Genomic DNA, 81,884 nt, shown 5'->3' with positions numbered 1-81,884 from the left:
CCCCCAACATCCCCCTCACCCAGGGCACGCTGGGCCCCACGGACCAGCGCGCAGTGCAGGAAGCCACCCCCGCCACGCCCGCCCTGCCCGGCGGCGAAGACGCCCCCGCAGGCACCGGCGTGGTGATCACGCCGATCCAGCCCTGACCCGGCTGGCTGTTGGCTGTTCCCCAGCCTCCGCCTTCTGCCCACGCCTGCGTTGGGCGGGATGCGGGGTGGCAAGCCTGCCGAAGGACAGGCTTGCTTCGTTGTCTAGCTCGCCGTGATGTTTGAGTGAAGCGCGCAGCGCGCAACGAGTTTCACGGCGCACCCCGCATCCCGCACAACGCAGGTCGCCCGCAGCGAAGCGAAGGGTCGTGGGCAGTGGGGCGCGCTTCTTTGCCTACTTTCTTATCGCGCGATAAGAAAGTAGGTCGGCCGCCGGGCCGAAACCCGGCCTCGAAAAACAACCACCCGGCAGGGACAAATCCAGCGAAAGAACCAAAGCACAAAGAGTCACCGCGAAGTCCGCGTATGACTCACATTGGCATCCACAGTCCCAAACACCGTCACCCCACTGCCACTGGACGCCTGGCTCCCCGCAACATCCCCAGGCACCCCGCCCGCACAGCCAGCCAGCCCCACACTCAGGGCCACCAGCACCATCGCGGCCAGCTCACGCATGCCGTATTTCATCGCAATCTCCTTGAACTCCGGCGCAACCGACCGGCACAGCCCATGTTAGCCGCGCCACCCTGCCGCCCCGTGAGCGAAGGTAATCACCCTTCGAGGTAAAGCGCGGCCAGCCGCTCGCGTGCCGCACTGTCGATGCCCAGCGCATCCCGCAGATACCCTTCCATCCCCCCGAAGTCGGCCCGCACCATGTCGGTGGCGGCCGCAAGGTAGGAGGCCTGCACGCGCCACAGCACATCCATCACTTCGGCCGGCATGGGGGCGAAGGTGGTGGCGGGCCGCTGGTAGAGCTGGTTGGTCAGCAGGTAGTCCTGCATCACGGTGTCCTCGTCCACGCCCAGCGCGGTGAGCAGCAAGGCGGCAGCCCAGCCCGTGCGGTCCTTGCCGGCCGTGCAGTGGAAGACCAGCGGATCCTGGCTTTCCAGCAACAGCTGGAACAACTGTGCAAAGCGCGGTGCGTAGGCGTGCACGAAGCTGCGGTAGGTGTCCTGCATCAGCTCCTCGGCATGGGCGGCCGTGAGGTCGTTGCCTGCGGCAATCAGGGCACTGGCGCGCTGCACCACGGTGGGCTCGACGATGAGCGCATGGCGGGCAATGCCCGGCCATTCGTAGGCCAGGTGGGCGCTTTCCATCTTGCCCCGGAAGTCCGCGCTGCGCGCGAGCTTCAGGCCCTGCAGCACGTCCAGGTCCGCTGCGCTGAGGCCAGCCAGGTGGTCTGCACGGAACAGCGTGCGCCAGCGCACGCGCCGGCCATCCAGGCCCGCGTAGCCACCGAGGTCTCGGAAGTTGGAGGCGCCGTCCAGGCGGATGGAGCGCGAGGGCGCCGGGGAGGAAGCAGCGGCGGCAGCTGCTGCCGGGGTGAGCATTTCGGTATCCATGCCCGCTAGATTAGCCCAAGCATGTGTTGCCCCCATGTCAGGCCGGCGACCCGCTGGCGTAGAGCTCAAACACTGCCCTCAAAACTGGCGCGCCCCAAAGCCAGGGACACCGAGGAAGGGCCTAAGCCGGCCGCGCCGCCCCGCACCGAGGGTGTCGTCCCCCTCCCTCGCGGAGCGAGTAAAGAGGGGGAAGGCGCGTAAGCGCCTCAGGGGGTGAGATGTTTCCCCACGATGCCGGCCAGCTCGAACATGTTCACGCTGTCCTTGCCGAAGACTGGCCGCAGCTTGTCATCGGCGCGGATGACGCGCTTGTCCTTGGGGTCCTGCAGGTTCTGGGCCTTGACGTATTCCCACAGCTTCTTGACCACCTCGGTACGCGCCACCGTGCCTTCGCCGATGACGGCGGCCAGGGCCGCGCTGGGCTGCAGCGTGCCGGCAGCCGGCTTGCGCGCAGTCTTGGTGGCCGTCTTTGCCGTGGTCTTGGCCGCGGCCTTCTTGGCAGGTGCCTTCTTGGCCGGCGCGCTCTTGGCGGCCGCCGTCTTGCGCGGCGGGTATTTGCTGTCGCGCTGCTCGAACTCGAAGTTCACCTTGCCGGCCGCGCCATCCCAGACCAGGAAGGCCTTGAAGCTGCGGCGCGTGCGGTTGGAGACGAACTTGTCCAGCAGGTCGGTCTTGCCGGTCTGCAGCAGCTTTTGCATCTGCTCGCGCTCTATGGGCTGCTGCAGGATGATCTGCCCGCTCTTGAAGTCGCAGCTGGGCGTGGCCTGGGCCAGCGTGGGCACGGCCTTGGCGCAGACGTAGTTGCTGCCGTGCTCGAAGACGGGCGCGCCGCACTTGGGGCAGGGGCCCAGCGATTGCTGGCTGGCAAAGTCCACCAGCTCGCCCGTGTCTTCAGAGGCGGCGTCGTCGCCAAAGTCGAACTCGAGCTTGTAGTTGCCGCCTTCCTCATCGCGCACTATGGTGACTTCGGCCACGAAGGGCCAGCCTGCCTTGGAGCGAAAGCCGTCCAGAGGGCCCAGGCGGCGATCGCGCAGCAGTTGCTCGGCCTCGGCCGTCTCGAAGGTGCGGCCTGCAGGCGACTTGGTGAACGAGAAGCCGCAGCCCGCGCCCTGGCCGTCGCTGCCCGTGCAGCCGTAGCGGCGGTAGTTCTCCTTGACCACGCCGCCGCAGTTGGGGCAAGGCGTGGACAGGGTGGCGTAGTCGCCGGGCACGGTGTCTCGGTCGTATTCCTTGGCCTTCTTGACCAGCTTTTCCGTCATGGACTGGATCTGCTGCATGAAGGCATCGCGCGAGAGCTGGCCCTTTTCCATCTGGGCCAGCTTGTATTCCCATTCACCGGTGAGGTCGGCGCGCGAGAGCTCTTCCACGCCCAGGCCGCGCAGCAGCGTCATGAGCTGGAAGGCCTTGGCCGTGGGAATCAGCTCGCGGCCTTCGCGCAGCATGTACTTTTCGGTCAGCAGGCCTTCGATGATGGCCGCGCGCGTGGCAGGCGTGCCCAGGCCCTTTTCCTGCATGGCCTCGCGCAGCTCGTCGTCCTCCACCTGCTTGCCCGCGCTTTCCATGGCGCCCAGCAGCGTGGCTTCGGAGTAGCGCGCGGGCGGCTTGGTCTTGAGGCCCTTGGGATCGACCTGGCCGGCGCGCGGCTGCTCGCCGGGCTGCACCGCGACCAGGGGCTGGCCCTTGTCGCCGTCCTTGCCGCCTTCGACCTCGTTGGCGGCCTCCTTGCCGTAGATGGCCAGCCAACCGGGCTTGACCAGGATCTTGCCTTCGGTCTTGAAGCTGTGCTGCTCGACCTTGCTGATGCGCGTGGTCACCTGGTGCTCGGCACTCGGGAAGAACACGGCCATGAAGCGGCGCACGACGAGGTCATAGAGCTTTTGCTCGGCCTCGGACAGGCCGCTGGGCGCCTGCGTGGTCGGGATGATGGCAAAGTGATCCGACACCTTGCTGTTGTCGAAGATGCGCTTGGTCGGGCGCACATAGTTCTCGTCCAGCGCCTGCTGGGCAAAGGGTGCCAGGTGGCGCATGCCGCTGCCGGCCAGCATGGCGAAGGTCTGGTGCGCCACGGGCACGTAGTCCTCGGGCAGGGCGCGCGAGTCGGTACGCGGGTAGGTCAGGGCCTTGTGGCGCTCGTACAGGCTTTGCGCCAGCGCCAGCGTGGTCTTGGCCGAGAAGCCGAACTTGCCGTTGGCCTCGCGCTGCAGGCTGGTCAGGTCGAACAGCAGCGGGCTGGCCTGGGACGTGGGCTTGGACTCCTCGGTGACCTGGGCTGGCTTGCCGCGCACGGCGTCGGCGATGGCCTGGGCGTCGCGCTGGTTCCAGATGCGGTCGGCGCGGGCTTCCGCATCCTCGCTCTTCTTCCATTGGGGATCGAACCACTTGCCCAGGTACTGGCCGGCCTGCGCGTCGAAGGCGGCATGCACTTCCCAGTAGTCGCGGCTGACGAACTTGCGGATCTTTTCCTCGCGCTCCACCACCAGGGACAGCGTGGGCGTCTGCACGCGGCCCACGGTGGTCAGGAAGAAGCCGCCGTCGCGCGAATTGAAGGCCGTCATGGCGCGCGTGCCGTTGATGCCCACCAGCCAGTCGGCCTCGGAGCGGCTGCGCGCCGCGCTGGCAAGGCCCTGCATCTGGCTGTCGCTGCGCAGGTTCTGGAAGCCGTCGCGGATGGCCTGCGGCGTCATGGACTGCAGCCACAGGCGCTTGACCGGCTTGCCCAGGCCCTTGCCGTCCGGCTTGGCGCCTGCGGCGTACTGCTCGATCAGGCGGAAGATCAGCTCACCCTCGCGGCCCGCGTCGCAGGCGTTGATGAGTTCGGTGACGTCCTTGCGCTTGGCCAGCTTGACCACGGCATTGAGCCGGCTCTTGGTCTTGTCCACGGGCTTGAGGTCGAAATACGGCGGAATCACCGGCAGGTTGGCAAAACTCCATTTGCCGCGCTTGACGTCGAATTCCTCGGGCGCCTGGATTTCCACCAGGTGGCCCACGGCGCTGGTCACGACGTAGTGCTCGCTCTCGAAATATTCATCGTGCTTGTCGAATTTGCCCGCCACCGGAGTCAACGCGCGGACGATGTCCTGCGCGACCGAAGGCTTCTCAGCAATCACCAGGGTCTTTGTCATTGTGTGTACTCGTCATTCCCCGCAGGAGCTGCATGTCGCATGCCTGCGCTTCTACAATCCATGGCTCACGCGTGTACGTACGTGTACGCGCACGCGCATGTGTGCCTATTCAAGTTATCAGAGAAAACATGCCCCGCACAGCTTTGGCCCCTTCCGGCGGCCGCCGTATCCAGACCCGCCGCTCGGGTGTCCATGGCAAGGGCGTCTTCGCCGTGCAGGATCTTGCCGAAGGCGAGGTCCTTGTCGAGTACGTAGGGGAAATCGTCAGCTGGCAGGAAGCCCAGGACAGGCACCCGCACGACCCCAGCCAGCCCAACCATACCTTCTACTTCCACATCGACGAAGACCGCGTGATCGATGCCAACTACGGCGGCAATTCCTCGCGCTGGATCAACCACAGCTGCGCGCCCAACTGCTACACCGACGAGCGCGATGGCCGCATCTTCATCGTCGCACTGCGCAACATCGCCGCCGGCGAGGAGCTGAGCTACGACTACGGCCTGATCATCGACGAACCCTACACCAGGAAGCTGAAGGCCGAGTATCCCTGCTGGTGCGGTGCGGCCACCTGCCGCGGCACGCTGCTGGCGCCCAAGCGCGGCTGGCGCCCGCCCATGCCCGGCGATGCGTTGCCGGCCGGCGCAAAGCCGAAATCGGAAAAGTCTGAAAAGGCAAAGCGGCCCCAAAAACAGCAGGCCCAAGCGCCAAAGCCTTTGGGCAAACCCACCCAAGAGCCGAAGAAGAAATCCGGCACATCCTCGACAAAGGCGGGCGCATGATGGCTTCGTCCCCCATCCACTGGCCTGCGGAGTCGCTGTGGCAGGCCATCGAGCCGCAACTGCCGGGCTTTTCCGTGGAGATCGTGCCCAGCATCGGCTCGACCAACACCGAACTGATGGCACGCGCCCGCGATGGCCGCAACGAACCCGTGCTGCTGGTGACCGAAGTGCAGACCGCCGGCCGGGGCCGGCTGGGCCGCCAGTGGACCAGCGGCGTGGGCGATTCGCTGACCTTCTCGCTGGGCATGCCGCTGGCGCCTGCCGACTGGTCCGGCCTGTCGCTGGCCGTGGGCCTGAGCGTGGCGCAAAGCCTGCAGCCGCAATTGCCCGCCCCGGGCTCGCAGCGCCCGCGCATCGGCCTCAAATGGCCCAACGACCTGTGGATCGACGGCGACCGCAAGCTCGGCGGCATCCTGATCGAGACCGCCAGCTTTGTCGGCAGCGCCGCGCATGAGCCCGGCACGCCGCGCTACGTGGTCGTGGGCATCGGCCTGAATGTGCGCCCCCGCCCCGGCGACGGCATGCGCACGCCGCCGGCCAGCCTGCTGGAGCTGGACGAGCGCCTGGACGCGCCCACCGCCCTGGCCTGCGTGCTGCCGGGACTGGTGTCCGACATCCAGGCCTTTGCCGCCCAGGGCTTTGCGCCGCTGGTGGACCGCTTTGCCCAGCGCGACCTGCTGCGCGGGCGCGCCGTCAATCTCAGCGACGGCGAAAGCGGCATGGCCGAAGGCGTGGGCCGCGATGGCGCGCTGCTGGTGCGCACGGCGGGCGGCGTGCAGGCCATCACCAGCTCGGAAATCAGCGTGCGGCCGGCTGCTGTAGGCTAGAGCAATTGATGCACTAGGCCCGCCGAGAAACGACATGCTGCGAATTGCCTTTCTGCTGCTGGTGCTGGCCAATGCCGGCTACTACCTCTGGAGCCACGGCCAGCTCCAGGCCCTGGGCCTGGCCCCCCCGTCCACGACCGAGCCCGAGCGCCTGTCCCAGCAGGTGCGCCCCGAGGCGCTGAGCCTGCTGAGCGTGGACAACGCATCCACCACGCCCTCACCGGCCGCCGCCCCGTCCACGCCAGCGCCGGCCTCCACCCCGGCAGGCGGCGAGGAGCCCGCCCCTGCACCCAGGCCCGCCCAGGCTGCAGGCCAGCCCACCAGCTGCCTGGTGGCCACGGGCATCGAAGACCGCCATGCCGAGGCGCTGCGCCGCGGCCTCATCGCCCAGGTCGCCAGCGACCAATGGGACCTGAGCAGCACGCACCAGCCGGGCCGCTGGATGGTTTACATGGGCAAGTTCCCCGACGCCGAATTCCTGGAACGCAAGCGCGCCGAACTGCGCGCCCGCAAGATCGATTTCGACCGTGCGGGCGGCGCGCTGGAGCCGGGCCTGTCGCTGGGCCGCTTTTCCACCGAGGAAGCGGCCACGCGCGAGCTGACCAACTTCGCGCGCCAGGGCGTGCGCACGGCCCGCGTGGTGCAGGAGCGCCCCGACATCACGCTCTACACCCTGCGCCTGCCCCAGGCCACGGCCGCACTGCGCAGCCAGGTCGAGGCCATGGGCGGCAAGGCCTTCGAGGGCAAGCCGTTCAAACCCTGCTGAACCCGTTGGGCACGCCATGCGAAAAGGCCCGCGATCACAGGATCGCGGGCCTTTTTCATTTCAGCCGCCGCGGGTCAGAGCGCGCGCGGGTCGGTGGCCATGAGCTGCTCGACCAATACCTTCAGATCGGTGGTCAGGCGCAGGTAGCCGGCCTGGTCCAGTTCCAGGGTCTGCTCGTTCATGTAGAGCTTGCGGTTGATCTCGATCTGGATGCTGTGGCGGTGCTCGGCAGGCTTGCCGTAGCGGCGCACCAGCTCCACGCCCTTGTAGGGATGGTTGTAGTCCACGCTGTAGCCGCGCTCGCGCAGGAAGGCGCAGATGCGCTCGGACAGCGCGGGGCTGGCCGTGCTGCCGTCGCGGTCGCCGATGACGAAGTCGGCATGCACCAGGCCCGGGTGCAGCGTGGCATGGCTGGCGGCGATGGAAGGCATGGAATGGCAGTTGATGTGGATGCTGTAGCCATGGCGCGCATGGGCGGCGTCAATGGCGCGCTCCACGGCGGCGTGGTAGGGCTTCCAGCAGCGCTCGATGCGCTGCAGCAGCTCGGAGGCCGGCAACTGGCGGTCGTAGATGGGCACGCCCTCGTCGGTGAACTTCCAGATCAGGCCCTTGCCCAGGCGGACCTTCTGCAGCACGACCTGGTCGGTGGTGACGGGCAGCGGCCAGTCGCCTTCGATCATGGTGGTGTCGATCTCGGTGGTGTCGCGGTTGGCATCCAGGTAGATGCGCGGGAAATGCGCCTCCACCCAGCCCACGCCCATGCCTGGCGCAAAGGCATAGATCTTCTCCACATGCGTGTCCTCGGCCTGGCGCAGCGTGGCCAGCGGCAGGCAGGAGCCGAAGTCCTGCGGGTAGACCGTGCCGCTGTGCGGCGAGTCCAGCACCACGGCGCTGGTGCCGGCCACGCTGGTCACCATGGGCTGCGCGGCATCGGCCGCGCCGGAGCCTGCCGCGCCGGGCAGGGATTGCAGGAAGTTCTGACTGATCAGTCGCAGGACGGGATGCATGAGGAAGTGGTCTATCTCGGTTACGCATTGCACCGCTGCGCTGCGGCCAGCCCGCCATGAAACTGGCGCGTCCCAGGCCAGGGACGCCGAGCAAGGGCCGCCCCGCAGCGAGGGCGTCGTCCCCCTCCCGCGAAGCGAGAGAGGGGGAAGGCGCGAAGCGCCTCAGGGGGAGCCTTTAATCCAGCTGGATCTGGGCCGTGGCGGCAATCTTCTTCATCTTGGCCACTTCGCTGGCGATCTGCTTGGTGAAAGCATCGCTGCTGGTGCCGGAGATGTACAGGCCCTGGGCAGCCATGCGCTTTTGCACGGCCGGGTCCTTGAGCGCGGCCGCGATGGCCTTTTGCACGCGGGCGATCTGCTCGGGCGGCGTGCTCTTGGGGGCCACGAGGCCGAACCAGGAAGGATCGTTCAGGTCGGCGTGGCCGGCTTCGGCATAGGTCTGCACATCGGGCAGCACGTCCAGGCGCTCATGCCAGGACACGGCCAGGGCCTTGACCTTGCCGCCCTTGATGTGGGGCAGCGAGGACGCGACCTGGTCGAAATACACGGGCACCTGGCCGCCGAGCACGTCGTTGATGGCCGGGCCTGCACCACGGTAGGGAATGTGCTGCATCTCGGTGCCCGTGCTCTTCATGAACTGGGCGCCCCACATGTGGCCGATGGTGCCGTTGCCGGGCGTGGCGAAGCTGACCTTGCCGGGGTTGGCCTTCAGGTACTTCACGAACTCGGCAAAGTTGTTGGCAGGCACCAGCTTGGGGTTGATCACGATCACGCCGGGCGCCTTGACGATCTCGGTCACGCCGACGAAGTCGTTGATGGCGTCATAGGGCAGCTTCTTGAACACGGCGGGGTTCACGCCATGGGTGGACAGCGTGGCGATGCCGAAGGTCACGCCGTCGGTGGCACGTGCCACTTCGGCCATGCCGATGGAGCCGCCGGCGCCGGCCTTGTTCTCGATCACCACCGCCTGGCCGCCCAGCAACTTGGGCAGCACGTCCTGCATGTTGCGCGGGACCATGTCGGTGGAGCCACCAGCAGGGAACGGAACGACGATGCGCAGGGGACGGGTGGTTTCCTGGGCGAAGGACATTCCAGGAACGACAGAAGAAGCGGCGATGGAAGCAAGGAAATGGCGTCGTTGCATAGGATCTTTCTTACAAACAAGGTCAGATTAAAAGAAATCTGCTCACAAAAAAAGCAAATACTGTGCCTGTTAATATTCCGAACAGGAATGGTTTCATCATATCCCTGTCATGAGTTTGCGCCGCCTCAACCCGCCCATACATCTGCTGCGCGCCTTCTCCACCGTGGTGCGCTTCGGAGGTGTCTCGCGCGCGGCCGAAGCCTTGCACTTGACGCAAAGCGCAGTCAGCAAGCAGATCCAGGAGCTGGAGAAGTGGGTGGGCGTGCCGCTGTTCGAACGCGAGCGCAAGCGCTTGAGCCTGACGCCTGCGGGCGAACGCTACGAGCGCGCCGTGCGCGCCCTGCTGGGCCAGCTGGAGGCGGCCACCCTCGAACTCATCACCAGCGATGACAGCCGAGGCGCGCTGCACCTGTCATCGCTGCCGACTTTCGCGGCCAAGTGGCTGATCCCCAGGCTGCCCCAGTTTCAGCAGCGCTATCCACAGATCACGCTGCACTTTGTACCCTACGTACACAGCTACCAATTTGACAGTCCGGGTCTGGACTGCGCGATTTTGTTCGGGGACGGGCATTGGAGCGGCGCGCACGCCCACTATCTGGTGGGCCGCCAGGTGGCGCTGATCGCACCGCCACATGGCACGGGCCCCGAGGCGCGCATCACCACGCCCCAGGACGTGGCGCGCTGCACGCGGCTGCGCCACGTGACCATTGCCGACGCCTGGGCGCGCTGGAGCGAGGCCCACGGCATCCACGGCATCAGCCCGCTGGCGGGCCCGCAGTTCGACCAGTTCCAGACCATCATCCGCGCCGTGATGGCGGGCATGGGCATCGCACTGGTGCCACGCTGCCTGGTGCTCGACGAGCTTGCCGCCGGCCTGGTGAACGAGCCCCTGCCCCAGCACGGCTACCAGAGCGCCCTGGGCTACTGGCTGTGCTATCCGGCCGACCGTGCCAACCATGGCACGCTGGGCATCTTCCGCAACTGGTTGGTGGACCATGCGGCGCAGACACCGGGACGGGTGGCGATGGCCCCTGTAGCCCCCGATGCCCCTGCGGCAGCCGGTCAGGCGCCACCTATGCCGCAGGCTTAGGCGGCGGCGGCGAGCGCAGTGCCGTGAAGCGCACGCTGAAGCGTGCGCCCGGTGGCTGCTGGCCCGGATGCGCATCCTCCAGCACCACCTGCCCGCCATGCTGGCGCGCAATCTCCAGCACGATGGGCAGGCCCAGGCCCGAGCCATCGGCCTCCGAGCCCAGCACGCGGTAGAACGGCTGGAACACCAGCTCGCGCTCGGCCTCGGGCACGCCCGGCCCCGAATCCTCCACCTGCAGCAGCAGGACCTGACCAAAAGGATCGGCCAGCACACGCACGGTGACCATGCCCGGCCGGCTGCTGGTGGAAGGCGTGTAGTTGATGGCGTTGTCCACGAGGTTGCGCACCAGCTCGGTCAGCAGCGTGGCGTTGCCCTGCAGCCAGACGCCGGCGGCCGAGGACTCGGCGCCGTCATAGCCCAGGTCCACATGCTTGTCCATGGCACGCGGCAGGCAGTCGCGCACCACGTCGGTGACGATGCGCACCAGGTTGCACGGCTGCATGGCCAGGCCGCGCCCCAGGCCCGCGCTCTCGGCACGCGCCAGCGCCAGCAACTGGTTGACGGTGTGCGTGGCACGGATGCTGGAGCGCGCGATCTGGGCCAGGGACTGCCGCAGCTCGCCCGTACTCACGCCTTCGCGCTGGGCCAGTTCGGCCTGCATGCGCAGCCCGGCCAGCGGCGTCTTGAGCTGGTGGGCCGCGTCGGCCAGGAAGCGCTTTTGCGTGGCCAGCGAGTCGCCCAGGCGGCCCAGCAGGTCATTGACCGAATCCACCAGCGGCACGACTTCCAGCGGCACGTCCTTGTGGTTGATGGGCGAAAGGTCCTCGGGCCGGCGCGCGCGGATGCGCTCCTCCAGCCGGTGCAGCGGCTTGATGCCGCGCGCCAGCGCCAGCCACACCAGCAGCGCGGCCAGCGGCAGGATGACGAACTGCGGCAGCATCACGCCCTTGATGATTTCCGTGGCCAGCACGCTGCGCTTTTCGCGCGTCTCGGCCACCTGGACCAGGGCCTGCGGTTCGCCCGGCAGGGGCATGCGCACCCAGACATGGGCCACGCGCAGATCGATGCCGCGAAATTCCGCATCGCGCAGCTGCACGGTGCCGCCGGACGGCAAGCCTGGAGGCGCCGCGCCAGTCAGAGCCTCGTCGGGCTCGGGCGGCGGCGGCAGGTCGCGCTCGCCGGCCAGGTATTCGCCCTTCACGCCCAGCACCTGGAAATACACGGTGTCCGACTCGTCGGCACGCAGGATCTCGCTGGCCGACTGCGGCAGGTTGAACAGCACCTTGCCGTGCTGCACCATCACCAGTTGGGCCAGCGCCTGGGCGTTGTATTCCAGCGCGCGGTCGAAGGGTTTGTTGGCCAGGCCCTGGGCCACCAGCCAGGTCAGCGCCAGGCTCACGGGCCACAGCAGCAGCAGCGGCGTGAGCATCCAGTCAAGGATCTCGCCGAACAGGGAGCGCTGTTCACGCTGGAAGATTTTCATCGGCGGGCAGCCCCTTACGGCGGGTTCACGGCCCCGCGGCAACCACCACTATGCGCAGGCAAGCCAACCCGGGCCTGACAGCCACGGCAGCGGCCTCAGGACGCGATCTTCTCAAGGCAGTAGCCCAGGCCGCGCACGGTGGCGATGCGGATGGGGCCGCGCTCTATCTTCTTGCGCAGCCGGTGGATGTAGACCTCGATGGCGTTGTTGCTGACTTCGTCGCCCCACTCGCACAGGCGCTCGACCAACTGGTCCTTGCTGACCAGCCGACCGGCCCGCTGCAGCAGCACTTCCAGCAGGCCCAGCTCGCGCGCCGACAGCTCGACCATCTTGCCGTCGATGGTTGCCACGCGGCCGGCCTGGTCGTAGACCAGCGGGCCGTGCTTGATGGTGCTGCTGGCGCCGCCCATGCCGCGCCGCGTGAGGGCGCGCACGCGCGCCTCCAGCTCGGACAGCGCAAACGGCTTGGCCATGTAGTCGTCGGCGCCGTAGTCCAGCCCCTGCACGCGCTCTTCCACGCTGTCGGCCGCCGTGAGGATGAGCACCGGCAGCGCATCGCCGCGGCCGCGCAGCTTCTTGAGCACTTCGAGCCCGTGCATCTTGGGCAGGCCCAGGTCCAGGATCAGCAAATCGAATTCGCTGCTGGTCATCAGCGCGGTGTCGGCCTCGCTGCCATTGGCCACATGGCTGACCACGGCGCCCGAGCCGCGCAGGCTGCGCAGCAGGCCATCGGCCAGGACCTGGTCGTCTTCGGCAATCAGAATGCGCATGGGGGATGTCTCCTGTAATGCAAGCGCGCTCTGGGAGTTGGAAATGCGCGCCTTTAATTCCCAGGATTCTAGGATGCGCCCCGCAGTGCGGGCAGGGACCTTACCCGAGTGAGCCGCCGCCCGCGTAGGCCTCCAGCCCCAGCGCCACCACGGTGGCGATGTCGTCGCCGACTTCCTCGCGGAATTCGGCCTCGGCCTGGGAGACGGCGTCATGGAAAGCCTGCAGCCAGGCCAGGCCCGCTGGCGTGAAGCGGATGCGGCGCGCGCGCGCATCGCGCTCGTCGCTCTCGCGCGTGACCAGGCCCCAGGCCTCGCACTGGGTCACCAGGTCGCCCATGGACTGCTTGGTCATGCCTGCGCGCTCTGCCAGGTCCGTCAGCCGGTCGCCAGCCAGCGACAGATGCCGCGTGATGTGGATATGGGCCGCCCCCACCTTGTCGCGCGCAGCGAGGTTGGACAGTGCCAGCGGCACCTCCACATCGCGCGCCATGAGCTGCAGTACACGCGCGTCGAACCGCCGCATGGCATGGCCGAGCAGGCGGCCCAGGTGGGTCTGGCGCCAGGCGTCGGCGGGCGGCGTGACGGGGGAAAGCTCACTCATGGATGCATTGTGGAGGCAAATCCAACAAGTCAGGAAAACTGACCAAAAACACCAACAAATCAAGACAGCAAGCCCATAAACTACTGTTCAAGCATCCAGCCTGAATGCAAATACAGAGCTGAATCCATACCCAACCCAGGAGTCCGCATGAACACCGCCGTCACCACCGCCAACAGTGAAAAAGCCAAGGCCCTGCAGGCCGCACTCGCCCAGATCGAAAAGCAGTTCGGCAAGGGCACGATCATGCGCCTGGGTGAAGGCGAAGCCATCCAGGACATCCAGGTCGTCTCCACCGGCTCGCTGGGCCTGGACATCGCCCTGGGTGTGGGCGGCCTGCCCCGTGGCCGCGTGATCGAGATCTACGGCCCTGAATCCTCGGGCAAGACCACGCTGACGCTGCAGGTCATCGCCGAAATGCAAAAGCAGGGCGGCACCTGCGCCTTCATCGACGCAGAACACGCGCTGGACACCAGCTATGCCCAGAAGCTGGGCGTGAACCTCAACGAAGTGCTGATCAGCCAGCCCGACACCGGCGAGCAGGCCCTGGAAATCGTGGACAGCCTGGTGCGCTCGGGCGCCGTGGACATGATCGTCGTGGACTCGGTGGCCGCACTGACCCCCCGCGCCGAAATCGAAGGCGAGATGGGCGACCAGCTGCCCGGCCTGCAGGCCCGCCTGATGAGCCAGGCGCTGCGCAAGCTGACCTCCACCATCAAGAAGACCAATTGCATGGTCATCTTCATCAACCAGATCCGCATGAAGATCGGCGTGATGTTCGGCAGCCCCGAAACCACCACGGGCGGCAATGCGCTGAAGTTCTACGCCTCGGTCCGCCTGGACATCCGCCGCACCGGCACCATCAAGAAGGGCGACGAAGCCATCGGCAACGAAACCAAGGTCAAGGTCGTCAAGAACAAGGTCTCGCCCCCGTTCAAGACCGCCGAGTTCGACATCCTCTTCGGCGAAGGCATCTCGCGCGAAGGTGAAATCCTGGACATGGGTGTCAACGCCAAGATCCTCGACAAGTCGGGGGCCTGGTACGCCTACAACGGCGAAAAGATCGGCCAGGGTCGCGACAACGCCCGCGAATTCCTGCGCGAGAACAGCGGCCTGGCCGTGGAGATCGAAAACAAGGTGCGCGACAGCCTGGGCATTGCCCTGCTGCCTACGGCCGGCGGCGATGCGCCCGAAGCCAAGGCCGCCAAGGGCGCCAAGGCCAAGGCCGACAAGGACGGCGTGATCGAAGCCTGAGCGCCCAGACCCCTCACAGCAGGCGCCGCAGCGCCTGCGCACACTGTGTTTGCCATCTTGGCGCAGGCTCACGTCTGCGCCTTTTTTATCGCCGGGACGCCCCAAGGCAAAAAAGCGGCCCCCTTGGGGGGCAGCGGACCTTGCGCAGCAAGGGGAGCGTGGGGGCCTTTTTTATTCGGGATGATTCAGGAGACATTGCCGCATGGGATTCGCCAAGCTGTCGCTCAAAGGCCGGGCGCTCAAGCTGCTGGGCCAGCGCGAACATTCACGGCTGGAGCTGGAACGCAAGCTCGCCCCCCATGTGGAGGAAGGCGAGGACCTGGGCGCCATGCTCGACGCGCTGGAGCAGCGCGGCTTCATCAGCGCCGAGCGCGTGGCCGAGTCCGTGCTGCATCGCAAGGCCGCGCGCTTTGGCACATCGCGCGTGGTGCAGGAGCTGCGCAGCAAGGGGCTGGACGATGGCCTGGTGCGCGCCGCCGCAGAACAATTGCGCGCCACCGAACTGCAGCGCGCCCATGCCGTATGGCGCCAGCGCTTCGGCACACCGCCGGCCACCCCGCAGGAACGCCTCAAGCAGATGCGCTTTCTGGCCGCGCGCGGCTTTGGCGGAGAAATAGCGAGCAAGGTGCTGCGCGGGCGCAGCGAAGACTGGAATGACGGAGCTGCAGACGAAGGCAACTAATCCACGCGCCGGGTTGCGCCCCAGCACACCAGCGACCCCACGGTCACCAGCGCCACGCCCTGCCAGAAGCCCCAGCCCGGCTGCACCTGCAGCCAGGCACTGGCCAGCAAGGCAGAGAACACGGGCGTGAAGTACGAGGCCGCCGCCATCACGGCCAGATGCCCGTGCTGTATGCCGTGCTCCCAGCAGCTGTAGCCCATGGCCGTGAGCCCGCCCACGGCCAGCAGTTGCAGCACCACGGTGCCTGACCAGTGCATGCCGCCTTCGCCACCCAGCCACAACCACTTGATCCACAGCGCCAGCGCAGTCCAGATCAGGAACAACCCCACGGCATTGTGCCCCCCACCCCAGCGCCGAGCAGCCAGCGAATAGCAGGGCCACAGCAGGGCCGCGCCAAAGGCGAGTCCATAGGCCAGCGGATTGGCCAGCATGTGGTCTGCCATGTCATGCATCTGCAGGGACTCGCCGCCCAGAACGCGCGTCAGACCCCACAGGCACAGCAGCACGCCGGGCCACAGCCACCAGCGCGCATGCTGCTGGCGCAGCAGCACCGCCAAGACGATGGTCAGGCTGGGCCACAGGTAATTGATCAGCCCCAGCTCCAGCGCCTGGGCGCGGTCCTGCGCCAGACCGATCGCCAGCGACAGACAGATTTCATAGACCGCAAACAGCAGGCCGCAGCCCCAGAAGTAGGCCGGATGCATGGCCCGCCACTGCGACGGCCTGGGCAGGCCACGCACGGCGGCCACGCACAGGGCGCTGACCGTATAGAGCATGGCAGCGCCGCCCACGGCGCCCAGCGGCTCGGCCACCGAGCGCATCAGGCCCACGGTGCAGCTCCAGCACACCACGGCCAGCAGGCCGATGGCGGTGGCCCGGCCTGCGGCTGCAGGGGAACTGCTGTGCGCGGAAGACATGGGAAAGGCTGCGCGCGGCAGGTCAGTGCGGCTGCAGCACCTGGCGCAGCGAGCGGTAAAGCGCGTCCGAGCCGTGCGCGCGGTTGTCCGCATCGAAGGAGAACTCGTTGCTGGACTGCGTGCCGGTCGCGTCCTCGGGCCGCGCCTCCATGAAGAAGGACAGGAAGCGCGCGCCCTGGCGGCGGTGCATGGTCAGCACTTTCTCCAGCCGCTGCGGCGACAGTGCCACCAGCGGATGGAACTCCGTCACGCCATAGGCCGTGTGGCCATAGCGGCGCAGCATCTGGCCGACCAGCGGCCCATAGGTGTCTTCGCCATACAGGCTGACACCCAGGGACAGCCCCGGCATGCGTTGCAGGCTGCGCTCCACGGCGTAGCGGCTGGCGTCCCAGCTCGGATTCGCATGGGGGTTGAGCTGGTGGGCAAAGCGAGGCACCCGGCCCAGGCAGCCGTGCCCGATGTGCTCGGAAAAGCCCTGGATGTAATCGGCCACCTGCTGCTCGCGAAAATCGTTCCAGTCCGTCACCAGCGGGTTGTAGAACAGCGCCAGCCGGTCCTGCGGGCTGTCCACCCAGAATTCCACGCCGTCCGGCAGCTTGCCGAAGTCAGGCAAGGCCTCGGCGGCATGGGGCCTGGGCTCGCCCTGGTGGCGGTCCATCACGGCGATCTGGCGCGTGGCCAGCAGGCCCAGGCTGCGCCCGCCGGCCTGCAGCACCACGTCGATGCGGTGCAGGCCCTCGCCCAGCGCCGGATAGCGGATGTCGGCACGCCAGCCCACATCGGGCGTGAGGAAATCAGGCTTGGCCTGGGCCACATCCTGACGGTGCATGTGCACGGGGGCGTGCGAGTAGGGGCGCCCGTCCACGAAGACGGCCACGGCCAGTTGCTTTTGCAGCTTCGCGTCGGGCGAGTGGACCCAGCCGGACACCGGGACCGTGCCAGCCGCATAGCTGTCGATGTGCTGGAAGAAGTTCTGCAGCGGCTCGCTGCGGATGTTGCGCGACGGAGGCTCCACCGCATCGAAGCTGGCGAACTCCGACTTCAGATGGGCATTGAGCCGCGCAATGTCGCCATAGCGCTGGCGCAGGAATGCATGGAAGCCCGCCACGGATGCAGGGCTGTAGTCGGTGACCGCATAGCCTTCGGCCGCGAACCCCATGCCGGCCTCGAAACCCGGGAACAGCTGGTGCGTCTCGCCCAGCACGGTGAGCGCACGCAGCGGATGCATGGCGGCATCGCCCGCAGCGCACATGCGCTCGGCCAGGGCATCGACCACCAGCTTGCGCACGCGCGTGATTTCATTGTCCTGCCGCGCAACCGACCACGGGAAGATGCGCGCGCCCAGATAAGTGTCCAGCGGCAGCGGTCCCTTGGGCGTCCAGGCCAGATTGGCGGGATCGGCGGCCAGGCGCTCCTCGGCCTTGGAGTGCACCTCGAAATGCGTGGCGAACAGGTAGAGCACCACGGGCCGCTGCGCCTGCGCCACCGTGCGCACCACGCGGTCCAGCGCCTCGCCCCGGACTTCCCAGGCCCGGCCGTTCCACTGCACATAGCGCAGCAGAGGCACGCTGAGCGTATAGCCCAGCTCCAGCCCCTCGCCCTGCGGCCGGCCCAAGCGCTGCAGCGTGGCTTTCACCATTTCCGCGGCCGAGCCCTGAGGGCCCAGGCAACTGGCAGGCACCTGCTGGAATTCCTTGGGAAAATCCTCGCGCAGCCCGTCCTGCACCAGGCAGGCTTCCATATTGCCCAGCAGCGGACTCAGCAGCAGGCGCGATGAGGAAGGCAATGCCGGCCGCAGCTTCCAGGCGAACACAACGATCAGCAGACACAGCACGGCCAGGGCCAGGACATGGCCCCAGGCCGGACCGCGCCGGCCCGGCAAGGACGGGGGCGCGGGGGGCCTCACAGGCCCAGCATGATCTGCAGGTTCTGCACGGCGGCGCCGCTGGCGCCCTTGCCCAGGTTGTCCAGACGGGCGATCAGCACGGCCTGGCGGTACTGCTCATTGGCGAATACACGCAACTCCAGCCTGTTCGTGTCGGTCAGCGTATCGGCAGCCAGCTTCATGTCTTCGGTGGGCGGCAGCACCGACACCCATTGCTCGGGCGTGTTGGTCGCCGCGTAGTGGGCGGCCAGCGCATCGTGCAGATCGGCGGCCTTGGGCGCGCCCGGCAGCAGGTCCAGATGCAGGGGCAGTTGCACCAGCATGCCCTGGCGGAAATTGCCCACGGCAGGAATGAAGACCGGGCGGCGCGTCATGCCCGTGTAATGCAGGATTTCGGGAATGTGCTTGTGCGACAGGCCCAGCGCATAGGCCTCGTAAGGCGCGGCCGTGCCGGCCTCGTAGGCTTCGATCATGCTGCGGCCGCCGCCCGAGTAGCCGGACACCGAGGGCAGGCTCAGCGCGTAGTCGGCTGGAATGAGGCCTGCCGCCACCAGCGGGTGCAGCAGTGCGATGGCGCCCGTGGCATAGCAGCCGGGGTTGGCCACGCGCGTGGCAGCCTTGACGGCGTCCAGCTGGCCCTTGCGCAGCTCGGGAAAGCCGTAGACCCAGCCCGGCGCCACGCGGTGGGCGGTGGAGGCATCGATGATCTTGATGGCGCGGCCGGTCTCGGCCTCGATGGCGTCGACCATGGCCACGGTTTCGCGCGCAGCGTCGTCATGCAGGCACAGGATGACCAGGTCCACGCCGGCGATCAGCGCACGCTTGGCAGCAGGATCCTTTCGCAGCTCGGGCGCAATGCTGACCAGCTCCACGCCGGACAGATCGACCAGACGCTCACGGATCTGCAGCCCTGTCGTGCCTGCTTCGCCATCGATAAAGACTTTTGCCATCGCTGTATTTCTCCTGCTGCGCGGCCCTCCTGGAGCCGCTGCGGCACCATTGCCGCGTTCCAGCTGCGGATTCTCACCGAAACCGGGTCCCCCTGCGCCCGTTGTCGCAAAACGGTTGGCAGTGGCGATCAAGGGCCGCTGACATGCGCCTGTTACAAACGGCGGGCAGGGCCGTCTGCAGATCCTCTATAAGACAAAAGAGCTGTGGCGCCTGAAAGAAATGTCGGGAAACCGTCTTTTCCCTGACATATCAATGCATTGCACAGTTCCTGGCATGCTGCTTGGCCCGCAGGAAATTGTGGATTCTGCGCATGGGGGCGTGTCGGATGGCGCAGTGCAGCATGGTACATTCGGCGATTGCCAGGTCACTCCGCCTTGAGGCAGCACCCCAGGGCTACCGGGTCAATCCCCCCCTATTTGTTTGAGAGAGACATCATGAAGATTCATGAATACCAAGGCAAGGACATCTTGCGTCAGTTTGGTGTGCCTGTACCTCGCGGTATCCCTGCGTTCACAGTGCAAGAGGCCGTCGAGGCCGCCCAGAAGCTCGGCGGCCCCGTGTGGGTCGTGAAGGCCCAGATCCACGCTGGTGGTCGCGGCAAGGGCGGCGGCGTGAAGGTTGCCAAGAGCATCGACGACGTCAAGGCACTGGCTGGCCAGATCCTGGGCATGCAGCTGGTCACGCACCAGACCGGCCCCGAAGGCCAGAAGGTCCGCCGCCTGTACATCGAAGACGGCGCCGACATCCAGAAGGAATACTACCTGTCGTGCGTGACCGACCGCGCCACGCAGAAGGTGGCCTTCATCGCTTCCAGCGAAGGCGGCATGGACATCGAGGAAGTGGCCCACTCCACGCCCGAGAAGATCATCACCATCTTCGTCGATCCCCTGGTCGGTCTGACCCAGGCCCAGGGCGAAGAGCTGGCCAAGGGCATCGGCATGCCTGCCGACTCCACTGCCCAGTTCATCGACATCTGCCAGAAGCTCTACAAGTGCTACATGGACACGGATGCCTCGCTGGTCGAGATCAACCCCCTGAACCGTGACAGCAAGGGCAATGTCATTGCCCTGGACGCCAAGTTCAACTTCGACGCCAACGCCCTGTTCCGCCTGCCCGAAATCGTGGCACTGCGCGACCTGGACGAAGAAGATCCCGCCGAAGTCGAAGCCTCCAAGTTCGATCTGGCCTACATCTCGCTGGACGGCAACATCGGCTGCCTGGTCAACGGTGCCGGCCTGGCCATGGCCACCATGGACACCATCAAGCTGTTCGGCGGCGAGCCGGCCAACTTCCTGGACGTGGGCGGCGGCGCCACCCCCGAGAAGGTCACCGAAGCCTTCAAGATCATGCTGAAGAACCCCAAGGTCGAAGGCATTCTGGTCAACATCTTCGGCGGCATCATGAAGTGCGACACCATCGCCACCGGCGTGATCACTGCCTGCAAGGCCGTGAACCTGCAAGTGCCCCTGGTCGTGCGCATGAAGGGCACGAACGAAGAACTGGGCAAGAAGATGCTGGCCGAGTCCGGCCTGCCCATCATCAGCGCCGACACCATGGCCGAAGCGGCCACGAAGATCGTCGAAGCCGTCAAGTAAGCAGGCCCGGAGAACACACCATGTCTATCTACATCAATAAAGACACCAAGGTCATCACCCAAGGCATCACGGGCAAGACGGGCCAGTTCCACACGGAAAAATGCATCGAGTACGCGAACGGCAAGAACTGCTTCGTGGCCGGTGTGAACCCCAAGAAGGCCGGCGAAAAGATCTTCGACGTGCCAATCTACGCCTCCGTCAAGGAAGCCGCACAAGGCACGGGCGCCACGGTCTCCGTGATCTACGTCCCCCCCGCAGGCGCTGCCGCCGCGATCTGGGAAGCCGTGGAAGCCGACCTGGACCTGGCCATCTGCATCACCGAAGGCATCCCCGTCCGTGACATGCTGGAAGTGCGCAACAAGATGCGCGCCAAGGAAGCTGCAGGCGGCAAGCGCACCCTGCTGCTGGGCCCCAACTGCCCCGGCCTGATCACGCCCGACGAGATCAAGATCGGCATCATGCCCGGCCACATCCACAAGAAGGGCCGCGTCGGCGTGGTCAGCCGCTCCGGCACGCTGACCTACGAAGCCGTGGCTCAGCTGACCGAACTGGGCATTGGCCAGTCGTCGGCCGTGGGCATCGGCGGTGACCCGATCAACGGCCTCAAGCACATCGACGTGATGAAGGCCTTCAACGACGATCCCGACACCGACGCCGTCATCATGATCGGCGAAATCGGCGGTCCTGACGAAGCCGAAGCTGCCCGCTGGTGCAAGGACAACATGAAGAAGCCGATCGTCGGCTTCATCGCTGGTGTCACCGCCCCTCCCGGCAAGCGCATGGGCCACGCCGGCGCGCTGATCTCCGGCGGCGCCGACACGGCCGACGCCAAGCTGGCCATCATGGAAGAGTGCGGTTTCGTCATCACCCGCAATCCCTCCGAAATGGGCCGCCTGCTCAAGGGCCTGATCTAAGCGGCACCGGTTCTGCGTGACATCCAGGGTTCGCCCCAGGAAGAAATTACGCAGAATTACGAATCGGTAAGGCGGCAAGTCCGCCCTACACTGACGACTCCAAAAAAGAAAAAGCGCCAGAGGCTACCGCCCTGGCGCTTTTTAACTCATAACAGCGGAGAAACCATGGAATACCTGCAAAGCGCCGATTTCTGGATCGGCCTGTTGAAGATCGTCTGGATCAACATCATCCTGTCTGGCGACAACGCCGTCGTCATCGCCCTCGCAGCACGCTCGCTGCCCCCCGCACAGCAAAAGAAAGCCGTCATGTTCGGCTCCGGCGCCGCCGTGGTGCTGCGGATCATCCTGACCGTGGTCGCGGCCAAGCTGCTGGAGCTGTCGTTCCTGCAGATCGTGGGCGGCTGCCTGCTGCTGTGGATCGGCCTGCAGCTGCTGACCGGCGAAGAAGATGATGAAGGCGAATCCAAGGGCCATGGCAGCATGATGGTCGCCATCCGCACCATCCTGATCGCCGACCTGGTGATGAGCCTGGACAACGTGATCGCCGTGGCCGCCACTGCGCAGGGCAACATGGTCCTGCTGATCCTGGGTCTGGCCATCAGCATCCCGCTGGTGATCTTCGGCTCCACGCTGATGATCAAGCTCATGGAGCGCTTCCCCGTCATCATCACGCTGGGCGCCGCCCTGATCGGCTGGGTCGGCGGAGAAACCATCGTCAACGACCGCCTGCTGCACGGCTACGCCATCAGCCACCCCTGGCTGCACTATGTGGCGGCCGCAGCCGGCGCCGTGCTGGTCGTGGGCATTGGCAAGTTCCTGCAGGCGCGCTCAGGCGCAAAGCACGCAGCCCAGGCCTGACGCTGCCGCAGGCAGCACCTTCGCCGCATCACGAACGCACTGCCCCGGCAGTGCGTTTTTGCTTTGTGAGGACCCATCTTGATGTGGCGTCAAGCTGACGAGCCGTTGCGCCCGCGCATTCCGGGCACTTGCGCGCACTGTTTTCATTTACGCTGTGCACCGGTCTTCACCATTGCACCTGCACACCAGGGACTGATGGCACCACCGCCGAATCCGTCCTTTGCCACCATGCCCAGCGCCCCCCAAATCCCGGACCAACCCACCCGGCAGCAAGCTCCTGCCCAGTACTGCGCCATGGTTGCACGCACCGATGTGGGCCGGCGCCGTGACAACAACGAGGACGCCGTCACCATCCACCCCAGCGCCCAGCCCTGGCCCATTGCCGTGCTGGCCGATGGCATGGGCGGCTACAACGCCGGCGAAGTCGCCAGCGCCATGGCCATCAGCCTGGTATCCGTGGCGCTGCAAAGCACCACCACCGAGGCGCCCGTGGCCAACACGCCGCAGGCCCGCCAGGAATTGCAGCAGTCACTTGCCAATGCCCTGAACCTGGCCAACGCCGCCATCCTCACCGCCGCCCAGGAAACACCCGGCTGCCGCGGCATGGGCACCACCGTCATCGCAGCCGCTTTGCTGCCCGGCCTGCTGATGCTGGCCCACCTCGGCGACTCGCGGGCCTATGGATGGCGCGATGGCCAACTGCTGCGCCTGACCCGGGACCACACCTGGCTCCAGGAAGAAATCGATGCAGGCCGCATCCAGGACCACGAAGCCCGGCAGTCCGGCCTGGGCCACCTGCTCACCCAGGCCCTGGGCGTGACCCAGGACGTCACACCCGACTTCAATGAATGGCCGCTGCAGCCTGGCGACCGCATCCTGCTGTGCTCCGACGGCCTTACCGACATGCTCGATGACGACGCCATTGCCGCACTGTTCAAGCAGTCCAGCCCGCTGCCCGTGCTGCTGACCTCGCTGCTCACGGCCGCCAATGAAGCAGGCGGAAACGACAACATCAGCGCAGCGCTCATCGAACTCCAGGCCAACCCGCCCTCTGCCGCCTGCGCTGCCATCGATTGAGCCCAGACAGAGCGCAGGGATCGACGGCAGAACCCATCCGATGGACGCGCTTGCGTGCGCAGAAACCCCAGGTTCCAATTGTCAAAAATGATTGCGCACCCAACAATCGGTCAAAGACAAGCCATAGCCTGTATCAAATACGATGACGGACTCCGGCGTGCCCGGGCCGCAGACATAATAGTTGGATAGACCCCAGCTCCGGATCACCCAGTGCAGTGCAAGCCGGGCATAACAAAGGAATTTTGAGCATGCCGACCCTGGTCATCTCCATCGACGGCGCCGTCATCAAGGAAGTGCAGCTGACCAAGGAGCGCACCACGCTGGGACGCCGCCCCTACAACGACATCGTCATCGACAACCTCGCGGTCAGCGGGGAGCATGCCGTGCTCAGCATCGTCGACGGTGCCGTCATCATCGAAGACCTGCGCAGCACCAATGGCACCTATGTCAACGGCCAGCCCATACTGCGCCAGACCCTGAACCACGGCGACCTGCTGGACATCGGCAAGTACAAGATCCGCTTCGTGCAGCAGCAGGTCAGCGCCTCCTCGCGCTCGGCACTGGCGGCCATTGCCGCAGCAGTGGAGGCAACCCGCCCAGCCCCCTTGGCGGAAGACCTGCCATCGCAGTTCAGCACCCAGACTCCCTCAGGCTTCGACCACACACTGCCGCCTTCGATGGCCGGCCTGGCCACACGCCAGGCTGCCATCCGCATGCTCAACGGCAACGCCGCTGGCCGCGAAGTCCCGCTGGTCAAAGTCGTCACCACCCTGGGCAAGCCCGGCGTGGCCGTCGCCTCCATCACCCAGAAGCACCACGGCTTCGTGCTCGCCCAGCTGGAAGGTGACGCCCTCAGCCTCAAGCTCAACGGCCAGGAAATCGGCCGCCGCCCCATGCCACTGCAGCACGGAGACACGGTGGAGCTGGCAGGCACGCAGATGCAGTTCCTGGTGGCGTAAGGAACCAGCTCGACCCCGCCGACAAGCCTCGCGTGACGTCTGTAGCAAGCGCACGATCTCTGACAAAAACGTCACAACAAGTGGATCAATTTGTCAGAGAATGGCGTCCAACCGTGTCAGTTGCAACCAAACCATACATAGACCTGGACCTTGGCCCCCTGGAGCGACTGGCACGGCTCTTGCTCAGTAGAGCATGCAATCAACCCCTATGAGGAGAAGTTCATGAAGCGTTCCATCCAGCAAGGTTTTACCTTGATCGAATTGATGATCGTTGTGGCGATCATCGGCATTTTGGCAGCCGTGGCGCTGCCGGCTTATCAGGATTACACCAAGCGCGCACGCGTTTCGGAAGGTCTGGTGCAAGCAGGCGCTGCGAAGCAAAATGTTGCAGATATTGCCGCAAAGGGTGCTGTGGCTGCAGATACAGAAGGCTATGGTTCTGGATATGTTCCCCCCACGACATCGGACAACGTGCTGGGCTTGGCTGCAGTAGCTCCCGCTGGTTATCTGAATTCTACAACCGCTGTCGGCACCGCACTTCGTATTGAACCCGCCAATGGAGAGATCACCATCCCCTACAGCACACGAGTGGAAGCCGCTGGCTCCAACTTGCTGGTTCTGATTCCTTATGTCGGTCCTGTCGGGACCGAAGTGGCTCTGCCTGTCGGCACCGGCGCCTTCACTCCTCCGAACGACAGCATCAAGTGGAAGTGCCGTGCCGCTGGCGCCACATCCCCCTTTGCCGTTGCTCTTATCAATACTGCCACGCTCCCCATGAAGCTTGCGCCCGCAGAGTGCCGTTAATTCCAGAGAATCCATTCATCTTCTAAGAGGGGGAGTGCTTGGCACTCCCCCTTTTTTATTGATGATAAAATGATCTCTACTATATTATTACCCAATAGCCTCACCCCAAGCACCATTCATGCAAGTCCGGCCTAGAATCAAATTTGCGCTGCAAGCGGCCCTGCTGCATTTTTTGATCAGCCTGAGTATTGCCGCCATCGCGGGATTTCTTGTTTTTTATCTGTGGTTCCCTTATCCCTACAGGGAACTGGCGGGTGGAAGCTCCCTTTTCTGGCTTGTAGTTTGCGTGGATGTGGCGTGCGGCCCTCTGCTGACTGCCGTTCTCTACACGCCAATCAAGCCACGACGCGAATTGGTGCAAGATCTGGGACTGATTGCACTGATACAGTTGGCCGCCTTGGCTTACGGCCTGCATACCCTGTGGCAGGCACGCCCCGTCTATCTGGCATTTGAGGTGGATCGCCTACATCTAGTCACTTATGCAGATATACAAAAAGAAGATCTCAAGACGAAAAAAAATCATCTATATATCCTTCCCTGGCGAGGCATCCAGCTCATCGGAACCAGAGAGCCCGTCAGCAATGATGAAATGATGCAAAGCCTTGATCTTTCACTACAAGGCATAGATCCCGCATTCCGACCAGATTGGTGGACAAGTTACGAATCCATCATTCCAAAGGTCATATCCAAAGCATATCCCATGGACCTACTACTGAAGAAAAATCCAGAAGATGCGGGAAAAATAAATAAAGCTGTCATGGAAAGCGGGCAGCCCATCGGGAATCTGGCATGGCTTCCAGTTATTAGCTATCGCGCTACGGATTGGATTGTCCTGATCAACAAGGAGTCCGCACAGCCGGTTGCATTCGCACACGTCGACGGATTTTAACCAATGTTGCATCGTGTGCCGTTCACGCCACAAAACTCCACGACTTCCCCCCCCTCTTCTCCAGCACCCTGATCCCTCCCATCACCATGCCCTTGTCCACCGCCTTGCACATGTCATAGACCGTGAGCAGGGCTACCTGCACGGCCGTGAGCGCCTCCATCTCCACCCCGGTCGGACCAACGGTCTCCACGGTGGCAAGACAGCGGACGGACGACGTTTCGGGCAGCAACTCAAACTCCACAGCCACCCGCGTCAACGCCAGTGGATGGCACAGAGGAATCAGGTCACTGGTCTTCTTGGCAGCCATGATGCCAGCGATGCGCGCGATGCCCAGCACGTCGCCCTTCTTGGCCGTGCCGCTCTGGATGATGGTCAGGGTTTCGGGCTGCATGGTGATGCGGCCCTCGGCGACCGCGATGCGGTGGGTTGCGGGCTTGGCGCCGACATCGACCATGTGGGCCTGGCCCTGGGCATCGAAATGGGTGAGGGAAGACATGGAAACTCCTGAAAATGCACGGGCCGGTCTACGCCAGTCCCGACACGCTGGTCAGTCCTGCCATGAACGTTCGGCGAACCGAGGCATCATAGTGGGGTGTTCCACCGCCCCGTGACTATGCACGGGCCCGGCCCCTTGGTTCTTACCTGCCCATGCGCCCATCACGCCTGAAGACACGTATCGCCGTCGGCCTGCAGTTGCTGGCGGCCTCTCTCACCATCGCAACGCATGCACCCGCACAGGCCCAGTTGCGCCTGCCCACTCTGGGCGATGGCGCAGCCACGACGACCAGTGACGAGCGGCGCCTGGGTGACCGCATCATCCGCTCGCTGTACCGCGATCCGGACTACATTGACGATGCGGTACTGCAGGAGTATGTGGAAGGCATCTGGCAGCACCTGGTCGATGCGGCGCGCACGCGGGGCGAGCTGTCGGACGAGCTGGAAGAGCGCTTTGCCTGGGAGATCCTGCTGGGGCGGGACCGCTCGGTCAACGCCTTTGCGCTGCCCGGCGGCTATCTGGGAGTGCACCTGGGACTGATCGGCGTGGTCAGCACGCGCGACGAACTGGCTTCGGTGCTGGCGCATGAATTGAGCCACGTCACCCAGCGCCACATTGCGCGGCTCATTGCCCAGCAGGGCAAGCAGACGCCGCTGATGATCGGCTCGATGATCCTGGGCGCCCTGGCCGCCAGCCGCAGCCCGGATGCCGCCATGGCGATGATGATGGGCGGCCAGGCGCTGGCCGTGCAGAACCAGCTGAACTTCTCTCGCGACATGGAGCGCGAGGCCGACCGCATGGGTTATGGCTTGATGGCGCCTGCGGGCTTTGCGCCGCAGGGCTTTGTCACCATGTTCGACAAGCTGCAGCAGGCCAATAGGCTCAATGACAACGGCAGCTGGCCCTATCTGCGCAGCCATCCGCTGACCACGGAGCGCATGGCCGACATGCATTCACGCCTGCCGCGCGGCGTTGCGCCCGCGCCCGCCCCTTCCCTGGAACACGTGATGATGGCCGCACGGGCCCGCGTGCTGTCGCGCCCGGGCGTGGACGTGCTGCGCCAGTGGGCCGAGCTGCCGCGCTCCACCAGCTTTGGGAGCCAAACACCGACCCAGCAGGTGGCACAGTTGTATGCCGCCACGCTGAGCGCCGTGCAATTGCGCGATTGGGCCGAGGCGCGGGAAATGTCCGGGCGCCTTCAAGCGGCCACGGCCGCCGATCCCGGCGCCCTGCGGCAGGCCAAGCTGCTGCAGGCCGAACTGGAGCTGACAGCCGGCAAGCCCGGCGCCGCGTTGCAGGCGTTGCCACCGCTCTACCTGCCTGCAGCCGCACCTGCCCAGGCCAGTCCCACGGAATCCGTCCCCGCCAAGACAACGGAAAGCGGCCCCAGCCTGGCCACCGTCAATGTGGTCGAAAGCCGCGCCGTGCGCAGGCCGGAATTGCTGATGCGCACACAGATCCTGCTGCGCGAGCAGGGCGCCGCCAGCATGGCGGGCCCGCTGCAGACCTGGGTGACGGACCACCCGCGCGATGCCAGCGCCTGGCAACTGCTGGCCCAGGTTCAGCGCTCTCAGGGCCAGGAGCTGCGCGCGCTGCGCGCCGAGGCCGAGGCCCAGGTCGCGCACTACGACTATGCGGCCGCGGTGGATCGCTTCAAGGCAGCGCAGGAACTGGCCCGCAAGGGCGGGCCCAAGGTGGATTTCATTGAAGCCTCCATCGTGGACACGCGGCTGCGTGCCGTGGAGGAGCTGCTAAGGGAACAGGCGCGCGAGAAGTGACTCGATGGCCAGGCCCAGCAGCGAGTAGATGAGCGCGCCCAGCATGGCCGCCCAGAAGCCCGCGACATGAAAGCCGCTGAGCAGGCCCGAGGCTGCCCAGAACATCAGTCCATTGACCACGAAGAGAAACAGCCCGACCGTCACGATGGTCACGGGCAGCGTCAGCACCACGAGGATGGGCCGCAGCACCGCGTTGAGCAGGCCGATGACCAGCGCCGCGATCATGGCCGAGCTGAAGCTGTTGACCTGCACGCCACCATAGAGATAGGCCACGACCAGCAGGGCACCGGCGCTGAGCAGCCATTTGATCAGGATTTTCATGCGGGCAGCATAGCAGCAGCCGGCAGATCCGGGTTGAGGCGGCGCACTGGGAACCGTGGACCGGAGAACTCCATGAAAAACGGCATCCCGTTTTCCGGGATGCCGTCCTGACAGTGATCGCCTGACCAGAGCAGCCAGGCAGATGCCAGCCTTTAGACCATCGCTTCCTCGAACACCAGGCCCATCAGCGCGCCGATGGCCGCCAGCGTTCCCGGAAGATTCCAGCGCCGGCCCAGCGGGGCTGCAGGCGCCACGGCTGGGGCCGTGGCTTCCTGCTTGGGGCGGCGCGCATCGACGATCTGGGCCGCGCCATGCTCCTGCTGGAGCTGGGCCACCAGTTCGGCCAGCGGCCCCTTGGCCAGCACCGGCGTGATTCGGCCTGCACTGTCACCGAACACCGGCAGCAACTGGGCAAACAGCTTGTCGGCCCACTTGCCGCGCCAGCTTTCGCGTGCGCTGTGGCTCACCCATTTGCTGACACGGTGGGTTATGCGCGGTGCGCAGGCCACCAGCAACCAGTGCGAGGACTGGGCCTGCGGCGAGGCGGCCAGGGCCTGGACCAGAGGCAGAGCGTAGGAAGCGTCATCCACGTAGACGATGATGGGGTTCAAAGCAAGTCCTTGTCGAACTGGGTTTGCGGGGTGGGACAGGCGGGCGGTCAAAGCCGCCCTTGCACTGGATTGTCGCGAATCGGCGCGGGAGGCCAGACAGGCCAACCCGGCGCCAACCTCAACTTTTCAGGAAATCAAGCTCCGTGGGCATCCGCCTTGGGAGCAGGACGGCGCGAAGCGATGTACTTGCCCAGTGCCAGCACCAGCAGGGCTCCGAACACGCTGGCACCGTACTTGAGCATGTCGGTCTGGGGCAGCTTGACCATCCAGTCCCACTTCTCCGTATTGGCGAAGACGGGGTCGGTGACCAGCATGCCGCCGGCAATCCAGCCCAGCAGCATGCCGCCGGCCACGATGATGATGGGGAAGCGCTCCATCAGCTTGATCACGAGCTGCGAGCCCCAGACGATGATGGGGATGGAGATCAACAGACCCAGCACGACCAGCAGCAGCTGGTGCTCGCCCGAGCTCTGTGCGGCGCCGGCGATGGCGATCACGTTGTCCACGCTCATCACCAGGTCGGCGACGATGATGGTCTTGATGGCCGCCAGCAGCTTGTCGCTGCCCTGGATGTTGTCATGGCCATCTTCATCAGGCGCAATCAGCTTGATACCGATCCACACCAGCAGCAGTGCGCCGACAAACTTCAGGAAGGGCAGCGCCAGCAGCGTCATCGCGAAGGCGATCAGGATGACGCGCAGGATGATGGCGCCAGCCGTGCCCCAGATGATGCCCTTCTTGCGCTGCGCGGGCGGCAGCTTGCGGCAGGCCAGCGCGATCACGACCGCGTTGTCCCCGCCCAGCAGGATGTCGATGATGATGATTTGGCCCAGGGCCACCCAGAACGGGGCGTGAGTCAGAAAGTCCAAGTCCATAAGGTCCTCGCTGTTGAGTACGGCCGGCGAGAACTCCTCCCTCCTGGAGAAACACCCACCAGCACAGAAAGACCGATGCGACGACACAGCGCCTACCCGGGCAAGGACATGCCTGGCTCAGGGGAGAACACCTTGATCGACCGTCATCAGGTCCATCAAAGGTCTTGCTCGGCTGCGGTATGCACCGCAGCCCGGAAGGCCGGAAGCTTGCGCTTCGTATTGACGACCATTCCGATGCCGGCGCGGTGGCTTTGCAACCACCCCTGCCGGCAGAGAGCTACTCCCCTTCGAACCTGCGGATTGCAACACAAAGCCGCTGCGGCACGCAAGTGAAAAAACCCTTCAATTCCACGGAAAGCACAAGCAACACATCCCGCACTCCTTTTATACATCTACTCCCAACGCTTCACTATTCATAGCAACCCTGAAGCTGATGGAGTGTTGCAGCAGTGCCCGGCCGAGGACTGGCATGCGCCTTATCATCGCTGTCCCTCCCCCTTGCCCGTCCATGACCGCACTGCACATCACCGATATCGAAGCCGCCATCAACTACTGGCGAGAGCGCCACCCGTCCCCGGATGGTGTGCTGCTGCAGCCCGAAGTACGGGCCCTGGCCGAGGTGTACGCGCTGATGATCTTCTGGCATGAGACCGAAGTGCAGGTTGAGGGCTTTCCCTCGCACGCCATGGCAGCCTGGCTGGCCTGGTACGACACGACCCCCGATACGCCCTGCATCGCCATCTGCTCCACCAGCCAGGGCGACGAGAAATGCAAGGGTTGTGGCCGCAGCTTCGACGAAGTGCAGATGTGGACCGCCATGGAGCCACCACAGAAGCGTGCCGTATGGCGCAGGATCACGACAGAAGGCGACTCCTGGCGCTTTACCCGCTATGCAGAGCGTGCGGCCGAGCGCGCGGACATATCGCGCAAACCCGGCTGATTGCCGTATATCGCACCGAACCAGTGCGATGTTGCAGGCGGCCTAACATCAGCCCCCATGCTGCAGACCGCCGCTTCCAGCCACCGCCGCCCCCGCCCCTGCATGCGCCTCACGGCAAGTGATGCGGGGAGCACGCGCGTGCCGGCCGGCAAGGCCTGGCCTGCCACGGCCGCTCGCCTGCGCGAGCGCGATGCAGCGCGGCTGAACATCGGCCCCAGACAGGCCGCACGGTCTTGATGCGCTGCCCTGCGCGGAACCGGGCAGCGTCGCTTCACTGAATCCGCTCTTCTTGCGCCGCCTTCACCTTGAAACTGAAGGCGGTTGGGTTTTCACGCGTCTGCCGGGCCACAAGGCCTGCCGACAAAGCGAGCTTTGCCGTGACCTGTCTAGCCTTTGCCCCAGCCGGGCCCTCGTTTTCCACCCTCTGGCGCCATCTGCGTGATGCCGTGGCGCATCGCGCCTCGGCCCGCTTGCGGCCGCACCACGTCACCGAACTGCGCATCGACGTGATGCAGCCGCTGGTGGAGGGCGAGCTCGAAGCCATTCATGAGCGCCTGTACCAGCCCGGCAACAAGCTGCACGGCCTGGAGCGACGTCCGCTTCACGATCCGCAGTTCCAGCTGCACTGGCGGGAGGCCGACGGCGAATGGTTTGCCTACGTGGAGGATATGGAGCGGCGCTGCCTGGCCGGCTACACGGTGTTCAATCGCCTGGTCGAAGTGGACAAGCGCACCGACCGCCGCGTGCGCTCGCCCCATTCGCGCTTTGCGCCGGACTACCAGCGGCGCGGCATCGCCAGCGCCGTCTACCGCAGCGTGCTCGATACGGGCACCTGCCTCGTCAGCGGCGCACGCCAGTCGCCGGGTGCCCACGGCCTGTGGAACCATCTGGCGCGCAGCTATGACGGCCGCTATGTGGGCATCACGGAGAGCAAGTCGCTGATCCATCTGGGCTGCAATGTGCCCGACGATGTCATGGACCGGCTGTCCACTCGCCGCATGCTGCTGGGCGCGGGCTGGACGGTGGAGTCCTTCGCCCAGGCCGTCCGGATGCAGTTGCCTGCCTGAGACAGTGGCTTGCTTGGGCCAGTGCCCGGTTACTTCCAGCGCAGCGGCTCGATGAAGACCGTGCCCAGATTGCTGCTGAGCGTCAATGCGCCTTCCTGGATGGTGGCCTGCAATTGCATGCTGCGCTCGGCCAGCTCCGCCAGCGACTGGGAGGTTTCGGAGGGAATACGCCAAACCTGCAGCTTGTTCAGTCGTGCCAGCTTGCCTTCCAGGCCTTTCCACCAGACTTCCGCCGCATGGTGGAAGGCGTAGAGCACTACGGCATCGGACTTGTTGCATGCCTTGGCGATGGGCTTTTCCTCGGGCTGGCCGACCTCGATCCACAGGCGCTTGGCTCCCGTGAAGTCGGTCAGCGAGACATCGGGATCCTCGGGATCGGACAGGCCCGCGCCAAAGGCCAGCGTGCCGTCGCCGTTGCACATGTCGCTGAGCTGGTGGGCATTGAGGGCCAGGGCCACAAGGCGCACCATCATGCGTTCGTCCGTTTCGCTGGGATGGCGAGCCAGGGTCAGCGCATGGTCGGCGTAGTAGCCGTGGTCAATGTCGGCGATGGACAGGTTCGCCTTGAAGATGGTGGATTTGAGGGCCATGAGACAGAACCTATCAAAAACAAGAGCTGCCGCAGCAAGCCTGTGCTTGCATCGGCAGCCCTGAATGGTTGAAGCGCGCCCTTCATGGCGCGGCAAAGGATGGATTAAACGCGGCGCGCCAGCTCGGCCGCCTTGCCCACATAGGAGGCAGGCGTCATGGCCAGCAGGCGGTCCTTGTCGGCCTGGGGGATTTCCAGGCCGTTGATCAGGCGGTGCAGGTCTTCGGCCTGCACGGTCTTGCCGCGCGTGACTTCCTTGAGCTTTTCGTAGGCGCCCTGCACGCCGTAGCGGCGCATGACGGTCTGGATGGGCTCGGCCAGGACTTCCCAGGCGTTGTCCAGGTCTTCCTGCAGGCGCTCTTCGTTGAGTTCGAGCTTGTTCAGGCCGGTCATCAGCGAGCTGTAGGCCAACGTGGCATAGCCCATGGCCACGCCGATGTTGCGCAGCACGGTGGAGTCGGTCAGGTCACGCTGCCAGCGCGAGATGGGCAGCTTTTCGGCCAGGTGCTTGAGCAGGGCGTTGGCCAGGCCCAGGTTGCCTTCGGCATTCTCGAAGTCGATGGGGTTGACCTTGTGCGGCATGGTCGAGGAGCCGATCTCGCCGGCCTTCAGGCGCTGCTTGAAGTAGCCCAGGGACACATAGCCCCAGACATCGCGCGAGAAGTCGATGAGGATGGTGTTGGCGCGCGCGATGGCGTCGAACAGCTCGGCCATGTAGTCATGCGGTTCGATCTGGATCGAGTAGGGCTGGAAGCTCAGGCCCAGACCCTGGGGCTCGGGCGACTCGATCACGTTCTTGCTGAAGGCTTCCCAGTCGAACTCGGGCCAGGCGGAAAGGTGGGCGTTGTAGTTGCCGACGGCGCCGTTCATCTTGGCCAGGAGCTTGACCTCGGCAATGCGCGCTGCTGCCTTTTCCAGGCGCACCAGCACGTTGGCGATTTCCTTGCCCACGGTGGTGGGGCTGGCGGTCTGGCCGTGCGTGCGGCTGAGCATGGGCACGGCAGCATAGGCATGGGCCATCTCGCGCAGCTTGGCCGTGATGCCGGAGATTGCGGGCAGCAGCACGCTGTCGCGGCCGGCACGCAGTTGCAGCGCGTGGCTGGTGTTGTTGATGTCTTCGCTGGTGCATGCAAAGTGCACGAATTCGGCGGCCTTGAGCAGCTCGGGACGGCCGTCGAACTTGCCCTTGATCCAGTACTCCACGGCCTTGACGTCGTGGTTGGTGGTCTTTTCGATGTCCTTGATGGCCACGGCATCGGCCTCGGAGAAGTTCTTCACCAGGTCCTGCAGATAGACGCGCGCGCCTTCGGACAGGGGCTTGAACTCGGCAAAGCCGGCATCCGACAGGGCGATGAACCAGGTGACCTCCACCTGCACGCGGCGGTGCATGTATCCCATCTCGCTCATGATCGGGCGCAGAGGAGACAGTTTGGCGGCGTAGCGGCCGTCGAGCGGGGACAGGGCGGAGATGTGCGGCAGATTCATGGGCCGTGATTGTAGGTGCGCGCGGCAAAAACGGGGGCCGAGGGGGAGATCGCCGGGCAGCGCATAGAATCTGCTGCCCGCCCATGGGCCGCCTCTTCGCCACGGAAAATTGCCATGAAACTGATAGGTTCCTCCACCAGCGCCTACGTACGCAAGGTACGCGTCGTACTGGCAGAGAAAAGGCTCGACTATCAGTTCGTCGAGGAAAACCCCTGGAGCCGCGAGCTGTCGCCCGGCACCGGCAACCCGCTGGGCAAGGTGCCGCGCCTGGTCATGGACGGCAGCGATGCCATGTTCGACTCGCGCGTGATCGTCGAATATCTGGACACACTTTCCCCGGTAGGCAAGCTGATCCCCGGCACGGGGCGCGAGCGCGCCGAGATCAAGACCTGGGAAGCACTGGCCGATGGCCTGCTGGATGCCGGGGCGCTGGCCCGCCTCGAAGCCACCTGGGATGGCCGCAGCGAAGAACAGCGCTGCCAGGCATGGATAGACCGCCAGCTTGCCAAGGTCCGGGCTGCACTGAACGTGATGTCCCAGGGCCTGGGCGACAAGCCGTATTGCTGCGGCATCCACTTCACCCTGGCCGACGTGTGCGTGGGCTGTGCCCTGGGCTGGCTGGACTTTCGCTTTCCCGAGCTGGACTGGCGCGCCGACCACCCCAATCTGGCCGCACTGCAGGCCAAGCTGGCCGAGCGTGCCAGTTTTGCAGCCACGCGCCCTCCCCAGCCCTGACGCCGCACCAGCCCGGGAATGCAAAAAGGCCACCCGATGGGTGGCCTTTTTGCTGGCATAAAAAAGTTGCGAAGCATCCCGAAACGAATAAAGAGAGGGAGGGAGGAGAAGCGCTTCGGGCGGAACAGTTCAGGACTGTGGCCCCAGAGGCTTCGCAACGTGAAATTCGGTCTGGATACTCTCTCTCAACAAGCTGTTCAATAGATGAGCTACTTTTGCAGAAGTTCCAGGGGTCGTGGGCAGGAAAAATGTAACATTTTGAGGATGCCCGCGATCCTGCTGTAGGCCAATTTCCACGGATGCTGAAGTGAAGGCGTTCGCAGCCGCAAGCCGCCTTCTTTGCTTCACATCGTCAAGCCGCAACGGCGTTGGCGAAAACCGCATCCCACAAGGCCTTGACGGGCGCACTCAGCGGCTCGGCCTGCCCTGGGACCAGCTGTGCCGAGCGCTCATCCAGCCGTGCCACGTGCTGCAGGCGGCGCAGCTCGCGGTAGGCCCGGGCCGCCTGCTGGCCTACGCCGGCCGGGATCAATCCTGCCTGTTCGGCGCGCTGCAGCAACGCGATATTGCCGAGGTTGGCCATCAGTTCCGGGTGCGAGGCCGATTGCGAGAGCACGAGGTACTGGACCGCGAATTCCACATCGACCATGCCGCCCGGGCTGTGCTTGACATCGAACAGGCCGCCGCGCACCGGATGGGCGCCGCGCACGCGTTCGCGCATGGCGACGATTTCGTCGCGCAGCGCCGAGGCGTCGCGAGGCGCGGTGATCACAGCCTCGCGCACGGCATCGAAGCGGGCCTGCAGATCGTCACTGCCCAGCACGAAGCGCGCCCGCGTCATGGCCTGGTGCTCCCAGGTCCACGCCGTGTTGCTGCCGCGCTGCTGCTGGTAGTTGGCATAGGAGGCGAAGCTGGTCACCAGCAGGCCCGAGTTGCCGTTGGGGCGCAGCGCGGTGTCGATCTCGAACAGGTCGCCCTCGCCCGTCTTGACGGCCAGCCAGTTGATGAGCTTGCGCACAAAGGCGGCATAGATCTCGGAGGCGTGTTCGTCTTCGTCATCGAAGACGAACACGATGTCCAGGTCGCTGCCGTAGCCCAGCTCCTTTCCGCCCAGCTTGCCGTAGCCGATGATGGCGAACTGCGGCGACTCGCGGTGGCGGTTCTTGAGCCGGCTCCAGCACCAGCTGGCCGTCACCCGCAGCACGCAGTCGGCCAGTGCGCTGAGATCGTCCGCCACCTGCTCGACCGTGATGCGGCCTTCGATATCGCGCGCCAGCGTGCGAAAGACCTCGGCATGGTGGGCGCGGCGCAGCAGGTTCAGCAGGGTTTCGTCATCGTCCTCGCCCGTGGCCTGCAGCGCGGCCAGGCGCAGGGCCAGCTCATGCTCGAAGTCCATGGGCGAGAAACGCTCGCCCAGCATGGCTTCGTTGGCCAGCTCGTCGATCACGCCCGGGTGCTGCTGCAGGTAGCGCGCGGGCCAGCGTGCCGCGCCCAGCAGGTCCAGCAGCCGCTCGTGCACGGCGGGGCGCTCCAGCAGCAGGGCCAGATAGCTTTCACGGCGCAGCAGCGGCTCCAGCCAGTTCAGAAAGCGCAGCGCGGCGTCTTCGGGCACGCTGCGCTCGGCCACCCATTGCGCCGTGCGCTGCACGAGTCGAAACAGCCGGCCGCGCGCCTCGTCGCGCAGGTTGGCGATGCGGGCATTGCCGCGCCAGTCGGCCACATGGGCGGCCAGGGCTGGCGGCAACTGCTCCATGAGGCCGTCTATCTCGCGCGGCGTGCCCTGGGCGGGGCTGCGCGCGCCATTGCAACGGCCCGAGCCGCACTGAGGCTGGGCCGAGCCGCCCAGCAGGGTGTCGAATTCCTCGGCCACCTTTTCGCGATGGGCATCGAGCTGGTGCAAAAAGGCGCAGGCATCGGCAAAGCCCATGGTGCGCGCAATCCATTCCAGGTCATCGTCGCGGGTGGGCAGCACATGGGTCTGCTGGTCGTCCAGGTACTGGATACGGTGCTCGACACGGCGCAAAAAGGTGTAGGCCGAGCCCAGGGCGTCGGCCACTTCCTGGCTCATGAGGCCGGCGCGCGCCAGGCGGCCCAGCGCCTCCAGCGTGGGGCGGCAGCGCAGTTCGGGGAACTGGCCGCCACGCACCACCTGCAGCAGCTGCACGGTGAATTCGATCTCGCGGATGCCGCCGCGCGAGAGCTTGACGTCATTGGAGCGGCCCGGATGGCCCGCGCTGCGCCGCGCCGCATGCTCGCGGATCTGGCGGTGCAGCGAGCGCAGCGCATCAAAGACCGCGTAGTCCAGGTAGCGGCGAAAGACAAAGGGCAGGACCACGGCACGCAGCGCCTGCACCTGCTGGGAGCGCACGCAGTCCATGGGCGCCACGACGCGGCTCTTGAGCCAGGCAAAGCGCTCCCACTCGCGTCCATGGGTCTGCAGATACTCCTCCAGCGAGGCCAGCGAGACGGCCGAAGGCCCCGAGTTCCCGTTGGGACGCAGCGCCAGGTCCACGCGGAAGACAAAGCCGTGCTCGGTGGTGTCGCCGATCAGGCCGTAGATGCCCTTGACCACGCGCGCGAAGTACTCGTGGTTGGAGATCACCCCGCGCCCATCGGGCAGGCCGGCGGTGTCGCCGTCCTGCTCGTAGACGTAGATCAGGTCGATGTCGCTGGAGACGTTGAGCTCGCGTGCGCCCAGCTTGCCCATGCCGATGATCCACAGCTGCACGGGCCGGCCGTCGGGGCCTTGGGGCGCGCCATGGCGCGCGTCGAGCTCGGCGCGCGCCTGGATGCAGGCGCGCTCCAGCGCCAGCTCGGCCAGCTCGGTCACGGCGCGCGTGACCACGGCCAGCGGCGCCTGCTGCTCGCAGTCGAGCACCATGGTGCGCTCCATGACCAGCTGGCGCAGCACACGCAGCGCAGCCGACAGGTCCAGGCCACGCTCCAGCAGTGCCGCCAGGGCCTGCTCCATGGACGCGCGCTCGGGCGGACCCGGCGGCAAGAGGCTCAGCTCGTCGCCATAGCGACGGTGCAGCCGTTGGTGAAAACGGGAATAGGCGGCCTGTGCGGGGACATTCAAGGCCGTACCTGCCATTGCGTGAACTGAGGATTGCATACGGAACGCGAAAGAAGCGGCCACTCACGCGCAGAGGGATTGCAGCAACCCTTGGTTACCGCCCAGGCCCTGAGGGCGCCGGTCATAATTCCCGTCATAGCTGATGCCGCCGATGATCGAACCGAAACCGCACCCCACACGCCTGACCCGTTGGATGGCCGGCCTTGCGCGGTGGTCACTGGGGCTGGTCCTGGCCTTCTGGCTGGTCCTCGCCTCCGTGTGGGGGGTGCTCCATGGCTGGATTGTGCCGCGAATCGGCGAATGGCGTCCTCAGCTGGAATCCCTGGCCTCACGCACGCTGGGCCTACCGGTTCGCATAGGCAGCATCACGGCCCGCAGCGAGGGATTGGTCCCCCGCTTCGAGCTGGGCGACGTGGTGGTGCAAGACCCCGAACATTCGGCAGACGCCCTGCGCCTGCCCAGCGTGGTGGTCGCCGTTTCGGCACGCTCGCTGATGCGCCTGGGCGTGGAACAGATCTACATAGACCGTCCTGAACTCGTGGTGCGCCGCGCGGCCGATGGCCGAGTCTTCGTGGCCGGCATCGAGATCAGCCCTTCGGCCGGCGGGGACAATGCCGCCGCCGATTGGCTGTTTTCGCAGACCGAACTGGCGCTGCGCGGCGGCAGCCTGCTGTGGTTGGACGAACTGCGCCAGGCTCCGCCGCTGGCCTTGCGCGATGTGGACCTGGTGCTGCGCAACAAGGGCTGGGGCCACGGACTGCGCCTGGATGCCACGCCGCCCGAGGGCTGGGGCGAGCGCTTCATGCTGACCGGCCTGTTCCGCGAGCCGCTGCTGTCCACGCACGAGGGCAACTGGCGCCGCTGGAGCGGCCAGGCCCATGCGATGTTCACGCAGATCGACCTGTCCCAGCTTGGCCAGTACATAGACATCTCTGGCTTGCGCCTGCAGCAGGGCCGGGGCGCGCTGCGCGCCTGGATAGACCTGCGCCAGGGCCAGCCCGTGGGCGCCATGGCCGACGTGGCCGTGAACGCGCTGCAGCTGCAGTGGCGCGAAGACCTGCAGCCGCTGAAGCTGCAGGCCCTGACGGGCAGGCTGAGCGTGCAACACCAGGACGGCTGGCGCTTCGCTGCGCAGAACCTGGAATTTTCCACGGGCGACGGCCTGCACTGGCCGGCTGGCAATCTGCGCGCGCGCTACAACCCCGCCGGCGCCAGCACGCAGGGGGCGCTGGGTGAGCACGGCGAGTTCCAGGCCGATGGCATTGACCTAGCCATCCTCGCCCAGCTGGGCCAGCGCCTGCCGCTTCCAGAGCAGGTGCAGCAGCACCTGGCCGATCTGGCACCGGCCGGCCGTCTGCACCAGTTCCAGGGAAGCTGGCGCGGCCCGCTGGAGTCCTTGCAGCAGTACAAGGCCAGTGGCGAACTGCAGCAACTGTCGATCAACGGCGTGGCATCGTCCGAAGGCCCCGCGGCGCCGGGCATGCCCGGCCTCAAGGGCCTGAACGCGCGCTTCTCGCTGGACCAGGACGGCGGCCAGGCCCAGCTGGAGATGGAGGGCACAGAGCAGCGGCCGGCGTCGCTGTCGTTCCCCGGCGTGTTCGAGGAGCCCGAGATCCCGCTGCACCGCCTGCAGGCCAGCCTGCGCTGGCAACTGCGCGGCCAGGCCATCAGCGTGCAGGTGCCCAGCCTGCGCTTTGCCAACGACGACACCGAAGGCGAGGCCCGCGCGCAATGGCATACCGGCGACGGCAGCGACAGGCAGCCGCGCTTTCCCGGCGTGCTGGACCTGCAGGGCCAGTTGCGCAACGCAGACGGCACGCGCGTGCACCGCTACCTGCCGCTGGAGATTCCCGCCGACGCGCGCCACTATGTGCGCGAGGCCATACACGCCGGGCGCGCGAGCACGGTGAACTTCAAGGTGCGCGGCAACCTGGACCACGTACCGGCCGACAAGCCCAGCCAGGGCGAGTTCCACATCGCGGCCAAGCTGCATGACGTGCACTATGAATATGTGCCGCCCCATCTGCTCACGCATGGCGAGGCGCCCTGGCCGGCCCTGGTCGATCTGTCCGGCGAGCTGGTGTTTGACCGCTCCTCCATGGCCGTGCGCAATGCGCGCGGCCAGTTCGCCGGCTATCCGCAGCTGCAGATGCGCGACATCCAGGCCAGCATTCCCAACCTGGCCCACACCGAGGTGGCCGTCACCGCCAAGGGCCAGGGCCCGCTGGCCGACATGCTGGGGGTGGTGAAGACCTCGGCCCTGTCGGCGCTGACCGGGCACGTGCTGGACGGCAGCGAGGCCACGGGCGCCGCGCAACTGGCCCTGCAACTGCAATTGCCCATCGACCATCTGGACCGCAGCAAGGTGTCCGGGCAGGTCACGCTGGCGGGCAACTCGCTGCAGCTCGATGACGAGACACCGCACCTGAGCCAGCTGCGTGGCGCCGTCAAATTCTCCGACACCGGCTTCTCGCTGGTCGGCTTGCAGGCGCGGGCCCTGGGCGGTGAGCTGCGTGCCGATGGCGGCATGCAGGCGCTGGCGCGCAATGCGCCAGCCACCGAATCGTCCGTCAAGGTGCGGGTGCAGGGCACGGCCACGGCACAGGGGCTGCGCGATGCCAGGGAACTGGGCTGGGTGGCCGACCTGGCCCGCCATGCCGAGGGCCAGTCGCCCTATTCCCTGCTGCTGAAGGTGCGCCGTGGCACGCCCGAAATCCAGGTCCAGTCCAGCCTGCAGGGCATGCGCATCAACCTGCCGGCTCCGCTGGGCAAGGCCGCCGAGTCCATCCAGCCGTTGGTCGTGAGCCACCAGCTCGCGCCTGCCAGCTTCGCCGCGCCCGATGCCCCGCTGCGCGACCAGATCAGCGTGCAACTGGGCGACACGGGCTCGGTCTTCTATGAGCGCGACATCAGTGGCAAGCACAGCCGCGTGCTGCACGGCAGCATCCTCATCGGCCAGGAAGCGGGCACCGCCCCCACTTCGGGCCAGGGCGTGCAGGCCCATGTGCAGTTGCCGCTCTTCAATATCGACGACTGGCTGGCGCTGGCGCCGCAGTCCAACGGCACCAGGCCAGAGCCCGCCGACGCCGCCACGGACCCTGCGCGCGAATACCTTCCCGATCGGCTGAGCCTGCGCGTCAAGCAACTGCAGGCCAAGGGGCGGCAGCTGCACGATGTGGTGGCGGGCATTTCGCGCGATGGCGGCTCGTGGCACAGCAACCTCACCTCCCAGGAGCTGGATGGCTATGTGGGCTTTCGCGAAGGCACGGACGCCCAGCCCGAAGGGCAACTGGTCGCCCGGCTGTCCCGCCTGACGGTGCCGGAGGCCAAGTCCGAACGCGTGGACGCCCTGTTCAACGAAGGGCCGCGCCAGCTGCCGGCGCTGCAGATCGTGGTGGACGACATGCACCTGTCGGGCCATGCGCTGGGCCGCCTGGAGGTCGAGGCCCGCAACCGCCCAGTGCCCGGCAACGCGGCGGCACGCGAATGGCAGCTGTCGCGCTTCAACATTTCCACGCCCGAGGCCACGCTGACGGCCAACGGCCAGTGGCGCCTGCCCCAGGGGCAGTCCGAGCATCCGGGGCGCAGCCAGCTGCAGTTCCAGCTGGACCTGCGCGACGTGGGCAAGCTGCTCACGCGCTTTGACATGCCCGGCGTGGTGGGCAATGGCAAGGGGAGCCTGCAGGGCTCGGCGGGATGGACGGGCTCGCCCATCACGCCCGATTTCCGCAGCCTCTCGGGCTCCATGCACCTGGATGTGCAGACCGGCCAGTTCCTCAAGGCCGAACCGGGCCTGGCCAAGCTGCTGAGCGTGCTCAGCCTGCAGGCGCTGCCACGCCGGCTGACGCTGGATTTCCGCGATGTCTTCAGCAACGGCTTTGCCTTCGACTTCATGCGCGGCGACGTGCAGATCACCGATGGCGTGGCGCGCACCAACAACATGCAGATGAAGGGCGTCAACGCCGCCGTGCTGATGGAAGGCACGGCAGACCTGGTCCAGGAGACGCAGAATCTGCACGTGGTGGTGGTGCCCGAGATCAACGCGATGACCGCCTCCCTGGTGGCCACGGCCATCAACCCCGTGATCGGCCTGGGCAGCTTTCTGGCGCAAGTGCTGCTGCGGGGCCCGCTGATTGCGGCAGCCACCAAGGAATTCCGCATCGACGGCAGCTGGGATGATCCCCAGGTCACTGCCTTGCCGCGCCGCCGGGCCGCAACGCCCTCTGACACACCGTCGCGCACGCCCTCCACCACCACCGAGTCAGCCCCTTCAGGAGAGAACCCATGAAAATCGCAGCCCTGCAAATGGTGTCGGAACCCGATGTGCGCGCCAACCTCGACCAGGCCATGGCCCTGCTGCGCCAGGCGCGCGAGCAGGGAGCCGAACTCGCGGCCCTGCCCGAATACTTCTGTGCCATGGGCCTGCGCGATACCGACAAGCTGGCCTACCGCGAGAGCTTCGGCCAAGGCCCCATCCAGGACTTCCTGGGCCGCGCCGCGCGCGAGCTGCAGCTGTGGATCGTCGGCGGCACCCTGCCCCTGGTGGCCGATGACGATGCCCACGTGCTCAACAGCTCGCTGGTGTTCTCGCCCCAGGGCGAATGCGTGGCGCGCTACGACAAGATCCACCTGTTCCACTACGACAACGGCCGCGAGCGCTACACAGAGGCCGCCGTGGTCCAGGCCGGCCACACGCCCGTGACCTGCGACATCACCTCGCGCGAGGGCGAGTCCTGGCGCCTGGGCCTGAGTGTGTGCTACGACCTGCGCTTTCCCGAGCTGTACCGCCGACTGGCCGAGCAGGGTGCCGACCTGCTGCTGGTGCCCGCCGCCTTCACCCACATCACGGGCCTGGCCCACTGGGAGGTGCTGCTGCGCGCCCGCGCCATCGAAAACCAGGCCTACCTGCTGGCGCCCGCCCAGGGCGGCCACCATGAGAACGGCCGCCGCACCTGGGGCCACAGCCTGCTGGCCGACCCCTGGGGCATGGTGCTGGCGCAGCAGGCCGAGGGTGCCGGCGTGGTGCTGGGCGAGATCAAGCGCGAGCGCCTGGCGCATGTGCGCCGCCAGTTGCCGGCCCTGGAGCACCGCGTCCTGTGAATCCGCTGCACCTGTCCACGCCCGCCCCTGCCGAAGGCCGCTGGCCCTGGCGCCGCTGGCGCACTGCCTGGCGGCGCTGGTCGCTGTGGAGCCTGCTGGTCGCTTTGGTGGCCAGCATGCTCATCACCATGGTCTGGCTGGCCGGACGCTATGAGGCCTCCCAGGTCCAGGACAAGCTGGAGCGCGACACCGCCAATGCCGTGGCAGACATACGCGCCGCCCTCAACCGCAACCTGCAGGACCTGCAGGCGCTGAACGCGCCCGACAACGACCCTGCCGAGTGGAAGACCCGCGCCGCCGAGCTGCTGCAGGTGCGCCGCGAGCTGATGCGCATCGAATGGCGCGATGCGGGCCTGCAGATCCGCTCCCATGCCGAGACGCCCTACCGCAACGTGCAGTGGGAAGACCAGCTGCGCACGCAAAACACCCATCCGGAGGCCGTGCTGACCTGCACCCACGCGCGCCGCCTCAACGGCCCGGCCTACTCGCCCAGCTACTTCCAGCTGCTGGCCGAAGGCCTGGGCACGGAGATGATGGAGGTCTGCCTGCCATTGACGCAAAGCGGCCACATCATCGGCTTTGTCATCGGCACCTACAGCCTGCAAAGCCTGCTGATCACCCAGGTCAGCAAGAACCTGCCGCGCACCCAGGAAGTGTCCTTCACCGAGCCGGACGGCACGCGCCTGGCCCTGCTGGGCGCCTCCTGGCGCGGCACGCGCATGTTCACGGCGCAGCAGCTCCTGGACCTGCCGGGCAGCACACTGGTGCTGCGCATGGACAGCTGGCACCGCGCGCCCAGCGTATTCCCCAACGTGCTCACGGCCCTGGTGACGCTGATGTCCATCGCCCTGGTGTCCGTGGTCGCCGTGCTGGTGCGCGACAACCGCCGACGCCTGCGCGCCGAGCGCGATCTGGGCGATGCGCTGGCCTTTCGCAAGGCCATGGAGGACTCGCTGGTCACGGGCCTGCGCGCGCGCGATCTGCAGGGCCGCATCAGCTATGTGAACCCGGCCTTCTGCAGCATGGTGGGCTTCACGGCCGAGGAACTGCTGGGACTGAGCATTGCGCCCTACTGGCCGCCCGAGCGCGCCGAGATCTACGCGCGCCGGCGCGACAGCCGCCTGTCCGGCAACGCCCCGCCGCCGCGCGAGGGCCATGAAAGCATCTTCATGCGCAAGGACGGAACGCGCTTTCCGGTGTTGATCTTCGAGGCGCCGCTGATCAATGCCCAGGGCCAGCACACCGGCTGGATGAGTGCCTTCATCGACATCAGCGAGCAAAAGCGCATGGAAGAGATCTCACGCGCCTCGCAGGAGCGCCTGCAGGCCACGGCCCGCCTGGCCACGGTGGGCGAGATGGCCTCGCTGCTGAGCCATGAACTCACCCAGCCGCTGGTGGCCATCTCCAGCTACGCCACGGGATCGCTGAACATGCTGGGGAGCGACGATGGCACGGGCACAGGTGCAGGTGCGGGCAGCGCCATCTCGGACCATGAAGCCCGGCTGCGCCAGCAACTGCAGGACCTGCGCATGGCCATGGAGCGCATCAGCTTCCAGGCCGACCGCGCAGGCCGCGTGATCAAGAGCGTGCGCGATTTCGTGCGGCGGCGCGACCAGTCCCGCGAAGTCATAGGCGCCGCCGAACTCATAGACGCCGTGCTGCCGCTGATCAGCCTGCAGGCACGCAACCTGGGCGTGCGCGTGACCACCGACATCGAGCCCGGCCTCCCGCCCGTGCTGTGCGATCCGACCATGATCGAGCAGGTGCTGCTCAACCTGGCGCGCAACGGCATGCAGGCCATGGACTCGCCCGAGACCATGGAGCGCGAGCTGCAGCTGCGCGTGCGCCGTGCGGCCGCCAGCACGCGCCGCAGCTGGGTGGAGTTCGCCGTCATCGACTGCGGCACCGGCATTCCCCAGCATGTGGCGGAGCAACTGTTCACGCCCTTTTTCACCACGCGCAACGAGGGCATGGGCCTGGGCCTGAGCCTGTGCCGTACCGTGGTCGAGCAGCATGGCGGCCACCTGCAGCACAGCCCCCACAGCCCGCGCGGGACCGTCTTCGCCTTCACGCTGCCGGCGCACAGCCCTGCGCAGGTGCAGGCATAGATGGCACCAATGGAACAAATGGAACAATAGGCCCATGGAACCTGTACCCGACGCCACCGTCTACATCGTCGACGACGACACCGATGTCCGCGAAGCGCTGGCCTGGCTGCTGCGCTCGCGCCGCCTGCTCAGCGAATGCTATGACAGCGCAGAGGCCTTCGACGCCATGCTGCAGTCGCGCCCACCGCCACGCAATCCCTGCTGCCTGCTGCTGGACATGCGCATGGGCGGCATGAGCGGGCTGGCGCTGTTCAACCTCATGCTGGAACGCAACCAGATCGCAGGCATGCCCGTGATCTTCCTGACCGGCCATGCCGACGTGCCCACGGCCGTGGACACCGTCAAGCGCGGCGCCTTCGACTTCTGCGAAAAGCCTTTCTCGGACAATGCCCTCGTGGACCGCATCGAACAGGCGCTGGAACTGTCGGCCCAGCACCAGGCCGAAACCCGTGCGCGCGAAGCCGTGCGTGCACGCTTCAACGAGCTGACGGAGCGCGAGCGCGACGTGATGCGCCTGGTGGTCGAGGGCATTCCCAACAAGCTCATCGCCGACCAGCTGGACATCAGCGTGCGCACCGTCGAGGTCCACCGCGCGCGCGTCTTCGACAAGATGCAGGTCAAGTCGGCCGTTGAACTGGCCAACCTGCTGCGCACACACGGCTGACCCCTTCAGAAATACGTGGCAATCACGTCCACCACGTCATAGCGGTCATTGACGACGGCCAACTGCCGCCATTTGTCAAAGGTCAGGCAGGGGTGGGAGATGTCGAAGGCCAGCATGTCGCCTATGCGCAGGCCATCGTCCTCGGCCACCTTCAGGAAAGCATGCTGGTCCATCATGGCCGTGACCTCCCAATGGGGCGGTGTGGCCACCGGCGCGGCATCACCGGGGCGGTAGCGCAGCGCGGGCCGGGGCGGCACGGCCTCGAAGGCGGTATCGCGCTTGCCCAGCGCCACGATGGCGCGGCCGGGCTCGGGCAGCGACTGCACATAGGCCCAGACCTGCAGCGCAGGCTGCAGGCTGGCACGCATCTGCTGCGCCACGGGATTGGTCTGGTCGATGCGCCGCTGCGCTGCCTGGTAGATGCCCGCGTCATGCGTGAGATAGCAGCCCGGGCGCAGCACCAGATCCAGCGGACCGCCGATGTCGGCCTTGCCGAACTCCTGGGCCACCACGTCATACCAGGCCGAGCCGGCGCCAGTGAGCACGGCCGGGCTGCGCTGCAGCCGGCCCTCGCCCGCCAGCCGCTGGAGCCAGTCCACGGCGCGCCGCAGCAGGGTGCGGATGGGTTCTTCTTCCTTGAGGACGCCCTCGTAGACCTCGATCCCGGCCAGTCGCACGCCGGCACCGGCCCGGGCCAGCGCGTCCAGCAGCGGCTGCATCTGCGCATCGGAGCGAACGCCCGTGCGCCCGCCGGGCGGGCCCAGTTCGATCAGCACCTGCACGGACCGGCCCGCTGCGCCAAAAAAGGCGGCCAGCTGCTCGACCTGCTCGGCACAATCGACCAGGCAGAAGAACTCGAAGCCGGGATCGGCCAGCAGCTCGGCCACGGCCGCCATGTTGCGCCGGCCGATCAACTGGTTGGCCATGAGCACGCGGCGCACGCCATGGGCATGGGCCACGCACGTCTGCTGAGCGGTGGCCAGCGTGATGCCCCAGGCGCCCGCGTCGATCTGCTGGCGGAACAGGCGGGGCGCCATGGTCGTCTTTCCGTGGGGCGCGAGCTGGGCGCCGTAGGCATCCACAAAGCGCTGCATCCAGGCCAGGTTGTGCGACAGGCGCGACTGCGACAGCACGGCCACCGGCAAACTCAAGTCTTCCCGCAGCAGATTCCACCCCTGCGCGGCAGCGTCCTGCGGCGCGCAGGGGGCGGACAGCGCGCCCAGGCCCTTGTCGAGCGGGCTGACCACGTCGGCCGCGCCCGCTGTGCTTGCTTCACTCATACGACTCCCCATTGATGGATGGGAGCCAGCATAGGGCAATGCCGGTGCCCGCCCACGCAAAAACGCCCCGCGTTGCGGGGCGTTGCATCTGGCACAGAGCCCGGGTCAGCGGGGCTGCTGGTACTGCGGCTGCTGTTGATACTGAGGCTGCTGGTGCTGCTGCGGGATCTCGCCCACGAAGATCTCCACGCGGCGGTTCATGGCACGGCCGCTGGCCGAGTCGTTGGAAGCCACGGGCTGGTGCGAGCCACGGCCTTCGGTGGCGATGCGGGCGCCCGAGACGCCGCGCATGGTCAGGTAGTTGCGCGTGCTGTTGGCGCGGTCCAGCGACAGCGGATTGTTGATGGCGTCAGAGCCGGTGCTGTCCGTGTGGCCGATGATGCGCACCTCGGCATTGGGGTTGTTGCGCAGGCCCTCGGCGAAGCGGTCCAGGATGGGAGCGAAGTTGCCCTTGATGTCGGAACGGTTGGTATCGAACGAGATGTCGCTGGGAATGTCGAGCTTGAGCTGGTTGTCAGCCGTCTGGCTCACGTTCACGCCCGTACCCTGGGTGGCCTGCTCCATCTCGCGCTTTTGCTTTTCCATGTTCTGCGACCAGATGTAGGTACCCAGTGCACCCACGCCAGCGCCGATCACGGCACCCGTGCCGGCCCTGCCGCCGGTGACGGCGCCCAGCACGGCGCCGGCTGCAGCGCCCACGCCAGCGCCCGTGGCCGTGCGGCGCTGGGTGTCGCTCATGTTCGCGCAGCCGGAGATGAACAGTGCGGCCGCCGTTGCGGCGGCCAGAACGATGTGCTTGCGCATTGGAAACTCCTTTTGAATCTTGGGAACGCACCGTGCGGTAGCGCCAGGGTCCCCATTGTGGAAAGCAGGCTGCGCACAGCCTATCAGTGCGGGCAGGGCATACCCGTAGGACGGCGCCCGCTCCGCGAGGCTGCCTCCACGGCCGTCACGGGCCGCTGCGATCCTGCCCGGGAGAGGGTTTGTCTGGAGACGGATGCGAATCCCGTGGCGTGTCCACGGGCAACTCGCCCTTGCGGCGTCCGGAGAACATGGTCCACCACACAATAACGACCAGAATCACCAAGGCCAGCAGTGCTTCGAGCAAAATCAACCCCATGAATTTCCACCTCCTGCGCCATGCCGCGATGGCGCTGATTGTAGGGACGCTGGTCGCCTGCACGACCACCACCAAGCCGGTCTACGACCCCTCGCCCGTACCCGATCTGCAGCCGGGCGGCTCTCCCGCCGTCACGCCCAGGCCCCCGCTGGTCACCAACACGCCCACCAAGAGCCGCTGGATCGCGGCCGACTGGAGCGAATTGCCCGGCCTGCAGGAGGACGCGCTGCACGAAGCCTGGAATGCTTGGCTCAAGAACTGCGAACGACCCAGTTCGGTCTTCGCAGGCCTGTGCCGCGATGTGCGCCAGCTGAGCATCGCCACGGGCGACGAGCAGCGCGCCTGGCTCATGGCCAATCTGCAACCCTACCGCATCGAGGCGCTGGGCGGCGGCCCGGACGGCATGCTGACGGCCTACTACGAGCCGCTGTTCGAGGCGCGGCGCCTGCCCGGCGACGGATTCAACGTGCCGCTGTACAAGACGCCGGCCGGCGCCGGCTTCGGCAGCCGCAAGCCCTGGTTCTCGCGCCAGCAGATCGAGACCCTGCCAGAGGCCCAGGCGGCCCTGGCAGGCCGCGCCATCGCCTGGCTGCGCGACCCCGTCGATGCGATGGTGCTGCACATCCAGGGATCGGGGCGCCTGAACATCACCGAGCCTACAGGCGCGCAACGCACGATCCGCGTCGCCTTTGCGGGCACCAATGACCAGCCCTACAAGAGCGTGGGCCGCTGGCTGCTGGACCAGGGACTGGTGCGCGACGCCACCTGGCCCGGCATCAGCGCCTGGGTGGCCGCCAACCCCGGCCGCGTCAATGAAATGCTGTGGAGCAACCCGCGCTACGTCTTCTTCCGTGAGGAGCCGCTGGAAGGCCTGGACCTGCAGTTCGGCCCCAAGGGCGCCCAGGGCGTGGCCCTGACGCCAGGCCGCTCCATCGCCGTGGACAAGCAGAGCATCCCCTACGGCACACCGGTCTGGCTGTCCACATCCGGGCCCACCGTGGCGCTGAACCGCCTGGTCTTCGCCCAGGACACGGGCAGCGCCATCGTCGGCGCCGTGCGCGCCGACTACTTCATGGGCTGGGGCCCCGAAGCCGGCGACCTGGCAGGCCGCATCAAGCAGAACCTGCGCCTGTGGGCCTTCTGGCCGCGCGCCCTGGCGAGCCAGGCACCGCACTTGAGGTGACCCCCTGAGCGGCTACGCCGCTTCCCCCTCTCTACTCGCTTCGCGAGGGAGGGGGACGACAGCCTCGCTGCGGGGCGGCCCTTGCTCGCTGCCCCCCGCTTTGGGGTGCGCCGGTTTTATCCTTTGCGCCAAGGCTCGCCACGCATGGCACAAGGCCAGCGCAGACACACCTCTATCCACTGTCCCTCGCTCTGGCGCGGCCCAACGCCAGGGGCGCCGAGCAAGAGCCGCCTCGCGGCGAGGGCGCCGTCCCCCCCAGGGGGAAGGCGCGCAGCGCCTCAGGGGGTATCAAAATACCTCGTGACGCGCGGCGGTTCCTTGCCCTTGTGATACGCCAGCTTGCGGTCGCGCAGCGCCACGTCGGCGGCGGTGACGCGGTCGAAGCGGCGAAGGTGCTCGGTCCATGACTCGTCGATGATCTGCTCCACGTAGCGCTCCGGGTGGCTCATGCTGTGCAGCAGGCTCCAGCCCAGCGCGCCCTGGCGCATGCGGCTGCGGCGGCTTTCCTGCATGAGGGCGCGGAAGGCCTCGGCCTGGGTGGGGTCGATCTGGTACTCGATGGTGACGACCACGCGGCCGGCTTCGGGGATGTTGACCTCGGGGCGCTGGAAGGCCTTGGAGGGGCTCAGGTCCTCCTCGATCTGGCGGTCGCGCACCAGGCGCTGCACCAGCAGCATGCAGGCCACGCCGCTGGCGGCCGCCACCATGAGGCTGCCGCGCACGCCCACCATGCTGGCCACCTGTCCCCAGAGCGCGGCGCCTGCAGCCGTGCCGCCCATGATGGACATCTGGTAGATGGACATGCCGCGCGCCCGCACCCAGTTGGGCAGGGCCATCTGGGCCGAAACGCCCAGCACGTTGGCCGTGGAGATCAGCGCCATGCCGGCCAGCATCATGGCCGGCACCGCCATGTAGACATTGGGCGACAAGGCCACGGCCAGCGTGGCCAGCGCATGCACGGCAGAGCCCGACCGGATCAGCCTTTCCTTGGACATGGCCTGGCGCAGGCGCGGCAGGAACATGGCGCCCACGATGGCGCCCGCACCCATGGAGGCCAGCAGCAGCGTGAAGGTCTCGGCGCCGCCCCCGCCTTCGGTCGGGCCGTGCAGGCGCTGTGCCACCAGGGGCAGCAGGGCCATCACCGCCGTGCACTGCAGGAAGAAACACACCGTGCGCGCCAGCACCGCATGCATGCGCGGCGACTCGCGCACGAACTGCAGGCCCACGCGCATGGCCGAGGGCAGGCGCTCGCGGCCCAGCGGGTTGGCCACGTGGCGGCGCTTCCAGCGGATCAGCACGATGCCCGAGATGACGGACAGCACGGCATTGAGCACGAACACCCAGGCACTGCCCAGGCTGGCGATGATGGCGCCTGCCACCAGGGGGCCGATGATGCGCGAGGCGTTCATGGCCACGGCATTGAGCGCCATGGCCGAGGGCAGGTGGTGCTTGGGCACGAGTTCGGGAATCAATGCCGAGAACACGGGCCAGCGCATGGCCAGGCCGATGCCGTTGGCAAAGGTCAGCACCAGCAGCCAGTGCGCCGTCATCCGGCCCGAGAGCACGAACAGGCACAGCACCAGGGCCACGGCCGCCACCCAGAACTGGGTGACGATGAAGTAGCGGCGCCGGTCCAGGATGTCGGCCAGCGCACCGCTGGGCAGGCCCAGCAGGAAGACGGGCAGCGTGGAGGCCGATTGCACCAGGGCCACGAGCACGGGCGAGGTGGTCAGCGAGGTCATGAGCCATGCCGCCGCCACATCGTTCATCCACATGCAGGTATTGGCCGCCATCCAGATCAGCCAGAGCATGCGGAAGGTGGGGCCGGACAGCGGCGCCCAGACGCCCTGCTGGGCCTGGGCCGTCTTCTGGCCTTCGGCCTCGGCGGCCGCCCTGTCGGCAGCGGCCATGCCGGACGGGTCCTCGAGCAGGGTGCCCGGCGCCCCCGCTCCCGAGGGCTCGGCCGGGGGCTGGGTGGAAGGCTCGGTTTCTGAGGCGGGTGGCTGGGCGGGGTCTGGTGTTGATTGTTCTGCGGCCATGTGTCCCGATTCTCGGGCCAAACGCGGGGTGGCGCCAGAAATGGTTGCCTTACTAATAACCACGATCACCACCTTGTACGACAACCGTTTTTCGCTCCTGTTACAGGAGCACACTGTCGCTTCGGCGCGACCTTCATAGGCCAGTCCGCCGGCCTGCGGCTACTGGCCCGGCAGTCCCTGGCCCGCCATGGGTCCCAGCTGGGACAGCGGCAGCGCATGGCTGGACTTGATCTCGCCCAGCGAGAAACTGGTCTGCATGTCCTTCACGTTGGGCAGGTTCAGCAGCGTGTTGCGCGCGAACTGCGCAAAGCTGTCCAGATCGCGCGCCACCACCTGCAGCTCGAAGGTGCCGGTGCCGCTGATGTAGTGGCAGGTGACCACCTCGGGCAGCTTGCGGATGGCGTCCTCCATCTCCAGCGTCAGCGTGCCGGCCGTGCGCACGGCATCGAGCCGCACGAAGGCCAGCACGCCCAGGCCGATCTTGTGACGGTCGATGTCGGCGTGGTAGCCGCGGATGAAGCCCGCTTCTTCCAGCGCCCGCACGCGGCGCCAGCACGGCGCGGCCGACAGGCCCACGCGCTGGGCCAGCTCGGCATTGGTCAGGCGCGCGTCGGCCTGCAGGTGGCCGAGGATGGCAATGTCGAATTTGTCCAAAGTTTGCACAAAACACCATTTTCAAGAAAGATCCTTGCTCAGGATACTTGAAACAGCGCAAAGAAAGCAAAGACCTATCAGACGAGCACGAATACACTGAAAAAAGGCGATTTGGTTCAGACAACGAGTGCCGTGCATGCCTCTTTCCCGTTCCGGGCAGGACATGACAGGGCGCCGACCATCGATGGAGACAAGCCATGAATGCCCCACTGCCCGAAGACGTGCGCCGCGCCCTGGAGACGGTCACTCTTGACGACAAATACGCTCTGCAGCACGGCCGTGCGTTCATGAGCGGAGTCCAGGCCCTTGTGCGCCTGCCCATGCTGCAGCGCCAGCGCGACGCTGCAGCGGGCCTGAACACCGCAGGCTTCATCAGCGGCTACCGGGGCTCCCCGCTGGGCGGCTATGACCAGGCGCTATGGGCCGCGAAAAAGCACCTCGAATCCAACAACATCGTCTTCCAGCCCGGCGTCAATGAAGAGCTGGGCGCCACGGCCGTCTGGGGCACGCAGCAGCTGGATCTCTATCCCGAGACCAAGAAGTTCGACGGCGTCTTCGGCCTGTGGTACGGCAAGGGCCCGGGCGTGGACCGCTGCTCCGACGTGTTCAAGCACGCCAACATGGCGGGCACGGCCCGGCACGGCGGCGTGATCGCGCTGGCCGGCGACGACCACATCAGCAAGAGCAGCACGGCCGCCCACCAGAGCGACCACATCTTCAAGGCCTGCGGCACGCCGGTGTTCTTTCCCAGCAATGTGCAGGACATCCTGGACATGGGCCTGCATGCCTTTGCCATGAGCCGCTTCTCGGGCCTGTGGTCGGGCATGAAGACCATCCAGGAGGTGGTCGAGTCCTCGGCGAGCGTCTCGGTGGAGCCGGACCGCGTGAACATCATCCTGCCCGAGGACTTCCAGATGCCGCCCGGCGGCCTGCACATCCGCTGGCCCGATGCGCCGCTGGAGCAGGAGCAGCGGCTGATGAACTACAAGTGGTATGCGGCCCTGGCCTATGTGCGCGCCAACCGGCTCAACCACAACGTGATCGAGGGCCCCAACGACCGCTTCGGCCTGATCGCCAGCGGAAAGGCCTACAACGACATGCGCCAGGCCCTGGCCGACCTGGGCCTGGACGACGACACCTGCCGCCAGCTGGGCATACGCGTGCACAAAGTCAACGTGGTCTGGCCGCTGGAGGCCACCATCACGCGCGACTTCGCGCGCGGCCTGCAGGAAATCCTGGTGGTGGAGGAAAAGCGCCAGGTCATCGAATACCAGATCAAGGAAGAGCTGTACAACTGGCGCTCCGACGTGCGGCCCAACGTGGTCGGCAAGTTCAGCGATGAGCACGGCGGCGAATGGTCGGTGCCCAATCCCAGCCAGGACTGGCTGCTGCGCCCCAATGCGGACCTGACGCCGGCCCTCATCGCGCGCGCCATCGTCCAGCGCCTGACCAAGATCGGCGTGCCCGAACACATCGCCCAGCGCATGCACGAGCGCATTGCCGTGCTGGACGCCCGCGAGGCCGCGCTCAAGGTGGCCCAGAGCCAGCCCACGGGCGACCGCGTGCCATGGTTTTGCAGCGGCTGCCCGCACAACACCAGCACCCGCGTGCCCGAGGGCAGCCGCGCCGTGGCCGGCATCGGCTGCCACTACATGACGGTGTGGATGGACCGCTCCACCAGCACCTTCACGCAGATGGGCGGCGAGGGCGTGACCTGGGTGGGCCAGGCGCCCTTCACCAAGGACGCCCATGTCTTCGCCAACCTGGGCGACGGCACCTACTTCCACAGCGGCCTGCTGGCGATACGCCAGAGCATCGCGGCCGGCGTGAACATCACCTACAAGCTGCTGTACAACGACGCCGTGGCCATGACGGGCGGCCAGCGTGTGGGCGAGCGGCCCGAGGGCCATTCGGTGCTGCAGATCATGAACAGCCTCAAGTCCGAAGGCGTGGCCAAACTGGTCATCGTCACCGACGAGCCCGCCAAGTACGACGGCGTGGCGCTGGCCGAGGGCGTGACCGTGCACCACCGCGATGAGCTTGACCGCATCCAGCGCGAGTTCCGCGCCCTCAAGGGCTGCACGGCCATCATCTACGACCAGACCTGCGCCACCGAAAAGCGCCGCCGCCGCAAACGCGGCACGCTGGCCACGCCCGACAAGACCGTGGTCATCAACGAGCTGGTCTGCGAGGGCTGCGGCGACTGCTCGGTGCAGTCCAACTGCCTGTCGGTCGAGCCGGTGGAGACCGAGTTCGGCCGCAAGCGCCGCATCAACCAGAACACCTGCAACAAGGACTACTCCTGCGTGAAGGGCTTTTGCCCCAGCTTCGTCACCATCGAAGGCGGCCAGCTCAAGAAGCCCAAGAAGGAGAAGAAGGGCGACCTGTCCATGCTGCCCGCCATCCCGGAGCCCGTGCTGCCGGTGGCCGAGCAGGCCTGGGGCATTGTGGTGGCCGGTGTCGGCGGCACGGGGGTGATCACCATCGGCTCGCTGCTGGGCATGGCGGCCCACCTGGAGGGCAAGGGCGTGATCACCCAGGATGCGGCCGGCCTGGCGCAAAAGGGCGGCTCCACCTGGAGCCACATCCAGATCGCCAATCGTCCCGAGGCCATCTACACTACCAAGGTGGACATGGCCAAGGCCGACCTGGTGATCGGCTGCGACCCCATCGTCACGGCCACGCCGACCACCATGTCCGTGATGCAGCCGGGCCGCACCTTCGTGGCGCTCAACAGCCATGGCTCGCCCACGGCAGCCTTCGTCACCAACCCTGACTGGCAGGCACCGGACGACCGCTGCGCCAGCGCACTGGCCCAGGCTGTGGGCCCCGAGCTGCTGGGCAGCTTCGACGCCGAGCAGGTGGCCGTGCAGCTGCTGGGCGACAGCATCTACACCAACCCGCTGATCCTGGGCTACGCCTGGCAAAAGGGCCGCGTGCCGCTGTCGCATGCGGCGCTGATGCGTGCCATCGAACTCAACGGCGTGCAGGCCGACAACAACAAGGCCGCCTTCGAGTGGGGCCGCCGCTGCGCCCATGACCTGGCTGCCGTGCGCGCCCTGTTCCAGACGGCCCAGGTGATCCAGTTCGTCAAGAAGCCTTCGCTGACCGAGATGGTGGCCAAGCGCGTGGACTTCCTCACGGCCTACCAGAACGCCGCCTATGCGGCCGAGTACCAGGCCTTCGTGGACAAGGTCCATGCCGCCGAGCGCGCCGTGGCGGGCTCGGGTACGCGCCTGTCGCAAGCAGTGGCCCGCTATCTGTTCAAACTCATGGCCTACAAGGATGAGTACGAGGTCGCGCGCCTGCACACCGATGCGGCCTTCAGCCAGCGCATCGCCAGCATGTTCGAGGGCGACTACCGCGTGGTCCACCACCTGGCGCCGCCGTCGTCGGCCGCCAAGGACGAGCAGGGCCATCTGGTCAAGAAGTCCTACGGTCCCTGGATGCGCAAGGCCATGCAGGTGCTGGCGAAGATGAAGGGCCTGCGCGGCACGGCGCTGGACCCCTTCGGCCGCACGCAGGAACGCCGCACCGAGCGCGCACTGATCCAGGAATACCGCCAGTGCATAGAAGGACTGCTGTCCGAGCTCACGCCCGAGCGCCTGGCGCTGGCCGTGGAGATCGCCAGCATTCCCGAGGACATCCGCGGCTACGGCCACGTCAAGGAGCGCAACCTGGCTGCGGCCCGCACCAAGTGGAAGGCGCTGATGGCACGCTGGAACGCCCCGTCACGGGGCGCGGGCAGCACGGGACAGCCCGCAGTCGGCGTGGCCTGAAACCACACGGACAGCCCCGCCACAAGGGCGTCCTGTAAGATCGCGGCCGCCGCCCGTACCGTGAGGTGCGGGCGGCGCGGTTGCCTCCGGGGCCGCTTCAAGTGCCGTCACGCCGGGCGCAAAAACCACGAAAAACCGCGCTCCGCCCCTTTAAAAACGGCAGATGGCCGCCAGTTGCAGCCATCGTCGCCGAAAAACCCGCAGCAGCCAGATCCTGGCAGCCCATGTGGGTCAGGGCTGACGCATACAATGCTCCGTTCTCCTGCGCGGGCCCGTGCATATCGGCGTGCGCAGCGACCCTTTTTCGACCTTCCAATCCTGGAGTCTTGCCCGTGTTTATTTCTTCCGCTTTTGCCCAGACCGCACCCGCAGCAGCAGCCTCCGGTGGCGACTTCATGTCGCAGTTGATGGGCATGGCGCCTCTGGCGCTGATGTTCGTGGTGCTGTACTTCGTGATGATCCGTCCGCAGATGAAGCGCCAGAAGGAGCATCGCTCCATGATCGAGGCACTGGCCAAGGGTGACGAAGTGGCAACGGCCGGCGGCATCATCGGCCGCGTGACGCGCATGTCCGAGCAATTCCTGCACATCGAGATCGCCTCGGGTGTGGAAGTCCAGATCCAGCGCAGCGCTGTCGTCCAGGTGCTGCCCAAGGACACGCTGAAGTAAGCGCTGTCCCTGTCTTGCGGGTGTGCGGACCGCGCAGGCGGCAGCACACCCTTTTGTGCGTTGCTGTCTACAAAGAGCGAAGAGCGCGATCATGAACCGATATCCGGTCTGGAAGTACGCGATCATCGTGATCGCGCTGCTGGTAGGGGTGCTCTACACCCTGCCCAATTTTTTCGGTGAGGCGCCTGCGGTGCAGGTCTCCTCGGCCAAGGCCACCATCAAGGTGGACAACGCCGTGCTGCAGAAAGTCGAAGAGGCCTTGAAGGCTGCCGATGTCAAGCCCGACGTCCTGTCCATCGAAGGCACCTCGGTGCGCGCGCGCTTCAACACGCCCGACGAGCAGCTCAAGGCCAAGGACGTGATCCAGAAGGCCCTGATCCCCGATGCCAACGACCCGGCCTACATCGTGGCCCTGAACCTGGTGTCGCGCTCGCCGCAATGGCTCACGGCCGTCGGCGCCAAGCCCATGTACCTGGGGCTGGATCTGCGCGGTGGCGTGCACTTCATGCTGCAGGTGGACATGGCCGCCGCCCTGACCAAGAAGGCAGACTCCTTTGCCGGCGACCTGCGCAGCTCGCTGCGCGACAAGAACATCCGCCACGGCGGCGTCTCGCGCAACGGCAACACCGTCGAGATCCGCGTGCGCGACGAAGCCATGCTCACGGCCGCGCGCAACCTGGTCTCCGACCAGTTCCCCGATCTGGCAGCCACCTCCGAGCCGGATGGCGCAGGCTTCAAGCTGCTGGCCTCCATCAAGCCCGAAGCCCTGCGCAAGGTGCAGGAGCAGGCGCTCAAGCAGAACATCGTCACCCTGCACAACCGTATCAACGAGCTGGGCGTGGCCGAGCCCGTGATCCAGCAGCAGGGCCTGGACCGCATCATCGTGCAACTGCCCGGCGTGCAGGACACGGCCAAGGCCAAGGACATCCTGGGCCGCACGGCCACGCTGGAAGTGCGCCTGGTCGACGAATCCTCCGAGGCGCGCGGCGCCGAACTGGGTTCGGGCCCCGTGCCCTTCGGCTCCGAGCGATACCTGGACCGCAACGCCCAGGCCGTGATCGTGCAAAAGCAGGTCGTGCTGACCGGCGAGAACCTCACCGACGCACAGCCCGGCTTCGACAGCCAGACCCAGGAGCCCACGGTCAACCTGGTGCTGGATGCCAAGGGCGCACGCATCTTCAAGGACATCACGCGCGAGAACGTGGGCAAGCGCATGGCCATCATCCTGTTCGAAAAGGGCAAGGGCGAGGTCGTGACGGCTCCCGTGATCCGCACCGAGATCGGCGGCGGACGCGTGCAGATCTCGGGCCGCATGACCACGGCGGAAGCCAACGACACGGCCCTGCTGCTGCGCGCCGGCTCGCTGGCCGCGCCCATGGAGATCATCGAGGAATACACCATCGGCCCCAGCCTGGGCGCCGACAACATCAACCGCGGCATCCACTCCGTGGTCTGGGGCCTGGTGGCCATCGCGGCCTTCATGTGCGTGTACTACCTGCTGTTCGGCGTGATCTCCACGGTGGCGCTGTCGGTCAACGTGCTGCTGCTGCTGGCCATCCTGTCCATGCTGCAGGCCACGCTGACCCTGCCCGGCATCGCCGCCATGGCGCTGGCGCTGGGCGTGGCCATCGACTCCAACGTGCTGATCAACGAGCGCATCCGCGAGGAACTGCGCGGCGGCGCCTCGCCGCAGGCGGCCATCCATGCGGGCTACGAGAACGCCTGGCACACCATCCTGGACTCGAACGTGACCACGCTGATCGCGGGCCTGGCGCTGCTGGCCTTCGGCTCCGGCCCGGTGCGCGGTTTCGCCGTGGTGCACTGCATCGGCATCCTGACCAGCATGTTCTCGGCCGTGTTCTTCTCGCGCGGCCTGGTCAACCTCTGGTACGGCCGCCGCAAGAAGCTCAAGAGCATTTCCATCGGCCAGGTCTGGAAGCCTGAAGACACCAGCCAGCTGCGCTCGGTGACGGCCAAGGGATCCAGCGTCGCCGATTCCGGCGCCAACAACTGAAAGGGGGAAGACCATGGAGTTCTTCCGCATCCGCAAAGACATCCCCTTCATGAAGTACGCGTTGATCCTCAACGCGGTGTCCTTCATCACCTTCGCGCTGGCCGTGTTCTTCCTGCTCACCCGCGGCCTGCACCTGTCCGTGGAATTCACGGGCGGCACCGTGATGGAGGTGGCCTATACCCAGCCCGCCAACATCGCCAAGGTGCGCGACACGGTCGCCAGCCTCGGCTACGCCGATGTCACGGTGCAGAACTTCGGCACATCGCGCGACGTGATGATCCGCCTGCCCGTGCAAAAGGACGTGACCTCGGCCCAGCAAAGCGAGCAAGTACTCACAGCACTCAAGAAGGAAGACGCCGAAGTCACGCTGCGCCGCACCGAGTTCGTGGGCCCGCAGGTGGGTGACGAGCTCATGCACAACGGCCTGATGGCCCTGGGCTTCGTGGTGCTGGGCATCGTGATCTACCTGGCCATGCGCTTCGAGTGGAAGTTCGGCGTGGCCGCCGTGATCGCCAACCTGCACGACGTGATCATCATCCTGGGCTTCTTCGCGTTCTTCCAATGGGAGTTCTCGCTGTCGGTGCTGGCCGGCGTGCTGGCCGTGCTGGGCTACTCGGTCAACGAGTCGGTCGTGATCTTCGACCGTATCCGCGAAGCCTTCCGCAAGTTCCGCAAGCTCAGCACCACCGAGGTGATCGACCACGCCATCACCAGCACCATGAGCCGCACCATCATCACCCACGCCTCCACCGAGGCCATGGTGCTGTCCATGTTCTTCTTCGGCGGTCCCAGCCTGCACTACTTCGCGCTGGCGCTGACCATCGGCATCCTGTTCGGCATCTATTCCTCGGTCTTCGTGGCCGCCGCCATCGCCATGTGGCTGGGCGTCAAGCGCGAGGATCTGATCAAGGCGCCCAAGGCTTCCACGGACCCCAACGACCCGAACGCCGGCGCCACCGTGTAAGCGGATGTTTTAGCCCTGGACCGGCTTACACTCCCGGGCATGCCCTCCCTGCCCCACCCTTCCAACGCGCCTGCTGGCCCCCAGTCCTCCCTGGGCCAGCAGGCGCGTTTGCATTGGGTGCGAGGACTGTGCAAGGGCCTGCCCGGCGTGGCCCAGCAGCTGCTGGCGCAGATGGAGCAACAGGCCCAGGCCGTGGGCACGCAGCGCGAAATGCAGGAGCGGCGTGAAGCCTGGGGCAACTACCGCCAGCACCAGAGCGCCTGGCTGAACGCCAGCATGCAGGCCCTGCAAGGCGCGCTGCAGCCGGCCAAAGCCGCGCCTGCCGCCGTGCCGCAGCGCGGCGCGCTGCAGTTCGAGTTGCTCAGCGACGATGTGGTGGAGAACAAGATCCTGGCCTCCCGCATGGCCCTGGCCATGGGAGAGACCGCAGCGCCGGCCTTCGACACGCTGCGTCTGCGCATGCAGTTCATCGAGGGCCGCGAGCTGCCCTCGGACGACATCCTGCGTACCGAAACCGTGTGCCGGCACCTGGTCGAGCAATGGCTGGCCACGGGCCTGCAGCGCGGTGATCTGCAGCGCGTGCTGGACCTGCTGCAGACGGCCCTGGCGCCCGTGCTGGTGACCGAGTACCAGGCCGCCCATGTGCTGCTGGACGGCCAGGGCGTCACCCGCTCGCAGGACGTGGCCATGCGCGTGCGGCGCACCGAGGCAGGCAACTCCACGCGCGCCATGGGCCTGGGCCAGACCGCCGCGCCACCTGCTGCGGCCTCGCAGCATGCCACTGCATCACAGCATTCCTCGGCCTATGCGCCCACGCAGATGGGCGGCGTGCCCGGCGCTGCCGCCTACCCGCCCGACACTGCGGCGCCCCCCCATGGCCAGATGCCGGCGATGCCCGCCATGCCCGTAGGCCTGACAACCCTTTCGCGCGCACGCCACCGCGCCCAGGAAGTCGTGGGCCAGTTGCGCCGCCTGCTCATGCAGCCGGGCGTGGGCGTGCAGGGCCTGGTGCCCGGTGTGGGCGCAGGCATGCCCCAGGCGCCCGCATCGGCCGCGCTGACCCAGGCCTTGCTGGAGCAGCGCGTGGTGGCCCAGACGCAGTACCAGCAGATGCTGGCCCAGGGCCTGACCACGCTGCACATCGATGTCAGTCCGGCTGCCATCGGCCAGTTGGTCGGGCAGGTGCGCGAACGTTCGGCCGACCTCAAGCGCAAGGCCACCACCTCGGGCGAAAAGGCCACCATCGAGATCGTGGCCCTGATGTTCCAGGCCATCCTGACCGAGGACCGCATCCCGCCCTCGGTGCGCGTCTGGTTTGCCCGGCTGCAGGTGCCGGTGCTGCGCGTGGCACTGGCCGAGCCGGAATTCTTCAGCAACCTGCGCCATCCGGCCCGGCTGCTGATCGACCGCCTGGGCTCCTGCGTGATGGGATTCGACGCCTCCAGCATCAGCGGCAGCGCGCTGGAGTCCGAGATCCGGCGCATCGTCCAGGTCATAGAGCAATACCCCGAAACGGGCCAGAAAGTGTTCGTGCTGGTGCTGCGCGAGTTCGAGGATTTCCTGGCGCGCTACCTGACCCAGTCGCAGGACAAGGCCAAGATCGTCACCGTGGCCCAGCAGGTGGAGCAAAAGGAAACCCTGGCCATCCAATACACGATCGAGCTGCGCCACCTGCTCACCGACATGCCGGTGCGCAAGGAGATCCGCGAGTTCCTGTTCAAGACCTGGACCGAGGTGCTGGCCCTGGCCGCCGTGCGCCACGGCGCCAAGGACGCGCGCACCATGCGCTTCAAGCAGGCCGCCAGCGAACTGGTCTGGGCCGCCAGCGCCAAGCCCACGCGCCAGGAACGCTCGCGCGTGATCCAGACGCTGCCGACGCTTTTGCAGACCCTGCGCGAAGGACTGGCCCTGATCGGTGTCACGGGCGACGCCCAGTCCACGCGCATCAAGCTGGTCACCGACACGCTGGCCGAGGCCTTTGTCTCCAAGACCGCGACTATCGCCCCGGCCCGCATCGAGGCCATGGCGCAGCGGCTGGCCCATCTGGAGCAGTACATCAATGAAGACGGCATGCTCGACGAGGACATGCCGCTGTCGCCCGAGAACATCGAGATGATCCTGGGCGTGGATACGGCCGGCCTCAACGTCATCCCGAGCACGAACACGGCCGTGGAGCCGGTGATGCTGGAATGGGCAGCCTCTCTGGAGACGGGCCGCTGGTTCACCCTGGACCACAACGGCGCGCGCATCCAGGTGCAATACACCTGGCGCAGCCGCCGCAAGCAACTGCACCTGTTCGCCGCGCTCGATGGCACCTGCCACCTGCTGCAGCTGCGGCGCATGGCCTCCTACCTGCAGTCCGGCCTGCTGGCCGTGCATGACGAGGAGGCGCTCACCGTGCGCGCGACGCGGGATGCGCTGCAGAAGATTCAGGCGAACCCTGAAAGGCTAAGCTCCCCCTGAGGCGCTACGCGCCTTCCCCCCGGGGCACAGCGCCTCTCTACCCGCTTCGCGGGGGAGGGGGACGATGCCATCGGCTAGGCGCCCCCACCGCGAGGCGGCTCTTGCTCGGCATCTCCCGCTTGGGGACGCGCCAGTTTTTGAGATCAGGCCTGGGCCAGGCGCTGGAACAGGCCGCCGGGCAGGCGTTCCACGCGGCCTTCCAGTTCCAGCTCCAGCAGGCGGGCCTGCAGGGCTGCGGCGTCCATGCCTGTGCGGTCCATGAGCTCGTCCAGCGACAGCGGGTCGTGGGCCAGGGCGCGCAGGGTGGCGTCGCTCTCAGGGTCCTGGGCGGACTGGACAGCTGCCGCTGCCGGTACAGGCTTGGGAAGCGGCAGGCGCGCGGCCGTGCCCTGCAGCTCATCGAGCACGTCCTGCGCCGTTTCCACGAGCTTGGCGCCCTGGCGCAGCAGCGCATGGCAGCCGCGCGACTGGGGCGCGTGGATGGAGCCAGGAATGGCAAAGACTTCGCGGCCCTGTTCGCTGGCCAGCCTGGCCGTGATCAGCGAGCCCGACTGCAAGGCCGCCTCGACCACCAGCGTGCCCTGGGACAGGCCCGCGATGATGCGGTTGCGCTGCGGAAAGTGCGCGGCCATGGGGCCGGTGCCCAGCGGATATTCGCTGACGATCAGCCCGTGGCTGGCCACTTCGCGGGCCAGGGCGGCATGGCGTCGCGGGTAGACCTGGTCCAGGCCCGTGCCGACGACGGCAATGGTGACGGGAGCACCCAGTCCGCCCAGGCGTGGCGCCGCGCGCAGCGCGCCTTCATGGGCCGCGCCATCCACGCCTTGCGCCAGTCCGGAGACGATGCACAGGCCGGCCTCGGCCAGCGCCTGCGCCATGGCACGCGCGTTGGACGCGCCCTGGACCGTCGGCCCGCGGCTGCCCACCATGGCCAGGGATTGGGGATAGGGGAACCAGGGGCCAGAACCTGTCATGCAGCGCTCGCTGCCCTGCACATGCAGCAGCAGCGGCGGATCTTCGGTCTGCAGCAGCGCCTGCGGATATTGGGGGTGGCCCAGCACGAGCACGGCGTGCAATTGACCGGACGCGGGCTTGTCCAGCCATTGCGCCGTGGCCGCTACAAGCTGGTCCAGGCGCTGGGGCACGGTCTGCAGGGCATGGGCCTGAGCGGCGGTCACCAGTCCGTGCCAGGCGGACGGCGGGCCGCTCCAGATGTCCTGCGCACCACCGCAGGCCGCCAACAGACGCCGGGCCGTGGTGCGGCCCACGCCGGGCGTCAGCAGCAGCCGGAGCCAGGCAGAGAGTTCGTCAGGAGCCAACCGGTCCGTGGACTGCAGGGCGGCGGCCATGGCGCTGCCGGCAGGCCGTGGTGGCTCAAGGAGCCGGCGAGGTCAGGCTGTCGCCGACCTCGACACCGCGCCGCGCCTCCAGGATCAGCGCGTAGGAGACGCGATCGAAGGTCCGGAACACCATGGCATGGCCGTTGTGTTCGTCGGGCAGTTGCACCTCTTCCTTTTTCTCGCCCGTCTTGTCCACGATGCGTGCGCCGCGGCGTATCAGCTCCAGCACCGTGCCCACGTCCATGCCGTCCTGCGTGCCCTTGTTGATGGCAATGACCTGGTTGTTGGCCGCCCAGCGCACGGCCTGATCACCGTACAGGGAAACCACATGGGCCTTCACTGCCTGTTGCGGCGCGTGGGGCGCGTAGTTCATGTAGCTGCGCTCGGGCGCGGGCAGCAGGCGGTCGCCGGCGCGCATTTCGGTCTTGGAACGCGACAGGTCCACCGTGGCGGGAGAGTTCTGCTGGTGCTTTTCGCCCTTGCTGTCGACGATCTCCAGCGTGGTCTCGCCCTCGATGAGATCGGCCAGGCCCAGGTACTTGGCCTCATAGCCCAGCACCTCGCCGGAGATGGGGTCCTTGAGCGCCACGGCATCGCGGAAGACGCGGTACTGGCGCGGCAGGCTGTCGCCCTTGCGCAGCGGCGCCTCGGCCATGCCGCGTGCATAGGCGCGGTCGCCGCTGGCCATGAGCACGCGCTCGTCCGTGGTGGCGATGAGGCGGGGCGCGCGCAGCAGCGTTTCGGCATCGACGACCAGGGGCTCGGCCAGGAAGGGCTCGATCAGATGGGGCTGCAGCGTGGGCAGGGCCGCCTGGGCCAGGGATTCGCTGCGCGTGCTCGGAGTGATGCGGACCACGCCGGGCTCTCCGCCATCGCCCATGGGGCGGGCCGTGCTCAGGCGGGCGTAGCCGTCACGCTTGTCCAGGTACAGCACCTGGCCCGGATAGATGAGATGGGGGTTGGCGATGGCCTGCATGTTCATGCCCCACAGCTCGGGCCAGCGCCATGGACGGCGCAGGAACATGCCGGAGATGCCCCACAGCGTGTCGCCGCGCTTGACGGTGTAGCTGTCGGGCGCATCGGGCGCCAGCTCACCCACGGGAACGCCCTGCTGCGCCACCTGCTGGGCTGCCGAGCGCTGCGATGGCGTCACCGGATACTGCTGCGCGTGGGCCGCCGCACACGCGGCGATCAGGGCCGAGGCAACAGTCCAGGTACGAGCTGTGGCGAATGCAGTCATGGAATTCCTCTTCTTGTGTCTGACACAGCGTCCCTCCTAGGCACTGCGGCACGGCCGATCTTGTCATGAACGGCCATACAGGTCTTACAAATCAGCAAAGATTCTGCGTGCAAGGCCATGAGAGGGCAACGCTTATTGCGTCGTCCCGCTGCGCCCAGGCAGAAAAGTGGCGAAAATAACGACATTCACCGACCACGCCATGTCCATTCTGCCCATTCTTTGCTATCCCGACCCCCGCCTGCACACCGTCGCCAAGCCGGTCGCCAAGGTCGATGACCGCATTCGCCAACTGGTCCAGGACATGTACGCCACCATGTATGACGCCCAGGGCGTGGGACTGGCCGCCACCCAGGTGAATGTGCATGAACGCGTGGTCGTGGTCGATGTCTCCGAAGGCCGCGACGAGCCCTTTGCGCTGATCAACCCCGAGCTGCTCTGGGCCAGCGACGAGAAGCAATTGGGCGAGGAAGGCTGTCTGTCCGTGCCCGGCATCTACGACGGTGTCGAGCGCTCCACGGCCATCAAGGTCAAGGCGCTGGACGAGAACGGCAACGAACGCATCATCGAGGCCGAAGGCTTCAAGGCCATCTGCATCCAGCACGAGATGGACCACCTGATGGGCAAGGTCTTCGTCGAATACCTGTCGCCGCTCAAGCGCAACCGCATCAAGACCAAGCTGCTCAAGCAGCAGAAACAGGCAGAACGCGCATGACCCGCCTGCCAGCGCCTCGCTTCATGCCGCGCTGGAAGATGGACGGCGCGGGCCTCGTTGCCTGGGCGCTGCTGGCCCTGTCCCTGTTGCTGGCCGGCTGCACCGTACCCGAGTGGCAAAAGCCCGGCACGCCACGGGCCGACATCGAGCGATCCATGGGCCGCCCGACCCTGAGCCTGCCGCTGGACGGCGGCGGCACGCGCCTGGTCTACAGCTGGCAGCCTGCAGGCCAGCAGGTCTATCACATGGATTTCGACGCCAGCCAGCGCCTGGTGCGCGTGGAGCAGGCACTCACCATCGAACGCTTCCACGCCCTGCGCAATGGCGAGGACACCCGCGAAAGCGTGCGCCAGCTCTTCGGCCCGCCTGCGCTGATCGAGAGGGTCTACAGTTTCAACGGCGACATCTGGACCTACCGTATCCTGGAAAATGGCATTCGCCGCCAGGTCCATGTGCATATCGACCCCGCCGGCGTGGTGCGCCGCGTGATGTTCACCGACGAAGTGTTCAATGACGACGATCGGCGTTGAGCCTGCACACCGTCCCCACCGTCCCTACTGGATTGCATGAGAGTCATTTTTGCCGGCACGCCCGAGTTCGCGCGCGTTGCCCTTGAACGCCTGCTCGCCGCGGGCTTCACCGTCCCCCTGGTGCTGACCCAGCCCGACCGTCCTGCCGGGCGCGGCATGAAGCTGCAGGCCTCGCCCGTCAAGCAGTGCGCGCTGGAGCATGGCATTGCCGTGGCCCAGCCGCGCAGCCTGCGCCTGGACGGCAAATACCCCGAAGAGGCCGCCGCCGCCCGCGCCGCCATCGAAGCGGCCCAGGCCGATGTCATGGTCGTGGCCGCCTACGGGCTGATCCTGCCGCAGTGGGTGCTCGATACGCCCCCGCGCGGCTGCCTGAACATCCACGCCAGCCTGCTGCCGCGCTGGCGCGGCGCCGCGCCCATCCACCGCGCCATCGAGGCCGGCGATGCCGAGACCGGCGTCACCATCATGCAGATGGATGCGGGCCTGGACACGGGCGATATGTGCCTGGTCGAGCGCCTGCCCATCACCGCCGACGACACCACGGCCAGCCTGCACGACAAGCTGGCCGACCTGGGCGGGCGCCTCATCGTCGAGGCGCTGGAGATGAGCGCCTGCGGCGGCCTGCCGCGCACGCCCCAGCCTGCCGAGGGCGTGAACTACGCGCACAAGATCGAAAAGGCCGAAAGCCAGATCGACTGGCGCCAGGATGCCGAGGCCATTGCCCGGCGCCTGCGCGCCTTCAATCCCTTCCCGGGCGGCGCCACGCAGTACGGCGATGAAGCCATCAAGGTCTGGGAGGCTCACGCCGACCCCGCCGCCGCCGTGGCGGCGGCAGTGCCCGGCACCGTGCTGTCCGCAGGCGCCGACGGCGTGCGCGTGGCCTGCGGCCAGGGCGTGCTGTGCATGACGCTGCTGCAGCGCGCGGGCGGCAAGCGGCTGGCGGCAGGCGATTTCCTGCGCGGCTTCGATCTGCCTGAAGGAGCCATCCTGGACGGTGCTGCCAGCGGCGGCACGCCATGAACCTGCAGCCCCTGGTGGAACGCGCACGCGGCATTGCGCGCGATCCCGCCTTCATGACCGGCGTGCGCGACATGTCGGGCACGGCGCTGGGCATAGGCGCCTGGGGCCTGGTCACGGGCGTGGCCATGATCAAGAGCGGCATGTCCCTGCCCCTGGCGCTGTTCATGGGCCTGCTGGTCTATGCCGGCAGTGCCCAGCTGGCCGTGCTGCCGCTGATGGCCGTGGGCGCGCCCATGTGGGTGGTCTGGTTCACGGCCATCTGCGTGAACCTGCGCTTCGTCATCCTCAGCAGCATGTGGCGCAGCTACTTTGCCCACCTGCGCCTGCGCCACCGCCTGGCCATCGCCTATTTCAGCGGCGACGTGATCTTCGTGGGCTTCATGAAGCGCTACCCCGATGCCCGGCCCCAGCCCGAGCAGCTGCCCTATTTCTGGGGTGCCGCCTCGACCAACTGGCTGGCCTGGCAGATACCGTCCACGCTGGGCATCCTGCTGGCCGACCAGGTGCCCCTGTCCTGGGGACTGGGCTTTGCGGGCGTGCTGGCCCTGATGGGCGTGCTGCTGTCCATGCTCAACGACCGTGCCACCTGGGTGGCAGGCGTGGTTGCGGCCAGCGCGGCCGTGGCGGCCTTTGCGCTGCCGCTCAAGCTCAATATCCTCGTGGCCATCGCTGCAGCCGTGGCCGCAGGCCTGCTGGCGGAAACGCTGCAGCAGCGCCTGCGCGCCCTGCAGGCGCCTGAAAAAGGGGAGTCGGGCCCGGTGATTCTCCCGCCCGATACAGCCCATGGCGAGCGCCATGCCCGGCTGCCGCTGGACGAAGACGCCCGGACCGTGCAAACCAAGGAAAAGGAAACGCTCTGATGGATCTGTCCTGGCTGTGGCCCTGGCTGGCCTGCGTGGGCCTGGCGGCCATCACGCTGTTCACACGCGCCTTCTTCCTGATTCCAGAGCGCGAGGTGCCCCTGCCGCAATGGCTCAAGCGCGGCCTCAAGTACGCGCCGCTGGCGGCCCTGGCGGCCGTGATTGCGCCCGAGATCGTGATGACCAACGGCCGGCTGATCTCCACCGTGGTCGATGCGCGCCTGCCGGCCCTGGCTTGCGCGGTCATGTATTTTTTTTACAAGCGCAGCATCATGGGAACGATCGCGCTTGGCATGGCGGTCTATCTGCCACTGCATATCGGCCTGGGCTGGTAGGCGCAGCGCGGGCGAGAGCGGCCGAGAGCGCCCGGCTCCCCGGCTGAAACCGGATTACAGGCGGCTCCCGATGCCCCGGATCGCCGGTGCGCACGCCCGCTGCCGGGGCGGGCACGCCGCCTACAATGGCCGCGCTTTACCTCTTTTTCGTTTCAATTCCATGGCGATCGCCACCGATCGCAACGCCGCCGTCATGAACATTCTCCGTTTCTCCGATCTGTGCGCCCAGGGCAAGGCCCAGGGCCAGCGCGTCTTCATCCGCGCCGACCTCAACGTGCCCCTGAACGATGCTGGCGAGATCACCGAGGACACGCGCGTGCGCGCCTCCGTGCCCGCCATCGAGATGGCACTGAAGGCCGGCGCCGCCGTGATGGTGACCAGCCACCTGGGCCGCCCCACCGAAGGCGAGTTCAAGCCCGCCGATTCGCTGGCGCCCGTCGCCCGCCGCCTGGGCGAGCTGCTGGGCCGCGAAGTGCCCCTGGTCGCCGACTGGGTGGACGGCGTGCAGGTGGCGCCCGGCCAGGTCGTGCTGCTGGAGAACTGCCGCGTGAACGTGGGCGAGAAGAAGAACAAGGAAGAACTGGCCCGCAAGCTGGCCGCGCTGTGCGACATCTTCGTGCACGACGCCTTCGGCACTGCCCACCGCGCCGAAGGCACGACCTACGGCATCGCCCAGTTCGCGCCCATTGCCTGCGCGGGACCGCTGCTGTCGGCCGAGATCGACGCCATCACCAAGGCCCTGGCCAACCCGCGCCGCCCGCTGGCCGCCATCGTGGCCGGCTCCAAGGTGTCGACCAAGCTGACCATCCTGCAGTCGCTGGCCAAGAACGTGGACCAGCTCATCGTGGGCGGCGGCATTGCCAACACCTTCATGCTGGCGGCGGGCCTGAACATCGGCAAGAGCCTGGCCGAGGCCGATCTGGTCGGCGAGGCCCGCGCCGTGATCGACGCCATGGCCGCACGCGGCGCCGAGGTGCCGATTCCCACCGACGTGGTGGTCTCCAAGACCTTTGCGGCCGACGCGCCCGCCACCGTCAAGAAGGCCACCGAAGTGGCTGACGACGACATGATCCTGGACATCGGCCCCGAGACCGCCGCCCGCCTGGCCGAGCAACTGCGCAAGGCCGGCACCATCGTCTGGAACGGCCCCATGGGCGTGTTCGAGTTCGACCAGTTCGCCAACGGCACCAAGGTCGTGGCCCAGGCGATTGCCGAGTCCGACGCCTTCAGCATCGCCGGTGGCGGCGACACCCTGGCCGCCATCGCCAAGTACGGCATCGAGGACAAGGTCGGCTACATCTCCACGGGCGGCGGCGCCTTCCTGGAGGTGCTGGAAGGCAAGACCCTGCCTGCCTTCGAGATCCTGCAAAAGCGCGCCAACGGCTGAGCACGGCAACATCCGGATACGGGGCACTTTCTTGTCAGTGCCTCGCGGCGAAGCCACAATCGACACTTTGCGCAGCTGCAGCAATCCGCGCGCAGCGCGCCCCCGCACCGAGGAGAAATCCATGCGATCGTTCAAATCCGCCGGCGGCCTGGCCCTGGCGGGCCTCTGCCTGGCCCTGGCGGGCTGCGTCAATGCACCGATGACCAGCTACTTCGAAGCCACGGCCCAGCCCAAGATCGGCGCTGCCGGCCACTGGGACTCCGTGGCCAACGATGTCGTCGCCAAGACGCTGGAGACACTGCAAAAGACCGGCATCGAGCGCACCACGCCGGTCCACGTGGCCCTGCCGGCCGAGCCCAGCCCGTTCGACAAGGGTTTTCGTGAGCTGATCATCACCAAGCTCGTGCAAAGCGGCGTGACCGTCATGCTGCAGCCGGCCCAGGCCCAGCTGCAGGTGAGCTACGGCACCCAGGTCGTGCGCCACGGCAAGCGCCTGCCCAACCCCGAACTCGTGCTGACGACGACGGTGGTGCGCAACAACCAGTACCTGGCGCGCAAGACCGACGTCTACTACCTCGAAAAGAGCGACGCCGTGCTGTTCACGGCCGAGGACGAGCGCCCCGAATTCCCCACCAAGAACCTGAAGGTGGTGGGCCAATGACGCTGCGCACGCCCCTCCTGCCGGCCGCGCTGGCTGCGGCAGCCCTGCTGTCCGCCTGCGCCGTGCCCGCCCCCGCGCCTTCGCCCGAGTTCTCGGCCGCACGCCGTGGCGAGCCCACCTACCAGTCGGCCGCAGCCAACCCCTTCATCGCCAGCAGCCGCGCTGCCGTGGACGAGCTGGTCAAGGGCCTGAACACCGAGGAACTGGGCGAGGCGCCCGTGCTCGTGGCCACCGTGGTCAACGTCAACGACCTGACGCGCTCGGCCCCGCTGGGCCGCACGCTCAGCGAGCTGTACGCCTCCCAGCTGTCCGCCAAGGGCTACAACGTCAAGGAGCTGAAGCTGCGCGGCGATGTGTACGTCAAGGAAGGCACGGGCGAGCTGCTGCTGTCGCGCGAGATCAAGGACATCGCCCGCAACCACAATGCGGCCCTGGTCCTGGTGGGCACGTACTCGGCAGCTGCCAAGTACACCTATGTGAGCCTGAAGCTGGTTCGTACCGACGACAGCCGCATCGTGCGCAGCCACGACTACGCGCTGCCCAACAACATCGACATCCAGCGCCTGCTGGGCGCCCCGGCCACGGCGCAACGCTGAGGCCCTGCAGCCTGACTGCGCCCGTGTGCGCAGTCAGGCTGCGTCTTCTTCTCCCGACCTTCCCCTGCTTGCCCTCAGCGGCCGCGCGCCGGCCACAGCACCGAGGCGATGGCCACCACCATCAGCGCCACGGCCGTCCAGTCCTGCCAGTGCAGCACCTCGCCCAGCCACCAGGCGCCGCTGAACACGCCCAGCACGGGGATCATCATCACGCTCAGCGTGGACGCCACGGGCGGCAGGCTGCGCGCCAGGAAGAACCAGACCGTCTGGCCAAAGCCCAGCACCAGCACGCCGTTGAAGACGATGGCGCCCGTGGCCTGGGCATCGGGCCAGTGCCACAGGTGGCGCTCGAAGACGAAGGCCAGCACCGTGAGCGTCAGCGCGGTCAGCGCCACCATCCACAGCGTCATCGTCAGCAGGGGCACGGGCACCTCGGCGCGGCGCAGCTTCTGCGTGCCGAAGGCCCAGCTCAGCGCGGCGGCCAGCATCAGGCCCACGCCGATGGGGCGGCTGCCCAGGGCGCCGACCTCGTGCCACAGCAGCAGGAGCACGCCCGCCAAGGCCGCCGCCACACCCGCCCAGGCACGCGGCGCCAGCCGGTCATGGAAGAACAGGCTGCCCAGCACGGCCGAGAAGATGGGCATGGTGTAGCCCAGGATGGCCGCCCGCCCGCTGGACAGCATGGGGATGGCAATGATGATCAGGCTGTTCCACAGCACCATGTTGAACAGCGTCAGCTGCGCCAGCCGGGGCCAATAGGCGCGCGGCACGGCCAGCGGCAGGCGGCGCCAGACCACGAAGGCTGCCAGGATGGGCAGCCCCACCCACATCGAGGCCATGCGAAAACTCAGCGGCGGGAAATGCTGCACGCCCAGCTTCATCACCGGCCAGTTGATGCCCCAGATCAGGGTCAGCGCGATCAGCAAAAGGATTTGTCGGGCGGTGAAGGCAGGCATAGGCCGCCGATTGTGCCCATGGGCCGCCAAACCCGCTGGATGCCCGGCGACAGGCCCCGGGAAGGGCCGATCGCTAAAATCGCGCCCCATGACCTTTCTCGACATGCTGCGCAATGCCACCGCCCAGAACCAATCCATGCTGTGCGTGGGCCTGGACCCCGAACCCAGCCGCTTTCCTGCGGCCATGCGCGGCGATGCAAGCAAAATCTACGAATTCTGCGCCGCCATCGTCGAGGCCACGGCCGATCTGGTGAACTCCTTCAAGCCCCAGATCGCCTACTTCGCGGCCCACCGCGCCGAAGACCAGCTGGAAAAGCTCATGGCCCACATGCGCGCCGTCGCGCCCCATGTGCCCATCATCCTGGACGCCAAGCGCGGCGACATCGGCTCCACCGCCGAGCAGTACGCCAAGGAAGCCTTCGAGCGCTATGGCGCCGACGCCGTGACCCTGTCGCCCTTCATGGGCTTCGACTCCATCACGCCCTACCTGCAGTACGAGGGCAAGGGCGCCTTCCTGCTGTGCCGCACCTCCAACCCCGGCGGCGACGACCTGCAGGCCCAGCGCCTGGCCGACCTGCCGGGCCAGCCGCACCTGTTCGAGCATGTGGCGCGCCTGGCGCAAGGCCCCTGGAACACCAACGGCCAGCTCGGCCTGGTGGTGGGCGCCACGCGCCCGCAGGAAATCGAGCGCGTGCGTGAATTCGCGCCCTCGCTGCCGCTGCTGATTCCCGGCGTGGGTGCCCAGGGGGGCGATGCCGTAGCCACGGTCAAGGCGGCGCGCATCGGCGGCGGCCCCATCATCATCAATTCCTCGCGTGCGGTGCTCTATGCATCGCAGGGCGACGACTTCGCTGCCGCCGCGCGCACCGCCGCCCAGGCCACGCGCCAGACGCTGCAAGACGCAGCCGCCGCCTGAGACGGCAGGGAAGCCCGGCCATGCAAGGCAAATGGCTGGAAGACTTCCTGCTGCTGGCCCAGGAGCGCAGCTTCACGCGCGCGGCCGAGCTGCGCCATGTCACCCATCCGGCCTTCGGGCGGCGCATCCGCGCGCTGGAGGCCTGGGCCGGCACGCCCCTGGTCGAGCCCGGCGGCGGCCCCGTGCGGCTGACGCCGGCCGGCGAAGCCTTCCGCGATACGGCCGAGCAACTGGTGCGCACGCTGGCCCAGTCGCATGACGAACTGCAGGCCGTGGCCGGGCGCCAGGCCCGCGTGATCACCCTGGCCACGGGGCGCACGCTGGCGCGCACCATCGTGGCCGACTGGCTGACGCGCCACGGCAGCGTGCTGCAGACGGCCGAGCTGCGCGTGGTCACACGCACGCTGGACGAGACCGTGGCCATGCTGCAGCGCGGCGAAGTCAGCTTCACGCTGGTCTACCACCACGCCGCCATTGGCGTGCGCCTGGACGGCCGCCAGTTCAGCTACCTGACGGTGATGCAGGACAGGCTGGTGCCCGTGGCCCGCGCCGATGCCCGGGGCCGTCCGATGTACGAGCTGTCGGCCAGCCACCAGCCCGTCGCTCCCGTGCCCTACCTCGCCTTTTCCCACAGCATGGCCCTGGGCCGGCTGGTGGAAGACCACCTGGCCCGGCATCCGCTGGCGCCGCGCCTGCGCCGCTGCGTGGACTGCGACTCGGCCGACGCCCACTACGAATACGTGCTGCGCGGCCTGGGCCTGGCCTGGATGCCGTGGTCCATGGTGCGCGGCGACTGCCAAGCCGGCCGCCTGGCCGTGGCCGGCGACCCGGGCCTGGAAGTGCACTTCGACGTGCGCCTGTACCGTCCCAAGCGCCACCTGGGCCCCGCGGCCGAGCAGTTCTGGAGCGACATCACGGGCGCCTGACGGGTGCATGCATGCGCCCTCCTGGTGCAAACCCGCACCGCGCTGTGGAACAAGCGGGTTTTGGTGCTGCAACGGCTCCGCCTCGTGCCGAATCAGCACCAAATGCCTGGGTAGTCCTTCGCACAATCAATCTCATACATTTCAGGAATAACCCCATGCCCAGCAACTCCCTCCTGCGCCGCACCTCCCTGGCCTGCGGCCTGCTGATCGCCGCCACCGGCAGCGCCTTGGCCGACGACGCCGCCAGCTACCCCAACCGCGCCATCACCATGATCGTGGGCTACCCCGCCGGCGGCAGCACCGACCTGGTGGGCCGCTTCGTGGCCGATGGCCTGGCCTCGCGCCTGGGCCAGCCCGTGGTGGTGGAGAACCTGGGAGGAGCCGGCGGCGCCATCGGCGCGCAAAAGGCCGTCAAGGCCACGCCCGACGGCTACACGCTGTTCGTGGGTGCCAACAACGAGCTGGCCATCGCCCGGCTGATCAACAAGAGCATCAAGTACTCCATCGGCGACTTCACGCCCATCGGCATGATCGGCTCCCAGCCCATGGTGCTGGTGGCCTCGCAGAAGGCCGGCGTGAAGACAGCCGCAGAGTTCAGCGCCCTGGTGGCCAAGAACCCGGGCAAGTTCAGCTACGGCAGCTCGGGCGTGGGCACGGCACTGCACCTGGCCGGCGAGATGGTCAAGGAGCAGGGCAAGCTGCACATGACCCACATCCCCTACCGTGGCGTGGCGCCCCTGACCACGGACCTGGTGGGCAACAACATCGAGTTCGGCATGTTCGTGCTGTCCTCGGGACTGCCCCAGATCCGCGCGGGCAAGGTCATCGCCCTGGGCACGACGGAGGCCAAGCGCTCGGCCATCACGCCCGACATCCCGGCCCTGTCCGAGCTGCCCCAGTACAAGAACGTGGACATCAACGTCTGGTTCGCGCTGATGGCGCCCAAGGGCCTGCCCGCACCCGTGGCCGCCAAGGTCAAGAAGGCGCTGGACGAGACCATGGCCTCGCCCGAGTTCCGCAAGAAGATGGAAGAGTCGGGCTCGGTCGTGGCCGATCCCAAGACCGATGCCGGCAAGTACATCAACGCCGAGATCGCCAAGTACACCAAGATCGTCCAATTTGCCCATATCGAGAACTGAGCCAGCCATGGACGCTTTGCGATTTGACCTTCCCCTGCCCGACCTGAGCGCCTGGCGCGCGGGCAATACCGGTACCGAGGGCGTGTGGCAATTCGACTCGGGACGCCCGGGCCGCCACGTGATGATTTCCGCGCTGGTGCACGGCAACGAGATCTGCGGCGCCTGGGCCGTGTCCGGGCTGCTTCAGGCCCTGCACAACGGCCTGGCGCTGGACAACGGCCGCCTGACCCTGGTGCTGGCCAACCTCGATGCCTTCGACCGCTTCGACGCGGCCAGCCACGATGCCTCGCGCTTCGTGGACGAGGACATGAACCGCCAGTGGATAGACGCACGCATCGACGAGGGCAGCACCCGCGAACGCCGCCGCGCCGCCGCGCTGCGCCCCTTCGTGCAGCAGGCCGACTGGCTGCTGGACCTGCATTCCATGCACGAGCCCTCGGCCCCGCTGCTGCTGACCGGCATGCAGCCGCGCAACCGCGATCTGGCACGCCAGATGGGCGCGCCGGCGAACATCGTCGTGGATGCCGGTCACAAGGACGGCACGCGGCTGCGCGACTACGGGCGCTTCGGCCTGCCCGACGCCGAGGCCGGCGACTCGCGCTCGCTGCTGATCGAATGCGGCTTCCACGGCGATCTGGCCAGCCGCGACGTGGCGCACGACCAATGCCTGCGTTTCCTCGAAGTGGCCGCCATCTTCGACAACGGCGCGTTGCACGCCGCCCTGCCCGGCTGGAAGCAGGCCGACGCACCGGCCCAGTGGGCGCTGGAAGTCACGGCACCCGTGGTGGCCAAGAGCAGCGGCTTTCGCTTCACGGCGCCGTTCACGGGGCTGGAGCGTTTCGAGAAGGCCGGCACGGTGATCGGCGACAACGATGGCGAGCCGGTGATCACGCCCTATGGCGACTGCGTGCTGGTCATGCCCTCGGTGCGCCAGGCGCGTGCGGGCGTGACCGTGGTGCGCTTTGCGCGGCGCTCGCCGCTCTGAGCGGCACGCTTCAACCGAACCTCAGCCGCGCTGGCAGCGCGCAGGCGACAGCCGTTCAGGCTGCACGCCCTGCGCGGCCAGGCGTGCATCCAGCGGCTCGCCACGCAGCAGGTTGCGCGCCAGCAGGCTGTAGCCGAAGGCGCTCTGTATGCCGTAGCCGCCCTGGGCGGCCACCCAGAAAAAGCCCGGCAGCGGCACGGGGGAGGCATCCCAGCCAATGGCCATCTCGCCGTCGGCCACGAAGCTGCGCAGCCCGGCCCAGGTGTGGGAGGGGCGGCGAATCTGCAGCGTGGTCACTTCCTCGATGCGCCAGATGCCCGTGGCCACGTCCAGTTCCTCGGGCGCCACGTCCTGCGGCGCCACGGGGTCGGCGTTGGCGGGCGAGCCCAGCAGCTGGCCTGCATCGGGCTTGAAGTAAAAGCCCTCGTCGGCGCTGATCACGGCGGGCCAGTGCGCGGCGTCCATGCCTTCGGGCACGGCAAAGGTGAAGGCACTGCGCCGCTTGGGCACCAGGCCGATGGGCGCTGCGCCCGCCAGTGCGCCCAGCGCATCGGCCCAGGCGCCGGCCGCGTTGACCACGCAGCGCGCGCGCACCTGGCTGCCGTCGGCCAGGTCCACGGTCCAGACACCGCCGTCCTGCGCCAGCGCGCGGACCTCGGCGCTGCAGCGCAGCTCGCCGCCGCACTGGCGCAGGCCGCGCAGGAATCCCTGGTGCAGGCCATGCACGTCGATGTCGCGCGCGCCGTCGTCCGCAAAGCCATCGACCAGCAGCGCGGTGTTCAGGCAGGGCACCAGGGCCTTGAGCTCATCGGGGCCCAGGCGCCGCGCCTGGGGCGAGTGCAGGAGCGCCTCGGCATGGGCGGCATCGAGCAGGTCCTTCTGCGCGGCCGTGCCCACATAGAGCACGCCGCGCGGCGCCAGGATGGGCGCCTGCACAAAGCCCTGCGGCGGCTGCTCGTAGAAGGCGCGGCTGGCGCGCGTCAGCGCCTGGACCTGCAGCGGGCCATAGTGCTCCTCATACAGCGCGGCCGAGCGGCCCGTGCTGTGGTAGCCGGGCTGGGATTCGCGCTCCAGCACCAGCACCGAGGCGCCGCCATCGCGCGCCAGCTGCCAGGCCACCGAGGCACCGGCCATGCCCGCGCCCACCACCACGAAATCAAGGATGCTGCTGTCCATGGCCGGCCTCACTGTGCTTTCCGGCGACCAGCCTTGGCCGCTGCAGGAGCCGACACCGACGCTGCCTCCAGATAGGGCCGCAGGTAGCGCCCCGTATGGCTGGCCGGGTTGGCCGCCACGTCCTCGGGCGTGCCCGTGGCCACCACCTGGCCGCCGCCCGAGCCGCCTTCGGGGCCCATGTCGATGATCCAGTCGGCCGTCTTGATCACGTCCAGGTTGTGTTCGATGACCACGATGGTGTTGCCCGCATCGCGCAGCTGCTGCAGCACCTTGAGCAGCAGGGCGATGTCGGCGAAGTGCAGGCCCGTCGTGGGCTCGTCCAGGATGTAGAGCGTGCGCCCCGTGTCGCGCTTGGACAGCTCCTGGGCCAGCTTGACGCGCTGCGCCTCGCCGCCCGACAGCGTGGTCGCGCTCTGGCCGAGCCGGATATAGGACAGGCCCACGTCCAGCAGGGTCTGCAGCTTGCGAGCGATGGTGGGCACGTCCTTGAAGAAGGCATGGGCGTCCTCCACCGTCATCTCCAGGATCTGGGAGATGTTGCGGCCCTTCCACTGCACCTCCAGCGTCTCGCGGTTGTAGCGCTGGCCGTTGCAGATGTCGCAGGGCACGTAGACATCGGGCAGGAAGTGCATCTCCACCTTGACCACGCCGTCGCCCTGGCAGGCCTCGCAGCGGCCGCCGGCCACGTTGAAGGAGAAGCGCCCGGGGCCGTAGCCGCGCTCCTTGGCGGTGTTGGTCTCGGCCATCAGGTCGCGGATGGGCGTGAACAGGCCCGTGTAGGTGGCCGGGTTGCTGCGCGGCGTGCGGCCTATGGGCGACTGGTCCACATTGATGACCTTGTCGAAATAGCCCATGCCGATGATGTCGTCGTGCGGCGCGGCCTCGCCGCCGGCACGGTGGATCTGGCGCGCGGCCTCGGTATAGAGCGTGTCGTTGACCAGGGTGCTCTTGCCCGAGCCCGAGACGCCGGTCACGCAGGTCAGCAGGCCCACGGGAAAGTCCGCCGTCACGCCCTTGAGGTTGTGGCCGCGTGCGCCCACCACGCGCAGGGCCTGCAGTTGCGGCGCAGCCGCACCGGCCTCGGCCGGATGCTGGCCCGTGCGTGCGGGGAAGCCCTTGGCAGGAGACCGGACCTCGCCCTCGGCCGGCGCCTCGACCACGGGCTGCCAGGGCGTGCGCCGCGCAGGCACTTCGATGCGCTGGGTGCCCGCCAGGTAGCGGCCCGTGGGCGAATCGGGGTTGGCGCGCACCTCTTCGTAGCTGCCCTGGGCCATGACGCGGCCGCCATGCACGCCCGCGCCCGGCCCCAGGTCGATGATCTGGTCGGCCGCGCGCATCATGTCCTCGTCGTGCTCGACCACGATGACGCTGTTGCCGATGTCGCGCAGGTGCTGCAGCGTGCCGATGAGCTTGTCGTTGTCGCGCTGGTGCAATCCGATGCTGGGCTCGTCCAGCACATACATCACGCCCGTCAGGCCGCTGCCGATCTGGCTGGCCAGGCGGATGCGCTGGGCCTCGCCGCCGGACAGCGTGTCGGCCCCGCGCTCCAGGCTCAGGTAGCTCAGGCCCACGTCGTTGAGGAACAGCAGGCGCGAGGCGATCTCGCGCACCACCTTGCCCGCGATCTCCGCCTTGGCGCCCGACAGCTGCAGGGACGCGCACCAGGCATGGGCCTCGGCCAGCGTGGCGTGGCCCACCTCGTAGATGGCGCGGGCCTGCTCGCCCTCGCCGATGCGCACGAAGCGCGCCTCGCGGCGCAGCCGCGTGCCGCCGCAGTCGGGGCAGACGGCGACGCTGCGCAGCCGCGCCAGGTCGTCGCGCACCACGCTGGACTCGGTCTCGCGCCAGCGCCGCGTGATGTTGGGGATGATGCCCTCGAAGGGATGGCTCTTGACCAGGGTCTCGCCCTTGCGCGCGCCGCTGTCGAAGACATAGGTGAAGGGCATTTCCTCCTCGCCCGAGCCCCACAGCATCACGTTGCGCACCTTCTCGGGCAGCTCCTCGAAGGGCAGCTCCACATCGGCGCCATAGTGGCGCGCCACGCTCTCCAGCATGGAGAAGTAGTAGCCGTTGCGCCGGTCCCAGCCCTTGACGGCGCCGCTGGCCAGGCTCAGCGTGGGAAAGGCCACCACGCGCTCGGGATCGAAGGACTCCGTGCAGCCCAGGCCGTCGCAGCCCGGGCAGGCGCCCATGGGCGAGTTGAACGAGAACAGGCGCGGCTCCAGCTCGGGCAGCGAATAGCTGCACAGCGGGCAGGCGAACTTGGCGCTGAAGAGGTGTTCCTTGCCGCTGTCCATCTCCAGGGCGATCACGCGGCCGCCGGCGTCGGCGCCACCCGCGCGCAGGGCGGCCTCGAAGCTCTCGGCCAGGCGCTGCTGGGCGTCGGCACGCACCTTGAGGCGGTCGATCACCACGTCGATGTCGTGGCGCTCGTTCTTCTCCAGCGCGGGCAGGGAATGGGACTCGTGGATCTTGCCGTCGATGCGAAAGCGCACATAGCCCTGGGCCTGCATCTGCGCGAACAGCTCGGCGAACTCGCCCTTCTTGTTGCGCGCCAGCGGCCCCAGCACCATGAGGCGCGTGTCCTCGGGCAGGGCCAGGGCCGCATCCACCATCTGGCTGATGGTCTGGGACTGCAGCGGCAGGTTGTGGTCGGGGCAGTAGGGCGTGCCGGCGCGTGCGAACAGCAGGCGCAGGTAGTCGTTGATCTCGGTCACCGTGCCCACGGTGGAGCGCGGGTTGTGGCTGGTGGCCTTCTGCTCGATGCTGATGGCGGGCGACAGGCCCTCGATCAGGTCCACATCGGGCTTGTCCAGCCGCCCCAGGAACTGGCGCGCATAGGCCGACAGGCTCTCCACATAGCGGCGCTGGCCCTCGGCGTACAGGGTGTCGAAGGCCAGGCTGGACTTGCCCGAGCCCGACAGCCCGGTGATCACCACCAGCCGGTTGCGCGGAATGTCCAGGTCGATGTTCTTGAGGTTGTGCGTGCGCGCACCGCGGATGGCGATGCGTGACTGCGCCAGCGCCTGGCCGAGGTAGCGGCCGTCGGGCTGGGAGCGGGAGTCGGCGGCCCGGTCCAGGCCGCCGTCTTCGGAAATCGTGTGGGAACCAGGCATCGGGAAAACCCCTGCGAAGGCGAACCCGCCATGATAGGTCAGAACCCGTGCCACCGCATGGCGGCTCGGTCTGCGGGGCGGCAGGGCCTGCCGCGGCGCCCCTTCACAAAACTGTCTTGCACTGCCTTGCATAACCCAGCCACCCCGCAGCGCCGGCCTATGGGCGAGAATGGCGGATTGCTTGCCCCCACAACAGTGCACCCCGTGCTCGATTCCCCCACACCCGTCCACGGCGCCCAGGCGCCAGCCCCCTCCTCGGCCGCATCGGGCCGCATGACCTCGCAGGAACGCCGATCCAGCGCCAGCCTGGCGCTGATCTTCGCGCTGCGCATGCTGGGCCTGTTCCTGGTGCTGCCGGTGTTCGCGCTGGAGGCCCGCAAATACCCGGGCGGGGATGATCCGGCCATGATCGGCCTGGCCATGGGCCTGTACGGGCTCACCCAGGCCGTGTTCCAGCTGCCCCTGGGCCTGGCTTCGGACCGGTTCGGGCGCAAGCGCGTCATCGTCGCCGGGCTGCTGGTCTTTGCCGCGGGCAGCCTGCTGGCGGCCACGGCCGACTCGCTGCTGGGCCTGATGTGGGGCCGGGGCCTGCAGGGCGCAGGCGCCGTCTCGGCCGCCGTGACCGCGCTGCTGGCCGACCTCACGCGCGACAGCGTGCGCACCAAGGCCATGGCCATGGTGGGCGGCAGCATCGGGCTCATGTTCGCGCTGGCCCTGGTGCTCAGCCCCCTGCTGGCGGCCTGGGGCGGGCTGCCCGGCATCTTCGGCCTGACCTGCGCCCTGGCGCTGGCGGGCATTGCCGTCGTGCTCTGGGTCGTCCCGCCCGAGCCCGCGCGCCACGCCGACCAGCCGCGCGGCCGCATGGCCGAGCTGTGGCGCCACGGCGACCTGGTGCGGCTGAACCTGGGTGTCTTCGTGCTGCACACCGTGCAGATGTCCATGTGGGTGGCCGTGCCCGCCATGCTGGTGCAGGCAGGCCTGGACAAGCAGGCGCACTGGCATGTCTACCTGCCGGCCGTGGTGCTGTCCTTCGCCGCCATGGGCGGCCTGTTCGCCATGGAGCGGCGCGGGCGCCTGCGCGCGGCCCTGCTGGGCGCCATCGCCCTGATCACCCTCGTGCAGATCGGCCTGGGCCTGCTGGCGGCCGGCGGCACGCAGCCGCCGCTGTGGGCCATGGCCGTGCTGATGTTCGTGTTCTTCTGCGGCTTCAACGCGCTGGAGGCCACCCAGCCCAGCCTGGTCTCGCGCATGGCGCCGGCCCCGCTGCGCGGCGCGGCGCTGGGCGCCTACAACACGCTGCAATCGCTGGGCCTGTTCGCAGGCGGCGCGCTGGGCGGCGCCGTCGCCAAATGGGCCGGCATGCCGGGCCTGTTCACCCTGACGAGCGTCCTGGCCGTGCTGTGGCTGGTCGTCACCTGGCCGCTGCGCCCCGTGGGCCGCCACGGCTGAACGGCAGTTTTCCGACGGTTACAAACTGCTGCAGCCAGCCGCTGCACCGGCATATCCGCCCCCTGCCAACGGCGGACGGCTTGCGGCACAATGGCGCGTCTGGCCCGGGATCCATCCTTCTATGCCCGGGCCACTTCTCTCTGTAAAGGTATTTCACTCATGGCATCCGTCAACAAGGTCATCATCGTCGGCAACCTCGGGCGCGACCCCGAAATGCGCACCTTCCCGAGTGGCGACCAGGTGGCCAACGTGACCATCGCCACCACCGACCGCTGGCGCGACAAGAACACGGGCGAGAACAAGGAAGCCACCGAGTGGCACCGCGTGGTCTTCAACGGCCGCCTGGCCGAAATCGTGGGCCAGTACCTGCGCAAGGGCAGCCAGGTCTATGTCGAAGGCAGCCTGCGCACGCGCAAGTGGACCGACCAGGCCTCCGGCCAGGAACGCTACGCCACCGAAATCCGCGCCGACACCATGCAGATGCTGGGCAGCCGCCAAGGCGGCGGCGGTGGCCAGCAAGGCGGCGGCTATGGCGATGAAGGCTATGGCGACAGCGGCTACGACGCCCCTCCCCAGCAGCAACAGCGCCGCCCGGCCCCTGCCCCCATGGC

General features: G+C 67.2%; 69 protein-coding genes. 42 read left to right on the top strand and 27 right to left on the bottom strand.

All coding sequences use genetic code 11. The features are described 5' to 3' along the window. Positions 1 to 757: 757 nt before the first annotated feature. Both GRX31_RS18605 and GRX31_RS18600 read right to left on the bottom strand, forming a co-directional pair. Complete coding sequence (locus GRX31_RS18605) at positions 758 to 1,537, bottom strand: tyrosine-protein phosphatase (RefSeq protein ID WP_016454230.1); 780 nt, start codon at positions 1,535 to 1,537, stop codon at positions 758 to 760. A gap of 218 nt (positions 1,538 to 1,755) precedes the next feature. Further along, positions 1,756 to 4,671: a DNA topoisomerase III gene (locus GRX31_RS18600; protein ID WP_016449409.1), complete on the bottom strand. Its 2,916-nt coding sequence runs from the start codon at positions 4,669 to 4,671 to the stop codon at positions 1,756 to 1,758. A gap of 128 nt (positions 4,672 to 4,799) precedes the next feature. Here GRX31_RS18600 and GRX31_RS18595 point away from each other — a divergent pair, with 128 nt between their 5' ends. The 3 genes from GRX31_RS18595 to GRX31_RS18585 are packed head-to-tail and all read left to right on the top strand — an operon-like array spanning position 4,800 to position 7,043. Next, positions 4,800 to 5,450, top strand: a complete 651-nt coding sequence (locus GRX31_RS18595) for an SET domain-containing protein (protein ID WP_016449408.1) — start codon at positions 4,800 to 4,802, stop codon at positions 5,448 to 5,450. Next, the gene (locus GRX31_RS18590; RefSeq protein WP_160854157.1) at positions 5,447 to 6,277 is read left to right on the top strand and encodes a biotin--[acetyl-CoA-carboxylase] ligase; all 831 of its coding nucleotides are present in this window, start codon (positions 5,447 to 5,449) and stop codon (positions 6,275 to 6,277) included. The genes GRX31_RS18595 and GRX31_RS18590 overlap by 4 nt, the downstream gene beginning before the upstream one ends. Before the next feature lie 34 nt (positions 6,278 to 6,311). Continuing rightward, positions 6,312 to 7,043, top strand: a complete 732-nt coding sequence (locus tag GRX31_RS18585) for a hypothetical protein (RefSeq protein ID WP_046987234.1) — start codon at positions 6,312 to 6,314, stop codon at positions 7,041 to 7,043. Positions 7,044 to 7,117: 74 nt separating this feature from the next. Here GRX31_RS18585 and GRX31_RS18580 read toward each other — a convergent pair whose 3' ends face one another. Then, the gene (locus GRX31_RS18580; protein ID WP_017407048.1) at positions 7,118 to 8,050 is read right to left on the bottom strand and encodes an N-formylglutamate amidohydrolase; all 933 of its coding nucleotides are present in this window, start codon (positions 8,048 to 8,050) and stop codon (positions 7,118 to 7,120) included. Between the two features lie 175 nt (positions 8,051 to 8,225). Next, the gene (locus GRX31_RS18575) at positions 8,226 to 9,194 is read right to left on the bottom strand and encodes a Bug family tripartite tricarboxylate transporter substrate binding protein (protein ID WP_026062916.1); all 969 of its coding nucleotides are present in this window, start codon (positions 9,192 to 9,194) and stop codon (positions 8,226 to 8,228) included. 109 nt (positions 9,195 to 9,303) lie between these two features. Between GRX31_RS18575 and GRX31_RS18570 the strand changes: the two genes are divergently transcribed. Next, positions 9,304 to 10,284 (top strand): LysR substrate-binding domain-containing protein, encoded by a 981-nt coding sequence (locus tag GRX31_RS18570; protein ID WP_016454232.1) that lies wholly within the window; start codon positions 9,304 to 9,306, stop codon positions 10,282 to 10,284. Here GRX31_RS18570 and GRX31_RS18565 read toward each other — a convergent pair. The 3 genes from GRX31_RS18565 to GRX31_RS18555 form a co-directional block, all read right to left on the bottom strand. Next, the gene (locus GRX31_RS18565; RefSeq protein ID WP_016449402.1) at positions 10,268 to 11,767 is read right to left on the bottom strand and encodes a sensor histidine kinase; all 1,500 of its coding nucleotides are present in this window, start codon (positions 11,765 to 11,767) and stop codon (positions 10,268 to 10,270) included. The two genes, GRX31_RS18570 and GRX31_RS18565, sit on opposite strands and share 17 nt — an antisense overlap. Before the next feature lie 95 nt (positions 11,768 to 11,862). Then, complete coding sequence (locus GRX31_RS18560) at positions 11,863 to 12,537, bottom strand: response regulator (RefSeq protein ID WP_012202808.1); 675 nt, start codon at positions 12,535 to 12,537, stop codon at positions 11,863 to 11,865. 100 nt (positions 12,538 to 12,637) lie between these two features. Further along, on the bottom strand, positions 12,638 to 13,138 hold the full coding sequence (locus GRX31_RS18555) for a MarR family winged helix-turn-helix transcriptional regulator (protein WP_017407164.1): 501 nt from the start codon (positions 13,136 to 13,138) through the stop codon (positions 12,638 to 12,640). Positions 13,139 to 13,285: 147 nt separating this feature from the next. On the opposite strand from GRX31_RS18555, the gene recA reads away from it, so the two are divergent. After that, the gene (gene recA / locus GRX31_RS18550) at positions 13,286 to 14,389 is read left to right on the top strand and encodes a recombinase RecA (protein WP_016449400.1); all 1,104 of its coding nucleotides are present in this window, start codon (positions 13,286 to 13,288) and stop codon (positions 14,387 to 14,389) included. 202 nt (positions 14,390 to 14,591) lie between these two features. Beyond that, on the top strand, positions 14,592 to 15,071 hold the full coding sequence (gene recX, locus GRX31_RS18545; RefSeq protein WP_160854155.1) for a recombination regulator RecX: 480 nt from the start codon (positions 14,592 to 14,594) through the stop codon (positions 15,069 to 15,071). On the opposite strand, the gene yddG is transcribed toward recX, so the two are convergent. Genes yddG through argC form a run of 3 tightly spaced genes read right to left on the bottom strand, consistent with a single transcriptional unit; the run spans position 15,068 to position 18,823 of the window. Beyond that, a complete protein-coding gene (gene yddG, locus GRX31_RS18540) occupies positions 15,068 to 15,988 on the bottom strand; it encodes an aromatic amino acid DMT transporter YddG (protein ID WP_160854153.1) in 921 nt (306 codons plus the stop codon). The two genes, recX and yddG, sit on opposite strands and share 4 nt — an antisense overlap. A 22-nt stretch (positions 15,989 to 16,010) precedes the next feature. Further along, on the bottom strand, positions 16,011 to 17,894 hold the full coding sequence (locus tag GRX31_RS18535) for a hypothetical protein (RefSeq protein WP_160854151.1): 1,884 nt from the start codon (positions 17,892 to 17,894) through the stop codon (positions 16,011 to 16,013). Then, complete coding sequence (gene argC, locus GRX31_RS18530; RefSeq protein ID WP_061288739.1) at positions 17,891 to 18,823, bottom strand: N-acetyl-gamma-glutamyl-phosphate reductase; 933 nt, start codon at positions 18,821 to 18,823, stop codon at positions 17,891 to 17,893. The genes GRX31_RS18535 and argC overlap by 4 nt, the downstream gene beginning before the upstream one ends. 435 nt (positions 18,824 to 19,258) lie before the next feature. Here argC and sucC point away from each other — a divergent pair, with 435 nt between their 5' ends. From sucC to tfpZ, 7 genes are all read left to right on the top strand, one after another. After that, positions 19,259 to 20,419, top strand: coding sequence for an ADP-forming succinate--CoA ligase subunit beta (gene sucC, locus GRX31_RS18525; protein WP_016449395.1), 1,161 nt, complete (start codon positions 19,259 to 19,261; stop codon positions 20,417 to 20,419). A 20-nt stretch (positions 20,420 to 20,439) separates the two neighbouring features. Further along, positions 20,440 to 21,333, top strand: coding sequence for a succinate--CoA ligase subunit alpha (sucD, locus tag GRX31_RS18520; protein ID WP_016449394.1), 894 nt, complete (start codon positions 20,440 to 20,442; stop codon positions 21,331 to 21,333). A gap of 165 nt (positions 21,334 to 21,498) precedes the next feature. Beyond that, positions 21,499 to 22,191, top strand: a complete 693-nt coding sequence (locus GRX31_RS18515; protein ID WP_016449393.1) for a TerC family protein — start codon at positions 21,499 to 21,501, stop codon at positions 22,189 to 22,191. Positions 22,192 to 22,485: 294 nt separating this feature from the next. Next, complete coding sequence (locus GRX31_RS18510; RefSeq protein ID WP_047474588.1) at positions 22,486 to 23,268, top strand: PP2C family protein-serine/threonine phosphatase; 783 nt, start codon at positions 22,486 to 22,488, stop codon at positions 23,266 to 23,268. Between the two features lie 248 nt (positions 23,269 to 23,516). Further along, the gene (locus GRX31_RS18505) at positions 23,517 to 24,227 is read left to right on the top strand and encodes an FHA domain-containing protein (protein ID WP_017405118.1); all 711 of its coding nucleotides are present in this window, start codon (positions 23,517 to 23,519) and stop codon (positions 24,225 to 24,227) included. Between the two features lie 222 nt (positions 24,228 to 24,449). Beyond that, entirely contained in the window at positions 24,450 to 25,031 is a 582-nt protein-coding gene (locus tag GRX31_RS18500; RefSeq protein WP_160854149.1) for a pilin, read from the top strand. Positions 25,032 to 25,149: 118 nt separating this feature from the next. Next, positions 25,150 to 25,920, top strand: coding sequence for a TfpX/TfpZ family type IV pilin accessory protein (gene tfpZ / locus GRX31_RS18495; RefSeq protein ID WP_160854147.1), 771 nt, complete (start codon positions 25,150 to 25,152; stop codon positions 25,918 to 25,920). 22 nt (positions 25,921 to 25,942) lie between these two features. Here tfpZ and moaC read toward each other — a convergent pair whose 3' ends face one another. Next, positions 25,943 to 26,416, bottom strand: a complete 474-nt coding sequence (moaC, locus tag GRX31_RS18490) for a cyclic pyranopterin monophosphate synthase MoaC (RefSeq protein WP_160854145.1) — start codon at positions 26,414 to 26,416, stop codon at positions 25,943 to 25,945. A gap of 152 nt (positions 26,417 to 26,568) precedes the next feature. On the opposite strand from moaC, the gene GRX31_RS18485 reads away from it, so the two are divergent. Beyond that, a complete protein-coding gene (locus GRX31_RS18485) occupies positions 26,569 to 28,194 on the top strand; it encodes a M48 family metalloprotease (RefSeq protein WP_061288745.1) in 1,626 nt (541 codons plus the stop codon). On the opposite strand, the gene GRX31_RS18480 is transcribed toward GRX31_RS18485, so the two are convergent. The 3 genes from GRX31_RS18480 to GRX31_RS18470 form a co-directional block, all read right to left on the bottom strand. Beyond that, positions 28,168 to 28,515: a phage holin family protein gene (locus GRX31_RS18480; RefSeq protein WP_012202791.1), complete on the bottom strand. Its 348-nt coding sequence runs from the start codon at positions 28,513 to 28,515 to the stop codon at positions 28,168 to 28,170. The two genes, GRX31_RS18485 and GRX31_RS18480, sit on opposite strands and share 27 nt — an antisense overlap. A gap of 152 nt (positions 28,516 to 28,667) precedes the next feature. Continuing rightward, positions 28,668 to 29,126, bottom strand: coding sequence for a hypothetical protein (locus GRX31_RS18475; RefSeq protein ID WP_016449386.1), 459 nt, complete (start codon positions 29,124 to 29,126; stop codon positions 28,668 to 28,670). A gap of 134 nt (positions 29,127 to 29,260) precedes the next feature. After that, positions 29,261 to 30,001 carry a TerC family protein gene (locus GRX31_RS18470; RefSeq protein WP_016449385.1) on the bottom strand — a complete coding sequence of 247 codons (741 nt, stop codon included), beginning with the start codon at positions 29,999 to 30,001 and terminating at the stop codon, positions 29,261 to 29,263. A 508-nt stretch (positions 30,002 to 30,509) separates the two neighbouring features. On the opposite strand from GRX31_RS18470, the gene GRX31_RS18465 reads away from it, so the two are divergent. From GRX31_RS18465 to GRX31_RS18455, 3 genes are all read left to right on the top strand, one after another. Further along, the gene (locus GRX31_RS18465) at positions 30,510 to 30,941 is read left to right on the top strand and encodes a DUF3717 domain-containing protein (protein WP_017404072.1); all 432 of its coding nucleotides are present in this window, start codon (positions 30,510 to 30,512) and stop codon (positions 30,939 to 30,941) included. A gap of 57 nt (positions 30,942 to 30,998) precedes the next feature. Continuing rightward, complete coding sequence (locus GRX31_RS18460; protein ID WP_016449383.1) at positions 30,999 to 31,178, top strand: hypothetical protein; 180 nt, start codon at positions 30,999 to 31,001, stop codon at positions 31,176 to 31,178. A gap of 140 nt (positions 31,179 to 31,318) precedes the next feature. Continuing rightward, on the top strand, positions 31,319 to 32,008 hold the full coding sequence (locus GRX31_RS18455) for a hypothetical protein (RefSeq protein WP_016449382.1): 690 nt from the start codon (positions 31,319 to 31,321) through the stop codon (positions 32,006 to 32,008). A gap of 29 nt (positions 32,009 to 32,037) precedes the next feature. On the opposite strand, the gene GRX31_RS18450 is transcribed toward GRX31_RS18455, so the two are convergent. Both GRX31_RS18450 and purB read right to left on the bottom strand, forming a co-directional pair. Continuing rightward, positions 32,038 to 32,598, bottom strand: coding sequence for a YaeQ family protein (locus tag GRX31_RS18450; protein ID WP_017404069.1), 561 nt, complete (start codon positions 32,596 to 32,598; stop codon positions 32,038 to 32,040). Positions 32,599 to 32,702: 104 nt separating this feature from the next. After that, entirely contained in the window at positions 32,703 to 34,082 is a 1,380-nt protein-coding gene (gene purB / locus GRX31_RS18445) for an adenylosuccinate lyase (RefSeq protein ID WP_017404067.1), read from the bottom strand. Between the two features lie 114 nt (positions 34,083 to 34,196). Here purB and GRX31_RS18440 point away from each other — a divergent pair, with 114 nt between their 5' ends. Next, positions 34,197 to 34,817, top strand: coding sequence for a glutathione S-transferase family protein (locus GRX31_RS18440; RefSeq protein WP_016449378.1), 621 nt, complete (start codon positions 34,197 to 34,199; stop codon positions 34,815 to 34,817). Positions 34,818 to 35,169: 352 nt separating this feature from the next. Here the strand turns inward: GRX31_RS18440 and glnE are convergent, their stop codons facing one another. Then, positions 35,170 to 37,911 carry a bifunctional [glutamate--ammonia ligase]-adenylyl-L-tyrosine phosphorylase/[glutamate--ammonia-ligase] adenylyltransferase gene (gene glnE / locus GRX31_RS18435; RefSeq protein WP_070080730.1) on the bottom strand — a complete coding sequence of 914 codons (2,742 nt, stop codon included), beginning with the start codon at positions 37,909 to 37,911 and terminating at the stop codon, positions 35,170 to 35,172. Positions 37,912 to 38,044: 133 nt separating this feature from the next. Between glnE and GRX31_RS18430 the strand changes: the two genes are divergently transcribed. The 4 genes from GRX31_RS18430 to GRX31_RS18415 are packed head-to-tail and all read left to right on the top strand — an operon-like array spanning position 38,045 to position 45,765. Continuing rightward, the gene (locus GRX31_RS18430; RefSeq protein ID WP_160854143.1) at positions 38,045 to 42,181 is read left to right on the top strand and encodes a YhdP family protein; all 4,137 of its coding nucleotides are present in this window, start codon (positions 38,045 to 38,047) and stop codon (positions 42,179 to 42,181) included. Continuing rightward, entirely contained in the window at positions 42,178 to 42,993 is an 816-nt protein-coding gene (locus GRX31_RS18425) for a carbon-nitrogen hydrolase family protein (protein ID WP_016454246.1), read from the top strand. Before GRX31_RS18430 ends, GRX31_RS18425 begins: the two co-directional genes overlap by 4 nt. Continuing rightward, positions 42,990 to 45,101 carry a two-component system sensor histidine kinase NtrB gene (locus tag GRX31_RS18420; protein ID WP_016454247.1) on the top strand — a complete coding sequence of 704 codons (2,112 nt, stop codon included), beginning with the start codon at positions 42,990 to 42,992 and terminating at the stop codon, positions 45,099 to 45,101. The genes GRX31_RS18425 and GRX31_RS18420 overlap by 4 nt, the downstream gene beginning before the upstream one ends. A 34-nt stretch (positions 45,102 to 45,135) precedes the next feature. Beyond that, on the top strand, positions 45,136 to 45,765 hold the full coding sequence (locus tag GRX31_RS18415) for a response regulator transcription factor (protein ID WP_012202778.1): 630 nt from the start codon (positions 45,136 to 45,138) through the stop codon (positions 45,763 to 45,765). Between the two features lie 5 nt (positions 45,766 to 45,770). Here the strand turns inward: GRX31_RS18415 and GRX31_RS18410 are convergent, their stop codons facing one another. The 3 genes from GRX31_RS18410 to GRX31_RS30595 form a co-directional block, all read right to left on the bottom strand. Further along, entirely contained in the window at positions 45,771 to 47,045 is a 1,275-nt protein-coding gene (locus tag GRX31_RS18410; RefSeq protein WP_047474560.1) for an amino acid deaminase, read from the bottom strand. A gap of 105 nt (positions 47,046 to 47,150) precedes the next feature. Beyond that, complete coding sequence (locus GRX31_RS18405; RefSeq protein WP_016454249.1) at positions 47,151 to 47,849, bottom strand: OmpA family protein; 699 nt, start codon at positions 47,847 to 47,849, stop codon at positions 47,151 to 47,153. Between the two features lie 145 nt (positions 47,850 to 47,994). After that, positions 47,995 to 48,165 carry a hypothetical protein gene (locus GRX31_RS30595; protein WP_202396636.1) on the bottom strand — a complete coding sequence of 57 codons (171 nt, stop codon included), beginning with the start codon at positions 48,163 to 48,165 and terminating at the stop codon, positions 47,995 to 47,997. On the opposite strand from GRX31_RS30595, the gene mltA reads away from it, so the two are divergent. Beyond that, a complete protein-coding gene (mltA, locus tag GRX31_RS18400; protein WP_017404060.1) occupies positions 48,164 to 49,348 on the top strand; it encodes a murein transglycosylase A in 1,185 nt (394 codons plus the stop codon). The genes GRX31_RS30595 and mltA overlap by 2 nt on opposite strands. A 278-nt stretch (positions 49,349 to 49,626) precedes the next feature. On the opposite strand, the gene GRX31_RS18395 is transcribed toward mltA, so the two are convergent. Next, positions 49,627 to 51,387 (bottom strand): MFS transporter, encoded by a 1,761-nt coding sequence (locus GRX31_RS18395; protein WP_374006324.1) that lies wholly within the window; start codon positions 51,385 to 51,387, stop codon positions 49,627 to 49,629. A 159-nt stretch (positions 51,388 to 51,546) separates the two neighbouring features. Further along, positions 51,547 to 52,050: an Lrp/AsnC family transcriptional regulator gene (locus GRX31_RS18390; RefSeq protein WP_016449368.1), complete on the bottom strand. Its 504-nt coding sequence runs from the start codon at positions 52,048 to 52,050 to the stop codon at positions 51,547 to 51,549. 188 nt (positions 52,051 to 52,238) lie between these two features. On the opposite strand from GRX31_RS18390, the gene GRX31_RS18385 reads away from it, so the two are divergent. The 5 genes from GRX31_RS18385 (at position 52,239) to GRX31_RS18365 (ending at position 61,929) form a co-directional block, all read left to right on the top strand. Continuing rightward, the gene (locus GRX31_RS18385; RefSeq protein WP_016454251.1) at positions 52,239 to 55,820 is read left to right on the top strand and encodes an indolepyruvate ferredoxin oxidoreductase family protein; all 3,582 of its coding nucleotides are present in this window, start codon (positions 52,239 to 52,241) and stop codon (positions 55,818 to 55,820) included. A gap of 332 nt (positions 55,821 to 56,152) precedes the next feature. Further along, positions 56,153 to 56,488 carry a preprotein translocase subunit YajC gene (yajC, locus tag GRX31_RS18380; RefSeq protein WP_016449366.1) on the top strand — a complete coding sequence of 112 codons (336 nt, stop codon included), beginning with the start codon at positions 56,153 to 56,155 and terminating at the stop codon, positions 56,486 to 56,488. 91 nt (positions 56,489 to 56,579) lie between these two features. Then, complete coding sequence (gene secD, locus GRX31_RS18375; RefSeq protein WP_016454252.1) at positions 56,580 to 58,502, top strand: protein translocase subunit SecD; 1,923 nt, start codon at positions 56,580 to 56,582, stop codon at positions 58,500 to 58,502. Positions 58,503 to 58,515: 13 nt separating this feature from the next. Then, positions 58,516 to 59,466 (top strand): protein translocase subunit SecF, encoded by a 951-nt coding sequence (secF, locus tag GRX31_RS18370; protein WP_160854141.1) that lies wholly within the window; start codon positions 58,516 to 58,518, stop codon positions 59,464 to 59,466. Positions 59,467 to 59,505: 39 nt separating this feature from the next. Then, a complete protein-coding gene (locus GRX31_RS18365) occupies positions 59,506 to 61,929 on the top strand; it encodes a DUF1631 family protein (protein ID WP_047328047.1) in 2,424 nt (807 codons plus the stop codon). Positions 61,930 to 62,072: 143 nt separating this feature from the next. On the opposite strand, the gene dprA is transcribed toward GRX31_RS18365, so the two are convergent. Both dprA and GRX31_RS18355 read right to left on the bottom strand, forming a co-directional pair. Further along, entirely contained in the window at positions 62,073 to 63,278 is a 1,206-nt protein-coding gene (dprA, locus tag GRX31_RS18360) for a DNA-processing protein DprA (protein WP_160854139.1), read from the bottom strand. A gap of 25 nt (positions 63,279 to 63,303) precedes the next feature. Beyond that, positions 63,304 to 64,509, bottom strand: a complete 1,206-nt coding sequence (locus GRX31_RS18355; protein WP_160854137.1) for a LysM peptidoglycan-binding domain-containing protein — start codon at positions 64,507 to 64,509, stop codon at positions 63,304 to 63,306. Between the two features lie 199 nt (positions 64,510 to 64,708). Between GRX31_RS18355 and def the strand changes: the two genes are divergently transcribed. The 8 genes from def to GRX31_RS18315 all read left to right on the top strand — a co-directional run bounded on the left by def (position 64,709) and on the right by GRX31_RS18315 (position 70,610). Beyond that, positions 64,709 to 65,221, top strand: a complete 513-nt coding sequence (gene def / locus GRX31_RS18350; protein WP_016449360.1) for a peptide deformylase — start codon at positions 64,709 to 64,711, stop codon at positions 65,219 to 65,221. After that, positions 65,218 to 65,751 carry an outer membrane protein assembly factor BamE gene (locus GRX31_RS18345; RefSeq protein ID WP_160854135.1) on the top strand — a complete coding sequence of 178 codons (534 nt, stop codon included), beginning with the start codon at positions 65,218 to 65,220 and terminating at the stop codon, positions 65,749 to 65,751. Before def ends, GRX31_RS18345 begins: the two co-directional genes overlap by 4 nt. A gap of 36 nt (positions 65,752 to 65,787) precedes the next feature. Then, positions 65,788 to 66,771: a methionyl-tRNA formyltransferase gene (gene fmt / locus GRX31_RS18340; RefSeq protein WP_016449358.1), complete on the top strand. Its 984-nt coding sequence runs from the start codon at positions 65,788 to 65,790 to the stop codon at positions 66,769 to 66,771. After that, positions 66,768 to 67,631 (top strand): AzlC family ABC transporter permease, encoded by an 864-nt coding sequence (locus GRX31_RS18335; protein ID WP_043825325.1) that lies wholly within the window; start codon positions 66,768 to 66,770, stop codon positions 67,629 to 67,631. Before fmt ends, GRX31_RS18335 begins: the two co-directional genes overlap by 4 nt. Further along, positions 67,631 to 67,966, top strand: coding sequence for an AzlD domain-containing protein (locus tag GRX31_RS18330; protein WP_012202761.1), 336 nt, complete (start codon positions 67,631 to 67,633; stop codon positions 67,964 to 67,966). The genes GRX31_RS18335 and GRX31_RS18330 overlap by 1 nt, the downstream gene beginning before the upstream one ends. 193 nt (positions 67,967 to 68,159) lie before the next feature. Continuing rightward, positions 68,160 to 69,353, top strand: coding sequence for a phosphoglycerate kinase (locus GRX31_RS18325; protein ID WP_043783159.1), 1,194 nt, complete (start codon positions 68,160 to 68,162; stop codon positions 69,351 to 69,353). Positions 69,354 to 69,474: 121 nt separating this feature from the next. Next, a complete protein-coding gene (locus GRX31_RS18320) occupies positions 69,475 to 70,014 on the top strand; it encodes a hypothetical protein (RefSeq protein WP_074920911.1) in 540 nt (179 codons plus the stop codon). Beyond that, the gene (locus GRX31_RS18315; protein ID WP_017407706.1) at positions 70,011 to 70,610 is read left to right on the top strand and encodes a FlgO family outer membrane protein; all 600 of its coding nucleotides are present in this window, start codon (positions 70,011 to 70,013) and stop codon (positions 70,608 to 70,610) included. The genes GRX31_RS18320 and GRX31_RS18315 overlap by 4 nt, the downstream gene beginning before the upstream one ends. Before the next feature lie 74 nt (positions 70,611 to 70,684). On the opposite strand, the gene GRX31_RS18310 is transcribed toward GRX31_RS18315, so the two are convergent. Beyond that, positions 70,685 to 71,566, bottom strand: a complete 882-nt coding sequence (locus tag GRX31_RS18310) for a DMT family transporter (protein WP_034389732.1) — start codon at positions 71,564 to 71,566, stop codon at positions 70,685 to 70,687. An 88-nt stretch (positions 71,567 to 71,654) separates the two neighbouring features. Between GRX31_RS18310 and pyrF the strand changes: the two genes are divergently transcribed. From pyrF to GRX31_RS18290, 4 genes are all read left to right on the top strand, one after another. Continuing rightward, on the top strand, positions 71,655 to 72,482 hold the full coding sequence (gene pyrF / locus GRX31_RS18305) for an orotidine-5'-phosphate decarboxylase (protein ID WP_016449352.1): 828 nt from the start codon (positions 71,655 to 71,657) through the stop codon (positions 72,480 to 72,482). A gap of 20 nt (positions 72,483 to 72,502) precedes the next feature. Then, positions 72,503 to 73,408, top strand: coding sequence for a LysR family transcriptional regulator (locus GRX31_RS18300; protein ID WP_061288760.1), 906 nt, complete (start codon positions 72,503 to 72,505; stop codon positions 73,406 to 73,408). A 155-nt stretch (positions 73,409 to 73,563) separates the two neighbouring features. Next, a complete protein-coding gene (locus GRX31_RS18295; protein ID WP_061288763.1) occupies positions 73,564 to 74,547 on the top strand; it encodes a Bug family tripartite tricarboxylate transporter substrate binding protein in 984 nt (327 codons plus the stop codon). Between the two features lie 7 nt (positions 74,548 to 74,554). Next, positions 74,555 to 75,532, top strand: coding sequence for a succinylglutamate desuccinylase/aspartoacylase domain-containing protein (locus GRX31_RS18290; RefSeq protein WP_016454260.1), 978 nt, complete (start codon positions 74,555 to 74,557; stop codon positions 75,530 to 75,532). A 21-nt stretch (positions 75,533 to 75,553) separates the two neighbouring features. On the opposite strand, the gene GRX31_RS18285 is transcribed toward GRX31_RS18290, so the two are convergent. After that, positions 75,554 to 76,708, bottom strand: a complete 1,155-nt coding sequence (locus tag GRX31_RS18285; RefSeq protein ID WP_160854133.1) for an NAD(P)/FAD-dependent oxidoreductase — start codon at positions 76,706 to 76,708, stop codon at positions 75,554 to 75,556. Between the two features lie 8 nt (positions 76,709 to 76,716). Next, the gene (gene uvrA / locus GRX31_RS18280; RefSeq protein ID WP_016449348.1) at positions 76,717 to 79,824 is read right to left on the bottom strand and encodes an excinuclease ABC subunit UvrA; all 3,108 of its coding nucleotides are present in this window, start codon (positions 79,822 to 79,824) and stop codon (positions 76,717 to 76,719) included. Between the two features lie 273 nt (positions 79,825 to 80,097). Between uvrA and GRX31_RS18275 the strand changes: the two genes are divergently transcribed. Both GRX31_RS18275 and ssb read left to right on the top strand, forming a co-directional pair. Then, positions 80,098 to 81,273: an MFS transporter gene (locus GRX31_RS18275; RefSeq protein WP_034348262.1), complete on the top strand. Its 1,176-nt coding sequence runs from the start codon at positions 80,098 to 80,100 to the stop codon at positions 81,271 to 81,273. Positions 81,274 to 81,432: 159 nt separating this feature from the next. Beyond that, positions 81,433 to 81,884 (top strand): single-stranded DNA-binding protein (gene ssb / locus GRX31_RS18270; RefSeq protein ID WP_160854131.1); only part of this gene is annotated, 452 nt, incomplete at its 3' end.

The sequence above is a fragment of the Delftia sp. CH05 genome (assembly GCF_009827015.1).
In the GTDB taxonomy this organism is placed as follows: domain Bacteria; phylum Pseudomonadota; class Gammaproteobacteria; order Burkholderiales; family Burkholderiaceae_C; genus Comamonas; species Comamonas tsuruhatensis.
The sequence above is the reverse complement of the archived record's forward strand: the minus strand, read 5'-3'. Positions and strand labels throughout refer to the sequence as shown.

What these genes read in the sequence shown, in the direction of transcription:
- GRX31_RS18275 (WP_034348262.1), top strand. Translation starts at nt 80,098, where the DNA reads ATGACCTCGCAGGAACGCCGATCCAGCGCCAGCCTGGCGCTGATCTTC.
- GRX31_RS18500 (WP_160854149.1), top strand. Translation starts at nt 24,450, where the DNA reads ATGAAGCGTTCCATCCAGCAAGGTTTTACCTTGATCGAATTGATGATC.
- GRX31_RS18505 (WP_017405118.1), top strand. Translation starts at nt 23,517, where the DNA reads ATGCCGACCCTGGTCATCTCCATCGACGGCGCCGTCATCAAGGAAGTG.
- GRX31_RS18325 (WP_043783159.1), top strand. Translation starts at nt 68,160, where the DNA reads ATGAACATTCTCCGTTTCTCCGATCTGTGCGCCCAGGGCAAGGCCCAG.
- GRX31_RS30595 (WP_202396636.1), bottom strand. Translation starts at nt 48,165, where the DNA reads ATGGGGTTGATTTTGCTCGAAGCACTGCTGGCCTTGGTGATTCTGGTC.
- glnE (WP_070080730.1), bottom strand. Translation starts at nt 37,911, where the DNA reads ATGGCAGGTACGGCCTTGAATGTCCCCGCACAGGCCGCCTATTCCCGT.
- GRX31_RS18470 (WP_016449385.1), bottom strand. Translation starts at nt 30,001, where the DNA reads ATGGACTTGGACTTTCTGACTCACGCCCCGTTCTGGGTGGCCCTGGGC.
- GRX31_RS18570 (WP_016454232.1), top strand. Translation starts at nt 9,304, where the DNA reads ATGAGTTTGCGCCGCCTCAACCCGCCCATACATCTGCTGCGCGCCTTC.
- GRX31_RS18585 (WP_046987234.1), top strand. Translation starts at nt 6,312, where the DNA reads ATGCTGCGAATTGCCTTTCTGCTGCTGGTGCTGGCCAATGCCGGCTAC.
- GRX31_RS18385 (WP_016454251.1), top strand. Translation starts at nt 52,239, where the DNA reads ATGAATGCCCCACTGCCCGAAGACGTGCGCCGCGCCCTGGAGACGGTC.
- GRX31_RS18510 (WP_047474588.1), top strand. Translation starts at nt 22,486, where the DNA reads ATGGTTGCACGCACCGATGTGGGCCGGCGCCGTGACAACAACGAGGAC.
- GRX31_RS18335 (WP_043825325.1), top strand. Translation starts at nt 66,768, where the DNA reads ATGAACCTGCAGCCCCTGGTGGAACGCGCACGCGGCATTGCGCGCGAT.
- mltA (WP_017404060.1), top strand. Translation starts at nt 48,164, where the DNA reads ATGAATTTCCACCTCCTGCGCCATGCCGCGATGGCGCTGATTGTAGGG.
- GRX31_RS18480 (WP_012202791.1), bottom strand. Translation starts at nt 28,515, where the DNA reads ATGAAAATCCTGATCAAATGGCTGCTCAGCGCCGGTGCCCTGCTGGTC.
- GRX31_RS18590 (WP_160854157.1), top strand. Translation starts at nt 5,447, where the DNA reads ATGATGGCTTCGTCCCCCATCCACTGGCCTGCGGAGTCGCTGTGGCAG.
- GRX31_RS18595 (WP_016449408.1), top strand. Translation starts at nt 4,800, where the DNA reads ATGCCCCGCACAGCTTTGGCCCCTTCCGGCGGCCGCCGTATCCAGACC.
- GRX31_RS18440 (WP_016449378.1), top strand. Translation starts at nt 34,197, where the DNA reads ATGAAACTGATAGGTTCCTCCACCAGCGCCTACGTACGCAAGGTACGC.
- uvrA (WP_016449348.1), bottom strand. Translation starts at nt 79,824, where the DNA reads ATGCCTGGTTCCCACACGATTTCCGAAGACGGCGGCCTGGACCGGGCC.
- argC (WP_061288739.1), bottom strand. Translation starts at nt 18,823, where the DNA reads ATGGCAAAAGTCTTTATCGATGGCGAAGCAGGCACGACAGGGCTGCAG.
- pyrF (WP_016449352.1), top strand. Translation starts at nt 71,655, where the DNA reads ATGACCTTTCTCGACATGCTGCGCAATGCCACCGCCCAGAACCAATCC.
- GRX31_RS18565 (WP_016449402.1), bottom strand. Translation starts at nt 11,767, where the DNA reads ATGAAAATCTTCCAGCGTGAACAGCGCTCCCTGTTCGGCGAGATCCTT.
- fmt (WP_016449358.1), top strand. Translation starts at nt 65,788, where the DNA reads ATGAGAGTCATTTTTGCCGGCACGCCCGAGTTCGCGCGCGTTGCCCTT.
- GRX31_RS18450 (WP_017404069.1), bottom strand. Translation starts at nt 32,598, where the DNA reads ATGGCCCTCAAATCCACCATCTTCAAGGCGAACCTGTCCATCGCCGAC.
- sucC (WP_016449395.1), top strand. Translation starts at nt 19,259, where the DNA reads ATGAAGATTCATGAATACCAAGGCAAGGACATCTTGCGTCAGTTTGGT.
- GRX31_RS18315 (WP_017407706.1), top strand. Translation starts at nt 70,011, where the DNA reads ATGACGCTGCGCACGCCCCTCCTGCCGGCCGCGCTGGCTGCGGCAGCC.
- recA (WP_016449400.1), top strand. Translation starts at nt 13,286, where the DNA reads ATGAACACCGCCGTCACCACCGCCAACAGTGAAAAAGCCAAGGCCCTG.
- GRX31_RS18460 (WP_016449383.1), top strand. Translation starts at nt 30,999, where the DNA reads ATGCTGCAGACCGCCGCTTCCAGCCACCGCCGCCCCCGCCCCTGCATG.
- GRX31_RS18300 (WP_061288760.1), top strand. Translation starts at nt 72,503, where the DNA reads ATGCAAGGCAAATGGCTGGAAGACTTCCTGCTGCTGGCCCAGGAGCGC.
- secF (WP_160854141.1), top strand. Translation starts at nt 58,516, where the DNA reads ATGGAGTTCTTCCGCATCCGCAAAGACATCCCCTTCATGAAGTACGCG.
- GRX31_RS18290 (WP_016454260.1), top strand. Translation starts at nt 74,555, where the DNA reads ATGGACGCTTTGCGATTTGACCTTCCCCTGCCCGACCTGAGCGCCTGG.
- GRX31_RS18575 (WP_026062916.1), bottom strand. Translation starts at nt 9,194, where the DNA reads ATGCAACGACGCCATTTCCTTGCTTCCATCGCCGCTTCTTCTGTCGTT.
- GRX31_RS18600 (WP_016449409.1), bottom strand. Translation starts at nt 4,671, where the DNA reads ATGACAAAGACCCTGGTGATTGCTGAGAAGCCTTCGGTCGCGCAGGAC.
- GRX31_RS18465 (WP_017404072.1), top strand. Translation starts at nt 30,510, where the DNA reads ATGACCGCACTGCACATCACCGATATCGAAGCCGCCATCAACTACTGG.
- GRX31_RS18580 (WP_017407048.1), bottom strand. Translation starts at nt 8,050, where the DNA reads ATGCATCCCGTCCTGCGACTGATCAGTCAGAACTTCCTGCAATCCCTG.
- GRX31_RS18430 (WP_160854143.1), top strand. Translation starts at nt 38,045, where the DNA reads ATGATCGAACCGAAACCGCACCCCACACGCCTGACCCGTTGGATGGCC.
- GRX31_RS18365 (WP_047328047.1), top strand. Translation starts at nt 59,506, where the DNA reads ATGCCCTCCCTGCCCCACCCTTCCAACGCGCCTGCTGGCCCCCAGTCC.
- tfpZ (WP_160854147.1), top strand. Translation starts at nt 25,150, where the DNA reads ATGCAAGTCCGGCCTAGAATCAAATTTGCGCTGCAAGCGGCCCTGCTG.
- GRX31_RS18410 (WP_047474560.1), bottom strand. Translation starts at nt 47,045, where the DNA reads ATGAGTGAAGCAAGCACAGCGGGCGCGGCCGACGTGGTCAGCCCGCTC.
- def (WP_016449360.1), top strand. Translation starts at nt 64,709, where the DNA reads ATGTCCATTCTGCCCATTCTTTGCTATCCCGACCCCCGCCTGCACACC.
- GRX31_RS18560 (WP_012202808.1), bottom strand. Translation starts at nt 12,537, where the DNA reads ATGCGCATTCTGATTGCCGAAGACGACCAGGTCCTGGCCGATGGCCTG.
- GRX31_RS18345 (WP_160854135.1), top strand. Translation starts at nt 65,218, where the DNA reads ATGACCCGCCTGCCAGCGCCTCGCTTCATGCCGCGCTGGAAGATGGAC.
- secD (WP_016454252.1), top strand. Translation starts at nt 56,580, where the DNA reads ATGAACCGATATCCGGTCTGGAAGTACGCGATCATCGTGATCGCGCTG.
- GRX31_RS18285 (WP_160854133.1), bottom strand. Translation starts at nt 76,708, where the DNA reads ATGGACAGCAGCATCCTTGATTTCGTGGTGGTGGGCGCGGGCATGGCC.
- recX (WP_160854155.1), top strand. Translation starts at nt 14,592, where the DNA reads ATGGGATTCGCCAAGCTGTCGCTCAAAGGCCGGGCGCTCAAGCTGCTG.
- GRX31_RS18485 (WP_061288745.1), top strand. Translation starts at nt 26,569, where the DNA reads ATGCGCCCATCACGCCTGAAGACACGTATCGCCGTCGGCCTGCAGTTG.
- GRX31_RS18355 (WP_160854137.1), bottom strand. Translation starts at nt 64,509, where the DNA reads ATGACTGCATTCGCCACAGCTCGTACCTGGACTGTTGCCTCGGCCCTG.
- moaC (WP_160854145.1), bottom strand. Translation starts at nt 26,416, where the DNA reads ATGTCTTCCCTCACCCATTTCGATGCCCAGGGCCAGGCCCACATGGTC.
- GRX31_RS18425 (WP_016454246.1), top strand. Translation starts at nt 42,178, where the DNA reads ATGAAAATCGCAGCCCTGCAAATGGTGTCGGAACCCGATGTGCGCGCC.
- GRX31_RS18605 (WP_016454230.1), bottom strand. Translation starts at nt 1,537, where the DNA reads ATGCTCACCCCGGCAGCAGCTGCCGCCGCTGCTTCCTCCCCGGCGCCC.
- GRX31_RS18395 (WP_374006324.1), bottom strand. Translation starts at nt 51,387, where the DNA reads ATGGCCGCAGAACAATCAACACCAGACCCCGCCCAGCCACCCGCCTCA.
- GRX31_RS18320 (WP_074920911.1), top strand. Translation starts at nt 69,475, where the DNA reads ATGCGATCGTTCAAATCCGCCGGCGGCCTGGCCCTGGCGGGCCTCTGC.
- GRX31_RS18310 (WP_034389732.1), bottom strand. Translation starts at nt 71,566, where the DNA reads ATGCCTGCCTTCACCGCCCGACAAATCCTTTTGCTGATCGCGCTGACC.
- purB (WP_017404067.1), bottom strand. Translation starts at nt 34,082, where the DNA reads ATGAATCTGCCGCACATCTCCGCCCTGTCCCCGCTCGACGGCCGCTAC.
- dprA (WP_160854139.1), bottom strand. Translation starts at nt 63,278, where the DNA reads ATGGCCGCCGCCCTGCAGTCCACGGACCGGTTGGCTCCTGACGAACTC.
- GRX31_RS18415 (WP_012202778.1), top strand. Translation starts at nt 45,136, where the DNA reads ATGGAACCTGTACCCGACGCCACCGTCTACATCGTCGACGACGACACC.
- GRX31_RS18555 (WP_017407164.1), bottom strand. Translation starts at nt 13,138, where the DNA reads ATGAGTGAGCTTTCCCCCGTCACGCCGCCCGCCGACGCCTGGCGCCAG.
- sucD (WP_016449394.1), top strand. Translation starts at nt 20,440, where the DNA reads ATGTCTATCTACATCAATAAAGACACCAAGGTCATCACCCAAGGCATC.
- GRX31_RS18330 (WP_012202761.1), top strand. Translation starts at nt 67,631, where the DNA reads ATGGATCTGTCCTGGCTGTGGCCCTGGCTGGCCTGCGTGGGCCTGGCG.
- GRX31_RS18515 (WP_016449393.1), top strand. Translation starts at nt 21,499, where the DNA reads ATGGAATACCTGCAAAGCGCCGATTTCTGGATCGGCCTGTTGAAGATC.
- GRX31_RS18405 (WP_016454249.1), bottom strand. Translation starts at nt 47,849, where the DNA reads ATGCGCAAGCACATCGTTCTGGCCGCCGCAACGGCGGCCGCACTGTTC.
- GRX31_RS18295 (WP_061288763.1), top strand. Translation starts at nt 73,564, where the DNA reads ATGCCCAGCAACTCCCTCCTGCGCCGCACCTCCCTGGCCTGCGGCCTG.
- yddG (WP_160854153.1), bottom strand. Translation starts at nt 15,988, where the DNA reads ATGTCTTCCGCGCACAGCAGTTCCCCTGCAGCCGCAGGCCGGGCCACC.